We start from the raw sequence: 114,834 nt of genomic DNA on the forward strand, positions 1-114,834 counted from the left end.
TCACCGAGCCGGTCTGGCCGACCGACTTGACGCCGCTGGTGCCCGGTTTCGTCGACGAGGTCTGTGCGCCGTCCAGGCCGTACCCGGTGTGCCGGCTGGGCAGGCTGCCCAGCACGTACGGGCGGCGTACGTCGCCGAACTCGAAGGCCACCAGCACCTGGTCGCCCGGCTCGGGTACGAAGAACGCCCCGGCGACCGGACCGGCGAAGAGCTGTCCGACCGGCGCCCAGTCGGTCTCGTGGTCCGGCGACAGCCAGGGCAGGGCGAGCTTCACCCGGCCCAGGTTCCGCGGGTCCCGGACGTTGCTGACCACCCCGCAGACCACCCCGTCGATCCGACCCGACCCGGTTCCGCCGCCGGTGTCGTCGGTGCCGGTGAGGCCGAGCAGCGACCGGTCCTGGGTGCCGCCGACGGTGAACTCGGTCCGGTACCCGTCGGTGGTCTCGTCGAAGACGTGCCGGGCGGCGCTGAGCGTCCAGGTGCCGGCGAACGGCGCCGGTACCCCGTCCACCCGGATCGCCCGGCCGGCGACCAGCCGAGCGTCGCCGAGCGTCTCCCCCTCGGCCTCGGCGAACGAGCCACCGAGGCCGGCCGCCAGGCTCGCCGCCACCTCCCGGACCGCGCCGTCGGCCCGGTCTGGGACGGGCAGGCCCCGGCCGACCAGGACGTGCGCCCGGGGGCCCGGGGGCGGCCCGACGTCACCGACAGCGCTGTTGCCGGCACGCGGGGCCGGGGCGGTGCGGGGCACGAAGGCGTCGGCGGCAGCGGCCGGGGTCCGGCCCGCGCCCAGGTTCACCCCGTCGGCGGTGGTCGCGGTACGGCTGGCGACCACCGTCGCCGCGACCGGGTCCCAGGCCCGCACCTCGACCTCGGGGGCGAGGTTGCCGGCGGTGACCCGGGGCAGGAAACGGCGCAGGTTGCCCCGGAAGGTCAGCGGCAGCGGGGTGCCGGCCCGGCGGGCGGCGGTGGCCCGCCGGAAGTGGAACCGGTCGCCGTCGGCGCCGACCTCGTAGCCGAGTTCCCGGGCCCGGCCGGTGAGGAACTCCCAGTCGGTCTGGTCGACCTGGGCGAGATGGGCCAGCGTGCCGCCGGTGGCGTCGATGGTGCCGACGGTGAGCTTGGCGGCGGTGGCGACCTGGCGGGCGATGTCGGAGTCGGACTGGTTGAGGAAGGTACGGGTCCGGCGGACCCGGTGCAACCGGTGGTCGTGGGTGTAGCCGCGCACCACCACGTACGCGGTGAGGTCGACGAAGCGGCCCTCCAGGGCGGTCACCTCGCCGCTGATCAGCCGGTGCTCGGCCGAGCCGTCCTGGGTGGGGCCGAAGACCTGCACCGCCGTGCCGAGCTGGAGACCGGCCCGGGTGAGCACGTCACCGTCCAGGTCGGCGAAGGTCAACTCGAACATGTCCGGCAGCCACTGCTGGGTGTCCACCACCAGCCGGACGAGACCGGCGGCGACCGGTGCCGGCAGGTCCCGACCGGCCGCGCCGGTGGTGACCCGGGGGCGCAGGGCGGTCGCACCCCAGAGCAGGTGGCGCCGGTCGACGCCGCTCATCGCCGCGCCCCCGGCGTCGGCACTGCCCCGCCACGGGTCTGGGCCCGGAGCGGGTCGTCGATGCCGCTCGCCGCGGCCCGTTGCCGCCACTGCGCCGGGTCGGTCCACACCGAGCGGGGCGGCGCGGGGGCACCGGGCTGCCGGGGGAAGATCTCCCCCTTGAACACGACCAGGTCCAGGGTGGCCTGGGCCCGGATCGGCTGCCCGTCCCCGTCGAACCGGGTGAGGTTGACGTTCAGCGTGCTCAGCTTGACCGTCATGGAGAGCTTGCCCCAGGTGAAGGTGAGATCGGGCAGGGCGGCCTCGCTGGCGGTGCCGTTCCGGTCCTCGGTCCCGGAGAAGGCGATCAGCTTCTGCACGTCCTGCGCGACGTCGGGCCCGACCAGGAGCACCTCCCCCGCCGACACCCGCAGCGCGGTGTCCGAGGCGATCACCAGGCCCTTGCCCTGCCCGACGAGCTGGCTGGCCCGGGAGGATCGGGTGATGTTCATCTTGGTCGGGTTGTAGGCGAAGGTGACCGTGCCGTCCGCCGGCGACGACAGCGAGGCCGTCGCCGCCCGGGCCTGGAGGTCGGGGAAGAAGCCCTCGTGCACCAGTTCCAGGCGCTCCACCGCCACCTGGTTGGTGTCGGCGGAGAGGTCCGGTCCGGACCACGAGGACGGGCGTACGCCGTAGAGCAGCCAACTGTCGACCGGTTTGCCGTCGGCGTCGAGCAGGGTGATCCGGGCGGTGGTCCGGGTGTCGTCGCCGGTGCCGTCCCGCCAGGAGCCCAGGACGTCGACCAGCCAGCGCCGCAACCGCGCGGAGTGCTCCCGGTGGACGGCCCGTTCCAGCACGATCGGCGGGTAGCTGACCTCGCCCGGCAGGTGGTACTGGCCGACGTGGTCCCCGCTCACCCGGACCACCTCCGGCTTGAAGTCGGCCCGCAGGCCCCGGCAGGAGCGCCAGAGGCCGAGTTGGACGCCGCCGATGGTCACCTGGAACCGCATGGCGAGGCCGAGCTTGTCGGTCCGCCGGACCCCGGGTCCGCTGCGGAACAACTGCGCCAGGCCGCCGGAGGCCAGCCCCTGCGCGGTCTGGTTCGGGTCGCCCAGCATCCCGCCGAGCTGCCCCGCGGAGATCGTCGCCATCACTGCTCCGTTCTTGGTCTGGCTGCGGTGGTGGAGGGCCGGGTCAGAGCGAGAACGAGACGTCGTCGTCGAGGAAGCCGGTGTGGGCCAACTCCAGGGTCTCCACGGCGACCCCGGCCCGACTCGGGTCGAGTTCGGACACCGACCAGCCGACCGGGAAGAAGTGCTTCAACTCCCAGCCGACGATCTTGATGCCGAGGCTGTCGACGAGCTGGATGCTGCCGCTGAGCGGCTGGTACCGCCGGGCCTGCTGGCAGAGCCACTCCTGCACCACCTGGGAGTCGAAGCAGACCGCCCGGCTGAGTCGGATCCGGCTGTAGGTCGGCGCGCCCACGAAGGTGTGGACGTCGTTGCTGTCCCCGGCGCGGTACTCGCAGACCTGCCAGGTCACGCCGAGCCCGGAGACCCGGGACCAGGAGCCGAGGTTGTAGCGCTCGTCGTCGATGACCACCAGGTACCGGTGGTTGACCCCGGTGACCTCGAAGAAGCCGCCCATGAACCGGGCCGCGGTGGAGAGACCGCCCGCCATCGTTCCGTACCTCCTCGTCGTCTGCGTCGTCGTGCTGGTGGGTCGCGCGTTTCCGGTCCGGGTGTTCCTGTGTCGGGTGTTCCACGGTCGGGCGTCGTCGGGTCAGGGAAACCGGGCCAGTCGTCCGCCGCGTTCCCGGTCGACCAGCAGTTCCTGTCGGAGCCGGCCGCGCAGCCGTCCGTAGAGGCGTCCGGCCAGTTCCTCCAGGTCGTCCGCGTTGTCCAGGTCCACCGTCCGCCCCGGCAGCCGGTCACCGAGCCAGGACCGCAGGAACGTGGTGTCCCGGTCGAGGCGAGCCGTGGCGGCCTCCTCCCGCTCCGTCGCGGTACGCAGCTCCTCACGGAGTCGCTCCACCGCGTCGCGGACCTCGGCGAGGCGGCCGGCACTGCGGTCGAACGCGGGCGGGGCGGTCGCGGCGGCCACCTCGGCCCGTAGCGCCGCCAGGGTCGTCTCCGGCATGGGCTCGGGCGACCCGGCCTGCTCGGCCCCTTCCTGCCGGTTCACCTCGGCCCGCACCAGGTCGCGCAGGTCGGCCAGGGCGTCGGCCGAACCCCCCACGGGTGCCCGTTGGACCGGGTGACCCGTCGGGGCCGGGCCGACGGGACCGGCCCGCCAGGTCAGCCCGCCGTCAGGCGTCGCCCCCCAGGTGCCCCCGGCGGACGTCGAGGCCGGTCCGGCGGGGACGGCCACCAGCGGCACCGTCGGGGCCAGCGGGCCCACTCCGTTCGGCGTGGATCCGTCGCCGAAGGCGTACTCGGCGGCCAGGGCACGTGCCTCCAGGTCACGTCCGGCGGCCGTCGACTCCGCCGGGGCCGTCCCGCCGAGCACGCGCTGCTGCACGACGTGGGCCAGCTCGTGGGCGAGCAGGGCCCGGGCGGGCGGCGCGTCGAGCGGGCCGGCGTCCGCCGGCAACAGGACCTCGCCGTCGCGGGTGGCGGCACGGGCACCGGCCTGCCGTACCTCGGCGGTGGCCTCGGGGCCGCGCCGGACCGGCACGTCCGAGACGTCGACGCCGTATCGGCGGCGGAACCCGTCCACCAGTACGGCGGGCACCGGCTCGCCGGTAGGCCCCTCAGCCGGTGCGGCCGGGAGCACCCGGGACGGCGGGTCCGGGTACCCCAGCGGCACGGCCGGTGGGTGCCCCGGCCGGGCGGGCGGCTCGTTGTCCGGCGGAGCACCACCGGTCAGGTCGTTTCGCGATCTGCGTTCCGGCGTCGCTGGCGCCCCGTCGATCCCGGCCACCGGAGACGACCGACGGAACGGACCGCCCGCAGTGGACGGCACGGCTGTTCCGGACGCGATCCGGTCGTCCGTGGCCGGTGCCGGTCCGGTGCCGGGTGCCGGCACCGGCCACGGGTCCGCGACCACCGGCGTACCGATGGCGGGCCCGGTCGGGGACGCCGGGCGCCACGGGGGCGGGGTGGACGTGCCCGGGGTGGACACGCCCGACGTCGGCTCCGTCCCGGTGGGACGCGGATCGGCGTACCCCGCGACGCCGGGTGGGGCCGGAAGCTGTGGGGCACCGGCGATCGGCTCCCCCGCGTCGCCGGGCACCGCGCCGCTGGTGGGCACCGGACGGCTGACCAGCGGTGCGTCGCCGCGGTCCTGCTCAGGGGTCGCCGGATCAGGGCCGGTGACCGACACCGCACCGCCGACCGGCGGTGGACCGGGTGGTTGGGCCGGGAGTTCCGTGCGGACGACCGATGCCGGCACCCCGGTCGTGACGGGTGGCACCGGCGCCGGCCTTTCCCCGGTGCCGACTGACGAGGTGTCCGTACGCCGGGTCAGGAACCGGGCCGGCGACAGCGCAGCTTGGTCACCCGCCGGACGTACGGCGGCCCCACCCCGCGTCGCGGCGACCGGGCCACCTCCCGACGGGTCGTCCGGTCCGGCGGTCGACCCGCTTCGCTCCACCCGCCGCGTGACCGGTGCGGTCGGCCGGTCGGGGCGGTGCGTGGCCGGCCCGACCGGCTCGTCGCGGCGGTGCGGGGCCGGGCTGGCCGAGGCGGCGGGGCTGTGTGCGGACAGTCCGGTCGGGTCGTCGGAGCGGTGCGCGGGCGGGTCGGTCGGCGACACGGGCGGCGGGTCGTCAGCCGGGTGCGGGGCGGTGTTCGTCGCGGGTACTGCTGCCGGGCGGTCCACCGGGGCGCTCGCCGCGCCCACCGGCCTTACCTCCGGCGTGGGGGTGACCGACGTGTCCTCCCCCGCCCGAGCCGGACGGGGCGGTGTGCGCCGGGCGGACCGGGCACGGGAGACCACCTCGACCGGGCGGACCACCCGGCCGTCCGCCGGTGCCGAGCCGGCACCGAACTGTTCGCTGTCGGGCGGCGGATCGGTGGCACGCGGTGCGGTCTCGCCCCGCTGTCGCACGGCCCCCGGCGTGCCGGCCGTGCGGGCCGCCTCCGCCGCCCGGGTGGCCTCCGCCGCGAGGTGGACGTCCTCGAAACCGGGGGGTGGCCAGACGGGCGCGATCGGCAGTCCGGCAGCGGCGAACCGGGCGGCGGTCCGGGTTGCCGCCTCGTCCCGCCCGGCCGGGCCACCGTCGCGCGCCGGCCCGGTGGCCGGGCCCAGGTCGGGCTTCGAGCCGCTGGCCGGGTCCAGCTGGTGCCCCAGGCCGGTGCCGGGGTCCAGGTCGTCGTTTCCGGTCCCGTGGGTGGCTGCCGGGACGACCGGCACCAGCGTGCGGGACGCGTCCACCCGGCGGTCGGTGGACTCGGTCAGCAGCGGTGCGACGACGGGCCCGGCGGACCGGAGGACGGCGGTGGCGCCGGCGGAGAAGGCCGGCCCGGACGACGGGACACCCGCCACCACCGGGGGCGGGGTGAGCGTGACCATGGCCGGGACGGGTGCCACGGTCAGCAGCGGCGCGGCGGCTCCGGCCCACTCCCGAGCGGGGTACGCCGACGCAGTCAGCGGCCCGGGCACCCGCGCCGGCGGGGCGGCCGCCAGCGACGACCGTCCCCCGGCGGGCGGCACCGACGCCGGGACGGACGCCTCGGCGGCCGGCTGGAACAACCGGCGGGGCCGGAGGGACCAGGCCATCCCCCACCTCCTCAGTCAGATCAGGGCCGGTTCGTGGTCGGGACGGCTGGGTCAGGCTCCCGCCGGCAAGGCGCCGGCCAGGTCCACCGCGAACTCGTCCCCGCAGTGCGGGCAGGTGACCTCCGCGGCGGTGTGCCCCTGCTGGTTGACCCGCCGGTAGAGGTCCTGCAGGAAGGCCAGGTCGGAGGCGAAGAGCCGCTCGATCACCGTGGTGTCGACCGGCTGCACCGCACCGATCCGGGTCACCGTCCGGGCCAGCAGCAACACGGTGAGGTACGCCGGGTTCTGCCGTACCCGGGGATCGCCCTGGGGATGGATCTCGTCGCGGGCCGTGGCGAGCCGCAGGACGCCCTGCCGGTGCACCGCGCCCCGGTCGTCGACCAGCCCACGGGGCAGCACGAACGGGAACTCGGTCCGCAGGCCCGCCGCCGGTCCGGCGGCGGGCTCGGCGAGGTCAGATCCGCGCATTGAAGTCGAACAGGTCGTCGCACATCAGCGTGACCGTCTGGTAGACGATGTCGGTCGAGCCGGCCTTGACCCCGCTGACCTCCACCTTCGCCGGCCAGGCGTTGGTCATCATGTAGGTCAGCCGGGCGTCGCCGTTGAGGTCGTCACCGGGCCCGTAGAGCTTCAGTGCGCAGTCCCGGTACGCGTCGTACATCAGGTTGCGCACCTTCTGGTGCCAGAGCCAGAGGTCACCGTTGAGGTCGAGTCCCCGCTTGAGGGTCACCGTCGGCGGCTTGGTCCGGCCGAAGTGCCGGGAGAAGATCGGCCCGGTGGGACCGGCGGCCATGTACTCGGCGTTCTCCACCTCGCTGCTGATGCCGACCAGCTCGGCGAAGTTGACCGCGTTCATGCCCGGCACCTCCAGCCGGAACACGGCGGCACTGATGATCTCGGTGTTCTGGCGCGGGTCCTGGGTACCCTGACCTGCCATGGTCGTCCTTCCTGGTTACGTCGTCGCTCGGGGTCAGTCGTCGCCCGCGCCGTGCGAGAGCTGGGAGAGGCGGAACACCACGAACTCGGCCGGCTTGACCGGTGCGATGCCGATGTCGACGGTGAGGATCCCGGCGTCGAGGTTCTCCGGCGGGTTGTTCTCCGCGTCGCACTTGACGAAGAACGCCTCGGACCAGGTGTCGCCCATCAGGGCGCCGCTGCGCCACACCCGGCGGAGGAACATCGTGATGACCCGGCGCACCGCGTCCCAGAGCCGGGGATCGTTGGGCTCGAAGACCACCCAGTTGGTGCCGAGCAGGATGGACTTCTCGATCCAGTTGAACAGCCGCCGGACGTTGAGGTAGCGCCACTCGGCGTCGCTGGAGAGCGTACGGGCGCCCCAGATCCGGATGCCCTGGCCGGGGAAGGACCGGATGCAGTTGACCCCGATCGGGTTGAGCTGGTCGTGCTCGCCCTTGGTCAGGCCGCTCTCCAGGCCGAGCGCGCCCCGGATGATCTCGTTGGCCGGTGCCTTGTGCACGCCCCGGGTGTCGTCGTTGCGGGCCCACACACCGGCGACGTGGCCGCTCGGCGGCATGAACACCGCCCGCCCCTGCGCCGGGTCCATGACCTTGATCCAGGGCCAGTAGAGGGTCGCGTACTTGGAGTCGTAGCCGGCGACGTCCTGCCGCCACTCCTTGAGGCGCTGCGGGTGCAGCCCGGGCGGCGGGTCGAGGATGGCCACCCGGTCGCCCATCAGCTCGCAGTGCGCGATCATCGCGAGCTGGACGGCCCTGAACGCCTCGTCGTCGATGACCCCGCGCTGGTGGGCGGCGGCCAGATCCGGCACGCTGAGCATGGTGACGTCCTCGATCGCCTCCAGGCCGGCGAAGCCGGTCCGGTCGCTGACGTCCCCGACGTAGTCCTCGGCGCGCACCCGCAGGTCGCCGTCGACGGTGGTGGTGTCCGGCAGTGCCGCAGCGGCGAGGGCGACCTCGGCACCGCGTCGAGGCGGGGCGAGCGTCGTGCCCTTGGCCTCCTCGATCTGGATCAGCTTCGACTGCTGGCGGACGACGGTGACCACGTTGCCGGCACCCCGGCGGGTGGTCAGGTTGTCCAGCGTCTCGACCGGCTTGCCGGCCCGCTTCACCACGAGCTTGAAGGTGTCGTCGCCGCCGTCGGAGGCGTCGGTGACCTCGACCGAGAGGTCCTGCCCGGCCGGGCCGGGCAGGGCGGCGCGAACGGTGAAGGAGAGCTTCCCGTTGTCCCCGCCGGCCGGCACCGCCGCGGTGGCGTACGCCCCGTCGCCGCCCGCCGCCCCGGTGTCGCCGTCGGAGCCACCCACCCGGACGACGTACGCGGAACCGCCGCCGTTGAGGAAGTATCCGTAGACCGACAGGGGCAGGAACGCCCCGGCAACGAAGCCGCCGAAGGTGCGGGTGTACTGCGACCAGTTGGTGATCAGGGTGGGCTCGTTGACCGGCCCCCTCTCGGCGAAGCCGACGAACGCGGCGACGGCGGTCCCGACCGCCTCGATCGGCCTCGACCCGGAGGACACCTCCTCCACGTAGACGCCCGGCGACAGATACGTCGGCATCGAACCTCCTGTACGACGGTGTGTTGCGGCGAGCATGCCAACGGCGCCGGGCCGGATCCGTTGCCCGCCGGACCGCCACGGGGGTAGGCCGCACTGCCCCGAAGGGCAACGGATCCGCCCCATCGGCCTGCCCGGCCGCCGAGCGCGGGGCCGCCCCGCCGACCGGCAGGGTGGGTGGGTGATCTGGGATGTCGACCTGTCGGTCCGGGCCTGGCTGGGCAGCTACCTGCCGCCGGGGGTGCCCGTGGTCTTCGACCCGCCGGACCGCTGCGCGCAGCTGGACGGCGAGCGGGTCTCGGCCTTCCTGCTCGACGTGGAGGAGGACTCCAGTGGCGTCTCCGCCAGCTGGGACGACCTGCGCGACGCCACCGGCCAGGTGACCGGGCGCCGCCCGCCGGGGCGGCGCTACCGGTTCAGCTACCTGCTCACCGCCTGGGGACCGGACACCGAGCGGGAACACCGTCTCCTCGGCGACCTGCTGGTCGGCTGCGCGGGTTGCACCGCGCTGCCCGTCCGTTTCCTCGTCGGGGCACTGGCGCGGGCGAACCAGTCCGTGGTGGTGCGCAGCGCCCCCCGCCGCGAGGGGGACGCCGGGTCGGCGTGGCTGCCGCACGGCGGCGCCGCCCGCACCGGCCTGCACCTGCAACTGCTCGTCCCGTACGTGCCGGAGGCGACGACCGACCTGGCGCCGGCACCGCGCGAGGTGAGCGTCAGCGCCGGACGGCACGACGACACCCCCGGGGCCCGCGCCGCCCGCCGCCCCGGACGGATCAGCGAACCCGGCTGAGCGTCGAGCGGATCAGGGTGGGCCCGGTCCGCACCGGGCACCCGACACGGGCCGGGCCAGCGGGTTGCCCGATCAGGTAGCCACGGCTGCCCGTTGGTGTACCTCGATCGCGGTACTGCCGGCGCCCGCCGCGCGGCGAGACTGCGCGGCATGAGCGCCGCTGTGGGACTTGCCGAGACCGAGCTGACCGTCGCGCCCGGCGACGAGGTCGGCTGCACCGTACGGGTGCGCAACACCGCCTCCGTCGTCGACCACTTCACCCTCGACGTGGTCGGCGACGCCGGCTCCTGGGCCCAGGTCGAGCCACCGACGATGAACCTGCTGCCCGGCACCGAGGAGGAGGCCCGGGTCACCTTCCGGCCGCCCCGCTCCGCCACTGTTCCGGCCGGCGACCTCGACTTCGGGGTACGGGTCCGGGGCCGGGAGGACCCGGACGGCTCGGTGGTCGAGGAGGGCCGGGTCACCGTCCTGCCCTTCGTGGAGCTCGCCGCCGAGCTGGTGCCCCGGACCTCCCGGGCCCGTCGGACCGGGGCCCACCAGCTCGTCGTGGACAACACCGGCAACACCGAGACCACCGTCGAGGTGCTGCCCACCGACCCGGACCTGCTGCTCGGCTTCCGGGCCCGGCCCGCCGCGCCGGTGCTGCGTCCGGGCACCGCCACCTTCGTCAAGCTGCGGGTACGCCCGAAGAAGCGGTTCCTGCTCGGCCCCGACCGCAGCCTGCCCTTCCAGGTGGCCGTCACCCGGCCCGAGACCGAGCCGATCACCTGCGACGGGCTGCTGGTGCAACGGGCGGTGCTGCCCGCCTGGTCGCCCCGGGTGGCGCTGGTCGCCGTCGCGGTGGTCGTGGCGGTGACGGCGCTCTGGTTCGCGGTGCTCAAACCCACCGTGCAGTCCACCGCGAAGGAGGCCGCGCAGGTACGGACCCAACAGCTCAACCAGGAGTTGAGCGAGGAGGTCGCCGAGGTCAGGACGCAGGCCAGCGAGGCGGCGAAGACCGCCGAGAAGGCCGAGCAGGCGGTGACCGGGGGGGCCGCCTCGCCGAAGCCGAGCGCGCCGGCGAGCCCGACGGCCGGCCCGGGGGGCGGTCCGGCCGGAACACTGGAGAACGCCGACCCGGAAACCGCCGCCGACTTCCGGGTGGCCACCAACGCCTCCCCGACCTCGAACGAGTTCGCCCTGTCGACGTACCGGCCGGCGGCGAGGAAGGTGCTCTGGGTGACCGACGTCGTGCTGCAGAACCCGCACGGCGACGCGGGCGTGCTCCAGGTGCGGCGGGGTGACACCGTGCTGCTGGAGACCGGCCTGAACAACTTCCGCGACCTGGACTACCACTTCGTACAGCCGTTGAAGTTCTCCGCCGACCAGCCGGTCACGGTGGCCGTCCGGTGCACCAACCCGGGCGACACACCGTGCACCCCGGCGGCGTACTTCGCCGGCCAACTGGTGCCGGTCGCGCCGGCGACCAGCCCGTCCGCCAGCCCCGGCGCCGCCCGATGAGCGCCCGGCCGAAGTCCGGCGGGGCCACCGACGTCACTCCCGTACGCACCGCGGTCCGCGCCCGCGACCCGATCTCCCAGGCCGGGGTGATCGCCCAACTCGGCGCCGATCTTGGCGGCGGGGACCCGGCCGGGGTCCGCCCCGTGATGGTGACCGGGGACGACGCGACGGCGGACGTGCTGGTGCTCGTCGGGGACACCGTGGACGACTGGCTGCTGGCCCAGCTCGACGCGCTGGCCGCCGCGCCCGGACCGGCACCCCGCCCGGTGCTGGTGGTGGGACAGCTCGACGACACGGCGGGGCTCCAGGCCATCGAGGCAGGCGGGCTGAGCATGGTACGACGCGCGGAGAGCACCGCGCCGCTGCTCCGCGAGGTGGTGCGGGCCGCCGCCCGAGGTGAGGCGCGGCTCCCCACCGACCTGCTCAGCTCCCTGCTGACCCGGGTGGGACGCGCCCAGCGCCAGGTGCTGGCCCCCCGGGGTCTGACCATCCTGCCCCTGTCGCCACGGCAGCTCGCCGTGCTGCGGATGATCGCCGCCGGGGCGGACACCGCGACGATCGCCCGGGACCTGTCCTACTCGGAACGCAGCATCAAGAACATCGTGCACGAGATCACCGTCCAGCTCGGCGTCCGCAACCGGACCCAGGCGGTCGCGCACGCCATCCGCGAGGGTCTGATCTGACCGTCCGACCGTTCCCGGTCCCGGAAGTAAGGAAGGAGCGGCGACGTGGGCGTACCCGCGGCGAAGCTCGGCGACAAGGTGGTCGGCACCGACACGCACATCGTCATGCTCCCCTCGCCGGTGGGGCCGGTGCCGACCCCGACCCCGATGCCCTTCACCGGCACGATCACCACCGGGTGCAGCACCGACGTACTGATCGAGGGGAAACCGGCCGCCGTGGTGGGCAGCGGGGCGGTGAACGCGCCCCCGCACGTGCCCACCGGCGGGCCGTTCCAGGTCCCGCCGACCAACCAGGGCACCGTCCTCGCCGGCAGCCCGCTGGTGCTGGTCAACGGCAAGCCCGTCGCCCGGCACGGCGACAAGGTCAACACCTGCAACGATCCCGCGCCCGCGCCGAACGGCACCGTCGTCGCCACCGGTCAGGTGCTCGTCGGCTGATCGCGCCGGGGGTCAGCGACGCCGGGTGAAGACGCCCGGCTGCGCTGTCGGGGACTGCACGAGGAACGTCCCGCTGGTCACCGTCCCGGCCGTCGGCACCGCCGCGACCGCCGTGCGGGGACCGGCCGGCCCGTCGGCGAAGACCACCATCGGTACGGCGAACCGGCCGGAGGCGTCCGCCGCCACGGTCACCGCCCCGGTGCCGTCAGCCCAGGCCAGCGAGACCGTCGCGCCCGGCGGGAAGTCCCGGCCGATGCCGGTCACCACCTGACCGGGCCGGCCGACCCCCGGGTTGAACGTCAGGATCGGGCTGCGGCCGAAGACGCGCAGGGTCAGTGACTGCGCCGCCCGTCCCCCGGTGTCGGTGGAACTGGCCAGGGTGAGCACCGTGCTGGCCGCCCCGATGACGCGCGGGGTCGCCGCGACGTCCAGCGCGCAGGAACCGCCGACGGCGAGCACCGGGCCGCACCCGTTCCCGCTGACCGTGAAGGCCGCCGGGTACGGCTGCGGGCCGAGCGTGGCGGTGACGCTGAGCGGGTAGTCCCCGGCGTTGCTCAGGAGCACCCGGCGGGTCGGGGCGGCCACCCCGAGGGACGCCTCACCGAGGTCGAGCAGGGTCGTGTCGGAGTGCAGCACCGGCACGTCGGGGGCGGCCCCGGTCACGGTCACCGCCAGCCGCTCCGCCGTGCCGTGGACGATCCCGTCCACGGTGACCGTGAACCGGCAGGCGTACTCGCCGTTGCGGGCCTTCGGGTCGACCCGGACCGTGAGCGTGACGTCGACGCTGCCGCCGCTGTCGACGGTCCGCTCGCCGGGCGTGACGTCGGCGCTGAGCTGCGGGTCGCAGTCGGAGACGCGGGCGGCGACGGTGGCCGGGATCGCCCGGATGCCGGCAAGGATCGCGGTGGAGACCTCACCGGCGGAGGCCGCCCTGAGCAACACCCCGTCGGTGCGAGCGGTGATCTCGGTGAACTGCCCGGTCTGGTCGAGGCTGGAGAACGGGGACGCGGTGACGTCGACCGCCACCACCCGGATGCCCCGGGCGGTGAGCGCGGTGACCGTCCCGGCGAGGTCGTGGCCGAGGCTCGGATCGTGTGACGGCGCGTCACCGAAGATCACCAGGATCGGGCTGCTGTCGGTGCGGAGGGCGACCGCGCCGGTGGCGACCCGGGACAACGCGTGCAGGTTCGCCTCCGGGATGTCCCCGCCACCGGCCGCGGTCCAGGTGTTCACCGCCTCCTGCACGGCGGTGGGGTCGGCGGTCAGGTCCTGGTTGACCCGGAAGGCGTACTCGTCGCCGCCGTCGCGGTACTCGGCGACGGCGAACCGGGCGTCCGGCTGTACGGCGCTGATGTCCGCGACGATCCGGCGGGCGTTGGTCTTGACGTCCTCCAGCGCCCCGCCCATGCTGCCGGTGGTGTCGGCGAGCAGCACCACGTCGGGGCGGGGCGGCACGGTGGCCGTGGTGACTGTGCGGGTGAGCGTCGCCGACCCGCCGGGGCTCAACCCGATCGTCGGGTCGGTCAGGCCACCGTCGGGCGGGCCGGCGGCCGGTGCGGCGGCGTCCGCGACGCTGATCCGGAACTCCGCTCCGCCGCCCGTGGTCGGTGTCGCGAGGAACGCGGCGTGCCCGGCCGGCGGAGCGCTGGCCACCAGGATTGCCATGACGGCCAGCGCCGACGCGGCGCGCAGTGAGCGGGAGGCGAATGCGGCCATGCCGGGCATTGAAGCCGGCCGGGCCGGCGTCGCGCAGCGGGTGGGCGGACAGACCTGGGTGCAGACCTTCCTACACCTACGGGCAACGCCGGCCGCACCCGCGTCCCTCGGACCGGCCGGCGCACCCGGTTGCCGGCCGGTCGCGTCGGGTCAGGACAGGACCTTGACCGTCATGCCGTCCGAGCAGCGCCGGACCACCGCGACCAGGCTGGCCTGGTGGCTCGCCTTGACCGGGGTGACGGTGAAGTACGCCTTGCGGCCCTTGCCGTGCCGCACCACGTAGCTCTCCGCGTCGCCGCCGACCCACAGGTCGCCGAACGTCTTCAGCACGTTGTAGATCGGCGTGTACATGTCGTTCTCGTCGACGTAGAACATCACCAGGTCCTTGAACTGGACGTAGTGCGTGTACGCCCCGTCGCTGTCTAGGGTGGCGATGATCCCGGTGTTGTGGGCGTTGAGCGCCGAGTCGATGGTCACCGTCACGTCCACGCTCTCGCCGATGACCGAGACCACCATCCGCTCGTCCCGGTACATTCGCGCGAAGCGGTTGCCCATGGCCTGCTCGATCCGCTCGACGAGTTCGTCGAGGTCGACTCCCCAACGGCCGAGGTGGACCTGCGCCTCGTCCCAGCTGAACGTCTCGGGCAGGTGGGAGTTGGCCTCGGGGTTCAGGGTGAAGGCCACCCCGAGCCGGAAGGGGTAGGACAACCAGGGATACCGCCTCGCCGCGACCTCGGCGGGCTCGCTGAACGACACACCCGGCTTCCGGACGACGGTGACCGTCCCCTCGTCGCCGCGGACGTGCCCCGTGTCGTCGCTCTCCTCGTGGCCGTGCTGGCCCTGGTCGTGGCTCGGGATGTGGAGCGGGTCGTCGACTCGCTCCTTGCCCTTCTCCAGGGCCTCCACCGCCTGGTGCTCCTTCGCCTCGTCGGCGAGCAGCGCGCAGTCGTCGAGGAAGGCGTCCATCACCCCGCCGTCGCGCAGCAGCGCGACGGCGGCCTGCTGGATCTCCTCCCGCCACAGCCGAAACGTGTCGACGTCGGTCGAGAGCGCGTCGGCGAGCACCATGGCGTCGTGGTCGTCGCGTACCTGCGTGGGCACGTACGGGAACCGGGCGGCGGTCCGCTCCAGGGCGGTGAGCATCGCCGGATCGTCCCACGGGCGGGGCAGGCGTCGGTGGAGGATCTCCATCGTCTCCGCGATGTCCTCGGCGTAGGCGTTGGTGACCAGCAGGTACTCCACGGCGCGGACCAGCTCGTGCGAGTACGGGTAGCGTTCCTCGACCCATCGGCCGAACATCCGCGTGCCGTAGTCACCATCCAGGACGGTGGCGAACTCCACGGCAGCGAAGTACGCGGGGTCGGAGGCAGCGTCGTGCCAGTAGGTCTCTCGCCAGGTCATGACCGCTCTTCTCGCTCGGCGACAGTCGACGCGGTCACCATGGCGCAGCGGTGGCCTCACCGACACGCGCAGTCGGCGGTCTTTGGGGCAGTCCGTACTGCCTCACCAGGCACCGCGGGCCGCGGCTGCGGACGTCGGTCAGGCCGGCATCGGCCCCTGGCCGGCGTGCGGTGGCCGGTACCAGATCGGGAGACCTCATCACAGCCGAGAAGCCCGTTGGGGTCGTGCCGCGCACCCTTCGGACGTGACCGAAAGGTGTTGCCCGTCCCGGAACGGGACCCGGACGATCGGATACGAGGAACGACCCCCGCACGTCACTCAGCACGAGGGGTCGTCCGAGGAGTAACCGCTGAACAAGAGCACAACTGCGTTCTCTGCGATCCGTGGCCACCCGGAGATGTCTCACCGTTGACGGACCCGGAGGACCGGTCCCGGCCATTTCCGATGAGCGCGGTTAGTGGATGTCACCGGGGGTTGGTATGCACGAAGCCGCTGAAAGAGGAGTCCTGTTCAGCCTGCTGGGGCCGGTGACTGCTGCACTGCCCAATGGGGCGGTACGTCTCGGCGGTCCACGTCAGCGGGCAATCTTGGCGGCGCTGCTGCTGGAGCCAGGCCGGGTCGTCCCGGTCGAACGGATCGTGGACGCGGTGTGGGGTCCGCACGCGCCATCTACGGCCCGGAACCAGATTGCAGCCGGGGTCTGCAGCCTGCGCCGCGATTTCCGGGCGGCCGGCCTCGGTAGCGAGCTCATCGGCACGAGTCCGCCTGGATACGTACTACAGGTCGGCGCTGACAGCATCGACCTTCACCAGATGGAGCGCTGTGCCGCCGAGGCGAGAACACTGGCTGGCGCGGGACGGCTGGACGAGGCAGTGACGCAGCTGCGCGATGCTCTGGCCATGTGGCAGGGCCGGCCACTGGTCGATATTGAAGGCCGGCTCGCGCACGTGGTGGAGCGGATCGAGGAGCGCCGGGTGGCCTTGACCGAGGAGTGCCTCGGCTTGGAGCTGCGACTGGGCCGCGCTCGCGCAGTCATTCCCGAGCTGCAAATACTGGTTGAGCGACACCCGTTCCGGGAACAGTTGCGCGCCTGCCTCATGGTGGCGCTGACGTACTGCGGACGTACAGCCGATGCACTCACCGTGTTCCGCGACGGTCGCCGGTTACTGGTAGAGGAACTGGGCGTGGAGCCGGGCCCCCAACTGCGGGAAATGCACGACCGGATCCTGCAGGGGGACGAGGCGGCAATCCCGATGAGGGAGGGCGGACCATGCCCCGAATGGCCTCCGCTCCCGCCCAGTTGCCGACCGGCGACCATGCGTTCGTCGGTCGCACTGAGGAATTGACCCAGATCGACTCCCTCCTCATGGAGCGACCGCGGCAGGGTCCCGCGCTCGCGATCGTCCAGGGCGTGCCGGTTCCCGATCATCGGCAAGGGATTGGCACCTGACCGGCTGGCTGGTCAAGGACTGCCTTCTCGCCGGCCCGGACGGCGAACGGCAGCACGTTCCCCGAGGGCGGCAGCGGGCAGATGAATGCCTCGGAGAACGCACACGGAGGCAGGGTGACGCGGTTGAAGTCCAGCGTCACCGGGCCCGCCGTCGCCGGCAGGGGCAGAAACAGAAACCGGGCCGCGCCGTAGCTCTCCCGTCCGCTGGTGGCGTCCCGGAACGTGATGTGCGCTTCACCCTCGTGGCCGGTGTACAGCGCGACCAGCTCGGCGTGCCGGCCGTCGACGGTGAAGGTGAACGTGCCGACGACCGGGTAGTCCACCAGCCGGTCGGAGCGGCTGTGCGCGGTGCGCACCGCCTGGCCGGCGTCGGCCGGGGTGAACTCGGCGGTCACCACCCAGGCGGGGTCGGGGGCGTACGCGTCGATGCCGGCGAAGCGGTGCACCGCCGGCGCGTGCGGGTCGTACGTCCGTACCGCCAGGTCGGCGCCGCGGCGGATGATCTTCAGTTCGACGTCGCCCACCATGAGTCGCTGGTCGGGGCGCAGCCGGCCCTCGGCGGTCGGTACGCCGCCGACGAGCAGGCCTTCGGCGCCGGACACCCGCACGTCGGTTCCGTCGGCCCACCAGGTGCCGGGTATCCCGTCGATCCGGGTGCGCCCCACCAGCCAGTGAGTGCCGGTCAGCGTGAGGTCCCCACCCGGCGCCGAAACGGCCGCCTCACGTTCGGCGTGCCAGGTCCGCCACTGATCGACAAAGGTCACGGTTCCTCCAGCAGGTCGAGCGGCAGTTGCGGGATGGCCGCCAGCAGGGCACGGGTGTACTCGTCGGCGGGGTCGGTCAGCACGTCCGCGGTCGGGCCGCGCTCGACGACGCGGCCGTGGCGCATGACCAGCACCTCCTGGCACAGCTGGCTGACGATCGCCAGGTCGTGCGAGACCAGCACCAGCGTGAGCCCGAGCCGGCCAACGAGATCCTTGAGCAGGTCGATGATCTGCAGCCGGACCGAGACGTCGAGGGCGCTGACGGGCTCGTCGGCGAGCAGGATCCGCGGGGCCGGTGCGAGCGCCCGCGCGATGGCGATGCGCTGGCGCTGGCCGCCGGAGAACTCGTGCGGGTAGCGCCGTCCGTCTTCCGGGCGCAGCCCCACCGCGGTGAGCACCTCGGCGACGCGCTCGGCGCGGGCCGCCCGGTCCGTACCGATGCGCAGCGAGCGCAGCGGCTCGGCGACGATCGACGCGACCGACATTCGGGGGTTCAGCGACGACCGGGGGTCCTGGAAGACGACCTGGACCTGCCGACGGAACACGCGGTGTCGAACCCGGTCGAGGGACTGGCCGGCGAAGCGGATCTCGCCCGAGGTGGGGCGGTCCACGCCGAGCAGCTGCCGCAGCAGGGTCGACTTCCCGGCGCCCGACTCGCCGACGATCCCGAGGCTGGTCCCCGGTCGCACGGTGACGTCCACCCCGTCGAGCGCCGGGTGGGTGCGGCCCGGGAACCATCGGGTGAGCTGATGCCCGGTGAGAATCGGATCGCTCATCGGTCCTCCCTGCGCACGCTGGGGCGGGCCAGCCGGGTCACCCTGGCGGCGCTCGCGACGAGCTGCCGGGCGTAGCCGGAGCGGGGCCGGCGCAGCACGTCGTCGACCGGGCCGGATTCGACCAACCGGCCCGTGCGCATGACCAGGAGATGGCGGGCCAGTCCGGCGACGACCGGCAGGTCGTGGCTGATGAACAGCAGCCCCACCCCGGTCTCCTCGATCAGCTCGTCGAGCAGGGTGAGGATCTGCGCCTGCACGGTCACGTCCAGCGCCGTCGTCGGCTCGTCGGCGATGAGCACCCGGGGCCGGCAGGCGAGGGCCATCGCCAGGGCCACCCGCTGCCGTTGGCCGCCGGAGAGTTCGTGCGGCAGGGCCCGTACCAGCCGGGCCGGGTCGGGCAGGTGCACCCGGTCGCACCACTCGATCGCGCGGCGCTCGGCGTCGCTGCGGTTGAGGCCCTGCTGCAGCCGCAGCGGACCAGCGATCTGGCGGCCGACCGGCATCAGCGGGTCCAGGGCGGTCAGGGGCTCCTGGAACACGATGCTGACGGTGCGGCCGCGGACCCGACGCCACCGCCGGTCCGGCGCGCCGAGGTGGTCCTCGCCGTCGACGAGGATGCGGCCGCTCGTGCGCATGCCCGGCGGTAGCAGTCCCAGCAGCGCCAGCGCGGTCAGCGACTTGCCTGAGCCGGATTCGCCGATGAGGCCGACCCGGTCGCGGGCGGCGAGGCCGAACGAGACGTCGCGAACGAGCGGCTGCCCGTCGAGCGTGATGGTCAGCCCAGTGGTCTCCAGGACGGTCATCGGTCCGCTGCCTGCCTTTCCTGCCGTAGCTGCGGGTCGAGGACCTCCCGCAGGCCGTCACCGAGCAGGTTGACCCCGACGACCGTGACGGCGACTGCGAGGCCGGGCAGCAGGACGTTCCACGGGGCCACGCTCACCGTCGACTGCGCCTCCTGGAGCATGCGGCCCCACGACGGCGCGGGCGGCGGAGTGCCGAGCCCCAGGTACGACAGCGACGCCTCGGCGATGACCGCGACGCCGAAGGCGAGGGCGGCCTGCACCAGCAGGGTGTGCCAGATGTTGGGCAGGACGTGCCGGACCAGGACCATCAGTGGCCCGGTGCCACAGGTACGCGCCGCGAGTACGTAGTCCTGGGTGAGCACCCGGCTCGCCGAGATCCGGGTCAACCGGGCCACCTCGGCGGAGACGCCGATCCCGATCGCGCTGATCGCGACTCCGGTCGACGCGCCGTACACGGTGACCAGCAGCATCGCCAGCAGCAGGGTCGGGAAGGCGATCACGATGTCGATCACTCCGATGACGGCGTTCTCGACGAACCGGCCGGCGATCGCCGCGAGCAGGCCCAACGGGACGCCGATGACGAACGCCACCGCGACCGAGGCCAGCCCGATCCACGCCGCGGTACGCGCGCCGAGCATCAGCTGGGTGAACTGGTCGCGGCCCAGGCGATCGGTGCCCGCCCAGTGCCGTGCGGACGGGCCGGCCAGCCGGGCCGCCGGGTCGGTGTGGTCCAGCCCGTACGGGGACCAGACCAGCGACACCAGCGCCAGGGCGAGAACCGCCAGCAGCAGCGCCGCGCCGACCACGAACGACGGCGAGCGCCAGCCTCGGCGGCGCCGGACGGGGGTGTCGAGCGCATCGGTCGTTTCGATCGTCTCGACCAGAGGTGTGCTCATGCCCGTGCTCTCAGTCTCGGGTCGACCAGCCGCTGCACGACGTCCACGACGAGCCCCATCACCAGCACGGTCGCCGTCATGAGAAAGACCGTGCCCTGCACGATCGGCAGATCGCGGGCCTTCACGCCGGTCAACAGCAGCGAGCCCAGGCCGGGCAGGGCGAAGACGCTCTCGATGACCACGGTGCCCAGCAGTGAGCTGGCCAGCAGGAGGCCCAGGATCTGGACCACGGTTGCGGCACCGTTGCGTGGTCCGTGCCGCCACAGCGCCTGCGGCAGGCTGTAGCCGAGGGAGCGGGCGGTGCGCACGTACTCCTGGCTCAGCACGTCGAGCGTCGCCGAGCGTACGTAGCGCACCAGCACCGACCCCTGCGCGATCGCCAGCGTCGCCACCGGCAGGACCAGCGACTGGACCGCGGCTTGCGGGTCCTGCCAGCCGGTGCGGGGAAACCCGCCCGGCGGCAGCGCCCGCCACTGCACCGCGACCAGCCAGACCACCACGATCCCGACCCAGAAGATGGGCAGCGCGATCCCCAACTGCGCCAGCGTCGACACCGCCACCCCGAGCAGGCCCCGCCGCCGTACCGCCGCGAACACCCCGATCGGTACGGCCACGATGATCGACAGCACGAACGCGCTCAGCGCCAGCGGTACGGTGACCGGGAGCCGGCCGGCGATCTGATCGAGCACCGGCATCCGGGTGAACAGGCTGTCCCCGAGGTTCCCGGTCACCAGGTCGCCCAACCAGTGGCCGTACTGCGCCAGCACAGGCCGGTCGGTGCCGAGCTGGTGCCGGATCGCGTCGATCTGGTCCGGGGAGGACCCGACCGCCAGCAGCGTGACGGCCGGGTCACCCGGTAGGACCCGGAGCAGGAAGAACACCGCCGAGCCCGCGACGAAAAGCGAACCGATCAGCCAGGCGACCCGACGGATGAGGTAGTTGAGCATGCCTATTGCCTAGCGTTTGGTGATCGGCGCGACATAGAAGCTGTCCGTGGTGTTGTTCTTCTGGTAGCCGCTGACCGAGGTGCTGGCGACCTTGATGGCCGGGTCGAGGAACAGCCAGGCACTCGCCGCGTCCTCGGAGATCTGCCGTGCCACCTTCTTCAGCAGGGCGGTCTGCTCGTCGGGCGTCGCGGCGGTCTCGGAGTCCTTGACCCACTTCTGCACCTGCGGGTTGTCGTACTGCCAGTAGAACGTCGGGTCGCCGTACCAGACCAGGTCGCGCTGGTTGACGTGGGTCATGATGGTGGCCTGGAAGTTGTGGTTCTTGTAGACCCTGTCGGTCCAGGTCGCGTCGTCGACCGGGTTCAGCGTGATGGTGATACCGGCCTGGGCGAGCTGGCTCTTCAGCCCCTGCGCGATGATGTTGACCGCGTCCGACGGTACGTAGTCGACGGTGAAGGACAGACCGTTCGCGTACCCGGCCTTGGCCAGCAGCTGCTTGGCGCCGGCCACGTTGTGGTCGTCGATGCTGGTCAGGTCCTCGTACCAGGGGTCCGTGGGCGGCACCATCGAGCCGATGACCTGGCCCCGGTCGGCCCACACCGCCGTCAGCAGCGCCTTGCGGTCGATGGCCTGCCGGATGGCGTGCCGCACGTCGGGGTTGTTGAACGGGGCGATGGCGTCGTTGAAGTTGAACAACTCCTTCGTCGTCGACGTGCCCTCCACGATGGAGAACTGCGGCTGGTTGTCGAACTGGGGGAGCACATCCGGCGAGGACACCTGGGTCACCAGGTCGAGTTGGCCGGCGAGCAGCGCGTTGTTCTCGGCGGTGGCGTCCTTGAAGAACCGGTACACCACCTGCTTGTTGCTGGCCTTCGTGCCCCAGTACGCGTCGTTGCGGGTCAGCGTGATGGAGTCACCCTGCTTCCAGGAGGTCAGGGCGTACGGGCCGGTGCCGATCACCGTCGTCTCCGGGTTGCCGGCGCCGGGCTTGGTGACAGCCGCGCCGGTGCTGGTGAGGTAGAAGAGGAACGATTGCGACCGCGTCGACAGGGTGACCTTGACGGTGCCGTCGTCCGGCGCCTCGATCGTCTTCATGATCGAGAGGTTCTTCTTGCGGGCGCTGGTCGACTCGTCGGACGTCACCCGCTTGAGCGCGACCACCACGTCGCTGGCCTTCAGCGGGGTGCCGTCGGAAAAGGTCACGCCGGGCTGCAGGTGGAACGTGTATGCCGTGCCGTCCGGTGACACGTCCCACGACTTGGCCAGCAGCGGCTCGACCTTGCCCTCGTCGGTGAGCACGGTGAGCCCCTCGACGACGTTGCGCAGCAGCACCTGGGCGTGGCCGGTGTTGCCGCCCTTGATCGTATTGAGCGTCGTCGGCTCGTTCAGCGAACCGACCGTGATCGTCGCGTCGGGGTCGGCGGCGCCCGTCGACCCGGGGCTCGTCGACGAGCCGCAGGCGGCGAGCAGCACCGCGACGATGGTGGTGGCCGCGAGCGCGCCGAGCGGGCGCAACCGGCGTGCGAAGGGTAGGCCGACCGAGGGCCTGCGGTGAGTGGTCATGTCCGTACTCCAGGCAGACGGAACCTGCGCCGCGCGAGCGCGGGACGCGGTGATTGAGGTTCACAAAATGAGGGGAAGATCAGACGTTGATGACGGCGCGCGGGCAGCGTGACGTGGCAGCCACGGGCGCGGGGCGGGGTGTCAGACCGTCAACAACAGCAGATACGGCGCGCGGCGACGACACGGACCGCGAGCGGGGTCCGGTCCAACGACGGCGCAGTGTTCACGCAGGTCAGAGTACATGATCACGCAGTTGGGGCGACAAGCCGGCATCGTGTCCTCTGCCACAGATCCTTGGCCCCAGGTGGGAAGATGCGCCGATGCCGCTCGCCTTTCCGTCGCACCCAGGCGTGGTACTCCCGCTCAAGCTCTGGCGACCCCGATGGTTCGACGGTGTCGCGCTGACTACCGGGGGCGGTCGCACCCGACATCAAGTACGCGTTCCTCGGGGTCGGTCCGGAGTGGCAGAGCCACACCCTCACCGCACTGGTGTGGTGGTGTCTGCCAGTGGCGCTGCTCGGCGCGTGGCTCGTCCGCGCCACCGTCGCGACCAGGTCAGCGACGTCGCCTGGTGGACCGTGTCCGACATTCCCAGCAGCCTCGTAGGCGCGCTGGTCACGCTCGCCGTCGCCGTCGTGGTCGGCCGCCGCCGGCTCCTTCGCGCCTGGCACGGCAACCCACCGCCGGTCCCCACCCGCCCGACGGTGTTCTGGTCCACAGCGGGCGCCGCCGCAATCATCGGGTACGCCCTGACCCCGCTTCTGTCAGCCGAGAATCTGCCATGGGCGACCGCAGTACGGCTGCTGTGTCTCACGGCCGGGGCGCTACTCGTCGCCGCCGTTGCAGTGCAAGCAATGAACGCTAGGACCGCCCCCGCTGACAGACGTACGGTGGCGCGTGGGAGCCATTCGGAAGCGCCGCCCTCATCGCTGTAGCAGGCTCTGCCAGCGCTGGATGAATGGGCGGACGAAACCTCCGGGGCCAGGTGCCTAGCTCGGCCAGCCAATCGCGTCGAGGAACTCCTCCACGGCGACCACGACTCGACTGAGCACTGCGATCGACTCGGTGAGCGGGCCGGGTACGTACATACCGTGATCCGCGCCCTCCACCTCCAACACGTGGGGCGACAACCGGCGGGCGACATCACCGTCCCATACGTTGTCGGGTCCGAACCTCGCGCCGGGAATCACGACAGCGTCAGCCATGCGGACGACCTTACCCAGACGCTGTGGGAACAGGATGGTCGTGACACTTCCGCTGGGCAGCCAGCACCCGCGCCCGCGCCACCGCATTCGCCCACAACGCCCGCCCGCAATCGCACAGCCGCTTCACGGGAGGTCTACCGGCCCGTACCGGGTCCGGGTGGCCCCGGTGCTCAGCGCCCAGTAGCGGTCGCCGAACGACCAGTGCCACCATTCGGTCGGGTAGTTGACCATGCCGGCGGACGAGAGCGCCCGGGCGAGGATGTCGCGGTTGGTGCGGGCCTGCGGGGCGATGTGGGGTGATCCGGTGAAGCAGGCGTTGGCGCTGTCCACCGGGCTGGCGTTGACGATCGTGCCCAGGTCCAGTTCGATCCCGTCGGCCGTGCAGAGGGTGAGGTCGACCGTCCCGCCGGTGCTGTGCGGAGCCACCTCGGGCGGCGAGATGTACTTGCTGGCCTCCACGTGCCGGCGCGCCGAGTCCCACTCCGGGTACCTGCGGCGCAGTTCGTCCTTGTAGCTCTCGAAGTAGGTCGTCTGCAGGCTGAGCGGCCGGTACCCCTCGATGATCAGCAGCCGCAGTCCTCGGGGCAGGGTCTGCTGGGCGGCGAGCAAGCGCTGGACCGTTGCCTCACGGAGGTGCGCGTAGGCCCCGGCCTCGTCGGCCAGGCGATCGTCAACCCGAAGTTCCGCAACCTGGCGCACGTCGACCAGGGCTTCCCCGTTGTCGCCTAGCGGGATGGCCGAGATTCGCCGATCAGACAGCAGGATCATGGCCGGCACCGGCCGGCGGCGTCGATGATTGCGCTGGCCACGGCTGTGGCCGCGTGGGGGCGGCCGTGTTGACGGGCGGCGTTGGCCAGCTTCTGGCGTCGTTCCGGGTGGTCGAGCAGCACCATGATCTCCTCGTAGAGGCGGTTGGCGGAGGCCTCGGGGCCGGCGAGCATGCGGGAGGCACCGGCGTCGGCGAGGTGTTGTGCGGTCCGCCGCTGTTCGTCGCCGCCGGTGGGGATGAGCGGGACGAGGACGCATGCCTTGCCCAGGGCGGTGAGTTCGGCGACGGTGCCGGCGCCGCTGCGCGCGACGACGATGTCCGCGGCGCTCAGGACGTCCGGCAGCTCGCCGTGGACGTAGTCGACGACCCGGTACCTGCTGCGCAGGTGTTCCGGAAGGGCGGCCGCGACCTGCCGCATCCGGTCGAGGGAGTAGTCGCCGCACTGGTGCAGCACCTGACATCTCGGCAGGAGTCCGGGGAGGCTGTCGGCGATCAGGTTGTTGACCTGGACGGCGCCTTGGGCGCCGCCGGTGACGTACACCAGCGGCAGGCGGGGGTCCAGGTGGAATGCGGCGAGCGCCCGGTTGCGGTTACCCGTGAGGATCTCGGGCCGGATCGGGTTGCCGGTGACCACCGCGCGGGTTCTCGCTCCGGCGGGCAGGTGGTCGATGGAGGATTCGTGGCTCAGCAGGACTCGATCAGCGAGGCGGGCGAGGATCCGGTTCGCCAGCCCGAGCGTGAGGATCTGCTCGTGCATGACCAGCGGGCGGCGGGTCAGCCAGGCGGCGATCCCGATCGGGACGGAGACGTATCCGCCGGTGGAGAAGACCACCTCGGGCCGGGTGCGCACCACGATCATGATGGCCTGGAAGATACCGAGCGGCACGCGGAAGGCGTCGGCGACGTTGCGGCCCCACTCGCGCAGGTTCGGGGAGCGGCGCAGTTTGCCGGTGGTGATCGCCGTGAAGGGGATGCCCTCCTGCCGGGCGATTCTGGCCTCCAGCCCGTGGGCGACGCCCACCCAGCGGACGTCCGGTTCGGTGCCGGCTGCCGCTAGCCGGTCGCGGAGCGCACGGATCGTGGTCAGCGCCGGGTAGGTGTGCCCGCCCGTTCCCCCGCCCGCGACGATCATGCGGAGACCACGGAGACGTTCCGCGGCGTAGACGGCCATCAGCAGGAACTCGGGCAGGGGGAGGCGGTGTCGCGTCGGTGCAGTGCGCCCTGGATGAGGATGTCGAGCAGTGCCGAGTAGCCGACGCCGGCCCGCTGCCAGATCTGCGGGTACTGGGAGGCGGCGGTGAATCCGGGGAAGGTGTTGACCTCGTTGATCACCGGCTCCCGGTGGTCTCCGGTCCACCCCGTGCCGTGGTCGGCGTCCGGATCCGGGAGGAAGAAGTCGACGCGGAGCAGCCCGCGGCATCCGAGCGCGTGGAACGCCCGCACGGCCCGGTCCTGCAGTAGTCGGGTGGTGCCGGGGTCGAGCCGGGCCGGAATGTGGAAGACGGCACCGCCGTCGTACTTGGCGTCGTAGTCGAAGAAGGAGGCGTTGGCCACCCGTATCTCCAGCGGCGGCCCGGCCTCGACGCGACCGTCGGGGTGCTGAAGGACGCCGACGTCGATCTCGCGCCCGCGCACGGCGCGTTCGACGACAACCTTCGCGTCGCTCTCGCGCGCGAGCCGCAGGGCGGCGGGCAGTTGCGCCCATCGTTCGACCTTGGAGACGCCCAGGCTGGAGCCGGCCCGGGCCGGTTTGACGAAGGCGGGCAGTCCCAGTCGCTGCTGATCCCGCGACGACAGCTCCTCGTCGGGGCGCAGCGTCACCCCGGCGGCCACGCGCAGGCCGTCGGCGGCGAGGAGTTTCTTCGTGACCGGCTTGTCCATCCCCGCGGCGCTGGCGAAGACACCGTTTCCGACATACGCGACGCCGAGCCACTCCAGCATCGACTGGATGGTGCCGTCCTCACCGTACGGGCCGTGCAGCGCCGGGAACACCACGTCCTGGTCGCCGAGGGTCCGCAGCGCCTGCGCGAACGTGGCCCGGTCGCCGTTCACCCGCCACTGGCCGTCCCGCTCGATCAGCACCTCGGTCACGTCGTACGTGTCGCGGTCGAGATGGGCCAGGATGCTTTCCGCCGAGCGCCGGGAGACGTCGTGCTCCCCGCTGCGCCCACCGAACAGCACCGCCAAACGAACGGTCATGACGTTGCCGCTTCCGCGTGTAGGTGTACGCGCGCCACTCGCGCGCCGATTCCGGTCAGGACTTCGTGCGGGTTGGTGCCGGCCCACTGCGCCCACTCGGCGGCCGTCGGCTCGGCCGGGTCGGGCGAGCCGGGCTCGGCGCCGGGGCCGAAGACGACCACGGGATCGCCGAGCGCCACCGGCAGATCGCCGACATCGACGACGCACTGATCCATGGCGATGCGGCCGACGATCGGGCACCGTCGACCGGCGAGCCAGACCCACGCGCGGCCCTCGGCGGCGCGCGACAGGCCGTCGGCGTACCCGAGCGGCAGCAGAGCGAGCGTGGTCGGCCGACTGGTCAGGTGGTCGGGCCCGTACGAGACGCCGGTCCCGGCGGGCACGCGCTTCAGGTTGATCACCCTTGACCGCAGGGTCATGGCGGGTCGCAGGCCGAAACGGCGGGGGCCGGCCGCGCCAAAGGGGTCGACGCCATACATGGCCAGGCCGATCCGACAGAGATCGAACCGGGTCTCCGGGGCGGCCAGTGCCGCCGCCGAATTGGCCAGATGCACCACTTCCGGATCAAGCCCGGCGTCAAGCGCGATCCGCAGTGCCTCCTGGAACGTTGACAGCTGCCGCGCGATGCTCGGGCATCCGGGCACGTCGGCGTTGGTCAAGTGGGACCACACCCCGTGTACCCGGATGCTGCCCTCCACCTCGTGCCTGCGGGCCCAGGCGACCAGATCGGGCCATTCGTCGCCGCTGGCGCCGTTGCGGGACAGACCGACGTCCGCCTTGAGCTGGACCGCGGCGGGCACACCGAGACCCCTGGCCGCGTTGGCGATCGCGCGCAGATGGGTCAGGGTCGACACCGCGATGTCGACGTCCGCGGCGATCAGGCGGGTGAAGTCCTCGTCCGGGCGGTGCAGCCAGCTCAGGACGGGCGCGTCGATGCCCGCCGATCGCAGTGCCACCGCCTCCGTCGCCGAGGTCACGCCCAGCCAGTCGGCGCCGGCCCCCAGCGCAGCCCGTGCCACCGGCACCGCGCCGTGCCCGAACGCGTCGGCCTTCACCACGGCCATCAACCCGGTACGCGCGATCGCCGCGATCGTCCGAATGTTCTGGGCGATCGCCGCGAGATCTATCACGGCCTCGGCCAGCTCGGCACTCTCACTGATCACACCGGTCCCCGCGCGCCGACCGCGCGTACCCGGCGTCGCCCCGGCAGCCCTGGGTTCGACGGGCGGCTCGTCCGGCGGTTCGGCGGCCCCGTGCCCGCCGACAGCGGCGGCCCGGCGCACCGCGCGCGTCTCCCGGATCCGCCGCCGGACCGCCCGCCGCTGTTGCTCCTCGCGGCGGCCCGGGTGCGCCGGTTCCAAGATCATGTCCGGATCCTGACTGACATGACCGGCACGGTAGGCAGCCTGTGGTGAAGAACCCTTGAAGAAACCGTGGGCCAGCTGTGGGGACATCCCGCTCGCCGCTCTCCGGAGCCGTCCGCATCAGTTCTTCACAGGTTTCGGTTTTACTTGACCCCCGCCACCACCAGCCAGAATGGGGAAACATGAGCGCGCGGATCCTGGTCGCCGAGGACGACCCCAAGCAGGCCAACCTGGTACGGGTCTATCTCGAACGCGAGGGGCACAGCGTGCTGCTGGTCGGCGACGGGCGGGCCGCGCTGGACCGGTGCCGGTCCCGCCGGCCGGACCTGGTGGTCCTCGACGTGATGATGCCGGTCGTCGACGGCCTCGACGTGTGCCGGATCCTGCGCGCCGAATCGGAGATTCCGATCCTGCTGCTGACCGCCCGTACCACCGAGGACGACGTCCTGCTGGGCCTCGATCTCGGTGCCGACGACTACCTCACCAAGCCGTACAGCCCGCGGGAGCTGGCCGCCCGGGTACGGGCGCTGCTGCGCCGGGCCCGGGTGGTGAGCGCCGACAACCGGGCGGTGCTGCGCGTCGGCGAGCTCGAGGTGGACGCCGGCCGGTTCGAGGTACGCGTCGGCGGCCGGCCGGTCGCCCTGACGGCCAAGGAGTTCGGCATCCTCGAGGTGCTCGCCGGCGAGCCCGGGCGGGTGTTCACCCGGGCGCAGATCATCGACCGTGCCTTCGGATTCGATCATTTCGTGCTCGAACGCACCGTCGACGCGCACGTGATGAACCTCCGCCGCAAGATCGAGGCCGACGTTGCCGAGCCGCGGTACGTGCAGACCGTCTACGGCCGCGGCTACCGGCTCGCCGAACCGGAGCCGGGACCGGCGGCGACGCCGACGCCCGAGGGGACGCCCGGAGCCAGCCGGTGAGTTTTCGGCTACGGGTGCTCTGGCTGGTGATCCTCGTCGCGGTGAGCGCGACGGCGGCGACCGCGTGGCTGACCCTGCGGCAGGCCTCGCAACAGATCAACGAGTCGGCCACCGTCGACCGGGCACAGCTCGACCAGGTCGTCGACCGACTCGAGGCGTACGGCAGCGGGCACGGCACCTGGGAGGGCGTGCCCGGCCTGGTGCAGGACCTGCGCGCCGAGACCGGTCAGCGGATCCACCTGGTCGCCGATACGGGCCAGGTGATCGTGGACACGGACACCCAGGAGAATCGCACCGCCCGGCCGCTCGGCACGATGGTCGGGTTCGTCGATCCGCGGCCGGTGCTGAATCTGGCCGCATTGCCGGTGGACCCGGTCGGCCGGCAGAAAGGCGTGGTCGACGAGATCGCCGCCTACCGCACCGGCGTGCTGTTCGCGGCCTGCCTGACGCGGGCATCCGTTCCCGTTGCCGTTTCGCCCGCCAGCACGGGAGTTCCTCGTTTCGAGGTCAACCTGAGCGGGGCCGACGTGCGCGATCGCCGAAGCGTCGACGAGATCGCCGGCGTCTGTCGCGACGTCGCGGCCCGGCCGGGCCGTGAGCGGGGGGCCGACGCCGACCGGGTGCAGGGCTGTGGCGCCCTGACGGCGGTGGAACCACTGGATTCCTGCCTGGCCCAGGTCTTCACCAACCAGATCAGTGACGTCGCGCCGGTACCCGCCCGGGTCTACCTCGGCACTCGTGGCGATCCGGCGTCCGCGCTGGCGGCCGGTCCGCTGCTCGCCGCGGCGGCGGGCGTGGCGGCGGTCGCGATCATCGGCACCGTGCTGCTGAGCCGGCGGGTGCTGCGACCCATCGACACGCTCACCGTGGCCGCCCAGCAGCTCGGCCGGGGCGACCTCACCGGACGGGTTCCGGTGCGGGGCAACGACGAGCTGGCGGAGTTGGCCCTGTCGTTCAACCGGATGGCCGACTCCCTGCAGCGCGGGGAGGAGCGGCAACGCCGGCTGGTCGCCGACGTCGCACACGAACTGCGCACCCCGCTGGCCAACCTGCGCGGCTATCTCGAGGCGCTCTCCGACGGCGTGATCGCGCCGGACCAGGAGCTCTACGCCTCGCTGCTCGAAGAGGCGGTGCTGCAACAGCGCATCGTCGACGACCTGCAGGACCTGGCCCTCGCTGAGGCCGGCAACCTGGCGTACCACCGGGTCACGGTGGATCTGGCCGAACTCCTGGAGACCTGCGGCACCGCCCACCACGCCCGGGCGGAGTCAGCCGGGGTGTCGTTGTGCGTGGCGGCCGAGCCGGTTGCGGTACACGCCGATCCCGACCGGCTCCGCCAGGTGGTGGGCAATCTCGTCACCAACGCACTACGGGCGACCGCTGCCGACGGCAGCGTCCGGCTGGTCGCGAGCCGCACCGACACGCAGGCGGTCGTCCAGGTCGTCGACACCGGCTCGGGAATCGCAGCGGACGCGCTGCCGCATGTGTTCGACCGGTTCTGGCGGGCCGACGCCGCACGGGGTCGCCGTACCGGGGGCAGTGGCCTCGGCCTCGCCATCACCCGGCAGATCGTCACCGATCACCAGGGCACCATCACGGTCGCGAGTGAGGTCGGCGTCGGGACGACATTCACCATCGCGCTTCCCCTCGCCCACCAGCGAACAGCTCAGGTGGGGGGTCAGGTCCCGCGCGGTCGGCGCCATCCCGCTCGGTAGCGCCATCGGCCCCGCGGGTTCAGCCGTCGGTGGTCTTGCATCGAGTCGGACGCCACGCCGCTGTGTGCGGGGTTTCGATCGGGATCCGTGGCGCTACCGCAGTTGGTCGCGGCGGCGGGTCAGGTAGGCGGTCTCGGCGGTGTTGCCCGCCAGGTCGATGGCTTTGTCGTAGGCCGCGCGTGACTGCTGACTTCGGCCGAGCCGGCGCAGCAGGTCGGCGCGGGTGGCGTGGTAGGCGTGATATCCGACCAACGCCTCGGCGAGGCGGTCAACGATGGCCAGTGCCACCTCCGGGCCGTCGAGCTCGGCGACCGCGACGGCCCGGTTGAGGGCGATGATCGGCGAGGGGTCGAGGCGGACGAGCTGGTCGTAGAGGGCGAGGACCTGCGACCAGTCGGTGTCGCATATGTCGCGGGCGGAGGTGTGCACGGCGTTGATCGCGGCGAGGATCTGGTAGCGACCCGGAGCCACCCCGGCGGCGGCAGCGGCGAGGCGCTCGCGCACCAGCCAGTGGCCCTCGGCGATCAGTTCCGCGTCCCAGGCCCCACGGTCCTGCTCGTCGAGGGCGACCAGTTCGCCGCCGGCCGAGATCCGGGCGGGGCGGCGGGCCTCGGTGAGCAGCATCAGCGCCAGCAGCCCGGCCACCTCACCGTCGTCCGGCAGGAGGGCGCGGATCAGGCGGGCGAGCCGGATCGCCTCGGCGGTCAGGTCGTGTCGTACGGGGTCGGTGTCGGGGCCGCTGGCCAGGTAGCCCTCGTTGAAGACGAGGAACAGGACGGCGAGTACGCCGGAGACACGGGCCGGCAGGTCGTCGGCGGACGGCACGCGATAGGGGATGCGAGCCGCCTTGATCTTGGCCTTCGCGCGGGTGATCCGCTGCCCCATGGCACTCTCGGCCACCAGGAAGGCGCGGGAGATCTCGGACACGGTCAGACCGCCGACCATGCGCAGCGTCAGCGCCACGCGGGCTTCCATCGCCAGCGCCGGGTGACAGCAGGTGAAGATCAGCCGGAGCCGGTCGTCGTCGATGGCGCCGAGAGGCTCGGGTGGGCTGTCGTCGTGCAGCATCTGAGCCTCCTTGTGCTTGTCGTCGCGCTTGTTCTCGCGCCGGATCCGGTCGATGGCCTTGCGGTTGGCGGTGGTGGTCAGCCAGGCGCCGGGGTTGGGGGGCACGCCGTCGGCCGGCCACCGCTCGACGGCGGTCGTGAACGCCTCGGCCGCTGCCTCCTCGGCGATGTGGAGGTCACCGAAGCGCCTGGTCAGGGCGGCGACCACCCGCGCCCACTCCTCGTGGTGGGCCTCGGTGACCGCCGCCCGGGCGTCGACCCTGTTCACAGGAACGGCCGCACCTCGATCTTCCGATCGCAGACCTTCGACGCCTCGGTGGCGAGCCTGAGCGCCACATCCAGGTCGGGGGCCTCCCACACCCAGACGCCGGCGAGGTACTCCTTCGACTCCACGAAAGGCCCGTCGCTGAACACCGCCTCCTCGCCCCGGTTGTCGATGACCGTGGCCGCGTCGGTGTCCGCGAGTCCGCCAGCGAAAACCCAGTAGCCCTCGGCGATCAGTCGTTCGTTGAACGCGCTGATGGCAGGCTGCCTGTCCGTGCTGCCGGGATTGCTCCTGTCATCGATCACGGAAACCAGGTACCGCATCTGAAGATCATCTCCTGTGGTGTCGAGACAGCGTGGTTCGGTGGTCAGGGACTTCAGGCCGTTGCATACCGCGGGCGCCCGGCCGGCCGGTAGACCTGGATCGTCACGCCCTTCGAGTCGACCCGCGACTCGACCAGGTCGAGCGCGAGATCCGGACCGGTCTCCGGGAACAGTCTCGCGCCCTGGCCGAGGATCACCGGGATCACGATCAGAGTCATCTCGTCGACCAGATCGTTCTCCAGCAGCCACCGGGTCAGGGCGCCACTGCCGTGCACCTGCAGCTCACCCCCGGGCTTGGCCCTCAGCTCACTGACGGCCGCCGCGAGGTCACCGCGGAGAACGGTCGTGTCCTCCCAACGCGGCGGGGTGAGCGTGGTCGAGGCAACGTACTTGGGAGCCTCGTTCAAGGCCACACCGATGGGATGTGCGCGCATCTGGTCGATTGATCCCCAGGAGCCGGCGAACAACTCGTAGGTCCGCCGGCCGAACAGGAACGCGTCGGCGCGCTGGTAGGTCTGCGTGATGAACGTCCTGGTCTCGTCGTCACCCTTCCCCCGGGCCCATCCGCCGCGCTCGAATCCGTTCCTGCGGTCATCCGACGCGGCGCCGTTTCCCTGCATCACTCCATCGATGGTGACCTGAGTCATGGTCGTCAGCTTCATGATCGCGGCTCCTTACCTTGGCGCCGCCCCTCGTGGGCGTCCTCACCCCTGCTACGAACACCACCGCCCCGATCCGACACCGCCTCCCGGATTTTTCCTGGCGAACGCCTCCGGCTCGACCTTCACCAAGCCCGCCAGGTAGCCCACCGCCGCGCCCGGCACCTCCTCCGGGGTAGGCGGGGAACCGGCCCTCGATGTGGTTTGTTCCGGCAAGCGGAACACTCCGCTCGGTAAATGGACATGTGATCGCCACGGTGCGACCATGGACCGCCTTCATGGCGCCGTCCTTGACGAAGAACTGGGCGGTGTCCGTGGCCCGCTCGACGGTGGACTCATCAAGATCGCGCGTCTCGAACACGAGATCCTTCATGATCTGTGCCACCTGCCACCAACCCGTGAAAGCCGTTACACCGCAACAAACGCCACAGAACCTGACAAAGCACTACCAGGGCCTGTCTCAAAGTCCGGCTCATTTGATCTTGTGACAAGATCGCGGGATGCTACGACTAACCGACTTCATCATCGATTGCCCGGACACGATGAAGCTGGCAGCCTTCTACTCCGAGGTGACGGGGCTCCCGGTCAAGGAAGGCAGTAACGAGAACTGGGCCGGTATCCAGTTCGGCGAGATCGAACTGGCCTTCATCCAGGTGGAGGACTACCGCGCCCCGCAGTGGCCCGACAGCGAGCACCCCAAGCAGTTCCACCTCGACTTCGAAGTCGACGACATCGAGGCCGAACAGCGCCGCATCCTGGCCCTCGGCGCGACCCTGCAGCGGGACTGCGTCGGCCCCGACGGCTACGGCTTCCGCGTCTACGCCGACCCCATTGGCCACCCCTTCTGCCTCTGCCGCAACAAGGGTGTCATCTGGACCGATCAGGGCCTCATCTGGCCCAAGCGCGACTAGGGTCTGTCGAAGTCGGCTACAGCCATTCGTTGATGGCGGCGAGGTGGATGGCGGCTTCGTAGCGGGCGGCGAGTTTGTCGAAGCGGGTGGCGACGGCCCGGTTGCGTTTGAGCCGGTTGATGCCGCACTCCACAGCGTGTCGCTGCTGGTAGACGTGCGCGTCGAATGCCGGTGGGCGACCGCCCCCTGGATCCCTTGGCCCGCCGGTTCGCGTCCTGGTCGGCCTTGCTCGGGATCGTCGCGGCGATCCCGCGTCGGCGCAGGTAAACCCGGTTCGCCTTCGACGTGTACGCCTTGTCGGCCAAGACCCGGTCCGGACGGGTCCGCGGGCGGCCGGTGGTCAGGCGTGGGACGCGGATGGCGGTCAGGACCGGGTTCCCACCGGCGGCGCAGGTCGTGGCCGCGTGCGGGGAAACCCAGCGAGCCGGGTCGCCCGGCTCCCCTGCCGGGCCCTGATCAGCCGCTGCACCAACTCCCGCAGCCGACCGGCGTTTCGGCCGTAGGGGCGATCCCGTAGCGGTCGGAAACAACGCATCCGCCAGGAGGTGGAGAGGACTGGGACCGGTGGCGACGCGAGTCGTACGGCCAACGCGACCGCAGGACGATGCCGCGGGGGTGGCGGCTGCCTACCGTCGTGGCTGTGGGAGAAAGCCCTGATGGCGTGGCGGAGCCTCGCCGACCTGTCCGGACGCGTTGGCGGCGAGCGTTGCTACGGATTGTCGCTGGTCTGGTAGTCGTGTTCGCGGTGGTCAGCGGCTCCGGTTGGGTCTACGAGACGCTGTCGAGGCGGGCCGACGGTCAGCGGTATCCGGAGCCAGGCCGGTCGATCGATATCGGGGGGCACCGGCTGCATCTGAACTGCAGCGGATCGGCCGACAGCGCGCCGACCGTGGTGTTCGAAGCAGGGCTCGGCGAGTCGTCCACGACGTGGGCGACGGTGCAACAGATGCTGACCGACCCCTCGGCGACCGTGCGGATCCGGGCATGCAGCTATGACCGCGGCGGCTACGCGTGGAGCGATCCGGGGCCCGGTCGGCGCGACGCCGGGCGGCTGGCCGAAGAGCTACACACCCTCCTGGACAAGGCGGGCGAACACGGGCCCTACGTCCTGGTCGGTCATTCGCTGGGTGGGTTCGTGGTACGTCTGTTCGCTGACCGTTGGCCAGGCGAGACCGCGGGTCTGGTGCTGGTGGACGTCACCGACGAGCGCCAGACCGGGACGTTGAAGGCGAGCGCCCCGGTCATTCGCGCGCAGATGGCAGCCTTCCAGTTCGCCGCGCGGATCGGTGCGGTGCGGCTGGCCCCGGGGATCGCCGCGAGCACCGGCGCTCCACGGGCGGTGCGTGAGAACGCGGCGGTCGTGTATCGGAGCACCAGCATGGCAGCCGCCGCCAGCGAAGCCGAGGCCTCTGTGGACAGCGCCCGTCTGGTGCAGTCAACGGTACGGCCCGGAGCCTGGCAGGACCGCCCGGTGGTGGTGATCTCCGCAGCCGGCCAGTCGCGCGAGGTGCTCGAGCGTCACGCCCAACTGGCCGCGCTGTCCAGCCGAGGACAGCACGTGGTCGCCGACACGACCGACCACTACGTTCATTACCACCAGCCGCAGTTGGTTGTGGACGCGGTGCGACGAGTCGTCCTTGGACCTGCGCTGTAGCGACCGTCGACCTCGGAGTGGTCGGTTCACAAGGCGTCAGCGGGGCAACAACCCCTGGCTGCCGGCAGACGGGGCTGCGTTGCTGCGGCTTGTCGCTGGTCTGGTGGAAGCGTTCGCGGTGGTCAGCGGCTCCGGTGGGCCTACGAGGCGCTGTCGAGGCGGGCCGGAGGCCAGCGGCACCCGGCGCCAGGCCGATTGATCGATAGCGGGGGCACCGGCTGCATCCGAACTGCAGCGGATCGGCCGACAGTGCGCGGACCGTGGTGCTCGAAGATCGCCGCGAGCACCGGCGCTCCGCGTCCGAAGGGGAACCTCATAGAGGTTCCGTGAACCAACCACCCGGCTGCATCCGTGCCTCCATAGACGCACGCGTTAGGCGCGTCCAGGCGCAACTGATTCATGGCAATGTCCCACTACCAGGTCCTAGGAGCCCAGATGACAGCTTTGACTCGCATGCGCAAGGTGTGGCGGCCGGTCTTGATCGGCGCCCTGGTCCTGGCAGGGTTGGCCACCGCCGCGACACCGGCAAGCGCAGCGAGCACCAACCGGACCGGACTCTGCAACAAGTCAACGACCTACTCGTCGACCCTGGAGTTCCCCTATCGTGGCGGGTTCACCAGCAATCTGGTAGGGCCGGGCAAGTGTTGGAGCATCACGCTCGCCGCCGGCAGCACTGAGCCTGTCTACGTGTATGCCCACGGCAGCGGCGCGACGGTCTTCCTCGGCTCGAAGACGATCAAGACGGGCGAGCACAACGTGTTCCGGACCTACGGCACGATCTACTCGCCCTCCTTCACCTTCTCGCACTAACTGACGGCCGGAGAGGCCCCGCGTGCCCCTCTGGCGCGGGGCCAGGGCGAATCGCGTAGTCGGGCGGTAAGGCTCTGAGCAGGAGGTTCGTGGGGCGGCCCCTGATCGTCTCGAACAACGGCCGCAACGGTTTCGGCCCGACTCTTCCCCTGACCCTGGTCAACGTGAATAATCCGAGGCCAACCCATGTTGTTGTGCTCGCGGGCCAGGGTGCCGGACGGTCCCGATGGTCAGCCATGCAGCCCGAGAGGGCTCAGGGGCGCGCGTGCGCCGCGATGACGCACGTCGGGACGCGACGTCCTGCTGGGCTGCCAGTTCACGTCGGATCTAGACGACCATGTGGACGCTCCCGAGGAAGGATTCGGAGACAGGTGACCACGGACAGCTCGGTCCAGTCGGGCGGCATCGACCCCTCGGTCCCCACTGCTGCGGGCATGTACGACTACTACCTGGGCGGCAAGGACAATTCCGCAGCCGATCGCCGAGCCGCGAACGAGGTGCTCGCAGCGGCTCCCGAGGTGATTCTCATGGCACGGGAGAACCGTGGGTTCATCCAACGTGCAGTGCGTTTCCTGGCCCGCGACGCGGGCATCCGCCAATTCCTCGACATCGGCAGTGGCCTGCCCACCCAGGGCAACGTCCACGAGATCGCCCAAGCTGAGGCGCCGGACGCCCGCGTGGTCTACGTCGACAACGATCCGAAGGTGCTGGCCCGCTCGCGCGCCTTGAAGACCACCGAAGCCAAGACCACGAGCGTGATCACGGCGGACCTGCGCGACCCGGACGTCATCCTCAACCACCCCGACACCCGGGCGCAGATCGACTTCGACCAGCCGATGGCAATCCTGCTGGCCGCCGTCCTTCACTTCATCGACGACGAAGCCGACCCGTACGCGATCGTCGCCCACCTCCGCGACGCCATGGCCCCGGGTAGCTACCTTGTCATCAATCACGCCACCGCCGACGCCAGGCCGGACAACGCTGGTGGCGCCGCAGCGGTCTACAAGAACACCAAATATCCGTCCACACACCGCACGCGCAGTCAAATCGAACGCTTCTTTGACGGCGTAGACCTCATCGACCCCGGCCTGGTGTTCGTTTCCGAATGGCGGCCCGACACCGAAACCGACATCAGCCCGGAGGAGGTCTGGATCCTCGGCGGCGTGGGCCGAAAGCCGACTGTGGACTGATCTCGATCGTTCACGGATCTGACGGGTCTGCTCGCGTTCGGGCCCGCGACGACTTCCGGACCGGAGGCCGCCTCTGTCGGGTCACCAACCCGGTGAGCGCTCCTGGTCGGCGTACGAGGCGGAGGACAGGAGACCCACCGCGCCCGTCACCGCGAGGTGGCGGGCGGTCTCGGCTCGGATGCCCTCGGCGGCGAGCACTTCCCGCTGCTCCCCCGTGTAGCCGATGCAGTCGAGAAAGACCACGTCGGCTCCGCCCGCGGTGACCCTTCGTCCGGCGGCCGCCACCTCGTCGAGGCCCGCCGTGTAGGGGTCCACGGCTGCCGCGACGACCGGGCGGCCCAGGCGCCCCTCCCACCGCTGCCGGATGTCCGTCAACTGCTCCGGCACGGGGCACAGGACACCCAACCGCCCCTCACCGACGAGGCGCACCATGAGGTCGTGGGCGAGGTCCTCCGCGTGGAGCACCGGCACCGACGCCGGACCGTGCTCGACGCGGCCGGTACACAGCACGAGGACGGCCCCGCAGTGATCGGCTACGCAACGTCGGAGAGCGCCGTCAAGCGCCGGGGCGATGCTCGTCGCGCCGAGGCGGACGCGCGAACCGTCCCGCAGCCGGGAAACAAGGGTACGCTCCCCGCCGCGTGGTTCGAGCCGGGCGATGCCGTCCGCGTCGAGGAGGTCCAACGCCCCGTGTTCGACCCAGTCGACGCCGGAGAGGGCAGCCTCGACATCGGGGATCAGGTCGACGCGGGGGGCCTGGCCGATCGTGACGAGACCGAGCGTCGGCCTTACGCTGCGCGCCCCGCCCGCAGCCGGTTCGTGCATCACGCCACCTCCTTCTCGGGCAGGTCGGCCGCCGCGACGCCACGCTCGACGATGCGGCGCCGCACGGCCCGGTCGACCCGGGCGGTGGGGTCGGCGATCGGGATCGCAGCGAGGAGCGCCTTGGTGTAGGGGTGCTGCGGCGCCGTGAAGATCTGCTCGACACTGCCCTGCTCGACGACGCGGCCCTGGCTCATGACGACGATCTCGTCGGCCATCATCTCGACGACGGACAGATCGTGCGAGATGAAGACGTACGTGAGCCCGAGGTCCCGCTGCAACTGCTTCATGAGGTCGAGCACCTGGGCCTGTACCGACACGTCGAGTGCCGACACGGGCTCGTCGCAGACGACGAGGCTCGGGTTGAGGATGAGGGCCCGTGCGATGCCGATCCGCTGGCGCTGACCCCCCGAGAACTCGTGCGGGAAGCGGTCGATGTCCTCCTCCCGCAGGCCGACCGTCTCGAGGACGTCGACGATGCGGGCGCGGATCGCCGCGTCGTCGAGGTCCGTGTGCAACCGCAGCGGCTCGGCGAGGGCCCGGTGGATCGTCCACCGCGGGTCGAGCGAGGCGTACGTGTCCTGGAAGACGATCTGCATCTCGGAGCGGAGCCGACGCAACTCGTCGTCACTCGCCGCGAGGAGGTCGACCCCGTTGAAGGTCACCGCGCCCGACGTCGGCTCGTGCAGGCGCAGCAGGGCCCGACCGGTCGTCGACTTGCCCGAACCGGACTCGCCCACGATGGCGAGCGTGCGGCCACGGCGGACCCGGAAGGACACGCCGTCGACGGCTTTGACGGTATCGGCCGGACGTCCCAGACGGCGGCGTCGCCCGGTGAAGGTCTTCGTCAGGTCGGTGACCTCGAGCAGCACCGGCGCCTCGTCGTCGGATGCCGAGGGAGCGTCCGTGCCCGCCTCGACGCGAACCGGCCCCGAGCCGTCGGGCGCCGCGCTGTTTTCGGCGAGCGCCTCGACCGCCTCGATGACGTGCTCGTTGGCGGAGGGGATGAAGCTGAGCAGCCGCTTCGTGTAGTCGGCCTGCGGCGCGGCGAAAAGCTGCTCCGTCGGCGCCGTCTCCTGCAGTTCACCGCCGTACATCACGGCGACCCGCTGGCAGGTCTGGGCGACGACGCCGAGGTCGTGCGTGATGAGCAGGACCGCCGTTCCGTGCTGCTCCTGCAGGTCCATGATGAGGTCGAGGATCTGCAACTGGGTCGTGACGTCGAGCGCGGTCGTCGGCTCGTCGGCGATGAGCAGCTTCGGCTCACACGCCATGGCCATGGCGATCATGACTCGCTGGCGCATTCCACCGGACAACTCGTGCGGGTACCCGGCGAGGACGCGTGCGGTGTTGCGGATGCCCACCATGTCGAGCAGTTGGCCCGCTCGGTCCGCCGCCTGCCGTCTGCCGAGGCGCAGGTGCTGGCGCAACGGTTCGGTGAGCTGGTCACGGATCGTGAAGACCGGGTTGAGCGCGGTCATCGGCTCCTGGAAGATCGTCGCGATCTCCTTGCCGCGGATCCTGCGCATCTGCCGGTCCGACAGCGCGGCGAGGTCGCGCCCGTCGAAGCGGATGTGCCCGCCGGTGACGTGCGCCTGCCGCGCCGGCAGCAGTCCCGTGATCGACATGGCGGTGACGCTCTTGCCCGAGCCCGACTCGCCGACCAGCCCGACCATCTCGCCTCGCGCGATGGTCAGGTCGAGGCTCCGGACCGGGTGGATCGGGCCGCGCGACGTGTCGATCCGGATCGAGAGGTTCTCGATCGACAGCAGGGTCTCAGCCATGTCCGTGCTCCTTGTTCCGTATGCCGCTGGGCTCGGTCCCGCGTGCCCGCTCAGGCGTGCGCGGGGCTCTTCCCGCTCGTCTGCAGGTGGGTGGCCGGGCCGTAGAGGCTCTCGAGGAGCGCCGCCTGAGCCTCGTCGTGGAAGGACACCGCACCCGCGGTGAAGCCCTTGGCGACCTCGACGGCGAAGCGCGCGGCCAGTGCGATGTCGACCTCGTGGCTCGCGCCGGTCGCGCAGCCGGCGACGGGCGTGACCGTGGTGATGGCGACACCGACGACGGGCGCGGCCGTCGCGACGGCCGGCTGGAGGATCGAGTTGAGGTGGTGCAGGCCGTTGCCGTACGGCGTGATGTCCTGCGTCGACAGCGGAAAGACGACGGCCGGCTCCCCCGACACGGTCTCCAGGACGCTGACGAGGTCGGTGCTGGCGGGGAGGATGTAGCCGGCGCGGACCGTCGGGGAGATGGCGATGCCCCGGTGGTTGATGAGGCGGTTGCCCTTCGTGGTGTCGATGGACAGGACGGCGTCCATCTCCGACGTGACCTCGTGCTCGTTCATCGCGGTGATGTCGACGGGCGAGTCCATGAAGGGCACGGGGTCGTGCGGGCGGGTCGGCGCGTCGGGGCAGATGTGCGTCGAGATGACGACGTCGCCGGGCAGGATGTCGCCGCGGGCGTGCATCGCGAGGAGCTTGGCGGCCGTGGCGACGGCGGCGGTGGCCCCATCACCGTCGGACACGTAGCCGATGAGTTCCGGGCGGGCGCCGAGGCCGCCGAGGCGCCCGACGACACCGAGCGTCGGGGCGTCGCCGCCGACGGTCTTGCCGCGGCTGCCCGGGACGATGACCTGGATGAAGTCGGTCGAACCGAGCTCGCCCGCCACGGTCTCGACGGTGATCGAGCAGGCGTCGTCGCCGAGGGTGCGCAGGTGCTCGGCGACGAGCTTGCCGGACGCGTCGGGGCGGTCGAGGAGGTCGAGGGCCGTGAGGACGTGGGACAGCATGATCATTCGCTTTCGACGGCGGTCTCGGCGACGCCGAGGTACCGGAGGGTGGTCAGGGCGTAGGTCTTCGCGGCGAGGACGACGTCGGCGACGGGTGCCCTCTCGTCGAAGCCGTGGATGGTGGCCAGCTCCGCCGGCCCGTACTGGAGCACGGGGATGCCGTGGCTGCGGAAGGTGCGGGCGTCGGAGGACGCCCACTGGAGCACACCCTCCGCGGTGGGGTCCCCGGTCAGTTCGCGTAGGGCCGCGACGAGTTCGGCGACGATGGGGTCGCTCGGCAGCGTCCAGTTCGGCTCACTGCGGAAGCCGGTCGGCTCGATCGTCGCCTCGATGCCCGCCTCGGCGAGCAGCTCGTCGACCCGGGCGAGGACCTCGGCCCGCGACAACCCGATCGGCACGCGGGTGTCGACGTCGACGACGCACCGGTCCGCGACGACGTTGGAGGAGGTGCCACCGTGGATCGTGCCGATGTTGACGGTGACGTGCTCGAAGACGGCGCCGATGCCCGGACCGTAGCCCTCGCGTTCCTCGGCGAACGTCTTGGACCGCTCGATGAGGTCGACCACGTCCTCGGGCGGCGACGGCTTCATGTCCCAGAGCTGCTGCAGGGCGATGACGGCCCTGGCCGCGAGCAGGTTCGCGCTGACGCCGTGCAGCGGCTGGAGGCTGCCGTGCCCCGGCTTGCCGTCGATCGTCATCCGGAACCAGTTGCTGCCCTTCTGGCCGATCGTCGGGTGCGTGCGTTCGGCGGGCTCGGCGATGATCGCGCCGGTCGCGCCGTCGAGGACCCCCTGGTCGAGGAGCCAGTCCGCCCCGCGCGAGCCGCCCTGCTCCTCGTCGGGGACCGCCGCGAGCGACAGCTTCCCGGCGAGCGGGACACCGAGGCGGTGCAGGACGACGAGCGTGTGGATGACGCCGGCGAGGCCGGCCTTCATGTCGCTCGCCCCGCGACCGCGGAGGTAGCCGTCGACGATGTCGCCCGCGAAGGGGGGAAACGTCCAACGGTTCAGGTCACCGACGGGGACGACGTCGGTGTGACCGGCGAGCACCAGGTGGCGCGCCGTCGTGGGGTCGTCGTCCACCGCGGCGTTGCTCGCGGCACGGTGGACGACGATGCTGAGGCGACCATCGCCGGCGTCGTGGATCTCGGGGTCGAGGCCCTGGGCGCGCAGGTGGTCGGCGATGAAGTTGCCGACGTCCGTGCAGTCCCCCGGAGGGTTCTCGCTCGGGATCCGGATGAGGTCTCCGGCGAGCGTCAGCAGTTCGTCCTGGGTGCGCTCGATCTCGTCGAGGACCCGGGTCTCCCAGGCGGGGGATGTCGTGGTCAAGTCGGGCTCCAGGTGTCGTGTTCGCCTGCGGGAAGTCGGATTCGCGGTGGTGTGGAGGAGGCGGCCGCCGGGCGCGTCGGGATGGCGGTGGGCCCGGCGGCACGCCTCTCCTATCGGCGTCAGCCCTTGTTGCTCAGCTGGAAGAAACGGATGATCCCGTCGGGGTACGACGTGTACCCCTGCACGCCCGCGCGCTGCGCGACGACGATGTTGTACTCGTAGAGGTACGCCCACGGCGCCTGGGTGTTGATGATCTCCTGCGCCTTGCCGTACAGATCGTTCCGGACGTTCTGGTCCGTCTCGGTCGAGGCCTGCTTCCAGAGGTTGTCGACCTCGGGACTGTTGAAGTTGACGTAGTTGCTCGTGCCGTCGCTCGTCAACAGGAGGCCGAGGTGGTAGCCCGGGTCATTGACGAAGGAGGTCCAGCGGCTGATGTAGGCCTGCACCTTCTTCGTGGCGAGCGCCTCGAGGAACTGCGGGCGCGCCATCTTGTTGATGTTCATCGTCACGCCGATCTTCGCCAGCTCGGCCTGGATGAGCACGGCGTCGTCCGACCAGTCCTCGAAGCCGCTGCCGAGGGTGAAGTCGAAGCTGAAGCCGTTGGGGTAGCCGGCCTCCGCGAGGAGCGCCTTGGCCTTGTTCAGGTCGTACGAGTAGACATAGCCGGCGTCGGTGAAGCCCGGGGTCGAGCTGGCCACGGACGAGCGCATGGGCGACGCCTGGCCCTTCATGACGTCGCTGATGAGCTTGTCGTACGGAATCGCGTACGAGACGGCCTGCCGGACCTTCGGGTTGTCGAACGGCTTGATGGCGTTGTTCATCCCGAAGAAGAGGACCTTGTTGCTGGCCCGGGAGTCGATGGCGACGCCGGACTGCTTCGACAGCGTGCCGACGTCCTTCGCCGGCACCTCGAGCGCGATGTCGACCTCGCCCTTGGTGAGGAGCTGCACGCGGTTGCTCGCCTCGCCGATGAACTTGGTGTTGATCTTGCGCAGGGCCGGCTTCTCACCCCAGTAGGTGTCGTTACGTTCGAGCACGGCCTCGGTCGCCGGGTCCCACTTCGTCAGCCGGTAGGGGCCGGAGCCCGCGGTGTGCGTGTCGAGCCACTTGCCGCCGCCCTCGGCGTTGACCTTGTCGATGTTGATGATCGAGAACGAGTACATCGGCAGGATCTGGAGGAAGAGGTGGTTCGGCGCCTTGAGGTCGATCTTCACCGTCTGCGAGTCGATCGCCGTCACGGTGTCGATGCCGGCCATGCCGTACAGGAAGCTCGCCGAACTCGACTTCTTGATGAAGTCGAACGTCTTGACGACGTCGTCGGAGTCGAGCGCCGAGCCGTCCTCGAACTTCACGCCCTGCCGCATGGTGAAGGTGTAGCTCTTCGAGTCGGTACTCACCTTCCACGACTCGGCCAGCATCGGCACGATCGTGTCCGTCTTCGCGGTCGGCTTGCCGTCGACCGTCGTGCGGTCGTACGTGACCAGTTGGTCGTAGGCCGCCACGACGAACGTGTCGGAGGTGACGTCGTTGGCCTCGGCGGGGTTGAGGGTCTTGCCGCCTTCGGAGTAGGCGGCGACGAGGGTGTCCTTGGCGGTCCCATCGGCCTGCGAGGAGCCGCCCTGGTTGGCGTTGGCTCCACAGCCGGCTGCGACGAAGATGACGGCGACCGCGGCGGCCAGGGTGGCGCTGCGCTTCACGCTGTTCTCCTTCAGGTCAGGGTGGGGGTTGGGGTGGGCGGATGGGCTGGCGTCCGTGGCAGGTCCGCACCGGGTCATCGGCTCGTCCGCAGGCGCGGGTCGAGGACGTCGCGAAGGCCGTCGCCGATCAGGTTGAAGCCGAGAATCGAGGTGGCGATGGCGATGCCGGGGAAGACGGTCATCCACCACTCGCCGCTGATGATGTAGCCACGGCCGTCCGAGATCATGACGCCCCATTCCGGCGTCGGCGGCTGCGCGCCGAGGCCGATGAAGCTGAGCGAGGCGGCCGTGAGGATCGCGTAGCCCATCCCGAGGGTCGCTCGGACGAGGATCGGGGCAACGGTGTTCGGGACGATGTGCCGGATGAGGATCGTCCGGTCCCGCAGGCCGATGGCGCGCCCGGCCTCGACGAAGTCACGCTCCCGCAGCGAGCGGGTCTGGCTGTAGACGATGCGGGCGAACTCGGGGATGCCGACGACGCCCACGGCGACCATCGCGCTCGCCAGGCCCGGGCCGAGGGCGGCGGCGATCGCCATGGCCAGCACGAGCGACGGGAAGGCGAGGAGCACATCCATCACCCGCATGAGCACCGCGCTCACCGCGCCGCCGACGAAGCCGGAGATGGCGCCGATCGGAACACCGACGAGCAGCGAGATCCCGACGGCGATGAGCCCGGTCCAGAGGGAGATCCGCCCGCCGGCGAGCACCCGGGCGAGGATGTCGCGGCCGAAGTTGTCCGTGCCGAAGAGGTGCGCGCCAGAGGGGGGTTCGAGAAGCCCTCCGGCTCCGGTCTCGGTGGGCGAGTACGGCAGCAGGTCGGCCACCAGAGCACCGATGGTCCAGATCGCGATGAAGACGAGACCGACCATCGCCAGGCGGTTGCGGACCAGGAGGCGCCAGGCGGTGGTGGGCCTGGCGGTCGCCCGGTCGGACGACGCGACCCGGTGGCCCCGCGCGGTCGCAGACACGGTGGTGTCAGGCATTCTCGATCCTCGGGTCCAGGCGGCCGTTGAACAGATCGACGCAGAGGTTGACCGTCAGGTAGATGACCGCGGCGAGCAGGGTGAAGGCCTGGACCGGCGCATAGTCGGTGGCGAGCACGGACTGCACGACATAGGCGCCGATGCCCGGCCAGCTGAAGACCGTCTCGGTGATGACCGCGCCGCCGAGGAGCTGGCCGAACTGGAGGCCGACGACGGTCACGATGACGGGGGCGGCGTTCTTCAGCGCGTGCTTGAGGATGACCTTGGCCGGCGGCAGGCCCTTGGAGCGAGCGGTGCGCACGTAGTCCTGGTTGATCACCTCGAGCATCTCGGACCGCGTCATCCGGGCGATGATCGCCGTGCTCCCGGTGGCGAGGCACAGGGCTGGCCAGATGATGTGGGCCAGCGACGACTTGAGCGCGACGAGGTCACCGGTCAGAAGCGAGTCGAGGACGTAGAGCCCCGTGATCGACGTCGGTGGGTTCACGTCCTGGGCGATGCGGCCCAGCGGGGCCGGCTCCCACCCGAGCCGGTTGTAGAAGACGAAGATCACGATGAGGGCGAGCCAGAAAAGCGGCATCGAGGCTCCGACCAGCGAAAAGATGCGGCTGGCGTGGTCGACGGGCCGGTCGCGGCGCGTCGCGCTGATGACACCGATCGGGACCCCGACGAGCAGCGAGATGAGGATCGCCACGATGGCGAGCTCGACCGTCGCCGGCAGCCGGGAGGCGAAGTCCGTGAGGACGGGCTGCCCGGTGTGCCAGGCGAACCCGAAGTCTCCGGCGAAGAGGCCGCGCACGTAGGAGACGAACTGGGCGACCAGTGGCTGGTCGAGGCCCATCTCGGCACGGATCTTCTCGACGGTCGCCGGGTCGGCCTGCTCCCCGGCGAGAGTCCGGGCCGGGTCACCGGGCAGGACTCGCGTGAGAAGGAAGATGCAGAGCACGACGCCGAGGAGCGCCGGGATCATCGCGAGGACTCGTCGCACCACGTGGTTCACGGCCACCTCCAATCTGCGCTTTGTTGGGTCTGACCTGGTCTTGGCGCCACCCAGGATTCGTCCGCCCCGCACCCATGCGCAATACCTTCTCTGTATATGAGAGGGCGTCTCGAACTGGATCGGGGTGCGGTAGGTTCTCACACGTCCCACCCATCCCGGAGGACCCATGTCAGACGCTCGCCCCCGCTCGCCGCTCCAGACCGTGGACCGCGCCCTGGAGGTCCTTCTGTCGTTCACCGAGCGGCGTCGCGACTGGGGCGTCCTGGAGCTTGCCGAAGCCTTCGCCATCGACAAGTCGACCGCACAGCGACTCCTCGCCGCGCTCGCCGCGCGCGGCTTCCTCAACGCCGATCCGGTGACCCGGCGCTACAGCCTCGGACCGACGATGTGGCGGATGGCCGCCGTCTGGGAGCGCACGGGAGGGCTGGCCGCCCTGGCCCAGCGGGTGCTCGAGCCGCTCGCCTTCCAGACCGATCGCACCGCCATCTTCGCCGTCCCGGACGGGCTCCACGTCCGCTGCGTCGCCGCCGTCAACGGCGGGGAACCGCTGCGCAGTCATCCGCTCGTCGGCGAGCTGTACCCGGCCAACGCGGGAGCCACCTCTCGCGGCTACTTCGCCTTCCTCGACAGCAACGAACGGCGCGCCCTCATCTCCGGTCGGGTCTTCGCCACGTTCACGGAGCTGACGAAGATCGACGAGCACCAGCTCGAACGGCTCTTCGTCGAGACCGTCGCGCAGGGCTACGCCTACTCAGAGGGCGAATACGACTACGCCACCAGGGCGCTCGCCGTTCCCATCATGCTCAGAGGGCGGCCCGTCGGCTCGCTCAGCCTCGGCGAGAGCAAGCATCCGGCGCGCCCGGACGACATCCGGGACCACCTGCCCGCACTACAGGCCGCCGCGGAGCAACTGTGCGCCCTGCTCGACAACCGGGCGAACTCGGCCGCCGCAGCCCGGCAGACCACGACGGTCCGATCCCACTGAACGCCGCGCCGGCGAGCCAGACCGGCCGCATCGAGGAGACACCATGACCCAGGGCCACCAGAACCTCCTGCTCCTGTCCAACTCGACGGCGCCGGGACGGGCCTACCTGGAGCATGCGCGCGACGCGATCCTCCAGGCACTCGACGGCCGGCGCTCCATCGTGTTCGTCCCCTTCGCACTGGCGGACCACGACGGCTACACCGACACGGTCCGTCGGGCCATGGAGCCACTCGGCATCACCGTCCGAGGAGCACACGAGGGCACGCCACGCGACATCGTCGCCGACGCCGAGGCGGTCTTCGTCGGCGGCGGTAACACCTTCCGGCTCGTCAAGGCGATCCACGAGCTCGACCTGATCAGCGTCGTGCGCACCCGGGTGTCCGAGGGAATGCCCTACATCGGGTCGAGTGCCGGCACCAATGTCGCGACGCCGAGCCTGCGTACGACGAACGACATGCCCATCGTCCAACCGCCGTCCTTCGAGACCTTCGGCCTCGTACCCTTCCAGATCAACCCCCACTACCTCGACCCGGACCCGGCCTCGACGCACCAGGGTGAGACCCGGGAGGAGCGGCTCACACAGTTCCTCGAGGAGAACGACGTCCCGGTACTCGCCATGCGCGAGGGCACCTGGCTGCGGGTGAGCAACAATTCGATGCGTCTCGATGGCGTGGCCGCGGGAGGGCGGGTCTTCTGCCGCGTCTCCGAGCCCGTCGAGGTCACGAGCGGCGCCGATGTGACCTGGCTCTTCGACAGAGTCGCTTCGTTCGATGTCGGCCGCTGAGGTCGATCAGTCGGACATCCTGGAGATCTACGGGACGCGCCTCAGGTCCGGTCCGGCTCCGGCCGGGCGGCGGGAGCCTGCTGGGCCTTGAGGGCGGACGTGAACGCCTGGACCTTGGGATGGCGCGTTGCTCCCCGCCGTACGGTGGTGAAGATCTGCCTTCTGGGACGGTCGTGGAGCGGGTGCGAGACCACGTTGTGCCGGTCACCCGCACCTGACAGGTCGGGAAGCAGGGCGGCGGCGAGGCCGTTCTCGACGAGTCGCAGGTGGATCTGCAGGTCGGTGGAGGTATAGCGGACGTCGGGCTCGAACCCCGCCTGTCGGCATGCCGCCGTCGCCCATTCCCGGGCGGTGCTGCCGACGGGCTCCATCACGAACGGACGCGACGCCAGTTCGGACAACGACGACCGCTCGCTCCACACGGCTGGCGTGATGAGCCGAAGTTCGTCGGTGAGCAGGTCGCGCCGCTCGGTCTCCCGGGCCCGCGGCAGGGGGTGGCCGGGGTACTCCTCGCCGAGGACGATGTCGAACTCGCCGGCCACGAGGGCGGGGTGAGCGACCTCGGGCTCGAGCTCGGTCACCTCGACTCGCAGCCTCGGGTGTTGCTGCGCGAGCTGGGTGAGGGCGTACGGCACGAGCCTGAGGACCGCGGTCTGGAAGGCGGCGACCCGCAGCGTGCCGACGGTCTCGTTCAGGGACTGGGCGAGTGCGGCCTGGGTGCGTTCCATCTCCTCCAGCAGCAGCTCGGTGTGGGCGACGAGGAGGTCGGCCTGGGCGGTCAGCCGGACCCGGCGGCCGGCTGGCTCGAGGAGGCGCACCCCGGTCTCCTTCTCCAGCGCGGCGAGCTGCTGGGAGACCGCGGACGGGCTGTAGGACAGCGCCTCCGCGACCGCGGTGATGGTGCCTCGACGGGCGAGCTCGCGCAGCAGTCGTAGGCGTCGAAGATCAAGCATCGAGCCTCCAAAGCATCAGGTTTGCTTCACATTATCTTGCTGGTTTCCGCGCTGGACCTGATGAGTTGTGGTGGGGACGATGGTCCGCATGATGTCGTGGTACCGGTCGCCGGCCGCTCGTGACTGGACCAGCTCGTTCGCGCCGGGTGACGCGTACGCGTTCCACCGGTCGTTGCCGGGGTACACGCCCACGCCGCTGGTTCCGGTGCCCGACCTGGCCAGCGAGCTTGGGGTCGGGCGGGTACTGGTGAAGGACGAGTCGTCGCGACTCGGGCTCCCGGCGTTCAAGGTGCTCGGTGCCTCCTGGGCCTGCCGCCAGGTGCTTCAGCAACGCCCCGGCGCCACGCTGGTGACCGCGACCGATGGCAACCACGGTCGTGCCGTCGCCCGCATGGCGGCTCACTTCGGTGTCGAGGCGACCGTGTTCGTGCCGGAGGTGATGCTGCCGGAAACCGCCGCCCGCATCACCGGGGAGGGCGCGAAGGTCGTGTGGGTGGGCGGAGACTACGACGCCGCGGTGCGTCGGGCAGCCGAGTTCGCCGACGAGCATCCCGACCGGGCACTGGTCCAGGACACCGCCTGGGACGGCTACGAGCAGGTGCCTGCCTGGATCGTGGAGGGCTACCAGACGCTGCTGGAGGAGGTCGACGCCCAGCTCGAGGGGCCACCGGACCTGGTGGCGGTCCCGGTCGGGGTCGGGTCGCTGGCTGAGGCGGTCGTGTGGCACTACCGACGCCCGGGCACCACGCATCCGAGCGTGCTCTCGGTCGAACCCGACGCCGCGGCATGCGTGCTGGCCAGCCTGACCGCAGGCCGACCCGTGACGGTGCCGACCGCGGCGACGTCGATGGCCGGCCTGAACTGCGGCACCATGTCCCGCTCCGCCTGGCCGGTGCTGCGTGCGGGCTGCGACGCAGCCGTGGCCGTCACCGACGACGAGGCGCTCCGCGCCGTCGACGACCTCGGTCGGCTCGGTGTCTCCTCCGGCCCGAGCGGCGCGGCCACCCTGGCCGGCGTCCGGGCCGTCCTCACCGACCCCCAGCGGCGTGCCGCCCTCGACCTCGGCCACGACGCCGTAGTCGTCCTGCTCAGTACGGAAGGACCCGTTCGATGACCCGTACCGTCCGGATCAACCGCGACCGGCTCTGGGCCTCCCTGATGCAACTGAAGGAGATCGGCGCCTACCACGACGAGGCGACCGGGCTGCGCGGAGTGCGGCGTCTGGCGCTGACCGACGCTGACGCCGAAGCCCGCCGCCGATGCGTGCAGTGGATGCTCGAGGCCGGGCTCGAGGTGCGGGTCGACCGCATCGGCAACGTCTACGCCACCCGCCCGGGCCGCGACCGGTCCCTGCCGTGCGTGCTGATGGGCTCCCACATCGACACCGTCGCCACCGGCGGAGCCTTTGACGGCACCCTCGGTGTGCTTGGCGGCATCGAGGTGATGCGCACCCTCGACGACGCCGGCATCTCGACCCTGCGCGACATCGAGGTCGGATTCTTCACCGAGGAGGAAGGCGTCCGGTTCGGCACCGACATGCTCGGCTCGGCCGTGACGGCCGGACGCATCCCGCTCGACCACGCCCACAAGCTCACCGACGGGGACGGCAGGACCGTCAAGGAAGAACTCGTTCGCATCGGGTTCGACGGCGACGCCCACGAACGGCGCGCCATCCCGTACGCCTACCTCGAGTGCCACATCGAGCAAGGCCCCGTCCTCGCCGACGCCGGCGTCGACATCGGCATCGTCGAAGGCGTTCAGGCCATCTCCTGGCAGCGGCTCACCATCCGCGGTGAGGCCGCCCACGCCGGCACCACCCCCATCGGGTCCCGGCACGATGCCGGCCTGGTCGCAGCCCATGTCGTGGTCGAGGCCCGACGGATGTGCGACAGCGGCGACTTCGGACAGCTTCGCGCCACCATCGGGAACTTCGACATCGGCGAAGGCCAGACCAACGTCATCCCGCACCAGGCCACCCTGACCATCGACCTGCGCAACCCCGACAACGACCAGATGACCTCCGCCGAGCAGCACCTCGCCGGCTACGTCGACACGCTCGCCGCCCACCACGGCGTCCAGGTCGGTTGGGAACGGATGGCCAGGACCGCCGTCGTCCCGTTCCACCCCGGCATCCAGGAGGTGCTCGCCGCCACCGCCGACGACCTCGGTCTGCCGTACGTGCGCACCATGTCCGGCGCCGGCCACGACGCCCAGGAGATCTCCGCGATCTGCCCCACCGCCATGGTGTTCGTCGCCGGTGAGAACGGCGGCATCAGCCATACGCCCCGCGAGTACTCCAACCCGACAGCCTGCGGCAACGGCACCGACGTCCTCGCCAACGCCGTACTCCGACTGGCGGACCAGCCATGACCGTCCCGGACCTGCTCGACGCCCTTCTGCCCATCGGCCCGGTCGGCCCCGGCCTCGACCACCGTCACTTGACGACCGAGCGCAACCGGCCGTACAGCGTCTCCGACATCGAGATCGCCGTGGCCAGGTCCGGTTCGCAGATCTCCAGGTAGTGACTTCCGCGGGCCACGTAGAGCTGGTACTGCCGCACGGTGAAGTCCCCGGCGGGCTGGTTGACCGCCGTGACGGTTCCCGCGCCCTCGTCGCAGGTCCAGCCGACCGCCACGACGGCCGACGCCGCCTCGATCGAGCAGCTGTCCGCGACGAGCTGGTCGAACTGCTGCTGCGTCAGGCCGGTGAACGTGATGGTCGACTGCAGCCCGTACGTCGCGGCTCCGTCCAGCGCCGGCACGGGCACCTCGGCCAGTGTGATCCTGGCGCCGACCTTCAGCGACCGCCAGGTCATGCTGCCGGACGTACAGGTGCCCGCGGCCTCGCGGAGCCGGGCGAGATCCAGCCCCTCGGGCAGTTCCTCGACGGTCGCGGTGAACCTGCCCGTGGCGCCCTTGTCGGCGTCGCGCCGGCTGCCGACCTGGATCCAGCCGCCGGCGACCCGACTCTGCTCGCCGATCGCCAGCTGCAGGGAGCCCAGGCAGGCCACCGGCGAGACGGTGACGTCGGGGTCGGGCTCGAACAACTTGCCCGCGTCGGCCAACGACATCTCCACGAGTTCGGTGCCCGCGGGGTGTTCGGCCTTGGGCAGCAGGACCTCACGGAGGCGCTCGTCCAACAGCGCCGGCGCGGCCGGGCCGGCCGCCGCTGCCGCCAGCGTCGCCCGCTCGGCCTCGGCGGTGCGGTGGTTCCCCACGACGACCAGCACAGCCGCCACCAGCAGCAGCGCTGCGCCGGCCGCCGTGAGGGCACGACGAGTTGTCAGCATGGCACGCCTCCGTTTGCTAGGTGTTTCCGTGGTCAAGGAACAGCAGTACCGCACCGAAGGCATCGGTCGCTATACATGGATCAAGTGGATTTTTGCTGACCAGAGCCGCCCGCGACATCTCTGGCCAATCGGCACGTGTCGCAACGACCCGGGTCCGCGACCCCGGTTCCGACGACATTCCGGCGACGCGGACAACCCCGCCGGCCGGGCTCGCCGCACCGCCGCTGCGGCCATCGGGCTGCCCGCCGCCCCGCTCGGCGGGTCCCGGAGTGTCCAGGAGGGAGCGTTCCACCAGCTCAGCGACCTCCGCACCGAGGCCCGGGGCGGTGCCGAGGCGCACCGCGACTGCCGCTGCCGGCGGGTCACCGCGCCAGCGCCGTACCCGTTGGTCCGGGCGCGGCCCCGGTGCCGTCCGCCAGCGACCCGTTTCCGGATCGTTTCGGGGGAACGCCCCGGACGCTATTGACACCTCTGTCGCGCCGTGCGTATGGTCGCCGCCAAGTTGTACATGGTTGTCCATGAACAAGAGGCCAGGATGAAGATTGCAGTGGTCGGCAGCTACGGCGCCGGGCTCACCATGCAGGTGCCCCGGATGCCCGTGGCGGGTGAGACCCTCTCGGGCGGCAGGTTCGCCTCGGGGCACGGGGGCAAGGGCTCTAACCAGGCGGTGGCCGCGGCCCGCCTGGGCGCGGAGGTCAGCTTCCTGACCGCCGTCGGGCCGGACCAGTTCGGCGCCGCCGCGCGCCAACTCTGGGCCGAGGAAGGAATCGACGCGAGCGGTGTCCGCACCGCCGACGCCGCCACCATGGTCGGCATCATCCTCGTCGACGAGGAGGGCGAGAACCGGATCGCGATCGCGCCCGGAGCCCTGGACGAGCTGACCCTCGCCGACATCGACGGGTTCGCCGACCGGATCGCCACGGCGGACCTGGTCGTGGTCAGCCTGGAGATTCCCCTGCCGGTCGCGGTCGCGGCCCTGCGTACCGCCCACGAACGCGGAGTCCGCACCCTGCTCAATCCCGCCCCGGCCGTGGCCCTGCCCGACGAGGCGTGGGAGTGGATCGACGTGCTCACCCCCAACGCCAGCGAAGCGCGGGTGCTCACCGGCCGCGACCCGGACGACCCAGCCAACGGCGACGAGCTGGTGGACCTGCTCCGGACCCGCTACGCCGGGACCCTCGTGCTCACCCTCGGCGCCGAGGGCGCCCTGGTGGACTCCGACGGGCAGCGGTCCCGGGTCGCGCCCGTCACCGTGCCCCGCGTGGTCGACACCACCGGCGCAGGCGACGCCTTCACCGGTGCGCTCGCGGTCGCCCTGGTCCGGGGCGACGACCTCACCGAGGCGGTCCGGTTCGCCGCCGCGGCCGGCGCCCACACCGTCGGCATCGCCGAGGTCATTCCCGCCCTGCCCCGCCCGGACGACGTCGCGGCCCTGTTGAGGAGATGAGAGATGGCCCAGATGACCGCTCAGGCGGCGCCTCCCGTGAAGACGGCGGTCGCCGCTTCCCGTAACCCCTCGCCCTTCCAACGGTTCCTGCACGCCCGGGAGTCGAGCACCTTCCTCGCCCTGGTCGTGCTCTTCGCGCTGGGCACCCTGGTCGCTCCGGGCTTCGTAGGGGCCAGCAACTTCCTCACCGTCGGCCAGCAGATCGCGCAGATCGGCATCATGGCGATCGGCGTCACCTTCGTCATCATCAACGCCGAGATCGATCTGTCCGTCGGCTCCATCTACGGCCTCGGTGCCGTGGTCTGCGGTCTGCTCATGACCTCGGACGTCGCCTGGCCGCTGGCCGCCGTCGCCGGGATCGCCGCCGGCACGGTCGCCGGCCTGCTCAACGGCCTGCTGACCGTGGGGTTCGGCATCCCGTCCTTCATCGTCACGCTCGGCACCCTCAGTGTCTTCCGGGGGGTGACGCTGCTGCTCAGCGGCGGGTCGCCGATCTCCCTGTCCGCCAACGACCCCGAGGTCGCCGAGTTCAACCTGCTCGGTCAGGGCAAGCTCTTCGGCGTCCTGCCGATGCAGCTCGTCATCTTCGCCCTCGTCGCCGTCCTCGGCACGATCGTGCTCTCCCGGTCCCGCTACGGCTTCAACACCTACGCGGTCGGTGGCAGCGCCGAGGCCGCCCGGCTCTGCGGCATCAAGACCGGTCGGGTGCGGGTCACCGCCTTCATGCTCTCCGGCACCCTCGCCGGTCTCGCCGGCGTGCTCGGCCTGTCCTTCCTCTCCTACGTGCAGGGCGTCACCGGCGCCGGGATGGAGCTCACCGCCATCTCCGCGGTGATCATCGGTGGCGCGGCCCTGTTCGGCGGGTCCGGCACCATGCTCGGCACCGTCATCGGCGTCGCGTTCATCGGCGTACTGCAGAACATCCTCAACCTCCGCGGCATCTCCTCCTTCTGGCAGACGGTGGCGACCGGCACGGTGATCATCCTCGCCGTGGCCGCCGACACCTGGCTGCGCAGACGCTCCGGACGTCGGTGACCTTCGCCGGCACCCACCCCGCACTCCCCCGTCCCCCACACCGCAAGGAGTCACCCCTGATGAAGCTCTCCCTCGGGCGTCGGATCGCGGTCGCCGCGACCCTCGGCCTGGCGCTGGTGGCGAACGCCGCCTGCGGCGCGATCACCCCGGCCAGCACCGCCTCCGCCGAGAGCGGCGGCTTCAAGCTCGCCGACTACATCAAGGAAGCCGTCGACAAGGGCGAGCCGCTCAGGATCAAGCTGAGCTACCACGACCCGTCGCTCGCCTTCGCCGTCCCGATCCGCCAGGGCATGGAGCGCGGCGCCAAGGAACTCGGCGTCGACGCGCAGATGATCGGGCCGTCGGGCGGCAATCCCGCCGACCAGGTCAGCGAGCTGCAGACCCTGATCAACCAGAAGCAGATCCACGGCCTGGCCGTCTCCTCGGCCAGCAACGACGCCCTCAAGCCGATCATCGCCCAGGCGTACGACGCCGGCATCCCGATCATCTCGTTCAACACCAACAACCCCGAGTCCAAGCAGATGGGCTTCGTCGGCCAGGACCTCGTGGCCTCCGGCCGCTCCCTGGCCAAGGAACTGCTCGGCGTGCTCAAAGGGAAGACCGGCAAGGTCGTCGTGGTCTCCGTCGACTCCGGCGCCGGCTGGTCCAACGACCGCTTCTCCGGCTTCCAGGAGGGGCTGAAGGACTCCGGCGTGCAGATCGTCGGTCCGGTGAACACCGGCAACGAGCCCAGCGCGGCCTACAACACCATCGAGTCCACGATGGCGGCGCAGAGCGACGCGATCGCCCTCGTCTCCCTCGACTGCTGCAGCTTCACCGCCGGCGCCAAGTGGCTCCAGCAGTCCGGCAAGGCGGGCAAGATCCACGCGGTCGGTTTCGACGTGCAGCCGCAGACCGTCGAGTACCTCAAGGGCGGCGTCGTCGACCTGACCATCAGCCAGGGCCCCGCCGAGCAGGGCTACCAGGCGGTCAAGCTGCTCGCCGACTTCCTGAAGAACGGCACCGAGATCAAGGACGTGGACACCGGGGCGCTCGTGGTCACCCGCGACACCGTGGCCACCGTGCCGGTGGAGGGCTGAGCCGATGACCAGCCCGGCCACGATCGCCGCCCCGACGACGGCCGCCGTCGAGGTGACGGGTCTGTCGAAGCACTTCGGAGCCGTCCGTGCCCTCCAGGACGTGAGCCTCAGCGTCCCCGCCGGCAGTCTCACCGCCGTGATGGGTGAGAACGGTGCCGGCAAGTCGACACTCATGAAGATCCTGGCCGGGCTGGACACCCCCACCACCGGTACGGTGCGGGTGGACGGTGAGGAGGTCCGCCGGTACGACCCGGCCACGCTGCTCAGCCGGCACCGGGTCGCCCTGGTGCCCCAGGAGCTCGCCCTCGCCCAGGACCGGACCGTCGCCGAGAACATCCTGCTCGGCGTCGAACCGGGATCCCGCCCCTTCCCGCACCGCCGCCGGATGGACGAGCGGGCGGCGGAACTGCTGGACCGGCTCGGTCTGCGGGTCGACCCCCGGCGCAGCATCCGCCGCCTGGACGCCGCTTCCCAGCAGTTGGTGGTCATCGCCCGGTCCCTGGCGCGCGAGGCGCGAATGGTGATCCTCGACGAGCCGACGTCGATCCTCTCCCCCGCCGAGTCGGAACGACTGTTCGAGGTGATCCGGTCGCTGCGGGCCGACGGGGTGACCATGCTCTACGTCTCGCACCGGATGCCCGAGGTGTTCGCCCTCTCCCAGCACATCCACGTGCTGCGCGACGGTCGGCACGTCGGGCACTGGCCCACCGCGGAGGTCACCCCCGACCAGGTGGTCGCCGCGATGGTCGGCCGGGAACTCGCCGCCGAGTTCAGCCGGCACGACAGCCCCGCGCCCGCCGCCACGGCCACCCCGCGCCTACGGCTGCGCGGCGTCTCCGGCGCCGGTTTCACCGGGGTCGATTTGGACGTCGCCCCGGGCGAGGTGGTCGGCGTGGCCGGCCTGCCCGACAGCGGCCGGATCGAGCTGTTGCGCGGCATCTTCGGCGCCGACCCCGTGACCGGCGGCGAGCTGTCACTGGACGGGGAGACGTTCACCGCGAGGTCGCCGCGGGACGCCATCGCCGCCCGGGTGGCGTACCTGCCGGGCGAACGCCGGCAGCAGGGGATCCTGCCGACGATGAGCGTCGCCGACAACGTCAACATCCTGACCCTGGGCCGTCGGCAGCGCTTCGGCCTGCTGCGGCGGCGGGCCCTGCGTCGTGACGCGGACACCCGCGCGCGGGAGCTGCGGGTGAAGACGTCGACGACCGCCCAGGGCATCACGCAGCTCTCCGGCGGCAACCAGCAGAAGGCGCTGCTGGCCCGGTGGCTGTCCATCGAGCCCCGGCTGATGCTGCTGGACGAGCCCACCCGTGGCGTCGACGTCGGCGCCAAGGCGGAGATCTACCGGCTGTTCCGCACCCTGGCCGACGAGGGGGTGGCGCTCGTCGTCTCCTCGTCGGACCTGCCCGAACTGCTGACCGTCAGCGACCGGATCGCCGTCATGGCCGCCGGCGCCCTGGTCGGCGTCATTCCCGCGGCGGAGGCCACCGAGGAGTCGGTGATGGCCCTGGCCACCGGCGCGCACACCATGAAGGAGAAGGCATGAAACGCAGGGGCGTGCTCAACGCCGAACTGTCCGGGGTGCTGGCCACCCTGGGCCACACCGATCTGCTGCTCGTCGTCGACGCCGGTTTTCCGATCCCGCGCACCGCCCACCGCATCGACCTGGCCGTCACCGAGGACCTGCCGAGCCTCACCACGGTGCTCGACCTCGTCGCCGACGAGATCATCGTCGAGGGCGTCGTGGTCGCCGAGGACGTCACCACCCACAACAAGCCCCTCGCCCAGTGGCTGGGGCAGCGCTTCCCCGGCGTACCGACGACCACCCGGCAGCACGCCGAGATGCTCGGCGAACTGGCCCACCAGGCCAAGGCGATCGTCCGGACCGGGGCGTTCAACCCGTGGGGCAACGTCGGGCTGATCTGCGGCGTGGACGTGCCGCGCTGGTTCGACGAGCCCGGAGTCATCGTGCCCGACTACTACCAGGACCGGATGTAGCGGCGTCGTCGCCGCCGCCCCACGACGTACCCGACATTGGAGAACAACGTGAGCACTGCCACCCTGACCGACGCCGACCTCACCGCCGCGGCGCTGGCCCCCTACATCCAGCACACCCTGATCGAATCCGGGGTGACCCGGGACCGGATCGTGGCCCACGCCGAGGAGGCCGTCCGGTACGGCTTCAACGCGGCGATGGTGCCGGGCTCCTGGGTCCCCGAGGTCGCCGAGGTCCTGCGCGGCACCGGCGTCGAGGTCGCCTCGGCGCTGGACTTCCCCACCGTCGGGGTGACCACGAGCGCCGGCAAGGCCGCCGAGGCCGAGAGCCTGGTCCGGGCCGGTGCGACCCAGATCGACATCGGGGTTCAGCTCGGCTGGCTCAAGAGCGGGCGGTACGACGCGTTCCGCGAGGACATCGCCGGCGTGGTCCGGGCGTCCGGCGTACCGATCAAGGTGATGCTCGAACTGCCGCTGCTCACCCCGGACGAGCGGGAGGCGGCCGTCGAACTGTCCATCGAGGCCGGTGCGGCTGTCCTGAAGAACGCCAGCAGCGGCGCGATCGAGGTGGCGAACCCGGAGAGCGTCGCCTACCTGGTGGCCCGCGCGCCGGAGGGCGTGAAGGTCAAGGCCTCCGGTGCGATCAAGTCCTTCGATCAGGCCGTGTCCCTGCTGCGGGCCGGGGCGGTGCTGCTCGGCACCAGCGCCGGGGTCGCTATCGTCACCGACACGACCAACGAAGAGACCACGAGCTACTGACCGTCCGCGCCCCTCGACCACGGCGCCAGGTGCGGCCGGGGTCGAGGGGTGGCGGAGTCTCATGGAAGGTGACATGTCCGACCAGTTGCGCCCGTCCGGAGCGTCCGAGCACCTCGACCGTGACGCGCCGGTGCCCCTGCACGCGCAGGTGTCGGAACAGATCCGGGCCCGGATCCTGTCCGCCGAGTGGCCACCGCACTACCGCCTGCGCAGCGAACCCGAACTGGCGACCGAACTCGGCATCTCCCGGGGCACCCTGCGGCGGGCCCTGTCCACTCTGATCCGGGACGGCCTGCTGGTGCAGGTCCGGGGGCGTGGCACCTTCGTCACCTCCACCGCCATCGAGCCCTCGATCGCGCAGAAGCTGACCACCCTGTCCGAGGACTTCGCCCGGCAGGGGATCTCGATGACCACCCAGGTGGTCACCCACCAGGTCATGGCCGCGCCGTCACCGGTGGCCGCCCTGCTCGACCTGCGCCCCGGCCAGTCGGTGCTCCGCCTGGAGCGGCTCCGTTCCACCTCCACCGGCCCGGTGGCCTGGCTGGTCAACTACGTACGCGTCGACCTGGCTCCCGGCCTGGACCTGGTGGACCTGGCCGACCGCTCCCTGTTCGGCCTGCTGGAGAACGAGTACGGGCTGAAGATCAGCACCGGTCGGCGTACCTTCAGCGCGACCGCCGCCACCGGACGGATCGCGGCGGCGCTGGAGGTGCCGGAGCACTTCCCGCTGCTGTACCTGGAGCAAATCACCTACCTCGACGACGGCCGGCCGATCGAGTACTCCGACGTGTGGATCCACAGCGAACGGATGCGGGTCACCTCCCTGCTCTCCCGTCGCTGACGGGCACCTCGGCGCCGACGCCCGGCCACCGGCCAGGGATTGGTTCTCGACGGGAGGCGGCTGGCCGCGTACGGTGCGGGCGTGGTGGTGGTGTGCGTGCGTGTCGGTAGCGGCGACCGCGAGGTCGGGCAGGACAGGGTCGAGGTGGCGGCCCGGGTCCACGGACGGCTGAGAGGCGGCCGGTGAACCGCACCCGCCAGGAACCGTACGTGAACCGACCGCCCCGCGTCGGCCCGGCCGCGGTCGTGTTCGACCTCGACGGCACCCTGGTCGACACGATGACGATCGCTCCCACCGTGTACGCCGACACGATCCGCGCGCTCGGCGGGCCGGACGTCTCGCCGGCCACGGTCGTCGCCACCTGGCACATCGGAGCCACGCCGGTGGTGCTGGCCCATTTCCTGCAGCGGCCCGTCACCGCCCCCGACCTCGAGTGCTTCCACCGCCATTTCGAGGCGGTGGTCGCGGACGTACGACCGTTCCCCGGCGTGCTCGACCTGGCCGACGACCTCGACCGGGCCGGCTGCCGGCTCGGCATCTTCACCGCCGCCCCACGACGGAGCACGACCCTCGTGCTGGCCCGCACGGGGCTCGACCGGCTGTTCCCGGTCGTGGTCTGTGGTGACGAGGTCCCCGCGCCGAAGCCCGCGCCGGACGGGCTGTGGCTGGCCTGCCGCCGCCTGGGCGTCGACGTCGCCGAGACCGCGTACGTCGGCGACGCGACGGTGGACCTCGCGTGCGCGGAGGCGGCGGGAGCACTGGCGGTGCACGCCCGCTGGTGCGACACCTCCCCGGCTCCGGCGGACGTCCCGGCGGTGGCCCACCGGCCCGCCCAGGTCCTCGACCTGCTCGCGGTGACGGCTGGCTGACGCGGGAGGCCATGGGTGCGCGTCAGCATGGCGACCAGCGCCGGCAGGGCTGGCCAGCCGAACGAGGACTTCGTCGGCGCCGTTCCCGGCGCCGCTGTGCTGCTGGACGGCGCCGGCATCCCGGGAACCGAGTCGATCTGTTCCCACGGTGTCGCCTGGTACACGCACCGTCTCGGCGGCGCGCTGCTCGGCCTGCTGTCGCGTGACGACGGGCGAGACCTGGCGGCGATCCTCGCCACCGCGATCGGCGAGACAGCCGCCGATCACCGCGGCACCTGCGACATCACGGACCCCAGCAGCCCGCAGGCGACGGTGGTGATCGTCCGCGCCCACCGGGACCGCCTGGACCATCTCCTGCTCGCGGACTCCATCCTCGTCCTCGACCAGGTCCGCGGTGGCCCGCAGGTCATCACCGACGAGCGTGAGGTCACCGCCAGGCGCACCTGCTCGGCGCCCCTGGACGGCGTTCCCAGGGGAACACCGGAGTATGACCGCATCCGGGACTCCTGCGTCGAGGCACTGCGCGCTCGCCGGAACCAGCCGGGCGGCTACTGGATCGCCAAGGACGATCCGCACGCGGCGGAGGAGGCGGTGACCGGCAGCCGGCCGCTTCATGACCTGAACGGCGTCGCGCTGCTCAGCAATGGCGCCAGCCGCATCGTCAGCCCGTACGGCCTGACCGACTGGCCCGGCGTACTGGGCCTGCTCGGCGCGTACGGGCCGGGTCACATCATCCGCCGCGTCCGGCAGGCCGAGGCCCGCACCTCCGGAGGCCCCGACGCTCGGGTCCCTGACGACGCCACCGTCGCGCACTGCACCCACCTGCCGCGCCCTGAAGGGGCCGGGGGCGCCGACGGGACATCCGGACCGGGGGTGAGCGGTCTGGCAGGTGACAATTCGCCGAACTTGAGACCGTCGACCGGTCGCCACTGCCCTTCCCGCTGCTCTTCCTGGAACGAGATCCGGTAGCGGACAGATGTGATCTTCGCATGACCCGGTCCCGCGTTGAAGAAATAGAGGGCCCAGCGATCACCGTCGCCGCCCCGCCGCGTCAGCAACAGCCGAAGTGAGGTCGCACCGTCCCGGCGAGCTGCGCATCAGCCCACCGAACGCGGCTGGCAGATTCGCAGTGGTGGGAGGCCCAGCACGGAGAGTCGCCACGGAATCTCGTCCACGGAAACGGCGGCGTTCGCACGAATTGCCTCCCGGGCGAAGTCCCGCCAGAATCGCCATGAGCGCGGCGGGGAACGTGGTGAACAGCCTCGATACCCGGACCTGATGCCAGTGCGCCCACAATCGGAGGGGGCATCTGATTTGACAGCTGAGAACTCGACGCGGCCCAGCGAGACGAGCGTCACGCGTGGCGGCCGGGCGATCGCCCGACGACGGTGGCGAGGGCGGACCGTCGCCGGGGGCGATGCCTTCGTCATGTCACAGTGGGGCCGTGCCGCCCCGCCGGAGTTCGAGCCCCTGCCCTACGGTGTTGGGGGCGCGTAGCGCGCTGTCCGCAACATGGCACTGCCGGCCGCCGGATGTCGAGCGAAACAGGGGTTCTCAAGCGCCGGCGGAAGGGTGAACACTGCCGGGGGCTGCCGTGTCACGGGGCGTACATCGTTGGTCTACAGGAAGGCTCGGTCGGGTGTTCAGTCGTGTCGCCATCGTCAACCGTGGAGAGGCCGCCATGCGGCTCATCCACGCCGTACGGGACCTGGCCGCGGAGACCGGCACCCGGATCGAGACCGTCGCCCTGCACACCGACGTCGACCGCACGGCCACCTTCGTCCGCGAGGCGGACCTGTCCTACGACCTCGGTCCCGCGTCCGCGCGCCCGTACCTCGACCTGAAGGCGCTGGAGCGCGCGCTGGTGGAGACCGGGGCCGACGCCGCCTGGGTCGGCTGGGGCTTCGTCGCGGAGGACCCGGCGTTCGCGGAGCTGTGCGAGAAGGTCGGCGTCACCTTCGTCGGCCCGAGCGCGGAGGCCATGCGCAAGCTCGGCGACAAGATCGGCGCGAAGCTGATCGCCGAGGAGGTCGGCGTGCCGGTCGCGCCGTGGAGCCGCGGTGCGGTCGAGACCCTGGACGCGGCCCTGGCGGCGGCGGCCGAGATCGGTTACCCGCTGATGCTGAAGGCGACCGCGGGCGGCGGCGGGCGCGGCATCCGCGTGATCACGAACGAGGCCGAACTCGCCGACGCCTACGAGCGCACCAGCCAGGAGGCCGCGCGGGCGTTCGGCAGCGGCGTCGTGTTCCTGGAGCGCCTGGTCACCGGCGCCCGGCACGTCGAGGTGCAGGTGATCGCGGACGGGGAGGGCACGGCGTGGGCGCTGGGTGTCCGCGACTGCTCGGTGCAGCGGCGCAACCAGAAGGTCATCGAGGAGTCGGCGTCGCCGGTGCTCAGCCCCGCGCAGGCGGCCGAGCTCAAGGCGTCGGCCGAACGGCTGGCCGTCGCGGTCGGCTACCGCGGCGCCGCGACCGTCGAGTTCCTCTACCACCCCGGTGACCGACTGTTCGCGTTCCTCGAGGTCAACACCCGCCTGCAGGTCGAGCACCCGATCACCGAGGCGACCACCGGGTTCGACCTGGTCAAGGCGCAGCTGCACGTGGCCTCGGGCGGACGGCTCGAAGGCGAGCCGCCGGTGGAGCGCGGGCACGCCGTCGAGGCCCGACTGAACGCCGAGGATCCCGACCGCGACTTCGCGCCCTCCCCGGGCCGGATCGCGCGGCTGGACCTGCCCGCCGGGCCGGGTATCCGGGTGGACACCGGGGTCAGCGAGGGCGACACCATCCCCGCCGACTTCGACTCGATGATCGCCAAGATCATCGCGTACGGCCGCGACCGCGACGAGGCGCTCGGCAGGCTGCGCCGCGCGATGGCGCAGACCACGGTGATCATCGAGGGTGGCGCGACCAACAAGAGCTTCGTGCTCGACCTGCTCGACCAGCCCGAGGTGATCGACGCCAGCGCGGACACCGGCTGGATCGACCGCGTCCGCGGCGAGGGCAGGCTCGTCTCGCACCGGCACTCCGCCGTCGCGCTGGCGGCCGCCGCCATCGAGGCGTACGAGGAGGAGGAACGCGCGGAGCGGCAGCGGCTGCTGTCGACCGCGTTCGGTGGGCGCCCGCAGGTGCAGCACAAGAGTGGCCGACCGCTGGACCTCAAGCTGCGAGGTGTCGGCTACCGCGTGCGGGTCGCGCGGGTCGGCGCGCACCGGTTCCGCGTCGGCATCGAAGCGGGTGACGACGTCCGTACCGCCGACGTCGAGCTCGACCGCTTCGACCGGCACACCGGGCAGGCCGTCGTCAACGGCACCCGGTACCGCCTGCTCACCGGCACGCACGGGCCGATCCACCTGGTCGAGGTGGACGGGGTGACGCACCGGGTCAGCCGCGACGAGGGCGGCGTGGTGCGCTCCCCGGCGCCGGCGCTGGTCGTCGCCACGCCGCTGGAGGTCGGCGCCGAGGTCGAGGCGGGCGCGCCGGTGCTGGTGCTGGAGAGCATGAAGATGGAGACGGTGCTGCGGGCGCCGTTCCGGGCGCGGCTGAGGGAATGCGCCGTGTCCGTGGGCAGCCAGGTGGAGACCGGCGCCCCGCTGCTGCGCCTGGAGCCGCTCGCCGACGACGCCGACGACGCCGAGGACACCTCGGCCGCCGAGTCCGTCGAGCTGGACCTGCCCGCCGTGCCCGGGGAGGTGCCGGCTCGGGAGCGCATCACCCGCGGCCAGGAGGACCTGCGCAGTCTGCTGCTGGGCTTCGACATCGACCCGCACGACGATCGCCGGACGCTCGACGACTACCTGGCCGCGCGCCGGGCGGCCACCGAGGACGGCCACCGGCCGCTGGCCGAGGAGTTCGAACTCGTCGACGTGTTCGCCGACCTCGCCGAGCTGAGCCGCAACCGGCCGGCGGGCGAGGACGTCGGTGGCGAAGGGCACGTGCACAGCGCCCGCGAGCACTTCCACACCTACCTCCAGAGCCTCGACGTCGAGCGGGCCGGGCTGCCGGAGGCGTTCCAGGCCAAGCTCGCCCGGGCGCTCGGGCACTACGGCGTCACCGATCTGGAGCGCTCCCCCGAGCTCGAAGCCGCGGTGTTCCGCATCTTCCTCGCCCAGCAACGCGCGTCCGCCGACGCGACGGTCGTCGCGACGTTGCTGCGCGCGTGGCTGCGGGAGCCGCCGCCGGACGAGGTGCTGCGTGAGCCGGCCGGCCTCGCGCTGGAGCGGCTGGTGGCGGCGACGCAGGTCCGCTTCCCCGTGGTCGCCGACCTCGCGCGCGGCGTGGTGTTCGCCTGGTTCGGCCAGCCGTTGCTGCGCCGCAACCGCGCCCGCGTCTACGCGAACGTCCGCAAGCACCTGCGCCACCTGGACGCGCACCCGGACGCGCCGGACCGCGCCGAACGCGTCGGCGAGATGGTGCGCAGCACCGAACCGCTGGTGCGGCTGCTCGGCCAGCGGCTCGTCCGCGACTCCCTGGACCACGCGGTCATGCTGGAAGTGTTGACCCGCCGGTACTACGGCAACAAGGATCTGACCAGCGTCTGCACCAGCGAGGTCGCGGGCTGCACCTTCGTGGTCGCCGAGCGCGCGGGCTCGTGCGTGGTCTCCGCCGCGGTGAGATTCGAAGCGCTGGGCAGCGCGCTGCGCGGGCTCGCGGAGCTGGCGGGTGGCGAGGACGCCGTCGACGCCGACATCTATCTCGCCTGGGAGAACCAGCCGGAGGACTCGGATGCGATGGCGGCGGCGCTGCACGAGGTCGTCAGCGCGCACCCGCTGCCGAGCCGGGTCCGCCGGGTCACCACCACCGTCGCGGGCCGCAGCGGCGCGGTGATGCACCACCACTTCACGTTCCGGCCGTCGAGCACCGGGATGACCGAGGAGCGGCTGATCCGGGGCCTGCACCCGTACATCGCGCAGCGGATGCAGTTGGAGCGGCTGCGCAAGTTCGACCTCACCCGGCTGCCGTCGTCGGACGAGGAGGTCTACCTCTTCCGGTGCGTGGCGCAGGAGAACCCGTCGGACGACCGCCTGGTCGCGTTCGCGCAGGTGCGTGACCTGACCGCGCTGCGGGAGCACGACGGCAGGCTGGTCGCGCTGCCGACGGCCGAGGACGTCGTCGCCACCTGCCTCGACTCGATCCGCCGGGCGCAGTCGCGGCGACCGTCGAAGAATCGCTTCAACACCAACCGGATCGTGGTCTACGTCTGGCCGCCGAGCGACCTCACCCGCGCGGAGCTGGAGATGATCGCCGGGCGCGTGCTGCCGACGACCGCTGGCGCCGGGCTGGAGGAGATCCTGTTCATCGCGCGGCAGCGTCACCGGACGACCGGCGAGCTGACCAAGATCGCCGTGCGGGTCTCCTTCGACGCCACCGGCGGCACCAAGCTGACCGTCGGCCAGCCGTCGGACGAGCCGGTCGAGCCGCTCGACGGCTACCGGCAGAAGGTGCTGCGCGCGAGCAGCCGCAACACGGTGTACCCGTACGAGCTGACCGGCCTGCTCGGCGACTTCGTCGAGCACGACCTCGACGACGACCACGCGCTGGTGCCGGTCGACCGGCCGAAGGGCCGCAACACCGCGGCGATCGTCGCGGGCGTGGTCAGGACGCGTACCCGGCGGCACCCGCAGGGCGTCACCCGGGTCGTGCTGCTCGGCGACCCGACGAAGTCGCTCGGCGCGCTGTCGGAGCCGGAGTGCCGCCGGGTAATCGCCGCACTGGACCTGGCCGAGCGGATGCGGGTGCCGCTGGAGTGGTACGCGCTGTCCGCCGGCGCCCGGATCTCGATGGAGTCCGGCACGGAGAACATGGACTGGGTGGCCGCGGCGCTCAAGCGGATCGTCGAGTTCACCCAGGACGGCGGCGAGATCAACATCGTGGTCGCGGGCATCACCGTCGGCGCGCAGCCGTACTGGAACGCCGAGGCGACGATGCTCATGCACACCAGGGGCATCCTGGTGATGACGCCGGACTCGGCGATGGTGCTCACCGGCAAGCAGTCGCTCGACTTCTCCGGCGGCGTGTCGGCCGAGGACAACTTCGGCATCGGCGGCTACGACCGGGTGATGGGGCCGAACGGGCAGGCGCAGTACTGGGCGCCGAACCTGACCGCCGCGCGGGACGTGCTGATGTCGTACTACGACCACACGTACGTCGCGCCCGGCGAGGCGGGGCCGCGGCGGGCGAAGACGACCGACCCCGTCGACCGTGACATCTCCGACTTCCCGCACGCCCTGGCCGGCAGCGACTTCACCACCGTCGGCGAGATCTTCTCGGCCGAGGCCAACCCGGACCGCAAGAAGCCGTTCGACATCCGGACCGTGATGCGGGCGCTCTCCGATCAGGACCACCCGGTGCTGGAACGCTGGGCGGGCATGGCCGACGCGGAGACCGTGGCGGTGCAGGACGTGCATCTCGGCGGCATGCCGGTGTGCCTGCTCGGCATCGAGTCACGGGCGGTGCCGCGGCGCGGCTTCCCGCCCACCGACGGCCCGGACACCTACACCGCGGGCACGCTGTTCCCGCGGTCGTCGAAGAAGGCCGCGCGGGCGATCAACGCGGCCAGCGGCAACCGGCCGCTGGTGGTGCTGGCGAACCTGTCGGGCTTCGACGGCTCGCCGGAGTCGATGCGGAAGCTGCAACTGGAGTACGGCGCCGAGATCGGCCGCGCCATCGTGAACTTCCGCGGGCCCATCGTGTTCTGCGTGATCTCCCGGTACCACGGCGGCGCGTTCGTGGTGTTCTCGAAGGCGCTGAACCCGAACATGACCGTCCTCGCGCTGGAGGGCTCGTTCGCCTCGGTGCTCGGCGGCGCCCCGGCCGCCGCGGTGGTGTTCTCCGGTGACGTCAACGCCCGCACCGCGGCCGACCCGCGCGTGCGGGACCTCGAGGCCCGCGTCGCGGCCGCCTCCGGCGCCGACCGCGCCGCGTTGACCGCGGAGCTCGACGAGCTCCGCGCGTCGGTCCGCGCGGAGAAGCTCGGCGAGGTGGCCACGGAGTTCGACCGCGTGCACAACATCCAGCGCGCCGTCGAGGTCGGCTCCGTCGACGCCGTCATCCGCGCCGCGGAACTGCGCCCACGGATCATCGAGGCCATCGAGTCCCGTTCACGCTGACCCCACCCGTCGCCGGCCGTGGCGTTCAGCCCCGGCCGGCTCGTCCGCCAGGCGCCCGCACCGGTGCGCGGAAGCCTCCGCGCACCGGTGCCCTCGCCGCCGTGACCGGGGGACATCGACACCCTGCGGCTGACCCGCCTCCGCCGCTGGGCCGAGGGCGACCTCGTCGAGATCGCACAGGCCGCCGGGGGCTGGTGTGCTCCGGCCGAGCCTTGGGGCCCGTCCGGCAGCCTGCCGCAGCCAGAATCATCGCGAGCCGTCTTCATATTTCTATGGATCTCAATTAGGCTCTGACCCGTCCCGTAATGATCCACAATGGAGGCGCCCCGTGAGGAAGATGACCGTCCGCCGCAAGAGCTCGCTGCGCCTGCTGTCCGGTGCCCGCCGGCTCTGGATCGAGTGGTGCTGGTAGCAGCCGACCCGGCGGGCGCTCCCGGGCGCCCGCCCCTGCGGCGATCGGCCCGGCCGTGACCGACGAGTCGGGCGACTACGACTGCCACCGCGACCACGGGCCGTACGCCGGGGTCGGGGCCTTCCTCGGCCGGGTCGCCGCCGACCGCCCCCGCCTGGCGTCCCGCCACAGGGGCGAGCTGCACGCCATCGCACCCGGGCTGGACGGCGCGGCACGACCGGCCGCCGAGGAGGAGCCGATCCGGTTCCATCCCGCCCGACGCACCGCCTACCTGGCCTATGGCGCGGCCGAGTTCGTGGCGGCCTGGGCAGACCGGCTCCGCCGCCCGGTCACGGTGCGGTTCACGCACGTCGGAAGCGCCGACGAGACCACCCGCGAGCTGCTGGAGACGCTGACCCGCCGGCTCGGGCCGTCCCCCGTGCGCTTCCACCTGCACGACAGTGGCCCCCGTCCGCCGGTGACGGCCGCCCCGACGCCGGAGGCGATGCGCACGGCCCTGGGCGACAGCCTGGCCCGCGGCTTCTACCACCACGCGGCCCGAACCGCCCGACGCGGACGCGCCGCCGTGACCCCCGACGGCGACCTGCGGCACTGGTGGGCGTTCACCACCGGCCTGGCCACCGCCCTGGCGGCGCTGGACCGCGCCACCGAAGCCCTCGACCTCTACCACGAGGCGCGCGCCACCACCGACAGCCCCAAGATCGCCATGTCGGCCGCGTACGCCACCGCCATGCTGTACGCCCGGCACCTGCCGGCCGCCGACCAGGACCCGGCGCGGGCGCGGCACTGGCTGGAGAAGGCGCTCCACCTCGCCGCCGGGCTGGACGACCCGCGGCAGCGGGTGCTGTCCACCGTCTTCTACGAGCAGGGCCTGGCCCTGCTGGACAGCAGGGAAGGCGATCCCGCCTCCGCGCTGCGGCTGATCGACGACGGGCTGGCCCGGTTGACCGCGGTGCTCGCTCCCGGCGAGCGCCCACAGGATCTGGCCCGGCTGCGCCACAACCGGGCGCAGGTGCACCTCGCCCTGGGCGATCCGGCGCAGGCCCTGGCCGACCTCGACACGGTGATCGCCCACGACCCGGACAACTGCGAGTACTACGTGGACCGGGCCGCCCTGCACCGGGCGGCGGGACGGCCACGGGCCGCGATCAGGGACTACGACACCGCGATCCGCCTGGGACCGCACCTTCCGGAGGCGTACTACAACCGGGCCATGCTCCACCAGGAGCGGGGCCGTTCCGGACGGGCGCGTGACGACCTGGAGCGCGTGCTGACCATCGACCCCGGGCACCTCGACGCCCGGATCGCCCTGGTCAACCTGCACGTCCGACGCGACGCGTTCGCACAGGCCGAGACGGACGCGCGGGCCGGGCTGGCGCTGGCCCCGCAGGAGCCCGCGCTGCTGTGCACCCTGGGGCTGATCCGCTCCGAGCGGGGCAGCCTCGCCGAGGCCGACCACCTGCTCAGCCAGGCGCTGGCCGGGGATCCGGAGCTGGTCGAGGCGTGGACGAACCGTGCCGCGATCCGGTTCGAACGCGGTGACGTGCCCGCCGCTCTGGCCGACCTGGACCGGGCGGTGGCGCTGTCGGCGGCACCTGTCCCCCGCTACAACCGAGGCACGGCGCTGATGCGGCTCGGACGGTGGGAAGAAGCCGCCCGGGACTTCACCCACGCGCTCACCCAGCCCGACCTGGACCGGTCGCTGCGACGCGACCTACGCGCGGAACTGGCCCGCTGCCAGCGGGCCATGCCCCGATGACCGCCGGCCAGGGCGGAATCGACGGAATCGACGAGCCCGTCGACCATGCGGCCTGATCGGGCAGTATCGTCCCAGAATGACCCCGGTAACGCCGACGCTGCCCGCGAACACCGCGCTGCTCCACTACTACCTGCTGCAAGCGACGGGCGGGGATGACGCGACGGGGGCGGGGCTGCTGGTCGAGGAGTTCGTGCTGGACGACGACCTGTCGGCCGTACGGCTGCGCAGTGCCTGCTGGACGGCGACGGACGCCGGCTGGTCAAGCTCGGCCGCGTTCGTGCGGGCAGTCCGCACGGACCCGCGCCTGCGCTCCCGGTTGACGGCCGTGAACCGCCCCGGGGCGGAAGCGGCGTACGCCCGGCTCGGCGGCGGGGCACTGCCGGACGAGGCCGCGCTGCGCCGGCACTTCGGCGACGACGTCCCGCTGGGGGCCGGTACGCCGCTGCGGCTGGGCACCGGCCCGGCGGTTCACCGGGTGCTCTTCGCCGGTGAACCGGACGGCGACGCGATAGCCCGCCTGTCGGCGTTGCTGCGGCTCGGCGGCGCCTCGGGCACGGACGCGACCGAGCCTGGCGTGGTCGGCACCGGCCGGCTGCGGGTCAACGACACGAACCACCTCTGGCAGCTCCGCCGGGTCGGCGGTGTCGCGTGGAGCATCGACGTGACGTCCGACCCGGCCGGTGGCGACGGGCTGCGCTGGGTGCTGCGCCAGGTCACCGACGTGGCCCGCTGCCACGGCCTGGTCCCCGCGACGATCGAGCGCCTCGCCTGACGACCGGAGGCCGGTGACTCGACCGGGATTCGCGCCCCGGCGGGTGGCTGCCGCAGCGGAGGCCCCGAAAAGGGTGTACGGGCCTCCGCTGCGTCGCGCGGCACCGTCAGTCGGCCAGGTTGACCCACACGTCGGTGGCCCACAGGGGGTGGTTGCAGTTGGCCTGCGACCAGGTCGGGCCCGGCTGCAGCCACGGCCCGGTCCGGTAGGTGCCGTCGTTGCACCGCACGAGCACCTGGAACGCGGGCATGCCGTAGTTGCACCGGGCGATGCCGTAGTACCAGCCCATCTCGGCGAAGCAGCCCGCCGGCGGTTGGTGGACGCCGGCGGAGGCCGGGCTCGCGACGCCGACGAGGCCGCCCACGGCCATCGACGTGGTGGCCGCGCCGAGGGCGACGCGGCGGATGATCTTGGAAATGCTCATGCCGATGAACGTATCGATCGGCGCTGTCGCGCCGCTGGCACGCCGCTGTCGCGTCCGGCCGAACCGCGTCGACCGGACGAGGAGGAGAGCCGGTGACGCGGTCCCGGGGTCGAACTGGTATCCACACCGTGGTGGGTCGCGTCGGGTGGCCGCGGGCTTCGGCCTCGTGCGCGGGGTTCTCGACGGCGACCGGTGAGGGGAGGTCGAGTGGCGGGTCGGGTGTTGAGTCGGCGCCTGGCGCGGGGCGGGGTCGACGGCACGTCCGACATGGCCGGGCGCGGGTGGTCGCCGTGGCGGGTTGTCGTCGGGTTCGGGGTGGTCAGCCTCGCCGCGGACATGGTGTACGAGGGTGCCCGGTCGGTGTACGGGCCGCTGCTGGCCTCGCTGGGCGCCTCGGCGGTCGCGGTCGGGCTGGTCACCGGGGCCGGAGAGGCCGCGGCGTTGCTGCTGCGCCTGGCGTCCGGGCCGCTGGCGGACCGGACCCGCCGCTACTGGTCGTTGACGATCCTCGGGTACGCGTTGACCGCGCTCTGCGTGCCGCTGCTCGCCGTCACCCCGTTGCTGGGTGGCGCCGGCATGGCCGTCGCCGCGGCACTGATCATCGCCGAACGGCTCGGCAAGGCGATTCGCAGCCCGGCCAAGTCGGCCCTGCTCGCCGACGCCGCCGCACACGTGGGGCTGGGTCGGGGACTGGGCGTGCACAAGGCACTGGACCAGGTCGGCGCCTTCGCGGGTCCGCTGCTCGTCGCCGGAGTCGTCGCGCTGGCCGCGGGAGCGCTGTGGCCGGGACTGGCCGCACTTGCCGTACCCGGGGCCGTCACCATGCTGCTGCTGGTCGTCGTGCGGGCCCGCGCGGCTGCCCCCGCGCCGGCCGCCGCGCCGCAGGGCGATGCCGCACCGCGCCCGCCCGCCCGTCCAGCGGGCCGGGTGTCGCTGCCGGCCCGCTTCCACTGGTTCGCGGCGGCGATGGCGCTGTGCACCGCGGGCCTGGTGACGTTCGGGCTGATCGGCTTCCACCTCGTACGCGCCGGGGTCGTCGCGACCGCCACGGTGCCGCTGTTGTACGCGGCGGCGATGGGCGCGGGTGCGCTCGCCGCGCTGGTGACCGGTCTGATCTACGACCGGGCCGGCCCGTGGGTACTGGTGGTGCTTCCCGCGCTGATTGCTGCCGTGCCCGTTCTGACGTTCGGCGGAGGCCCACTGCTGGCGATGGCCGGGGTGCTGGTCTGGGGTGCCGCCGTGGGTGTGCAGGACTCCACCGTCAAGGCTCTCGTGGCCGATCTCGTGCCCGGTGCGCGGCGAGCCACGGCGTACGGGGTGTTCGCCGCCGTGCAGGGTGCTGGTGCCCTGGCCGGAGGCGCTGCCGCGGGAGGACTGTACGAACACTCCGCGGCGAGCCTGGTGGTGGCCGTGGCGGTCTCGCAGGCCGCCGCAGCGACGGCACTCGTGGGCATCCTGGCAAGGATCCGCACCGCGCGCCGGGGCTGAGGGATGCCTCGCCCTCGGTGCGTGGCATGCGGTGCACCGTGACGTCTCATTCCTCGACCCACTCGAGCAGGTCACCGGGCTGGCAGTCGAGCACCCGGCACATGGCTTCCAGGGTGCTGAAACGGACGGCCTTGGCACGACCGTTCTTCAGCACGGCCACGTTCGCCGGCGTGAGCCCGACGCGCTCGGCGAACTCACCGACGCTCATCTTGCGTTTCGCCAGTTCGACGTCGATGCGGACGACGATGGGCATCAGATCACCGCTTCCATGTCGGTGCGCAGCGTCGTGGCCTGCCGCAGCAGGGCACGCATCACCACCATCAGGAGCCCCAGCACGGCGACACCCACCAACATCAGGAACAGCAGGAGGGGCAGCCCGGGATCCGTCGCGCTGAAGCCGACGTAACGCTCGGTGAACATGCATCGACTATCGCTCGTAACCTATCGATTGTCAATCGGTTGCCCGCTGGCTGAGGTAGGTCAGGCGCGGGCGGCTGGCTCGGCGGGCGCGGCGGTGGGGCCGTCACCCGATCCGCCGCCGGGTGACTCGGAATGCGGGCCCCGCCACGTCGTACGGGTGGACGCGCGCAGCCGGCGGCTGATCACGGCGGCGTCCTGGCCGACCCAGCCGAGCAACGCGGATCCCCTGTTGCGCTGGAACGGCAGGCCGACGTAATACAGGCCGGGCACCGGGCTCACGCCGTCGACGTGGACGGGCAGCCCGTCTGCCGGGTCGACGGCGCCGGGCACCCGCAGCCAGCCGAAGTCGGCGCGGAAGCCCGTCGCCCAGACCACGACGGAAGGCGTCAGCTCCTGTCCGTCGGCCGTCCGCAGTGTTCGGCCCTGCGCGCCGGTCACGCGACCGACGACCCGGACACCCCGTCGGCGCAGGGCGCGCGGACCGATCCCGATCAGGGGGTCCCGCGCCCGGATCCGCCGTCCCAGCCAGCCCTCGGCGGGGGCCCGTACCGCCCCGAGGACGTCCAGCCAGGTGAAGATGTCGACGCCGAAGGGGCGCTGCGGAAGGGCCGGCTGCCGCGTCCCGAGCGACAACGTGACGGACCGCGATGCCGCCAGCTCGGCGGCGATCTGCATGCCGGAGTTGCCGCCCCCCACCACCAGGACGGCGCCATCGGGAAGGTCGGCGGGGCGCTGGTACTGGACGCTGTGCAACTGGACCAGCTCCGCGGCCAGGCCATCGCTCAGCGCCGGGACATGGGGGACCTGGAAGGGGCCGGTCGCCACGACCACGGCACGCGCCGTGCGGACGCCGTTGGCCGTGACGGCCTCGAAGGCACCCTCGGAGGTCCGACGCAGCAGCCGTACGGCCGCGCCGTGCTCGACGGGCAGGGCGTGGTGTTCGGCATAGGCCGCCAGGTAGTCCGCCACCTCGTCCTTGCTGGGATAGTGGCCGGGCGGAGCGGGAAAGGGCAGCCCGGGCAGGGCGCTGTGCCGCGCCGGGGTGAACAGCCGCAGCGAGTCCCAACGGTTTCGCCACGCGTCCCCGACCCGCGTGCCCGCGTCCAGCAGAAGGACGTCGAATCCGGCGCGGCGCAACTCGTACCCCGCGGCGAGACCGGCCTGGCCCGCACCGATGATGAGAATTTCTGTCACGACATCCACGATTCCCCGGCGCCGCGTCCAGGGCTTGGACGAACCTGCTGACCCTCCCACCGCACCCCGCGCAGCAGCTCGGACGGCGCCAACCCGAACATGCTCCGGAACACCCTGGTCAGGTGGGAGGAGTCGGCGAAGCCGGCCTCGTGCGCGGCCTGCGTCAGGGACCCGCCCGACGACAACAGCAGCAGGGCCGCGCGCAGCCGTTCCCACCGCACGTAGGCACGGAACGGCAGCCCCAGCTCCTGCCGGAACAGGTGCGACAGCCTGCTCTCCGACAGGTGCACGGCTCGCGCCACCTCGCCGAGCCCCACCCTGCCGGGCAGCAGGGTAGGAACAAGATCCACCGCCTCGGCCACGGCGGCGTGTCGCGGGCGCGCGGTCGGGATCTCGCCCCTCACCACGGACCGGATCACGGCGTCGATCGCCTCCGCCGACGAGACGTCGCCGGCCGGGGGTGATGGATGCGGATCCAGCCGCCACCGCGCGGCCGAGGCGGACCCCGATTCGCCGCGGTCGAGCAGCCGGCCGAGACTGGACACCGGGTCGATCAACGCGAGCAGGCCGTCCGCCGCACCCTGGACGACGGCGTGCGCGGTGTTCGCCGGAATCAGCGCCGCACGGCAGGAATGGTCGATGCCGTCGGCGCCCCGGAGCACCAGGACGGTGTCGCGGGCGACGAGCAGTTGCACCGCGTGGTGCGAATGCGTCCCGGCCGCACCGATCTCGCCGCGGTAGTAGATCCGGCCCGGCGCCAGCCCCACCCACCCCCGCCACGTGGCGTTCAACTCACCTGCTCCTTGCGCGTCGCCGGCACGGGACCACGGGTGCCGGCGCCTCGTCAACGCAGCGAGCGTACGCTCGGCCGCCGACCCCTGACGGTCACGTTCATCTGACCGGGCCGCAGAACCGGCTCGGCGTGAAGGGGCTGCCGGGTGGCGCGGTGGGCCGCCACACCGGATTCAACTCGATGGCGAGGGCGGGTGCGTGCCAGGCGGCCCCCAGCCGCTGGAGCAGACCGAACTCGCGGCGGCGGCGGTTGACGTCCTCGCCGGCGAGGAAGTCGGTCAGGTCGTCGGTGGCGTCCGCCCGGTCGATGATCTTGCCGTGGAAGGCCGACACCTCGACGACCGGGATATGGATCAACTGACCCGGTGGGGCCTCGGCAGCGGTCACCGTCGGCAGGAAGGCGATCACTCGTACGCCCTGGACGGGACACAACGTCTGGTACCGGTAGAAGGGCGCCTCGTCGAGCAGCGAGCGGATGAACGGCTCGTCCGGCGTGCTGGGTGCCGCGCTGCCGATGGTCGTCACATGGAACAGCGCCCGCAGCACCCACCCGGTGGCCAGCCCCCAGCCGGTGCTGGCGTCCGGCGGTGGATAGTACGTCCGCCCGGTGCGGACCAGCGGGCTGAACATCGCCAGCGCCCGCACCGGAGAGTCGGGCAGGTCCCGCAGGTAGGTGCGGGCCACCATCACTCCCTCGCTCTGCGCGACCAGGGCGATCGGCCGTCCGGTGCGCCGGTGTACCGCCTCGACCTGGAGGGCGAGCAAGTGGGAGCTGGACGTCAGTGACCGATGGGTGGCCCTCGGACCGTACGGCAGCGGGTGCCCGCCCGCGCCCAGGCCGACGTAGGAGAACCGCTCCACGTTCGGATCCGTCGCAGGTCGGCCGTCGTAGGCGGAGTTGTGGCCGGCGAGCAGGATCACCGCGTACGGCACCCGCTCGGGCAGCAACCGGTCGAAGATCGGCGGTGTGAAGGGGGCCGCCTGCCGGCGGGGCTCGAAGAGCGCCTGCGCTGTCAGCGGGATGGCCAGGGCCAGCACCACCACGATCGGCACCACCGGCACCCGCCGCCACCGCACCTGTTTCTGGAGGACGCTGCCCGCACCGTCCGGTTCCACAGCAGGCCGTTGACCGCGCCGGCGACCGCGGCAACGAGCGGCGTCAGGGCCTGCGGAGCGCTCCCCACCAGCCCGCCGGCCACGCTGATCACCACGAAGTCGAGCAGCGACCAGGCCACCAACTCGGCCGAGGGCAACCCGCGCCACAGGCCCCGGCCCACCGACATCCGCTGCAGGAAGGGAGCGAGCAGCACCATCGGGACCAGCGAGGCGAACAGGAACCAGGACAGCGAGGCCACCGACGCCGCGACCGAGTACGCGGCGAACGGCAGGACGAGGACCGCGCCCAACGCCGCCACTTCGAGGTTGCGCCGCAACAGCGCCCGGTACGGCGGCCGTGGGACGCGTGCCGGCCAGGCGAGGCCGACCAGCGTCGCGGACAGCACCCCACGCAGCAGGATCGCGCCCAGCAGTCCGGCCCAGAACGTCAGCCAGGAGTTGTGGTAGACCAGCAGCCAGCGCATGTCGTGGTAGGAGTCGTACGGCCAGACCGCCGAGATCTGTGGGGCGAGCCCCTTTGCCGTGACGAACCCGCTCGGCATGAGCACGAGCACCTCGGCCAGCGGGACCACCGCGGCGATCCCGAGGAGCGCCGCCAGCCGGCGCTGGGTCGATCGCACCAGTCCCCCTTCGGCACGCAACTCTTCGCCGACTTTCCCGCGTCGTGGCGCCAAGGGGGCGGTTTCGGAGGAATCGGTCCGTTCCCGGGCGTGGGTATTCGGGTCTGACGGCTCAGTGCGCGGGCGTTCCCGCGGCGGACTTCCCCTTGCGTCTGGTGCGTGCGGCGTACGCCCGGCGCATCTTGACGTAGTTGCCGCAGCCGGCCATGGAGCACCAGCGGCGGGCCTGGTTCCGGGAGGCGTCGTAGTACGCCCAGCGGCAGGTGTCGCGGGCGCACACCTTCAACCTCGTCCAGCTCTGCTCCGCACCGCATTGCCGGACGGCGTCCAGCAAGGCGGCCAGGGCCTGGTCGAGGGCGGTGTCGCGGGCGGCGACGAGGCGGTGTCCGCAGTCGGTGAAGGTCATCCGCACCGGCACGCCGGCCAGTGCCCGGTCGAGTCGTTCCAGCGCGGTGGGGTCGGCGGGATGGCCGGCGTGGCCGAGCAGCACCGCGCGCAGGCCCTCGCGGACGGTCACGGCGACGGCGAGGTCGGCCGCCCGCAACCGGGCGTCGGGTCGGAGCAGCCGACGTTGCGCGAACCAGTCCCGGAGCCGGTCGGGGGCGGTGAGCGACTCCTCGTCGACCTGCGGCTCGAAGGTGTTGACGAAGTCCCGGACCAGACGGGCGGCGGGCGGGATCACGTCCTCCTCGCTCATCGCACCCCCTCGGTTCACACCAGCGTAGTGCCTTGACAGGTGTCACCACGTCTGTACACCATCAAAGTGTTTTTGCTGGTGTAGCAGGGACGCGACGAAGGCGGGGAAGGCCTGATGCCCACCACGCTCCGCGACGTGGCGCAGTTGGCCCAGGTGTCGGTGAAGACGGTCTCCAACGTGGTGAACGGTTACCCGCACGTCAGCGCCGGGATGCGCCGCCGCGTCGAGGCGGCCGTCGAGGCACTCGACTACCGTCCGAACCGCTCCGCCCGGACCCTGCGGACCGGGCGGACCGGAATGCTCGCCCTGATCGTGCCGGCGGCGGATCTGCCCGGGATCGGCGGGCTCGCGCGGGCGGTCGTCCGCGCCGCGGCAGGGCGCGGCTACCGCGTCGTCGTCAACCCGGTCGACTCCGACCCCGCACGCGCCGCCATCGCGAACCCTCCGCTACCTGTCGACGGCTGCCTCCTGCTCGCCGACCTTCCGGCCGCGCCGGGCGTCGGCGGGCTGCCCCTCGTCCGGCTCGGCCGGCCCGCCCCCGGCGGTCACGTGGACCGGGTCGGCATCGACCACGCCCGGGCCAGCCGGGACGCCACCGTCCACCTCCTGGGCACCGGCCGGCGGCGCATCGCCGCCATCGACGCCGGGCCGGGCGGGCCGTTTCCGACACCGCCGGGCATCCAGGGGTACGCCGACGGCCTCCGCGCCGCGGGCCTCGCCCCGCTCCCCGGCCACCTTCTCCAGGCGCCGTCCCACCAGCGCGCCGACGGCTACCGGGCCGCCCGTACGCTGCTGTCCCAGCACCGGCGCCCGGACGCCGTCGTCTGTGCCTCGGACGCCCTGGCGATCGGCACCCTGTGCGCCGCGTTCGACGCCGGCGTACGCGTCCCGGACGATCTCGCGGTCATCGGCGTCGGCGGCAGCGAGGAGGGTCGCTGGGCCCGGCCGGCGCTCAGCACCGTCTCCGCCGACACCGGGTTCATCGCCCGCCAGGCCGTGGCCCGGATCGTCGCCCGCATCGCCGAGCCGCACGCCGCCCCGGTCGACGTGGTGGCGCCCCACACCCTGCTGCCCCGGGCGAGCACGCGGAGGGCCGACCGGTCCGGGATGCTCCACGCCTCGCGCTGATCCCGGTGTCACGGCTGCCGTCGCCGCACGCCGGCCCCGTGCACCTCCTGGCCACGGAACCGACGGCGGTACGTGGTCGGGGTGACGCCGGCGACCCTCAGGAAGGCACGACGCATCGTCTCGGCCGAGCCGAAACCGCAAAGACGCGCGACGGAGGTGACGCCGGCATCTCCGGTTTCGAGGAGTTCCCGGGCCGCGTGCACCCGGATCAGCTCGACGTACCGGGCCGGGGTGGTGCCGAGCTCGCGGCGGAACAGTCGGGTCAGCTGGCGCTCGCTGACCGCCGCGCGGGCCGCCATGGTGGCGAGGGTGTGTTCGGCCGACGGTTGCGTCTCGATCGCGTCGAGCACCCGGCGCAGGACCGGCCCGCCCGGCGCGGGCCCGACGCCGGCTGAGTCACGTTGCGCCTGGCCACCGGGCCGGTGGAGAGACCCGACCAGGTGTCTGGCGACCGTGCGCGCCCGGTCGACGCCGAAGTCCTCGGCCACGAGGGCGAGCGCGAGGTCGATGCCCGCGGTCATCCCGGCCGAGGTCAGGTGCGGGCCGTCGCGGACACAGACGGCATCGGGCCGCACCACGACGCTAGGAAACCGTGCCGCCAGATCGCCGCAGGCGGCCCAGTGGGTCCTCGCCCGCCGGCCCTCCAGCAGGCCCGCCTCGGCCAACACCAACGCCCCCGTACGGACCGACGCCACCCGCCGTGCCGACCGGCCGATCCGCCGTACCTGCTCGACCACGGTGGTGGGTGGGCGGTTGCCGGCCGTCGTCGGACAGCCCGCGACCATCAGCGTGTCGACCGGAGTACGGACCTCGGGCAGGGCCAGGTCGACCCCCATCCGCACGCCGACGTCGGTACGCACCGGCCGCCCGTCAGGCGATACGAGCCGCGTCCGGTAGCCGCCGGAGCCGCTCAGGACCTGGAGCGGCCCCGCCACGTCCATCAGGACCGCACCGTCGTACACGACGAGGAACACCTCACGCCCGTCATCTGCCGCCATACCCACAGGTCCGATGCGCCGGCCGGCTGGTTCCCGGACCGGGCTTCTCGCGCCGTCCCGTAGGCCGGCAGCGGCAGCGGACACGCCTGATGCGGACCGGATCCCCTCGGATCCGGACCAGCCGAACAGAACCGGGAACCGCAGCGGTGACCAGGCCGACCAGTGCCACACGCACAGACATCAGCCGGAGACGTATTCGATCGGTCCAGGTCGAGCCATGAGGAGGCCATGAATGTTGACGATAGATGTCAGCCGACGGACGGTTCTGCGGGTCGCGGCCGCTGGCGGGGCGGGCGTGGGCCTGGCCGGCACCGGCCTGGTCACGTCCGGCCCGGCCGCCCCGGCCTCAGCCGGGCAGCGCACCGACTTCACCGACCCGGCCCGGAAGCTGCGTATCGCGATCCTGCTCTTCGACGGGGTCACGGCGGTGGACGCGATCGGCCCGTACGAGGTGCTGTGCCGGATCCCGGGCGCCGACGTGATGACCGTCGGCAGGCAGGCCGGCCGGGTGCGGACGGACACCGGGGTGCTCACGCTCGGCGTCGACCACACGCTGAGCCAGGTAGGCAGGGCCGACGTGCTGCTGGTGCCCGGGGGAAACGTTCGCGACGTGCAGGCGGACCCCGAGACGATCCGATGGATCCAACGGCTCCACCGGCACACCACGTGGACCGTCTCGGTCTGTACCGGATCCCTGGTGCTGGGCGCGGCCGGCCTGTTGCGCGGGCTGCCGGCCACCACGTACTGGGGTCTCAAGGCCGAACTCGCTCAGTTCGGCGCGACGTTCGTGCCGGGCCGCTTCGTCGAGGCAGGTCGGATCATCACCGCGGCCGGCATGTCCGCCGGGATCGACATGTCCCTGCATCTCGCCGCGAAGCTCGCCGGCGACCGGATCGCACAGGCCCTGCAACTGGTCGTGGAGTACGACCCCCAACCGCCGTTCGACACGGGCAGCCCCGACAAGGCCGGTCCGGAGCTGACCAGCCTGGCACTGCGGCTGCTCAGGAACTCCGGCGCCCGCTGACCCCGGGCAACCCTCGCCGTTCCCAGGTTGACCCCGTCGGCAACCACGACACCTCGTGCTCCGGGCACAGGGCGCAGTTCCCCGCCGGTGCCCGGACGGGTCTTGATCGGCGTTCCCCGACTCGAGTCGCTGACGGGCTGCGTTGATGTCGCCCTTGATGCCTCCGATCCGCGTCGCCACGGATCGCAACACGTCCACCTCGACCTTGAATCCGCTCAACCCGTCCATCCTCACTCGACGGACGCGGTGGCGAACCCGCAAGATCATTGCAATATGATCTTGGACTTGGTTCACGTCGGCGGGCGCACGGCGGGCATGCCTGCGTCCCCACATCATCACGCACCACGAAGGAGAATCCCTCTTGCGTCTTCGCGTTGCAAGGGTCGCGCTGCCGCTCGTCGCCGTCGCGCTGCTGTCCGCCTGCGGCGGTGGCCAGGCCGAAACTGGTGACGACAGTGGCACCGGCATCCCGAAGTCCCCGGAAGATTCGTACGCGGCGATCATGAAGGCCATCTACGCCGCCGACGGGCCTCGGGTGTGCTCACTGATGACTCCCGACGCCGCGGACAAGTTCATCAGGGAGATGAGGCGGTGGAAGGACGCCGAGGGCACGACCTGCGAGGGAGTGGTGGACTCCTTCGCCAGCCAGCAGTCGGGTCCGCCGCCGAAGGAGTGGGGGCCCACGATGTACGGCAAGGTCGAGTACCCCAACCAGTTCTTCGCCATGCTGGAGAACTGCCCGACGGACGCGAACGGCGACTTCCAGCCGAACTTCGCCGCGGTGACCTGGAAGAAGCAGGACGGCGGCTGGATCATCACAGAGTTCGACATCAGCACCGGCTGCGGAGGCTGAGGCCGCCGGCCGGTGTCCGGCCTGGACCGGTCCGAGGCCGACCAGGACGTCAGGTAGGAGCGCCGGGTCTCTCGTGCGAGCGGGCCGGCGCTCCTACCGTCCCTGGACGCGCTCGTCCATCGGCCCGGCGGGCGCGGAAGCCAGGGCCGGTGATGCCGCACGGCTCCCCCGGCACATCACCATGCCGGACAGCGCCGACCGTCCCGCCGCAGGGCGAACCGTCACGCCCGCATGACAACCCGATCCGCCTCCTTCCCCCGGCGGCACGCTGGGCGGGGGTGGCGGACGAAGGGTCTGGACGGCCCGGCGGGGTCAGGGCAATACTGGCTGGCCGGTCCTTACGTGGCCGGCGCCCGGAGGGCGGGGGCGGGAAGTGGGATGAGAATGCTGCGTGGGCTCGGGATCGGCGAGCAGGACGAAGCGGTCTACGTGGAGCTGCTGCGCCGCCGCCGGGCGACCGTCGCGGATCTCACGGAGGCGGTGCAGATGGCGGCGCCGGCGGTGACAGCCGCGATGGCGCGACTGGTCGCGCTCGGCCTGGTCACCGGTGACGGCGGCGGCCTGCACACCGTCGTACCGCCCGACGTCGGGCTCGGCACCCTCATCGTCCAGCGTCAGGCCGCACTGCAACAGGTCCAGGGCCGGCTGGGGGAACTGGTGCAGGTGTACCGGACCGGGGCGACCTCCACGGTGGGTGAGGTGGAGGCGCTCACCACCCCGGAGGAGCTCGCCACCTGGATCGACAACATGGAGCGGGGCGCCAAACGGGAGATCATGGCGTTCTTCCGGCCTCCGTACGTGCTGGACGGCGACCTCGATGTCTCCACCGACGTGCCCGCCTACCGTTACGTGTACGAGCGCGCCGCCCTCGACGATCCGCGTACCCCCGCCGAGATCGGCAGGTTCCTCAAGAGCGGGTACGAGATCAGGATCGCTGCCGAGCTGCCCAGCAAGATGATCATCGTGGACCGGGAGACGGTGCTGCTGCCGATGCTGCCCGACCAGACGAGCGTCCATCCCGGATTCCTCCTTGTGCGGGGTCAGGCACTGGTGCACCTGCTGGTGGCGCTCTTCGAGCGGGTCTGGCAGGCGGCCACGCCGTTGCGGCTCACCGCCACGGGTCTCGCCGAGGGGTCTCCCGCGTGGGACGACGTCGACGTCGCGCTGCTGACGTACCTGCTCTCCGGGATGCCGGACAAGACGGTGGCCAGCCGGCTCGGGACCAGCGAACGCACGGTGCAGCGCCGGATCCAGCGGCTGATGAAGCTGGCCGGGACCGACAGCCGCATGCAGCTGGCCTGGTACGCCGCCCGGTCGGGGCTCATCTCACCCTGACGCACCAGGAAGGCGGGTCGCCCCCGCCCGCGGCGCGGGCGGGGGCGGGGGCGACCGTGGGGGACGCGAGGTTATCGCCGCAGCTTGTAGGCGCGGGTCACGGTCTGCTCGACGGTGTTGCCGTCAGCGTCGGTGGCCTGCACCCGCAGGGAGACGAAACCGTTGGTGTCGGCCAGCGCCGGGCTCTTGACGGTGCCCTTGACGGTGGCGCCGCCCGCGGCGGTGACGGTCACCTGCTGCCAGGTGGCGCCGTCGTCGTAGGAGGCCCACAGCTTCGCCTCACGGATCCGCGGGCCGGCCAGGCCCTTCGGGTACCAGAAGTCGAGGCTGATGTCGGTCGTCGACTGCGCCTGCACGCTGTTGTCGAGATCGACGTCGACGTCGTAACCGACCGACAGCACCGGCAGAAGCGCCCGGTCGCCGTCCCGCTGGGAGTGGAACGTCCAGGCGGTCTTCACCCTGGTGGAGGTCGTCCACCACGGCTGGTCCCGCCGTACGTCTGTCACCACGCGGTACTCGGCACGCTCCGGCGTCATCGGGAAGGCCACCGCCGCGGCCGGAGCGGACCCGAGCAACTGGCCGTCGCGGTACACGGCGGTCAGTACCTTGTCGGTGTTGTTGGGGACCGTCCACAACTGGCCGGTCGCCGCGTCCAGGAGGCCGGTGTTCAGCACGACGCCCACGTCGCCGATCCGGGCGGCTCCCTCCGGGTGGTCGGCGGGTATGGCGGACCGGACGACCGGCTTGTTCCATGCCCGGGTCAGCCGCTGCCTGGGCTCGAACACCGACGGGAGCGTCTGCTGGAAGCCGGGGATCGACTCCCACACGCCGGCCGGTGCCATGATCTCCCACGTCGGCCGGCCGGCGGTGACGTATTCGGTGAGGGACCTCGGCATGGTCGTCCGGATGAAGGTCATGACGATGAAGGGCTGCAGCGGCGAGGTGAGGAGCCGCGCGTATCCGGCTTCGGTGCCGGGCGTCGAGGCGTGGAAGGACGTGTCGACCGTGGCAAGTTCCTCGGCGCTGACCTGGTAGCGCTGGTCGGCCGAGATGCCGTGCTGGTACTTGAGCAGCTCGTAGGAGTACGGGCTCACCGCCGTCCCCTTGAGCTGGATCATGACGTCGCCTCGGCGGGCGAGACCGGCCAGTCGAGCGCCCTGCTCGCCGGAGAGGGTCATGGCCGGGATGGCGGTCGGCGCCGTCCGGTAGACGTCGGTACCCCACTGGGCGGGGACGTCGTTGTAGATGATGATCATGCCAGCGCCGGCCGCCGCCGCGTTCGCGATCTGCTGCGACGGGGTGACGTCGTCGCTGCGCCGTACCAGCGCCAACGTGCCCTTGACGGACTTGCCCGCGTAGTCCTGCGGTCGTCCGATGCCGGCGTCCACCACGCGCAGGACCTGTGTGCCGTCGAAGCGGGCGGAGCCGACCCAGCCGCCGACGTACTCCGGCGTGATCGGGAAGGCTCCGGGACCGACCAGCTGCGCCTCCAACGACGGTGCGGTCAGCGTCCAGGCCAGCCGGTGCTCGAGGTTTTCGTCCTTGAGCTGCGACGGGATGGCGTGCAGCTTCGTGTGGCCGTTGAATTCGGTCTGGAGCCCGTACATGCGCGACTTGTCGTCCTTCAGCAGCGACATCCCCAACCGGACCCGCTGCGGCTGGCTCGGCTTGGGCGTCTGGATGCCGACCTGGCTCGACTTGCTTCCGTCAAAGGTGATGGTGCGGTCGGAGTCGACGAGCACGCCCGATTCCGCGCCGTAGACGTGGTCCCGGACCTGCTGGTAGTCGGGGGTGAACCGGTAGGTCCCCGACGCGAAGGCGTACTCGCCGCGGGGCAGCCTCAGCTCCAGGGTGCCCTCGGCGCCGAGGATGAAGTGGATGTCGACGGGCCCGGGATTGTCGAGATCGAAGACCCAGATGCTGCTGTAGGTGGACGCCGGCGCCTTGCCGTCCAGGTCCGTCAGCTTCACGCTCACGTTGAAGCGCTCCGGGTCCCGGACGAAGCCGACCGCCGTCGTCACGACCGTCCCGCCGTCGGCGGAGGCGGCAGTGACGTGCGCGCCGTACGTCCCGACCGGCACCACGCCGCTGTTGGCGGTGACCGTCACGTCGGCCGTGCCGCGGGCCGGCACGGTCACCGTGTCGGCGCCCAAGGTCAGCGCTCCGGCCGGCAACTGCCCGACGCCCTTGGTCGTCAGCGCGAGGGTGACCGGCTGGTCGCCGTCGTTGACGTAGGTGATCTGCTTGGCGACCGGGGCGGTCGATTCCCACGCCTGCAGGCCGAAGTCGACCACGCCGGGCCCGGACACGGTCTGCCGCACGGCGCGGCTCACGTCGGTGCGGCCGGCGCCCTGGGCGTACACCGAGGTGTCCGCCGTGGTCTTCGCCGTGCTGACCAGCTGGCCCTTCAGCCGCGCCGGAGTCCAGTCCGGGTGCTGCTGGGCCAGGATCGCGGCCGCACCCGCCACGTGCGGGGTGGCCATGGAGGTGCCGCTGGCGGCGGTGTAGTGGTCGCCCGCAGGGGTGCCCATGCTGGTGCCGGCCGCCCGGGCGGCGACGATGTTCGAGCCGGGGGCGGTGATCTCCGGCTTGAGGGCGCCGCTGGCGAGCGGGCCACGGCTGGAGAAGGAGGTGACCGCGTCGGTGCGGTCCACGGCGCCGACGGTCAGCGCCGACGCGGCGATGCCGGGCGAGCCGACAGTCGTCGCCCCGGGCCCGGAGTTCCCGGACGCGATGGTGAACAGCACGCCCGTCTCGGCCGTCAGCTGGTCGACCGCCTCGGCCATCGGGTCGGCTCCGTCGCCGGCCGTGCCGCCCAGGCTCATCGAGACGACCTTCGCACCCGAGTGGGCCGCCCAGTCCATCCCGGCGATGATCCACGACTCCTCGCCGCCGCCCGCGTCGCTGAGCACCTTGCCGACGAGGAGTTGCGCGCCGGGCGCGACGCCCTTGTATCTGCCGCCGGAGGCCGCGCCCGTGCCGGCGATCGTGGCGGCGACGTGGGTGCCGTGTCCGTGCCCGTCCTGGACGGACTCACCCGGCACGAAGCTCTGGCTCTCAGCGATCTTGCCAGCCAGGTCCGGGTGGTTCAGGTCCGCGCCGGTGTCCAGCACGGCGACCTTCACGCCGGTGCCGTCGTATCCGGCGGCCCACGCGGCCGGCGCGCCGATCTGCGGCACGCTCTCGTCGAGCAGGGCGTGCACCTTGCCGTCCAGCCAGAGCCGCTCGATGCCCCCGGCGAGCCGGGCCCTGGGGGTACGGGCCTTGGCGGTGTCGTCGTCGACCGCCTCCCAGAAGGTGGCGGCCTGCTTCTTGTCAGCGGCGATGGCGGCGCCCCGGACGCTGGGCAGGCTCCGCTTCATCCGGCTGCCGGCGGGGGCCGACCGTACGGCTGCCTTGGCCGTCCCGGCGGGGTACCGCACGATCAGCGGGATCGACGTGGCGTGCGCGTCGTCGTAGCCCTGCGCGATCAGGCCCGTGACGTTGAACAGGCGCCTGTCCACCTGGCCGGACGCGATGAGCGGCTCGACCGCCAACGGTACGACGTAGACGTCGGTGCCGACCGAGTAGGTGCGGAAGTTGCCGACCGGGTCGTCGTGCGGGGTGACGGTGATCGCCGGCTTGCCGCCCTGCGTCGTCACCGTGACCACGTCACCGGTGACGAGGGTGACCCGTGCCGCCTTCGACGACGGAGGTACGGCGGCGGTTACCTCGCCGGCAGGCGCCGGCGGCTTGCCGTGCGCGCCTGCGCCGACGGTCGCGACGAGTGTCGCGGCGAGCGCGACGCCGAGCAGCGTCGATCTTCTGGTTCGCATTGACCTGGCCCCTCCTTCTGCCGGTACCTGAGGTCCGTACCGGTGGGGCAAAGCTTCGTGAAGGCGGGGCGACCGCGCTACGGCTGCGCCTGGCGAACACTGGACATGTCAGGTCGCCGCCACAGCCGATCGGAGGGTGCACATACATCGCTACCGCCCCGTGACCACCGTCGGCTGGCGCGCCGACGACCGGCGCGGCGGGGCGCTAAGGGCGTGGATCCCGCCCGCGGGGCGGCGGTGGCGGGGTCGGTTCGCTGGGGCGGACCCGCCAGGAGACGGCGTCCGTCGCGGCGATCCCGGCGAGGATGACGACGGCTACCACGGCGATCAGGATCGGCGGAAGGAACGCGACCACGGGCGCCAGCGCGACCAGCAGGAGCAGTCCGATCACCCGGGACAGGGCGACCCGGCTGAAGGACAGGTAGTCGAGTCGGGCCCGGCCGGCCAGGTAGATCGCCGGTCCGCAGAGGATGACGGCGGACCAGGCGAGGTTGGGCCCGGCGAACGGGTGGGTGATGATGATTTCGTCGCCGACCGAGCTGAGCACGATGCCGCCGGCCATGAGCAGGTGGGCGTACGAGGCGGACCGGCTGAACACCGCCGGCGTGGTGCTCGCCGCGATCACGGCCGGGAGCAGCACCCCGGCCCGGTAGAAGTAGATCCGCCACAGCAGCGTGGTGATGGCGAACGTCAGGATGAACGCGATCACCCGGTCCCGCTCGAAGCCGAGCCCGGCGAACTGTCCGCCCGCCGCCAGGATCGACTCACCGAACGCGACGATCATGATCTGCTGGTAGCGCTCGGCGAGATGCTCCGCGGAGACCGCCTGCGTGGTGATCCGGGCCGGACCGAGCTTGGGCAGCCGGAAGTCCAGCCGACTCATGACGTACCCGAGGACGGCGGCGACGAGCCAGATGACCACCCGGGTGTTGCCGTCGGTGAGCGCGCCCGCGATCCACAGCACTCCGGAGATGCAGGACCAGATGAACTGCTGCAGGGAGCCGATCGTCACCTCCTGGCCGTGCATCGCGACCGTGACGAACAGGGCGCGGCCGACCTGGATGAGGACGTAGGCGGCGGCGAAGATCATGCCGTTCTCGGCGAACGCCTCGGGCGCCGCGCCCGCCATGATCAGGGTGCCGAGCATGATCGGGATGATCACGAGCTGGATCGCGGGCTGGGCGGGGTTGAGGCGGTTGGTGGTCCAGGCGGTGAAGACCCAGACCCACCAGAACGCGGCGAGCAGGATCCCGGTGTGCAGCGCGCCGAGCCAGGTGAGGTCGCTGAACAGGGTGTGGGACAGCCGGGTCAGCGCGAAGACGAAGATCACGTCGAAGAAGAGCTCGACGTAGGTGGCGCGCTGGGGCTCGGCGTGATCCCTCAGGAGGTCGCGCGGGTTGCCGGCGGTCATCGGCACGCCCGTTCCGTCGGTTCTGCGCAGCCTGCCATCAGTCGTACCGTGCGCCGCGCCGCCGTCGGCCTGGCTCACGCCGACGCATGTCGAACACCCGCGCCTCCCGCTCTCCGCAACCACTGCGGCGACATGCATGCCGGGTGGGTTGGCCTGTCCGGTCCTGTGCCGCACGTCGACGGCCTAGTCCGGCGCGCCGGTCGAGGGGAAGTGCAGGTCACCCGGGGCAGGTCAGAAGGGTGTGACGTCCGACCGGAGGGCCTGCCGGTCAGGGTACATCGGACGGATCGGCCGGCACGGCACGATTGACAGCATCCGATGGATCGGCGTCGGGGAGGGTGGGAGCGTCGGTGGGGTAGAGGCCGGCGACGAAGCCGTACACCTGGTCGCCGGACCGGGGGATCTGGGCGAACCGGCGGGCGAGTTCCTGGACCTGCGCCCAGAAGTTGCGTACCTCCTCGACGGGAATACGGGCGTGCACGAGTGTGCACCGCAGGTCGTCGGCCGCGTGGGCGGCAGCCGACTCGGCGGTCGCCTGCGCGAGCCCGTTGATGGCGGCCACGACCTGCTTGTCCTCACTGCGGCTGAGCGCGCCGACGTAGAACGTACGGGCGACCCGGCCGTAGTACCGCTCCTCGATCGCCCGCACGCGGCGGGTGCGGACCACGCGCAGGAGACCGACGTCGACGAGCAGGTTCACGTGGTAGGCGACGCTGCTCTTGGGGCGGTCGACCGCCCGGGCCATCTCGGTGACCGTGGCGGCGCGCTCGAGGAGCAGCTCCAGGAGGGTGTCGCGCAGCGGGTCGGCCAGCGCACGCAGCTGCTCGGGCGCGGTGACCACGAGCATCTCGTCGAGGTCGTAGTCCGGGATCCGCTCATTGACCGACATTTCTCGACCGTTCTAAAATTGTGGATCGTTTGATCCTCGCCGTCCGATGTCAGGAGTGTAGAGATGGCCGAAGTCGTGCTGTTCCACCACGTGCAGGGGCTCACCGACGGGATGCGCGCGTTCGCCGAGCAGTTGCGCGCCGGCGGCCACACGGTGCACACGCCGGACCTGTTCGACGGCGAACGACCGGCGACCCTCGAGGACGGGCTCGCGCTGACCCGGCGCATCGGGGGTGAGGTGCTCGACGAGCGCGCCGACCGAGCCGTGGCCGACCTCCCCGGGACGCTGGTCTATGCCGGCTTCTCCCTCGGTGCCGCCACGGCCCAGCGGATGGCCCAGACCCGGCCCGGCGCGCGCGGCGCGCTGCTCTACGAAGCCTGCCTTCCGGTCACCGGCGAGTGGGCCGTCGGGCCGTGGCCCACCGGGGTCCCGGTGCAGATCCACGGCATGGGCAAGGACCCGTTCTTCGCGCTGGAGGGCGACATCGACGCCGCACGCGAACTGGTCGCGACGGTCGGAGCCGACCTGGGCGAGCTGTGCGTCTACCCGGGCGACCAGCACCTGTTCGCCGACAGCTCGCTGCCGTCGTACGACGCGGAGGCGACGGCGCTGGTGGTGCGGCGATCGCGGCAGTTCCTCGACCGGGTGGGCTGACCCGCGGGGGGCTCAGCCCTGCCCGCCCCGGCACAGGGTCGACGGGCCGTCGGGCGCGCTGTCCCGGTACGCCTCCGAGTCCAGGACCGGCGCGTAACCCAGGTCGCGCCGGGCCGCGTCGAGGTCGAAGACCGCCCGGGTGTTCGCCGAGGTGATCGTGTACGCCCCGAAGCCGACGTCGGCCCGCAGCGCGCGGCGTACCGCCTGACCCAGGTCCGCCGGGCCGAGCCAGGTGTCGAACCAGCCCTGCGTCGGCGGCACGGGACGGCAGCCGCCGAGGCGCAGACAGACCACGGAGAGGGCACCCGAGTCCGCGTACACCCGGGCGGCGGCCTCGCCGAAGACCTTGGTGGCGCCGTAGCGGCAGCACGGGTGGGGTGGCCACGAGTCGCGTATCGGACCGGGCGCGGGCCGGGCGGCCGGTGGGTGGTAGCCGCCGAGGACGTGGACGGAGCTGGCGAGCACCACCCGGCGTACGCCCGCCTCCGCCGCCGCCGCCAGGACCCGGGTCGGCACCTCGACGTTGGGGCCGTGCAGCCGGTCCCAGTCCTCGCCCGGCCGCGGGTTCCCGGCGAGGTGCACGACCGCGTCCACCCCGGCGCAGAGCCGCTCGGCGAACCCCCGGTCGGCGAGGTCGCCGGGCACCACCTCCGCCGGCCCGACCGGCTGCGGGGCGCGCAGGTCGGTCAGCCGCAGCTCGTGTTCCCCGGCGAGTTCGGGCACGAGCAGCCCGGCCACCCCGCCGGCCGCGCCGGTCACCAGTACCCGCATTCCGGTCACCAGTTCGCGAAGGAGCCGTCGCGGCGGTGGTAGACCGGCAGCGGGGCCGGACCGCGGTGGTCGAGCCGGCGGGCGGCGGCGAGGTCGAGCTCGATGCCGAGGCCGGGCCGCTCCGCCGGCGTGATCCGGCCGGCAGCCAGCACGGGACCGGCGGTCAGCACCGGCGAGGGCGGGAACTCGGGCCACGGTTGCTCCTGGACGGAGACGTTGGGCAGGACCAGGTTCAGGTGGGCGGAGGCGGCGGCGGTGACCGGGCCGAGCGGGTTGTGGGTGGCCAGGTTGATGTGGTGGACCTCGGCCATCGCCGCGATCTTGCGGGCCTCCGTGAGCCCGGTGTTGGCCACGTCGACGCGGGCGTGGTCGATCAGCTCACCCTCGATCAGCGGCCGGAACTCCCACTTCGTGCCGAGCTGTTCACCCGCCGCGAGCGGGACCGCGCTGCGTTGGCGCAGCATCCGGTAGCCGTCGAGGTGTTCGCTGCGCAGCGGGTCCTCGACGAAGTACGGCCGCAACGGCTCCAACTCCCGGCACAGCGTCACGGCCTGCGGGGGCTCCAACCGGGTGTGTACGTCGAGCAGCAGCTCGACGTCGTCGCCCAGCGCGGCGCGGAGCCGTTCCATGGTGGCGACGGTGTGCCGCAGGGCGCTCCGCTGGTCGTACTCGCCGCTGGCGTCCGGGCTGTTCGCCGGCACCCGCAGGTGGCGCCATCCGGCCGCCACGAGCCGCTCGGCCTCGGCCACCGTCGCGGCCGGGTCCCTGGCCTCGCCGACGCGGACGTGCACATAGCATTCGACGTGGTCCCGGGAGGCGCCGCCGAGCAGTTGGTAGAGCGGGACGCCGAGCGTCTTGCCCCGCAGGTCCCACAGCGCCACGTCGATCGCGGCGAGCACGGAGGCGAGCACGCCGGTCGCCGGGAAGAACCCCGACCGGGAGAGGAACTGCCAGAGGTGTTCGATCCGGCTCGGATCGGCGCCCTCCAGTTGTTCGGCGAAGTCCTCGACCGCGCCGCGGACGGCCCGCCAGCGGGAGCGCATGCCGACCTCGCCGACGCCGTACTCGCCGGAGTCGGTGTGCACGACCACCAGCAGCATGGCGCTCGTGTCCTGCGGCACGGTCAGCAGCTCCAGGTGGGTGATCTTCACTTCGTCCCCCAGGCGTTCGTCGGCGGCCCGTCGATCCCGACCTCGACGGCGAAGATCCGGCCGCTGTCCGGCGCTGCCCGCCGGGTCGCCTCGTCCAGCCCGAGCCAGGCCGTGGTCACCACGAGGGTGCCGGCGACCAGGCAGACGGCGGTCGGCCGGGGCACCGGCAGCCGCACCCGGGCCAGCGGGGTGCCGTCCGGGGCGAAGCGGCGGACGCACCAGCCGTCCCACATGGCCACCCAGAGGCAGCCCTCGGCGTCGACGCAGAGCCCGTCGGGGGTGGCGTCGTCGCAGTCGACGAGGATCCGCGGGTCGCCGGCCTCGCCGGTTGCCGGGTCGTAGCGGTAGCCGGTGAGTCGCCGACGCCGGCTGTCCACGTGGTACAGCGTCTCCCCTGCCGGGTCGAACCCGAGCCCGTTCGCGCAGCCTATGCCGTCCAGCACCGTCGCCACCGAGCCGTCCGGCTCCAGCCGGTAGAGCGCGCCGGACCAGGGGTCCGCGCCGCCCAGGATCTGGCTGCCGGCGAGGAACCGGCCGTACGGGTCGCAGCCGCCGTCGTTCATCTGGGTGCGCGGCGCGGCGACGTCACCACCGAGCGGGCGCACCGTGCCGTCGGCCGCGACGTGCCGGAACCCCCGCCCGGCCGCCACGACCCAGCCCTTGCCGGCGGCGGCGAGCGGCGCCACGGCCCCGGTCGCCGCCCCGACGTCGTACCCGGCCAGCACCTCGATCCGGTCGCCGCCGAACCGCCCCCGCCACAGCCGACCGGCGCGGATGTCCACCCAGAGCAGTTCACCGGTGCGCGGATCCAGCCGCGGCCCCTCGCCGAGTTCGTAGCGCTCGGCGGACACCGGGTGTGCGAGCAGGGTGTCAGGACTTGACGGCACCGGCGATCCCCTCCACGAACGTACGCTGCAGGAACAGGAAGATCGCGATGATCGGCAGCAGGCTGATGGTCGCCGCGGCGGCCAGTCCACCCCAGTCGGTGGCCTCCTGGCCGAAGAAGCTGTACATGCCGACGCCGAGCGTGCGCAGCTCCGGCCGGCCCAGGGTGAACACCAGCGGGATGAAGAAGGCGTTCCACGCCGCCATGAAGTTGAACAGCGCCACGGTGCCGATCACCGGCTTGGCCAGCGGCAACATGATCCGGAAGAAGATGCGCGGGTAGCCGGCGCCGTCGATCCGGGCCGCGTCCTCCAACTCCTGCGGCATGCTGGCGAAGTACCCCATGAACAGCAGGATGGGTACGACGTGCGCCGGCCCGGCGGTGGCCAGCACCGCGCCGAGCAGCCCGTTGCTCAGCCCGAGCCCGTCGACCAGCTTGAAGATCGGAATGATCGTGTAGCCGTGCGGGATGAACATGGTGGCGATGAGCAGCCCGACGATCACCTTCTTGCCGGGCAGGTCGCCGCGGCCGAGGGCGTAGCCGGAGGTGGCGGAGACCAGCAGGACGATGGCCACGGTCGTGAGGGAGAAGACGACCGTGTTGGACAGGTAGGTGCCGAAGTGCGCCGTGTCCCATGCCCGGCTGAAGTTGTCGAAACTCCACTCCTTCGGCAGCACCGAGAGCCCGCCGAGGAAGACCTCCCGCTCCGACTTGAAGGCCGTGGAGACCATCCAGACGAAGGGGTAGATCCAGATCAGGCAGAGCGGCACCAGCAGCAGGTGCCAGAGGTGCATCCGACGCATCAGCGGCTCCCCTTCAGGTACTGCCGGCGCAGCAGCGGTGCCTGCAGCGCCGTCATCACCAGCGTGATGACCCCGAAGACCACGCCGGCGGCGCAGGCGAAGCCGTAGCGGGGCGCGTTGAGTTCGGGGTTGAAGGCGTACCGGTAGATGTAGGTGGCGACCACGTCGGTGGCGTAGTTGGGGCCGGCCTGCGTCATCGCCTGTACCAGGTCGAACGGGTTCATGCTCTTCTGGAAGGTGAGCAGCAGGATCACCACGCCGATCGGGGCGATCACCGGGAGGGTGACGTGCCGCAGCGTCTGGCGCCCGTTCGCGCCGTCGACCTTCGCCGCCTCGTACAGGTCCTCGGGGACGGTCTGCAGCGCGGCGAGCCAGTAGACGAGGGTGATGCCGAAGCCCTTCCACACGTCGACCGCCATGACCGTCGGCAGGGCCGACGACTCGGACAGGAAGGTCACCGGCGAGTCGACGATCCCGGCGGAGCGCAGCACCTCGTTGACGAACCCGCCGGCCGGGTCCAGCAGGACCGCGAAGACGATGCCGACCACCGCCGTGGTGGTCACCACCGGCAGGAACAGGAACAACCGGTAGAGGTTTCGCCCGCGCAGCCGGCGGCTGTTGAGCAGGATCGCCACGAGCAGCGCCAGCGGCATCTCGACGCAGATCGCGGCCAGGGAGAAGAGGAACGAGTTGCGGAAGGCGTGCCAGAAACGCTCGTTGCCGAGCACCTCGGTGAAGTTGGCGAAGCCGACCCACTCGGTGGCCGGGCCCACCCCGTCCCAGTCGAAGAACGAGTACCACCAGCTCGCGACCATCGGCCAGAGTGTGAAGGCCACGAAGAGCAGCAGCATCGGGGCGAGGAAGACGTACTGCCAGGCGTGTCGGCGCAGCTTGCCGGGGCGGCGGCGCCGGGCGGCGGCGGGAGCGCGCCGGGGTGGCGCCGCCGCCGGTTCGGCGGCGCCACCCGGGGCGACGGTGGGGGTGCTGGTCACTTCTGGCTCGGGGTGAACGGCTGCAGCGGGTCCCAACCCGGGAAGGTGAGGTCGGCGCGCGAGGCCTGCACTCCCTTGCCCGACAGGGTCTTGATCTGCTCGTCGATGAAGGCGTCGAGCTTGCCGTTGAGGTTCGCGGCGGCCGGACCGAAGGGCTGGTTGCGCAGGATGGCCGGCAGGGCGATCTCGGACCACTGGAGATCCTGCTTGCCGCGGATGGCCGCCATCAGCTGCGCGCCGCCCTTGCTGGCGAGGATCGGGTTGGGGATGAGCCGCACGGTCTGCGCGGCGACGTCCATGATCGCCTTCTGGTCCGCGTTGTTCGCCGCCTTGTCCTGCCAGGCGCTCTCCAGGGCGGTCAGGGTGCCGAACTTCTCGTAGTACGCCCGGTGGAACTCCTTGGAGGCGAGGAAGTCCATCACCTTCCACGCCTGCTCGGGGTGCTTGGACTGGGCCGACATGGACCACAGCGGGCTGAAGCTCGCCGTCTGTCCCGAGTAGCCGCCACGCCCGGCCGCCGGCACGGGCACGGCCGCGATGGTCATGTCGAGCTGCGGGTTCAGCTTGCGGACCTCGTTGATCTGGAACGGAGAGGCGAGGAACATCGCCAGCTCGCCCTTGGCGAACGCGGTGTGCACCTTGCCCGCGTCCGTCCAGGTCTCCCAGCCCGGGGTCATGCTCTTCGCGGCGTGCATCCGCCTGAGCAGGTCGACCGCCGCGGCGAGCGACGGGTGGGTGACGGCCGCCCGGCCGGTGCGCAGGTCGATGCCGTTGTCGATCGAGGCCGGTCCGGCGGTGTGCTGGAGCATGCGGGCCAGGACGCTCTTGCTCCACGGGCCCGCGAAGCCGAACGTCCTGCCCCCGCCGGCGCGGGTGATCGCGGCGGCGGCCTGCTCCAACTCCTCCCACGTCTTCGGGGCGGCGGTGACCCCGCCCGTCTTCGCGGCGGTGTTGTTCACCAGGAGGAACCGCACCACGGACCACTTTCCCCAGACCAGCGGCAGCGTGTAGAGCTTGCCGTCGCGGTGCAGTCCGGACGTGGCGGGGTCGAGGCTGCCCTCGGGGAACCGGGCCTTGAACTCGTCGGTGACGTACTGGTCGAGCGGCGCGATCCAGCCGCGTTCGAAGATGCGGTCGAAGCCCTGGTCCTGGGCGCGGAAGACGTCCGGCGCGTTGCCCTGCTGGAAGCTGAGTTCGATGGCGTTGATCTGCTGGTCGCTCGGGTTCTCGATGACCTGGACCTTGATACCCGGGTTCTTCTCCTCGAACAGGTCGAACTGTTCGCGATAGAACTGGGAGGCGCCGGAGGGGTCGGGCACCAGCATGACCTTGATCGTCACCGTGTCCCCGCTGGACCCGTCGCCACTGCCGACCAGGTTGCACGCGGTGGTCAGCCCGCCCGCCGCGGTCGCGGCCGCACCCACGCCCAGGATCCGCAGCAAGGACCGGCGGGTGAGCTCTGGTTGCTTCATGTCCTACTCCTGTTCGATCACCGGTTGGCGGAGCCGCTCGGCCAACGAGGGCGAGGCTTCGGTCTGTGTTTCGTCGCGGTGAAGAGCGTGTTGAGGACAGTAGCTTCACCCACCACCTTGTGCAATAGGCATCCGCCATGTGGGTCAGCAACGCATGAAGGCCGGGAGCTGCCCAGGACGAGGGCGCGGTCCGCCCGGCCGACACCGCGGCGACGTGCCGGATCCGCTCGACCTTCCGCCGGACGTCGCCGCCCTCGCGGCCGTCGCGCGACCACACCCGGACTCCCTCGGGCCAGGAGCGCTCCTGCAGGGGCTCCAAGGGGGCCGAGCATGCATACTCCCGCCAACAGACACCCTTGACACCGGAATTGATTGCATTAACTATCCATTTCATGGATGTGAAGCCCACAGTATCGAGGCGGCATCGTTCTTTACTCACCCTCTTCCTCGTCCTCGCGGCCCTGGTGCTGTCCTCCGGGGCGGCCGTCGCGGCGCCGACCACCCAGGACCAGGCTCCGTTCGCCACCCCGTTGCGCGAGACCGACAAGCCCGACCTGCGGATCCGGCAGGTGGCCACCATCGAGGGCGACCACCACCGGATGATCTTCCACCACGCCACCTGGCGCGGCGGGCAGACGTACCTGCGGGACATCCGGGTCCGCACCCCCGGCGGCTGGCTGCCCGTCACCGACACCGAGCGACGCTTCGACGAGCAGTGGCTCGTGCTCAGCGGAGCCAACGGCACCCCGACCGACTACTACAGCTCCATGAACCCCGGCTGGGTCGGCTTCACCGGACTCCGCACCGTCGACAGTCGCACCGTCGAGCTGCGGACCGGGGCGCCCGGGGCGTACGAACTGACCGTCCGCTGGTCGGTCGCGGGCGACAACCCCGAGGCGTCGTGGACCCTGACCGCCCGCCGCGCCGACAACTTCATCGTCGGCTACCAGTCCCTCGACGTCACCTCCTTCGGCGACGTCGACGAGGTGCTCTGCGGCAGCCGTCAGCATGCCCGGGTCGTCTACGGCGCGGAGGCGCTCAGCGCGTGGGAGCTGATGACCCCGGCCTGCCTGATGGAACGCACCGTCGCCGGGCAGCAGGTGACCAGCGGGGTCTACGCACCGGCCGAGGTGATCCCCTTCGAGCACCAGCGCGAGGCCGGCGCGGACGGGCAACCGTTCGGGATGAGCCTGCGCAACGAGAACGGCGGCATCCAGCCGGTCGCCTTCGCGCCGCAGGTCGGCCGGCTCTCGCCACTTGAGACCGGGCAGCAGCACCGGTTCACGTTCGGCGTCTACGCTCGGCCCACGACGATGTACCAGGCGTACACGCAGTTGACGCGCGACGAGTACGACTACTCCGCCTACCGGCGCAACATCTACGACACCTCGCTGACCGAGACGGTGCACAACCTGGTCGACCTGACCATGCGGGACACCGAGGCCGACGACAGCGAGACCTACCAGCGTTCCCTGTCGGGCTGGTGGGACCGGGCGAAGGGCTTCGTGGACACGGAGAACGACCGGGCGGTGCGCACCGCCACCAGCGGCGTCCTGCTCGGCGCCTACTACCTGACCGGTGACCGGGAGCTCTACGACAAACGGGCGCGACCGTCACTGGAGTACCAGGTGTCCCGTAACGGGATCGGCTGGACCCCGATCAAGCAGAACCCGGTGTACGGCGACACCAACGCCTGGCGCGTCGGCAGCGTGGCCGGGGATGCCTCCACCCTCGTGCCGCTCTACCAGCAGACCCGCGGCCAGGTGGCCGGCCTGCACGAACTGGCCCTGAAGTCGATCGAGGAGCGCGTCCGCAAGGACAGCCGGACGCCGGTCAGCACCCCGCTCGCGGCGTGGCGACTCACCGGCAACCCGGCGTACCTGGCCGAGGCGAAGGCCGAGGCGGACCGCTACATCACCGCCCAGATCGACCCGCCGTACACGACGAACGTCGCCGAGAACGGCTTCCAGTTCAACTACTCCAAGGGCTGGATCGAGTTGCTGGAACTGTACGAGGAGACCGGCGACAAGCGTTACCTGAACGCCGCCTACACCGAGGCGAAGCGGTTCGTCACGCAGACGATGGTGCGCCCGGTGCCCGAGGGCACCATCACCGTCAACGCCGACGGCTGGATCGACGCGCAGGTGGACCGCTGGAACCCCGCCGTGACCTACGACTACCCGAAGAAGGACGTGCCGGCCGAGGAGGTGCCGGCCTGGATGGTCTCCACCAACGGCATGACCTTCGAACAGCTCAGCACCTACAAGATCGCAGCGGGTCGGGAGAACCCCGGCGGCGGCCTGGTGATGAACCCGATCTGGGCGCCGTTCCTGCTGCGGCTCGCCGCGCACACCGACGACCGGCTGCTCGCCGACGTGGCGCACAACCTCGTCGTCGGCCGCTTCACCAACTACCCCGGCTACTACTACCGTGAGTTCACCGCGGCCCAGATGCGCCCGGACTTCCCGCTGACCGGCCCCGCCGGACTCACCTCCATCTACTACCACCACATCCCGGCACAGCTCGGGCTGGCCATGGACTACCTGATCTCCGAGCAGACGTACCGTTCGCGCGGCAAGATCAGCTTCCCGGCCGTGTTCGAGACCAACTACGTCTACTTCAAGTCCCACGTCTACGGCCACCAGCCCGGCACGTTCTACGGTGAGGACGGCGTCTGGCCGTACCTGCCGAAGGGCATCGTCGACGTCGCCGACCCGCAGCTCAACTGGGTCACCGGGCACGGCAACAAGAGCCTCTACCTCAGCCTGGCCAACGAGGCGACGGGCACCTCCCGCAGCGTCGTGCGCTTCGACCCGAAGGTCAGCGGGGTGCGGCCGGACCGGGCGTACAAGGTCGAGGTGATCCGGGACAACGGCTCCCGGACCGTCACCACGATGCACGGGGCGACCCTGCCGGTCACCGTCTCCGGTCGGGGCATCACCGCGCTGGTCGTCCGCGACGTATCGGTGCCGGACGTCGCCCACCAGGTCGGCGGCGGGCAGCCCGACGCCGGACCGGACAGCTACCACTTCGACGACGCGAGCCCGATCGGGACCGCACGGGGGATGCTGCTCCCCCGGCCGGACGGCACCGGCTACGACGCCTACCTGCAGGCGGCGACCGAGGCGCCGACGACCCTGCACTGGTCGACCGACGGCGGCGCCACCTGGCACGAGCAGGCCGACCGGATCTACCCGAACGAGTGGACGATCCCGGTCGAGGACCTCGACACGCCATTCACCTATCGGATCAGCACCGCCGCGGCGGGGACCGACGAGGCGACGCTGCGCCTGCCGCCTGCGGTGACCGGCCGCTGCACGGCCGCGGCGCCGGTCTGCGGCGCGGTGACCCCCGCCTCGCCCGACACCACGCCCGGCGACACCGTGGGGCTCACGGTGACCGTCCGCAACGACGGTTCCGCCGCCCTCCCGGACCCGGTCGTCGCGCTGGACCTGCCGGCCGGCTGGTCGGCCCGGCCGACGGGGGCGCAGCCATCCACCGTGCCGGCCGGGGCCACGACGACCTGGCGCTACGAACTCTCCGCCCCGCCCGACGCCGCCGGCACCGTGGCGCTCAAGGGGACGGTGAAATGGAGCGGCGGCGAGGTGACGCTCGCGGCCGGACGGCTCACCGTCCGGCCGCCGACCAGGGTGAGTGCCCTCGTCGCGGCACCGGCGGAACTCGCCGAGCCGGGTGACGCGACCACGGTCACCGCCAGCGTGCTCAACGTCGGCCCGGCCACCGCCCGGGGCACGCTGCGCCTGACGCCGCCGGCCGGCTGGACGATCTCGCCGGCGAGCGTGCCGTACGAGGTCGCCGCCCGCGGGGAACGCGCGTACACCTTCACCCTCACCTCACCGTCCAGCGCGGAACGCGACCGGGCGTACCAGGTGACCGCGGCGATCGACGGCGGCGCCGCGACCACGGCGCAGGTACGGATCGCCAGCGAGGACGTCATCGTCACCACGCAGGACATCCGTCCCCGGTACACGGAGACCGGTGAGTGGCTCGCCAGCGGCCTGGCCGGATACAAGGGGCTCCCGTCGCGCTTCAGCGCGGAGGGCAAGCTCGGCGGCACCGCCACCTGGCGGCCGGCCCTGACCGAGGCCGGGTGGTACGAGGTCGCCGTCTGGTACCCGTCCAACGCCGACACCACCAGGGAGGCCGACTACCTGGTGCGGCACCGCGACGGGGAGACGCCGGTGCGGGTCGACCAGCAGCAGGACGCGCGCACCTGGCGGGTCCTCGGGACCTTCCCGTTCGCCGCCGGCGAGGACGGGTTCGTCCGGATCACCGTCGACGACCCGGCCTTCCACCGGGTCAGCGCCGTCCGGTTCCGCCCGGTGGATCCGGCCGTGGTGCAGCCCCGGATCACCGGGCTCTCCGCCGACGCGGTGGCGGCACCGGGGGGCAGCACCACGGTCACGGCCACCATCACCGCGACCGCGATGGCAGGCGCGAGCGGCTGCGCCGCCCTCGGCCTGCCGGAGGGTTGGACCAGCACCCCGGCGTCCATCCCGGTCGCGCTGGCACCGAACGCCGCACAACAGGTGAACTTCACGATCACGGCTCCGCCCGGCGCGAGGGTCGGCGCGCTGCACGAGGTGGCCCTGCACGTGGCCGGGGCGGTCGGGCGGACGGCGGTACCCGTCGGGACGCCGGACCCGGCGGCGGCGGTCGTCGTCGACAACGGCCAGGACGGCTACACCGAAACGGGCGGCTGGACCGCCAGCACGCTCAAGGGGTACGCCGACAGCACCACCCGCGTCGCCGGCGGCGGCACGGGCGCCGTCGCCACCTGGCGGCCCACGCTGTCGGCCGGCGCCTACCGGGTCAGCGTGTGGTATCCGACGAACTCCACCACCACCACCGCGGCCACCTACCGGGTGGCGCACACCGCCGGCACCGACGCCCGGACGGTCGACCAGACCAGGGACGCCGGGCAGTGGCGGGTGCTGGGTGCGTGGCACCTCGACCCGGCGACCGCCACGGTGAGCCTGTCGGCGCAGCAGGTCGGCCATCACCGGGCCGACGCCGTCCGGTTCGAACCGGTCGTCCCGGCGCGGACGCCCGGCTGCTGACCAGGGTGCGGGCCGCCGGTCGTGACGGTCGGCGGCCCGCACGCCACGCGATGTATGATCCGTAATCTGGATTACACTCCTACGCTTTGAGGGATGGGCAGAATGCCACGCTCCACCACCCGCGAGGTCGGCGGCGGCACGCAGAGTGTCGAGCGCGCGCTGTCGCTGCTGTGCGCGTTCACCGAGGAGCACCCGGAGCGGCGCGTCTCCGAACTGGTCCAGCTCACCGGGCTGGGCCAGTCGACGGTCTCCCGGCTGGTCGGAACGCTGGAGGCGCTCGGGTTCGTCACCCACGACCAGCGCAGCGGGCTCTACCGGATCGGGCCGACGGTGGTGGGGCTGGCGGGCGTCGCGCTCAACCAGTCGGCGGTGCACCGCCAGTCCCGGCAGATCACCCAGGACCTCGCCGGCGAGTTGGGTCTCGGTGCGAACATCGCCGAGCGCCACGGCAGCGAGCTGTTCTACCTCTGCAACTTCGAAGGCCGGCTCGCCCCCCGCTCGTTCACCCTGGTCGGCCGCCGGGCCCCGCTGCACGCGACCGCCCTGGGCAAGGCGCTCCTGTCGGACCTCACCGCCGAGGAGATCGAGTCCCTGATCGGGACGCGCTATCCGGCGTACACCCCGAAGACCGTCGCCGACCTCGACGGGCTGCTCGCCGCGATCGGCGAGGGACGACGGCGCGGCTACGCCACCGAACTGGAGGAACTTGCCTTCGGCCGGGCCTGCCTGGCCGCGCCGATCCGGGACCGCTCGGGCAAGGCCGTGGCGGCCCTGTCGGTCTCCGGCCCGCTCTCGGCGATGGACCTACCGAGGCGCCAGGACGAACTGGCCATGAAGGTCATCGAACAGGCCGACCAGATCTCCACCGGACTCGGCTACCACGCCAGCGCCGCCCCGCTCTCCGCCGTCGTCTGACGGCGGGAGCCCGTCCACACGGCGACGGTGGACCCCACTCACCGGGGTTCGGCGCCGCCGACGGCCGGCGGCAACGAGGCGAAGCCTCGCGCGGCGACCAGGGCGACCAGCGCCGCCGGGGCGCTGGGCAGGAAGAAGGGGATGGCGACGGGTACGGCGACGAGCAGCGCCAGGACCAGCAACGCCACCGTCGCACCCAGGCCGAGCGTCCACAGCGGAGTGCGCGCCGCCGTCAGGGCGGCGAGCCGCCAGGCGGTGGTGGCCGGCACGTCGAAGTGCGCCAGCACCGGGGGCAGGTACGCCAGCACCACCAGATACACCAGCCCGAGCACGGCCACCGCGCCGGCGAGCGGCGTGCCCCGCACGGCGAACAGATAGAACACGAACACCCACACGGTCAGCAGCGGCAGGCCCAGCCGGACCTGCGAGCGCCCGAACTCCGCCCGCCAGTGCCGCCAGAAGTCGCGCCACAGCCGCGGATGCCCGCCCCGCTGGTAGTCCCGCAACAACGCGAAGAGCGCCACGGTGGCCGGTGACAGGCCGGCGACCACCCCGCCGGCGAGCACCCCGGCCAGCCACAGCAGGTTCAGCCCGGCCAGCCTCGGCGGCCAGTCGAGCAGCCGGTAGAGGCGGGCGTACCGCCCGCCGACCGGCACGGGCGGAGTGGTCACGGCGCCAACTCGGCCAGGCGCTGCCGCAGGTCGGCCCGGGCGTAGGCGGCGGGCGACGCGATCGACAGTCCGCCGTCGACCGGCAGCACCACCCCTGTGATGCCGCTGGCGGCGTCGGAGGCGAGGAAGTGCACCGCCGCGGCGACCTCCTCGGGGCGCAGCGTCCGCCCGATCGGGTAACCCCCGGCGGCGTCGGGCAGCCACTCGGCACCGACGATGCCCGGCGCCACCGCGTTGACCCGGATCCCACGGGCGCCGTAGTCCAGCGCGACCTGGCGCACCAGGGCCTCCACCGCGCCCTTGGCCGCGGCGTAGGCGGCCACCCAGGGGGCGGCCAGGAACGCGTTCACCGAGGAGACGGCGACCACCGCCCCGCCGGCCGGCAGCAGCGGCAACGCCGCGCGCAGCGGGAAGAAGAGCGTGTCCAGGCAGCCCGTCAGGGCGGCCCGCCACTGCTCGTCGCTGGTGCGGTGGGCCGGCGCGACGGGCATCGCCCCGGCGGCGGCGACCAGCACGTCCAGCCCACCCAGCCGCTCCCGCGCCGCCTCGACGGCGGCGGCGGCCCCGTCGGCGGTGGAACAGTCGCCGGTGAGGTCGGCGACCAGGCTCGGTTCGCCCGCCGGCTCCAGGCCGTAGCCGACGACCCGGTCACCGACGGCGGCGAAGCGCGCCGCGATGGCCCGGCCGATCGGGGTCGACGCGCCGACCAGCAGTACGCGCCTCACCGCGAGCCCCACGTGCTGTGTCGGGCGACCGCCTCGGCGTCCACCGAGACCCCCAGCCCGGGGCCGGTGGGCAGTAGGATCGCGGTCGGCGTCGGCTCGATCGGCACGGTGAGGATGTCGTTGACCCGGTCGAAGAGGGTCGGGTGCCACTCGAAGGCGACCAGGTTCACGCAGGCGGCGGCGACGTGCAGACCCGCGGCGAGGGCCAGCCCGAGCCCGGCCGAGTGGTGCGGGGCCACCGGCAGGTGGTGGGTCTCGGCGTACTGGGCGATCGCCAGCCCCTCGGTGATCCCGGTCCGTCCGATGTCCGGTTGCAGCAGGCCCGCGGCCCGGGCCGTCACGAACGGCTGGAACTCCCAGCGGTGCCGCAGGCTCTCCCCCAGCGCCACCGGCACGTCGACGCGGGCGGCCAGGTCGGCGTGGCCGGCGACGTCCTCGAAGGCCAGTGGCATCTCCAGGAACCAGCCGTCCCGGTCGGCCAGGCCACGGCCGAGCCGGACCGCGTCGGCCAGGCCGTAGACACCGTGGACGTCCACGGCGACCTGCAGGTCGGGGTGGACCTGGCGCAGCGCCGCCACGGTCGCCAGGTCGGCGTCCACGCCGTACCCGAGACCGAGCTTGACCCGCCGGACCCCCTGCCCGACCCAGTCCCGGGCCTGCGCGACCCGGTCGGCGTCGGTGCGGCCGGGCAGCCCGGAGACGTACGTCGGGACCGCGTCGTGGAACGCGCCACCGAGCAGCTCGACGACGGGGCGGCCGGCCAGCTTGCCGGCGAGGTCCCACAACGCGATGTCCACGGCCGCGATCGCGTCGGCCTGGTGGCCGCCGAGGTGCCCCCGCTCGCGCATCAGCTCGCCGAGCCGGTGCCGCAGCGGGCGCACCCGACGCGGATCCGCGCCGAGCAGCACCGGCGCCAGGAGCCGGCGGACGATCTCGCCGGGCACCTCGGGGGCGACCGGGGCGAGTGCCTCCCCCCAGCCGGTCGTGCCGTCGTCGGCGGTCAGCCGGACCACGAGGGTCTCCCGCTGGTTGCCGTAGACGCTGGGCCAGGGCGGTCGCGTGGCGTAGGCGCGGGGCGCGCCGTCCGGGCGGCCCAGCGCCAGGGGGTAGACGTCCACCGAAACGATCTTCGTCATGGCGATCAGCCTCTCACGGCCGCCAGGCCGGTAGCGGGGCGTGCCGCAGTATCGCGTCGAGCGCGGCGCGGCTGCCGGCGTCCAGCGGCACGGCGGGGTCGCGCACGAAGGCGGACTCGATGATGCCCCGGCGCACCAGCACCTCCTTGTGCACCGCCCAGGCCAGGCGGGGCTGCATGCCGAAGCGGACCAGCGGCAGCAGCCTGTTGAACGCGGCGTGGGCCGCCTCCTGCCGGCCGGCCCGCCAGTCGGCCAGGATCGGCGCGAGCACGTCGGTGAACTCGCAGGCCGGCATCGTGCCGACGGCGCCGCGGGCGTACTCCTCGAGCACGAAGAAGGCGTTCTGGCCGCCGAGCACGTCGAACTCGCCGTCGGTCGCGGTCACCACCTCCCCCACCTTCGGCGCGGTGGGCGGGGTCTCCACCTTCACCGACTCGACGCCGGGCAGCTTGCTCAGCTCCACGACCAGGGCGACCGGCATCGTCACTCCGGTCGCCGCCGGCGCGTCCTGCACCATCACGTGCAACCCGCTCGCCTCGGCGACGCCGCCATAGAAGTCGACGAGTTGCCCGCCCGCGGGCTTGGCCAGGTACGGGGGCAGGACCATCAGGGCGTCCGCACCCCCGTCCCGCGCCGCCAACGCCAGTTCGACGGCGGTGGCCGTGCTGGTGCCGTTGATCCCGGCGACCAGCGGCACGTCCGGGCCCGCGACCGCCCGGGTCTCGGTCAGGATCGTGGCCCGCTCGGCAGCGGTGAGCGCGAACCCTTCGCTGGCCATGCCGAAGACGGCGAGCCCGTCCGCGCCGGCCGCGAGTTGGAACTCCACCAGCCGGCGCAGGCCCGGCACGTCCAGTGCGCCGGCGTCGTCGAACGGGGTGGCGAGGATGGGGACCAGCCCGCGTACGCGGGCCCGGGGCTCGAGGGTGCTCAACTTTCCTCCGCGAGGGCGCTGACAGTGGAAACGTCCACCTCGACGCCGAGACCGGGTCCGGCCGGTACGGCGAACCCGTCCGGCCCGCCCGGCAGCGGTGCGGTGAGGATCCGCTGCCCGACGTCGGTCGTGGTGGGTTGGTACTCGAAACAGCTGAGGTTCTCCGCGGCGGCGCTGACGTGCAGGCCGGCGGCGAGAGCGACACCGAGCCCCACCGAGTGGTGCGGCGCGGTCGGTACGTGGTGCGCCGCGGCCAGCTCGGCGATCGCCATCGCCTCGGTGATGCCGGTGCGGGCGACGTCCGGCTGGACCAGGCCGACGGCCCGCCCCCGCAGCCAGGGCAGGAACTCGTACCGGTGACGCATCGCCTCGCCGACGGCGACCGGCAGGTCCGTGCGGCGGGCGAGGTCGGCGTGGCCGGCCAGGTCCTCCGGCGCCAGGGGCGCCTCCAGGAACTCGACCCCGCCGATGGCGGTCAGTCCGCGCGCCAACCGGATCGCGGCGGCCAGGTCGTACGTCCAGTGCGCGTCCACCGCGAACCGCACCTGCGGCGCGGCGGCCCGCACCGCCGCCACGCTGGCCAGGTCGGCCGCCACCCCCTTGCCGAGGTGCAGCTTGATCCGCTCGACGCCCTTCGCCGCCCACTCGGCGGCCAGCGCCGCTCGGCCCGGGTCGTCCCGCTTGGGCAGCCCGGAGACGTACGTCGGGACGTGCTCGCGGAACGCGCCGCCGAGCAGCTCGTGCACGGGCAGCCCGGCCAGCCGCCCCGTCAGGTCCCAGAGCGCGATGTCGACGGCGGCGAGCGCGTCGCCCTGGTGCCCGCCGAGGTGTCCCCGCTCCCGCATCAGATCGCGCAGCCGCGCGCTGAGCGGTCGCACCCGTCGCGGGTCGGCCCCGACGAGCGTCGGCGCCAGGAGCCGGCGCACCACCTCCGCGGGGACCTCCGGGGCGACCGGCGCGAGGGCCTCGCCCCAGCCGCTGACACCCGACTCGGTGGTGAGCCGGACCAGCAGCGTCTCGAAGCGGGGCGAGTAGAGGCTGCGCCACGGGGGGCGCACCGCGTACCCGGGAGGGTCCGGGTCGGAGGATTCGTCGGTGGGGCCGAGATACCGCTCGGGGTTCGGGAGTTTGAGGACGAAACAGTCCACCGCTGCGATCCGTGGCCGAGTCATCGCCACTCCACCCCTCACCCTTGTCTGCCACATTACGGAAGTAGATTCCACACTACGGGTCACATGTTCGTCAAACCCCCGTCCGGATGCTCGGAATGGTCGGGGCAAGGCCCGGCCCAGCGGCATCAGCCGCGAGCGTCCGGCGCAGCAGTTCGGCAGCGGCCACGCGGTTCGGAAGGCCGGCGGTGTCGCCGGCCCGGGCCACCACACCGGCGGCGAGGGCGCTGCCCAACCCGGCCGCGGCGGCCGGCGAGGCGCCGCGCAGCCGGCCGGCCAGGTAGCCGCCGGCGAAGGCGTCGCCGGCCCCGACCGGATCCACCACCGTGGTCGCCGCACTCGGCAGGTGCACCGGGGCTCCGGTCGGACCGGCGTGGTGGCAACCGTCCGCGCCGGCCTTGAGCACCGTCTCGCCGACGCCCGCGGCGGCCGCGGCGGCGAAGACCTCCTCCGCGTCGTCCGGGTCGCGTACGCCCAGGACCGGCCCGGCCTCGTCGGTGCCGAGCAGCAGGACATCCACGTACCGCAGCAGCGCCCGCACCGCACCGGCCTGCCGGTCGACGTCGCCGAGAGCGGGACGCAGGTTGGGGTCGAGCGCCACCGCGACGCCCCGACCCCGGGCGGGGTGCAGCACCGCCTCGACCGCCGCCCGGGGAGCCGCACCGAGGGCGAGGGTGATCCCCGAGACGGCGACGAGCCGCGGCCGGGCGGCGAGCAGCCTCGCCGCGTCGGACGCGTCGAGGTGCGCAGCCGCCGATCCGCCCCGGTAGTAGTAGACCCGTCGACGCCCGTCCGGCCGGGCGTCCTTGAGGTACAGGCCGGTCGGGTGCCCCGGGTCGACGGTCACCAGCGAGGTGTCCACGCCGGCGGCCGCTGCCGCCGTGAGCACCCGGGTGCCGAGCGGGTCCGCGCCGACCCGGCTGCAGAAGGCCGCACGGACGCCGAGCCGTGCGGCGGCCGTGCAGAGGTTCAGTTCGGCTCCCGCGACGTGCACTTCGAGGGTCGCGGTGTCGGCGAGCGGTTGGCCGGGTGGCGGCTGGAACAGGGCCATCGCCTCGCCCAACCCGACGATCTCCAGCCCGGGCGCCGAGGCCGAAGACTGATTCCCGACGGCCACCGGGCCGCTGCGTTCCGAGGCCGCCCCAGCGGCACTATGGCTATCGTCATGCATAATGCGGGATACGTTGCCACATCCCGGGAGACGCTTCCAGAGAGAAGAGGATCGGCATGGCATCAGGGCACGAGACGCGGGACGCCATCCCTCTCGGCCGGGTGATCGCCATCATCCGGCTGTCCGAGCCCGACGCGGCGGTCCGCGCCGGCCGGGAGTTGGCCGAGGTGGGCCTGGACAGCGTCGAGGTCACGCTCACCACACCCCGGGCGCTCGACGCCGTCGCGACGCTCCGGGGGGAGTTGGCCGGCTCGTGCCGGGTCGGCGTCGGCAGCGTGCGTACCCCCGCCGAGGCGAGCGCGGCCACAGACGCCGGCGCGGAGTTCCTCGTCACGCCCACCACCCGGGCCGAGGTGCTCGCGCAGGCGAAGGCGGCCGGGACACCGGTGGTCTGCGGCGCGTTCACCCCGACCGAGGTCGACGTCGCCTGGTCGTCGGGTGCCGCCCTGGTCAAGCTCTTCCCGGCCGGCGTCGCCGGCCCGCCGTACGTCCGGGAGCTGCTCGCCCCGCTGCCCGACGTGCCTCTCGTACCGACCGGCGGCGTGACGCCGGACTCGGTGGCCGAGTGGGCGGCGGCCGGAGCGGTCGCCGTCGGTGCGGGCGGGGCCCTGGTCAACGCCGCCGAGGTCGCCGCCGGCGACTGGGCGGCGTTGCGGCGCCGCGCCCGGGCGTTCCTCGCCGCCGCCACGGCCGCGCACTGGCCCGACAGGTAGGGCGGCGGCCGTCGAAGGTGATCAGGCGGCGGGCGGGGCGACCGCGGGGTAGCCGTACAGGTCGAGCAGCCGGCCCCGGGCCGCGTGCAGCCGGTCCACCACCACGCTCATGAAGCGGGTGGTGAGCTGCCGGCCGAGCGCGTCGTCGGACTCCATCAGCCGGCGCACCCCCGGGGCGGTGAACTCCACCGCCGTGCTGCGCTGCGCCGCCACCGCCCCGAACTGCCAGCGGTACGGCGGGAACAGCCACGACCAGCCGAGCACCCCGCCCGGACCGATCGTCTCGATCTCCACGTCGCCCCGGCCGGGCACCGGGAAGTCGAGCGCCACCTGGCCGGCGCGGACCAGCCAGAAACGCTCCGCCGGTTGATCGGCCCGGAACAGCCGGTGTCCGGGGTGCCACACCACCGGCCGGGCGTATCCGGCCAGCCGGGGCAGCCACGGCTCGGGCAGGCCGGCGAGGAACGGGTGCGCGCGGAGCACGTCGAGTGTCGTCATGCGGGTGCCCCTTTCGTCGGGAGGACGCGGCGGTGGCGCGGTCCCTGCGACGGTCGGTCGTCCTGCCTCCCAGTACACCGCGCCGTGTCCCTTGGCGACAGGGCCGTTGGTCCCGGCCCGCGCGGACGAACCGCCCTGGTCGGCCCGTCCCCGACGGAGCGAGGGTGGAACCGGGACGATGCGCCGGAACGGCGCCGCGGCAGGGCGGAGGGGTGACGTGGGAACGTCCGGGGAACGGCGAGGACGGGGGCCCAGCGGTGGCCGTTGACACCTCGACCAGGCCGGCGACCGGGCTCAGTTCGGCGGAGGCCGCCGCCCGCCTGCGGGCCGACGGCCCGAACGCGGCGGTCGCCCCGCCCCGCCGGCACCTGGCCACCCGGGTCCTGCACCAGCTCACCGACCCGCTGGTGGCGCTGCTGCTGGCCGCCGCCGTGGTCACCACCGTGCTGCGGGACTACCCGGACACCGCCGTGATCGTGCTGGTCGTGCTGGTGAACACCGCCATCGGCGTGGTGCAGGAGGTCCGCGCCGACCGGGCGATCGCCGCGCTGAACCAGCTCGCGGCGCCCACCGCCCGGGTCGTCCGCGACGGGCGGGACCTGGTCCTGCCCGCCGCCGACCTGGTCCGGGGCGACCTGGTGCGGGTCGAGGCCGGCGACGTGGTCCCCGCCGACCTGCTCCTGGCCGAGGCCGCCCGGCTGACCCTCGACGAGTCGGCGCTGACCGGCGAGTCGGTGCCGGTGGGCCGGGCCGCCGGCGAGGAGGCCAGCGCGGGAACGGTGGTCACCACCGGGCGGGCCACCGGCACGGTGGTGCGCACCGGCGCCGCGAGCGCGCTCGGCCGGATCACGGCCCTGGTGGCATCCACCCGGCCCGCCGCCACCCCGTTGCAGCGCCGTCTCGCCGGGCTCGGCCGGATCCTCGGCTTCGCCGCGGTGGTGCTCTCCGGGCTGGTGTTCGTCGTGGGCGTGGTCGGCGGGCGGCCGGTGGTCGACATGGCGGTCACCGCGGTGAGCCTCGTGGTGGCGGCCGTGCCCGAGTCGCTGCCGGCGGTCGTCACCCTCGCCCTGGCCCTCGGCGCCCGCCGGATGGCCGGGGCGCGGGCGATCCCCCGGCGGCTGCACGCGGTGGAGACGCTCGGCTCCGTCACCGTGATCGCCTCCGACAAGACCGGCACCCTCACCGAGGGCAGGATGGCGGTGCAGCACGCCGTCACGGCCGACGGCTCCCGCTACGGCGTCACCGGCACCGGCTACGCGCCCCGGGGGGCCGTGCACCACGGGGGCGAGCCGGTGGCCGTACCGGACGAGCTGCGCCGCCTGGCGCGGGCCGGGCTGCTCTGCAACGACGCCACGCTGGCGCCGCCCACCGACGAGCGGCCGGAGTGGGCCGCGGTGGGCGACCCGCTGGAGGCGGCGCTGGTCACGTTCGCCGCCCGCTGCGGGCTGGAGCCGGAGACCACCCGCGCCGCCTGGCCCCGGGTCGCCGAGCACCCCTTCGACCAGGAGCTGCGCCGGATGACCACGGTGCACCGCTCCTGCGACCGCCGGTACCTGGTGGTGTGCAAGGGCGCGCCGGAGAACGTGCTGGTCGCGCCGCTGCTCGACGCCTCCGCCGAGGAGATCGCCGAGCTGTCGGCCGCCGCGCACCGGCTGGCCGCCGAGGGGCTGCGGGTGCTCGCGGTCGCGTCCGCCGTCGCCGACGCGCCGCCGGCGGACCCCGCCCGGCCGACCGGGCTGCGGCCGGTCGGGCTGGTCGCCGTCGGCGACCCGCTGCGCGCGGGGGCGGCCGACATCGCGGGCAGCTTCGACGACGCCGGGATCCGGCTGGTGCTGGTCACCGGCGACCACCCCGCGACCGCCGCGGCCATCGGCGGCCAGCTCGGGCTGTGGCGCGAGGGCGACCCGCTGGTACGCGGGGACGACGGCGACCCGGCGCGGGCGCACCCGCAGGCGCGGGTGTTCGCGCGTACGCAGCCGGACCAGAAGCTCGACATCATCGCCGGGCTGCAGTCCCAGGGCCACGTGGTGGCGATGACCGGCGACGGGGTGAACGACGCTCCGGCACTGCGCCGCGCCGACATCGGCGTGGCGATGGGCGGCGGCACGGAGGTCGCCCGGCAGGCCGCCGACCTGGTGCTCGTCGACGACGACCTGTCCACCGTGGCCGCGGCGATCGGCGAGGGCCGCCGCATCTACGACAACATCCGGCGGTTCCTGCGCTACGCCCTCTCCGGGGGCGTCGCCGAGATCGCGGTGATGCTGCTCGGGCCGTTGTTCGGGCTGGCCGTGCCGCTGCTGCCGGCCCAGATCCTCTGGGTGAACCTGCTCACCCACGGCGTGCCGGGTGTGGCGCTGGGCGCGGAGCCGGCGGAGCCGGGCACGCTGCGCCGGGCGCCCCGCTCCCCCTCCGAGTCGGTGCTCGGGGCCGGCCTGGGCCGGGACGTGCTGGTCACCGGCGCCCTGATCGCCGCCGTGGTGCTCGGCGCCGGCGTGGCCGCCGCGCACGCGGACCGGCCGTGGCAGTCGGTGGTCTTCGTGGTCCTCGGCCTGGCCCAGCTCGGGGTGGCGCTCGCGGTCCGGGCACCCCGGGCGGGCGGCGCCCGGCGTGGCAACCGCGCGCTGCCGGTCGCGGTCTCGGTCTCGGCGCTGCTCCAGATCGCCGGGGTGCTGCTGCCCCCGCTGCGGGAACTGCTCGGCACGGAGCCGCTCGGCGCGGTGGAGCTGCTGGCCTGCGCCGCTGTCAGCGTGCTGCCCGGGCTGGTGCTGCGGCTGGCCCGCCGACCGGTCGACCCCGCCACCGGGCCGTCGGGCACCAAGCCGCACGGCGCGGTCACACCAGCCGTGGTGGGCGGGCCCGGCCAGGGCACGCGGGCGGCGGGCGACCCGGCCGTGACCGTCGGAGCGGCGGATCGGGACCAAGGTCCCGACGGCCGGGACGGGCGCCTCTGACCGGTAGCGTTCGGGCAGAGCAGGATGAAGGTGAACAAGGAGGAATCATGACCAGCAACACCGGTGCCCCCGTCGTGGTGGGTGTGGACGGTTCGGCCGCCGCACTCGACGCGGTCCGGGCGGCGGCGCGGGAGGCGGCGCAGCGGCAGCGCCCGCTGCGCGTGGTGCACGCCTTCATCTGGCCGTTGACCCGCGTCCCGGTCGACCCGGTGCCGGGCGCGCCGACCGGCGCCGGCCTGCGCAACCAGGCCGAGCGGTACGTCGCCGAGGCGGTCGCCGAGGCCGGCAAGGCCGCCCCCGAGGTGGCGGTCACCGGCGCGGTGGTCGACGGCGCGGCGACCCCGGTCCTGCTCGACGAGTCCCGGGACGCCGCGCTGGTGGTGCTCGGGCACCGCGGTCTGGGCGGCTTCGCCGGGCTGCTGATCGGCTCGGTGACCGTGCAGGTCTCCGCCCACGCGCTGTGCCCGGTCCTCGTGGTGCGCGGCGAGCCGCGCGCCGACGGTCCGGTGGTGGTGGGCGTCGACGGCTCCGCGAACTCCACCGAGGCCGTCGCGTTCGCCTTCGAGGAGGCGTCCCACCGGGGCGCCCCGCTGCTCGCGGTGCAGGCCTGGCTCTTCCCCTCACCGGTCGGTCCGGGCGACATCCTGCCCCTGGTGTACGACCTGGACGCCTACGCCGCGGAGGAGGAGCGCGTGCTCGCCGAGTCCGTCGCCGGCTTCGCCGAGCGCTACCCGGACGTGCCGGTGCGGCACCGGCTGGTCCGGGGCTCCCCGGCCCGGGTGCTGGTCGACGAGTCGAAGGCGGCCCAGCTGGTGGTCGTCGGGGCGCGCGGGCGGGGCCCACTGAGCGGGCTGCTGCTCGGCTCCGTCAGCCACGCCGTGCTGCACCACGCGCACTCCCCGCTGGCGATCGTGCGGCACCCGAAGCGGGCCGACGCGTCCTGACCTTCCCGGCCACCCCCCCTTCCCGTCGCGTCGGCCGCTCCCCCGGCCGCCGCGACGGGACCCGGTGGAAGGCCGGTGCGCCCGGCGCAGCGTCGACAGCCGACGCGCCGGGTGGCCGGCGGGTGCGGCGACAGGTCCGGTTCGGCGGGTGGCGCGTCGAGGAAATCCGGGTGCGCCGGTGGAGCCGCGTCGACAATGACCTGATCGACCTCTGGGAGAGCTGATGAATCGACCCGTCGTGGTGGGTGTGGACGGATCGCCGTCGAGCCTGGTGGCGGCGGAGCAGGCCGCCCGGGCCGCCGTGCTGCGGTCCCGCCCCCTGCACCTGGTGCACGGCTACCTGCATCCGCTCGGCTACGGCGTGCCGGTCAACCCGTACGACCTGGGGTTGCCGGCGCCGACCGAGCAGGGGCAGAAGATGCTGGAGCAGACGGCCGCCGACCTCGTGGAACGCTGGCCGGGGCTGGCCGTGGAGGTACGCCAGGTCGCCGGCGGGCCGGGCGCGACGCTCGTCGAGGAGTCCCGGCGGGCGGAGCTGGTGGTGGTGGGCAGCCGCGGCCTGGGCGGTTTCACGGGGCTGCTGCTCGGCTCGGTCGGTGCGCAGGTGGCCGCGCACGCACACTGCCCGGTGCTGGTGGTCCGCCCGGCCGAGGATCCGATCCCGGTCGACGGGCCGGTGCTGGTCGGGGTGGACGGCTCGGAGCCCGCCGAACTGGCCGTCGGGTACGCCGCCGACGAGGCGACCCGGCGCGGGGTCGGGCTGGTGCTGGCGCACGTCCGGCCGCCGGGCGGGGAGCACCGGGCGCCGGACGAGGTGGCCGGGACGCAGGCCGCCACGCACGCGGAGTCCGCCGAGCTGCTGGCCACCGCCGGGGCGGCGGTGCGCGGCAGCCACCCCGGGCTGGCCGTCGAGGAGCGGGTGCTCCGGGCGGAGAAGCCGGAGCAGGCGCTGATTGAGGCGAGCGGCGAGGCGGCGCTGGTGGTGGTCGGCTCGCGGGGCCGGGGCGGGTTCGCCGGGATGCTGCTCGGCTCGGTCAGCCAGGCCCTGGTGCAGCACGCGCACTGCCCGGTGCTGGTCGCCCACCCGTACGGCCACGCCCGCTGAGCCGGCGCGGACCCGCCGGCCCACGACGGGCCGGCGGGTCGGCGGCGGTCAGTGGTCCCGGCCCCCGAGCAGTTCCTCGAAGCTGGTGGTGAGGGCGAACGGGTCGGCGGGGCCGGCGGCCGGCGGGCGTCGGTGGATCTGGTCGGCCAGCTCGCCCCCGGCGCGGGCGATCCGCGCGCGCAGCGCACCGTCGGCGCCACCGTCGGACCAGTCCTCGGGCGCGGCGAAGACCGCCGTGGGCACCACGACCGACCGCAGGTAGGCGAACATCGGCCGCAGGGCGTGCTCCAGGGCGAGCGAGTGCCGGGCGGTGCCGCCGGTGGCGCCGACCAGCACCGGCCGGTCCGCCAGCGCGCCCGAGTCGACCAGGTCGAAGAAGGACTTGAACAGCCCGTTGTACGACGCGTTGAAGATCGGCGTGACGGCGATCAGCCCGTCCGCGCCGGTGACCGTGTCGAGCACCTCCCGCAGGGCGGGCGGCGGGAAGCCGGTGAGCAGGTGGTTGACGATGTCGTGGGCGTGCTCGCGCAGCTCGACGGGGCGCACGTCCACGTCGTCGCCCCGCCGGGCCAGCTCGTCGCGGGTGGCCGCGGCGAGCTGGTCGGCGAGCAGTCGCGTCGACGAGGGCTGACCGAGCCCGGCCGACACCACGGCGAGGGTGCGGCGGGTCATCGGCCGGCCTCCGTGCCCGCCCCGGCCTGCTCGGCGGCGGCCCGCAGCGACGCGTGCGTCGGCGCCTCGGGCACGTGCGCCGGGCGCAGCGAGTCGAACTCCTTGCGCAGCACCGGGACGACCTCCTCGCCGAGCAGGTCGAGCTGCTCCAACACGGTCTTCAGCGGCAGGCCGGCGTGGTCCATGAGGAACAGCTGGCGCTGGTAGTCGCCGACGTAGTCGCGGAAGCCCAGCGTACGGTCGATGACCTGCTGCGGGCTGCCCACGGTCAGCGGGGTCTGCGCGCTGAACTCCTCGAGCGACGGGCCGTGCCCGTAGACGGGGGCGTTGTCGAAGTACGGCCGGAACTCCCGCACGGCGTCCTGCGAGTTGCGCCGCATGAACACCTGCCCGCCCAGCCCGACGATGGCCTGGTCGGCGGAGCCGTGGCCGTAGTGCGCGAACCGCTCCCGGTAGAGCCCGACCATCCGCTGGGTGTGCTCCTTCGGCCAGAAGATGTGGTTGGCGAAGAAGCCGTCGCCGTAGTAGGCCGCCTGCTCGGCGATCTCGGGGCTGCGGATCGAGCCGTGCCAGACGAACGGCGGCACGCCGTCGAGCGGGCGCGGCGTCGAGGTGAACGACTGCAGCGGGGTGCGGAAGCGGCCCTTCCAGTCGACCACGTCCTCGCGCCAGAGCCGGCGCAGCAGGTCGTAGTTCTCGATGGCGAGCGGGATGCCGTTGCGGATGTCCTGGCCGAACCACGGGTAGACGGGCCCGGTGTTGCCGCGCCCCATCATCAGGTCCACCCGGCCGTCGGCGAGATGCTGGAGCATCGCGTAGTCCTCGGCGATCTTCACCGGGTCGTTGGTGGTGATCAGCGTGGTCGAGGTGGACAGCAGCAGGCGCTCGGTGCGGGCCGCGATGTGTCCCAGCATGGTGGTGGGCGACGACGGCACGAACGGCGGGTTGTG

The 114,834-nt window shown here is 72.2% G+C and carries 98 protein-coding genes and 1 pseudogene (2 of these 99 only partly in view); 39 read left to right on the top strand and 60 right to left on the bottom strand.

Annotated elements, in window-relative coordinates:
* From ACGF5G_RS16815 to ACGF5G_RS16845, 7 genes are all read right to left on the bottom strand, one after another.
* On the bottom strand, positions 1-1,555 hold the 5' portion of the coding sequence (locus ACGF5G_RS16815) for a phage baseplate assembly protein V (protein WP_393263566.1). It extends 374 nt beyond the left edge of the window; the window shows 1,555 of its 1,929 coding nt (coding positions 1-1,555); it begins with the start codon at positions 1,553-1,555; the stop codon falls past the left edge of the window.
* Positions 1,552-2,685 (bottom strand): phage tail protein, encoded by a 1,134-nt coding sequence (locus tag ACGF5G_RS16820; RefSeq protein WP_393263568.1) that lies wholly within the window; start codon positions 2,683-2,685, stop codon positions 1,552-1,554. The genes ACGF5G_RS16815 and ACGF5G_RS16820 overlap by 4 nt, the downstream gene beginning before the upstream one ends.
* Positions 2,686-2,728: 43 nt before the next feature.
* Positions 2,729-3,214 carry a phage tail protein gene (locus ACGF5G_RS16825; protein WP_393263570.1) on the bottom strand — a complete coding sequence of 162 codons (486 nt, stop codon included), beginning with the start codon at positions 3,212-3,214 and terminating at the stop codon, positions 2,729-2,731.
* A gap of 102 nt (positions 3,215-3,316) precedes the next feature.
* On the bottom strand, positions 3,317-6,256 hold the full coding sequence (locus ACGF5G_RS16830) for a DUF4157 domain-containing protein (RefSeq protein ID WP_393263572.1): 2,940 nt from the start codon (positions 6,254-6,256) through the stop codon (positions 3,317-3,319).
* 51 nt (positions 6,257-6,307) lie between these two features.
* On the bottom strand, positions 6,308-6,724 hold the full coding sequence (locus ACGF5G_RS16835; RefSeq protein ID WP_393263574.1) for a hypothetical protein: 417 nt from the start codon (positions 6,722-6,724) through the stop codon (positions 6,308-6,310).
* Positions 6,711-7,193, bottom strand: coding sequence for a phage tail protein (locus tag ACGF5G_RS16840; RefSeq protein ID WP_393263576.1), 483 nt, complete (start codon positions 7,191-7,193; stop codon positions 6,711-6,713). The genes ACGF5G_RS16835 and ACGF5G_RS16840 overlap by 14 nt, the downstream gene beginning before the upstream one ends.
* A 33-nt stretch (positions 7,194-7,226) precedes the next feature.
* Positions 7,227-8,789, bottom strand: coding sequence for a phage tail sheath family protein (locus ACGF5G_RS16845; RefSeq protein ID WP_393263578.1), 1,563 nt, complete (start codon positions 8,787-8,789; stop codon positions 7,227-7,229).
* 178 nt (positions 8,790-8,967) lie between these two features.
* On the opposite strand from ACGF5G_RS16845, the gene ACGF5G_RS16850 reads away from it, so the two are divergent.
* From ACGF5G_RS16850 to ACGF5G_RS16865, 4 genes are all read left to right on the top strand, one after another.
* The gene (locus tag ACGF5G_RS16850) at positions 8,968-9,576 is read left to right on the top strand and encodes a Pvc16 family protein (RefSeq protein WP_393263580.1); all 609 of its coding nucleotides are present in this window, start codon (positions 8,968-8,970) and stop codon (positions 9,574-9,576) included.
* 150 nt (positions 9,577-9,726) lie between these two features.
* Complete coding sequence (locus tag ACGF5G_RS16855) at positions 9,727-11,076, top strand: hypothetical protein (RefSeq protein ID WP_393263582.1); 1,350 nt, start codon at positions 9,727-9,729, stop codon at positions 11,074-11,076.
* Positions 11,073-11,759 (top strand): LuxR C-terminal-related transcriptional regulator, encoded by a 687-nt coding sequence (locus ACGF5G_RS16860; protein ID WP_393263583.1) that lies wholly within the window; start codon positions 11,073-11,075, stop codon positions 11,757-11,759. The genes ACGF5G_RS16855 and ACGF5G_RS16860 overlap by 4 nt, the downstream gene beginning before the upstream one ends.
* Before the next feature lie 45 nt (positions 11,760-11,804).
* Positions 11,805-12,197, top strand: coding sequence for a PAAR domain-containing protein (locus tag ACGF5G_RS16865; RefSeq protein WP_393263585.1), 393 nt, complete (start codon positions 11,805-11,807; stop codon positions 12,195-12,197).
* Positions 12,198-12,209: 12 nt separating this feature from the next.
* On the opposite strand, the gene ACGF5G_RS16870 is transcribed toward ACGF5G_RS16865, so the two are convergent.
* Positions 12,210-13,913 (bottom strand): choice-of-anchor D domain-containing protein, encoded by a 1,704-nt coding sequence (locus tag ACGF5G_RS16870; RefSeq protein WP_393263587.1) that lies wholly within the window; start codon positions 13,911-13,913, stop codon positions 12,210-12,212.
* A 150-nt stretch (positions 13,914-14,063) separates the two neighbouring features.
* Complete coding sequence (locus ACGF5G_RS16875) at positions 14,064-15,314, bottom strand: hypothetical protein (RefSeq protein WP_393263588.1); 1,251 nt, start codon at positions 15,312-15,314, stop codon at positions 14,064-14,066.
* A gap of 527 nt (positions 15,315-15,841) precedes the next feature.
* Here ACGF5G_RS16875 and ACGF5G_RS16880 point away from each other — a divergent pair.
* Positions 15,842-16,660 carry a BTAD domain-containing putative transcriptional regulator gene (locus tag ACGF5G_RS16880; RefSeq protein ID WP_393263590.1) on the top strand — a complete coding sequence of 273 codons (819 nt, stop codon included), beginning with the start codon at positions 15,842-15,844 and terminating at the stop codon, positions 16,658-16,660.
* A 79-nt stretch (positions 16,661-16,739) separates the two neighbouring features.
* On the opposite strand, the gene ACGF5G_RS16885 is transcribed toward ACGF5G_RS16880, so the two are convergent.
* From ACGF5G_RS16885 to alr, 11 genes are all read right to left on the bottom strand, one after another.
* Complete coding sequence (locus tag ACGF5G_RS16885) at positions 16,740-17,528, bottom strand: DUF1684 domain-containing protein (RefSeq protein ID WP_393263592.1); 789 nt, start codon at positions 17,526-17,528, stop codon at positions 16,740-16,742.
* Complete coding sequence (locus tag ACGF5G_RS16890) at positions 17,525-18,304, bottom strand: ATP-binding cassette domain-containing protein (protein ID WP_393263594.1); 780 nt, start codon at positions 18,302-18,304, stop codon at positions 17,525-17,527. Before ACGF5G_RS16890 ends, ACGF5G_RS16885 begins: the two co-directional genes overlap by 4 nt.
* On the bottom strand, positions 18,301-19,107 hold the full coding sequence (locus ACGF5G_RS16895) for an ATP-binding cassette domain-containing protein (protein WP_393263595.1): 807 nt from the start codon (positions 19,105-19,107) through the stop codon (positions 18,301-18,303). Before ACGF5G_RS16895 ends, ACGF5G_RS16890 begins: the two co-directional genes overlap by 4 nt.
* Positions 19,104-20,003, bottom strand: a complete 900-nt coding sequence (locus tag ACGF5G_RS16900) for an ABC transporter permease (RefSeq protein ID WP_393263597.1) — start codon at positions 20,001-20,003, stop codon at positions 19,104-19,106. The genes ACGF5G_RS16895 and ACGF5G_RS16900 overlap by 4 nt, the downstream gene beginning before the upstream one ends.
* Positions 20,000-20,950: an ABC transporter permease gene (locus tag ACGF5G_RS16905; RefSeq protein ID WP_393263599.1), complete on the bottom strand. Its 951-nt coding sequence runs from the start codon at positions 20,948-20,950 to the stop codon at positions 20,000-20,002. Before ACGF5G_RS16905 ends, ACGF5G_RS16900 begins: the two co-directional genes overlap by 4 nt.
* Before the next feature lie 9 nt (positions 20,951-20,959).
* Entirely contained in the window at positions 20,960-22,513 is a 1,554-nt protein-coding gene (locus ACGF5G_RS16910; protein WP_393263601.1) for an ABC transporter substrate-binding protein, read from the bottom strand.
* Positions 22,514-23,502: 989 nt separating this feature from the next.
* Positions 23,503-23,718 carry a hypothetical protein gene (locus tag ACGF5G_RS16915; RefSeq protein ID WP_393263603.1) on the bottom strand — a complete coding sequence of 72 codons (216 nt, stop codon included), beginning with the start codon at positions 23,716-23,718 and terminating at the stop codon, positions 23,503-23,505.
* Between the two features lie 123 nt (positions 23,719-23,841).
* Complete coding sequence (locus ACGF5G_RS16920) at positions 23,842-24,381, bottom strand: M15 family metallopeptidase (protein ID WP_393263838.1); 540 nt, start codon at positions 24,379-24,381, stop codon at positions 23,842-23,844.
* Between the two features lie 101 nt (positions 24,382-24,482).
* Entirely contained in the window at positions 24,483-25,658 is a 1,176-nt protein-coding gene (locus ACGF5G_RS16925; RefSeq protein WP_393263605.1) for a glycosyltransferase, read from the bottom strand.
* Positions 25,658-26,686: a D-alanine--D-alanine ligase family protein gene (locus ACGF5G_RS16930; RefSeq protein ID WP_393263607.1), complete on the bottom strand. Its 1,029-nt coding sequence runs from the start codon at positions 26,684-26,686 to the stop codon at positions 25,658-25,660. The genes ACGF5G_RS16925 and ACGF5G_RS16930 overlap by 1 nt, the downstream gene beginning before the upstream one ends.
* The gene (alr, locus tag ACGF5G_RS16935; RefSeq protein ID WP_393263609.1) at positions 26,683-28,140 is read right to left on the bottom strand and encodes an alanine racemase; all 1,458 of its coding nucleotides are present in this window, start codon (positions 28,138-28,140) and stop codon (positions 26,683-26,685) included. Before alr ends, ACGF5G_RS16930 begins: the two co-directional genes overlap by 4 nt.
* 92 nt (positions 28,141-28,232) lie before the next feature.
* On the opposite strand from alr, the gene ACGF5G_RS16940 reads away from it, so the two are divergent.
* Both ACGF5G_RS16940 and ACGF5G_RS16945 read left to right on the top strand, forming a co-directional pair.
* Complete coding sequence (locus ACGF5G_RS16940) at positions 28,233-28,973, top strand: response regulator transcription factor (RefSeq protein WP_393263611.1); 741 nt, start codon at positions 28,233-28,235, stop codon at positions 28,971-28,973.
* Complete coding sequence (locus ACGF5G_RS16945; protein ID WP_393263613.1) at positions 28,970-30,688, top strand: sensor histidine kinase; 1,719 nt, start codon at positions 28,970-28,972, stop codon at positions 30,686-30,688. The genes ACGF5G_RS16940 and ACGF5G_RS16945 overlap by 4 nt, the downstream gene beginning before the upstream one ends.
* 93 nt (positions 30,689-30,781) lie before the next feature.
* Here ACGF5G_RS16945 and ACGF5G_RS16950 read toward each other — a convergent pair whose 3' ends face one another.
* The 3 genes from ACGF5G_RS16950 to ACGF5G_RS16960 are packed head-to-tail and all read right to left on the bottom strand — an operon-like array spanning position 30,782 to position 33,005.
* Positions 30,782-32,023: an RNA polymerase sigma factor gene (locus tag ACGF5G_RS16950; RefSeq protein WP_393263615.1), complete on the bottom strand. Its 1,242-nt coding sequence runs from the start codon at positions 32,021-32,023 to the stop codon at positions 30,782-30,784.
* A complete protein-coding gene (locus ACGF5G_RS16955) occupies positions 32,020-32,343 on the bottom strand; it encodes a YciI family protein (protein WP_393263617.1) in 324 nt (107 codons plus the stop codon). Before ACGF5G_RS16955 ends, ACGF5G_RS16950 begins: the two co-directional genes overlap by 4 nt.
* 53 nt (positions 32,344-32,396) lie before the next feature.
* A complete protein-coding gene (locus ACGF5G_RS16960; protein ID WP_393263619.1) occupies positions 32,397-33,005 on the bottom strand; it encodes a dihydrofolate reductase family protein in 609 nt (202 codons plus the stop codon).
* A 497-nt stretch (positions 33,006-33,502) separates the two neighbouring features.
* Between ACGF5G_RS16960 and ACGF5G_RS16965 the strand changes: the two genes are divergently transcribed.
* Positions 33,503-33,913, top strand: coding sequence for a VOC family protein (locus tag ACGF5G_RS16965; RefSeq protein WP_393263621.1), 411 nt, complete (start codon positions 33,503-33,505; stop codon positions 33,911-33,913).
* A 16-nt stretch (positions 33,914-33,929) separates the two neighbouring features.
* On the opposite strand, the pseudogene ACGF5G_RS16970 reads toward ACGF5G_RS16965, so the two are convergent.
* Positions 33,930-34,287: pseudogene (locus tag ACGF5G_RS16970) on the bottom strand (transposase); the annotation flags it as partial.
* 362 nt (positions 34,288-34,649) lie between these two features.
* Here ACGF5G_RS16970 and ACGF5G_RS16975 point away from each other — a divergent pair.
* From ACGF5G_RS16975 to ACGF5G_RS16985, 3 genes are all read left to right on the top strand, one after another.
* Positions 34,650-35,567 carry an alpha/beta fold hydrolase gene (locus tag ACGF5G_RS16975; RefSeq protein ID WP_393263623.1) on the top strand — a complete coding sequence of 306 codons (918 nt, stop codon included), beginning with the start codon at positions 34,650-34,652 and terminating at the stop codon, positions 35,565-35,567.
* Between the two features lie 435 nt (positions 35,568-36,002).
* Positions 36,003-36,377, top strand: a complete 375-nt coding sequence (locus ACGF5G_RS16980; protein ID WP_393263625.1) for a hypothetical protein — start codon at positions 36,003-36,005, stop codon at positions 36,375-36,377.
* A gap of 371 nt (positions 36,378-36,748) precedes the next feature.
* Positions 36,749-37,567 (top strand): SAM-dependent methyltransferase, encoded by an 819-nt coding sequence (locus ACGF5G_RS16985; RefSeq protein WP_393263627.1) that lies wholly within the window; start codon positions 36,749-36,751, stop codon positions 37,565-37,567.
* 81 nt (positions 37,568-37,648) lie between these two features.
* Here the strand turns inward: ACGF5G_RS16985 and ACGF5G_RS16990 are convergent, their stop codons facing one another.
* The 7 genes from ACGF5G_RS16990 to ACGF5G_RS17020 all read right to left on the bottom strand — a co-directional run bounded on the left by ACGF5G_RS16990 (position 37,649) and on the right by ACGF5G_RS17020 (position 46,182).
* Complete coding sequence (locus ACGF5G_RS16990) at positions 37,649-38,392, bottom strand: AroM family protein (RefSeq protein ID WP_393263840.1); 744 nt, start codon at positions 38,390-38,392, stop codon at positions 37,649-37,651.
* Positions 38,392-40,173, bottom strand: coding sequence for an ABC transporter ATP-binding protein (locus ACGF5G_RS16995; RefSeq protein WP_393263628.1), 1,782 nt, complete (start codon positions 40,171-40,173; stop codon positions 38,392-38,394). The genes ACGF5G_RS16990 and ACGF5G_RS16995 overlap by 1 nt, the downstream gene beginning before the upstream one ends.
* A gap of 50 nt (positions 40,174-40,223) precedes the next feature.
* Positions 40,224-41,174 carry a DUF1177 domain-containing protein gene (locus ACGF5G_RS17000; RefSeq protein WP_393263630.1) on the bottom strand — a complete coding sequence of 317 codons (951 nt, stop codon included), beginning with the start codon at positions 41,172-41,174 and terminating at the stop codon, positions 40,224-40,226.
* A gap of 2 nt (positions 41,175-41,176) precedes the next feature.
* Positions 41,177-42,502 (bottom strand): M20 family metallopeptidase, encoded by a 1,326-nt coding sequence (locus ACGF5G_RS17005; RefSeq protein WP_393263631.1) that lies wholly within the window; start codon positions 42,500-42,502, stop codon positions 41,177-41,179.
* Positions 42,503-42,621: 119 nt separating this feature from the next.
* Positions 42,622-44,199 carry an ABC transporter substrate-binding protein gene (locus ACGF5G_RS17010; RefSeq protein WP_393263633.1) on the bottom strand — a complete coding sequence of 526 codons (1,578 nt, stop codon included), beginning with the start codon at positions 44,197-44,199 and terminating at the stop codon, positions 42,622-42,624.
* A 74-nt stretch (positions 44,200-44,273) separates the two neighbouring features.
* Positions 44,274-45,182 (bottom strand): ABC transporter permease, encoded by a 909-nt coding sequence (locus ACGF5G_RS17015; protein ID WP_393263634.1) that lies wholly within the window; start codon positions 45,180-45,182, stop codon positions 44,274-44,276.
* Positions 45,175-46,182, bottom strand: a complete 1,008-nt coding sequence (locus ACGF5G_RS17020) for an ABC transporter permease (RefSeq protein WP_393263635.1) — start codon at positions 46,180-46,182, stop codon at positions 45,175-45,177. The genes ACGF5G_RS17015 and ACGF5G_RS17020 overlap by 8 nt, the downstream gene beginning before the upstream one ends.
* 166 nt (positions 46,183-46,348) lie before the next feature.
* Here ACGF5G_RS17020 and ACGF5G_RS17025 point away from each other — a divergent pair, with 166 nt between their 5' ends.
* The gene (locus tag ACGF5G_RS17025; protein WP_393263636.1) at positions 46,349-47,167 is read left to right on the top strand and encodes an IclR family transcriptional regulator; all 819 of its coding nucleotides are present in this window, start codon (positions 46,349-46,351) and stop codon (positions 47,165-47,167) included.
* A 43-nt stretch (positions 47,168-47,210) separates the two neighbouring features.
* Positions 47,211-47,951: a dipeptidase PepE gene (pepE, locus tag ACGF5G_RS17030; protein ID WP_393263638.1), complete on the top strand. Its 741-nt coding sequence runs from the start codon at positions 47,211-47,213 to the stop codon at positions 47,949-47,951.
* 41 nt (positions 47,952-47,992) lie between these two features.
* On the opposite strand, the gene ACGF5G_RS17035 is transcribed toward pepE, so the two are convergent.
* Positions 47,993-48,904 carry a LysR family transcriptional regulator gene (locus ACGF5G_RS17035; protein WP_393263640.1) on the bottom strand — a complete coding sequence of 304 codons (912 nt, stop codon included), beginning with the start codon at positions 48,902-48,904 and terminating at the stop codon, positions 47,993-47,995.
* 88 nt (positions 48,905-48,992) lie between these two features.
* On the opposite strand from ACGF5G_RS17035, the gene ACGF5G_RS17040 reads away from it, so the two are divergent.
* The gene (locus tag ACGF5G_RS17040) at positions 48,993-50,018 is read left to right on the top strand and encodes a pyridoxal-phosphate dependent enzyme (protein ID WP_393263641.1); all 1,026 of its coding nucleotides are present in this window, start codon (positions 48,993-48,995) and stop codon (positions 50,016-50,018) included.
* Positions 50,015-51,274: a M20 family metallo-hydrolase gene (locus ACGF5G_RS17045; protein ID WP_393263643.1), complete on the top strand. Its 1,260-nt coding sequence runs from the start codon at positions 50,015-50,017 to the stop codon at positions 51,272-51,274. The genes ACGF5G_RS17040 and ACGF5G_RS17045 overlap by 4 nt, the downstream gene beginning before the upstream one ends.
* Before the next feature lie 64 nt (positions 51,275-51,338).
* On the opposite strand, the gene ACGF5G_RS17050 is transcribed toward ACGF5G_RS17045, so the two are convergent.
* Positions 51,339-52,193: a hypothetical protein gene (locus tag ACGF5G_RS17050; RefSeq protein WP_393263645.1), complete on the bottom strand. Its 855-nt coding sequence runs from the start codon at positions 52,191-52,193 to the stop codon at positions 51,339-51,341.
* A 535-nt stretch (positions 52,194-52,728) separates the two neighbouring features.
* Between ACGF5G_RS17050 and ACGF5G_RS17055 the strand changes: the two genes are divergently transcribed.
* From ACGF5G_RS17055 to ACGF5G_RS17110, 12 genes are all read left to right on the top strand, one after another.
* Entirely contained in the window at positions 52,729-53,640 is a 912-nt protein-coding gene (locus tag ACGF5G_RS17055) for a ribokinase (RefSeq protein WP_393263647.1), read from the top strand.
* A gap of 3 nt (positions 53,641-53,643) precedes the next feature.
* Entirely contained in the window at positions 53,644-54,675 is a 1,032-nt protein-coding gene (locus tag ACGF5G_RS17060; RefSeq protein WP_393263649.1) for an ABC transporter permease, read from the top strand.
* Between the two features lie 59 nt (positions 54,676-54,734).
* Positions 54,735-55,754, top strand: a complete 1,020-nt coding sequence (locus ACGF5G_RS17065; RefSeq protein WP_393263650.1) for a substrate-binding domain-containing protein — start codon at positions 54,735-54,737, stop codon at positions 55,752-55,754.
* A 4-nt stretch (positions 55,755-55,758) separates the two neighbouring features.
* Positions 55,759-57,303 carry a sugar ABC transporter ATP-binding protein gene (locus ACGF5G_RS17070; RefSeq protein ID WP_393263652.1) on the top strand — a complete coding sequence of 515 codons (1,545 nt, stop codon included), beginning with the start codon at positions 55,759-55,761 and terminating at the stop codon, positions 57,301-57,303.
* The gene (rbsD, locus tag ACGF5G_RS17075; RefSeq protein WP_393263653.1) at positions 57,300-57,755 is read left to right on the top strand and encodes a D-ribose pyranase; all 456 of its coding nucleotides are present in this window, start codon (positions 57,300-57,302) and stop codon (positions 57,753-57,755) included. The genes ACGF5G_RS17070 and rbsD overlap by 4 nt, the downstream gene beginning before the upstream one ends.
* Positions 57,756-57,803: 48 nt before the next feature.
* On the top strand, positions 57,804-58,511 hold the full coding sequence (gene deoC / locus ACGF5G_RS17080; RefSeq protein WP_393263655.1) for a deoxyribose-phosphate aldolase: 708 nt from the start codon (positions 57,804-57,806) through the stop codon (positions 58,509-58,511).
* 73 nt (positions 58,512-58,584) lie between these two features.
* Entirely contained in the window at positions 58,585-59,352 is a 768-nt protein-coding gene (locus ACGF5G_RS17085) for a GntR family transcriptional regulator (RefSeq protein ID WP_393263657.1), read from the top strand.
* Positions 59,353-59,561: 209 nt separating this feature from the next.
* Positions 59,562-60,221: an HAD family hydrolase gene (locus ACGF5G_RS17090; protein ID WP_393263659.1), complete on the top strand. Its 660-nt coding sequence runs from the start codon at positions 59,562-59,564 to the stop codon at positions 60,219-60,221.
* Between the two features lie 96 nt (positions 60,222-60,317).
* Complete coding sequence (locus tag ACGF5G_RS17095) at positions 60,318-61,190, top strand: hypothetical protein (protein ID WP_393263661.1); 873 nt, start codon at positions 60,318-60,320, stop codon at positions 61,188-61,190.
* Between the two features lie 670 nt (positions 61,191-61,860).
* Entirely contained in the window at positions 61,861-67,326 is a 5,466-nt protein-coding gene (locus ACGF5G_RS17100; protein WP_393263663.1) for a carboxyl transferase domain-containing protein, read from the top strand.
* A gap of 467 nt (positions 67,327-67,793) precedes the next feature.
* The gene (locus ACGF5G_RS17105) at positions 67,794-69,497 is read left to right on the top strand and encodes a tetratricopeptide repeat protein (RefSeq protein WP_393263665.1); all 1,704 of its coding nucleotides are present in this window, start codon (positions 67,794-67,796) and stop codon (positions 69,495-69,497) included.
* Positions 69,498-69,573: 76 nt separating this feature from the next.
* On the top strand, positions 69,574-70,269 hold the full coding sequence (locus ACGF5G_RS17110) for a hypothetical protein (protein WP_393263667.1): 696 nt from the start codon (positions 69,574-69,576) through the stop codon (positions 70,267-70,269).
* Positions 70,270-70,375: 106 nt separating this feature from the next.
* Here ACGF5G_RS17110 and ACGF5G_RS17115 read toward each other — a convergent pair whose 3' ends face one another.
* Positions 70,376-70,693: a hypothetical protein gene (locus ACGF5G_RS17115; RefSeq protein ID WP_393263669.1), complete on the bottom strand. Its 318-nt coding sequence runs from the start codon at positions 70,691-70,693 to the stop codon at positions 70,376-70,378.
* Positions 70,694-70,960: 267 nt separating this feature from the next.
* Between ACGF5G_RS17115 and ACGF5G_RS17120 the strand changes: the two genes are divergently transcribed.
* Positions 70,961-72,181, top strand: coding sequence for an MFS transporter (locus tag ACGF5G_RS17120; RefSeq protein ID WP_393263842.1), 1,221 nt, complete (start codon positions 70,961-70,963; stop codon positions 72,179-72,181).
* A gap of 46 nt (positions 72,182-72,227) precedes the next feature.
* Here the strand turns inward: ACGF5G_RS17120 and ACGF5G_RS17125 are convergent, their stop codons facing one another.
* The 7 genes from ACGF5G_RS17125 to ACGF5G_RS17155 form a co-directional block, all read right to left on the bottom strand.
* On the bottom strand, positions 72,228-72,434 hold the full coding sequence (locus ACGF5G_RS17125) for a helix-turn-helix transcriptional regulator (RefSeq protein WP_091094605.1): 207 nt from the start codon (positions 72,432-72,434) through the stop codon (positions 72,228-72,230).
* Entirely contained in the window at positions 72,434-72,601 is a 168-nt protein-coding gene (locus ACGF5G_RS17130; RefSeq protein ID WP_393263670.1) for a DUF2975 domain-containing protein, read from the bottom strand. Before ACGF5G_RS17130 ends, ACGF5G_RS17125 begins: the two co-directional genes overlap by 1 nt.
* A 60-nt stretch (positions 72,602-72,661) precedes the next feature.
* Complete coding sequence (locus ACGF5G_RS17135; RefSeq protein WP_393263672.1) at positions 72,662-73,795, bottom strand: flavin-containing monooxygenase; 1,134 nt, start codon at positions 73,793-73,795, stop codon at positions 72,662-72,664.
* Positions 73,792-74,586, bottom strand: coding sequence for a helix-turn-helix transcriptional regulator (locus ACGF5G_RS17140; protein ID WP_393263674.1), 795 nt, complete (start codon positions 74,584-74,586; stop codon positions 73,792-73,794). The genes ACGF5G_RS17135 and ACGF5G_RS17140 overlap by 4 nt, the downstream gene beginning before the upstream one ends.
* A 100-nt stretch (positions 74,587-74,686) precedes the next feature.
* Positions 74,687-75,640: a hypothetical protein gene (locus ACGF5G_RS17145; RefSeq protein WP_393263676.1), complete on the bottom strand. Its 954-nt coding sequence runs from the start codon at positions 75,638-75,640 to the stop codon at positions 74,687-74,689.
* Positions 75,601-76,323, bottom strand: a complete 723-nt coding sequence (locus ACGF5G_RS17150; RefSeq protein WP_393263678.1) for a hypothetical protein — start codon at positions 76,321-76,323, stop codon at positions 75,601-75,603. Before ACGF5G_RS17150 ends, ACGF5G_RS17145 begins: the two co-directional genes overlap by 40 nt.
* Before the next feature lie 112 nt (positions 76,324-76,435).
* On the bottom strand, positions 76,436-77,020 hold the full coding sequence (locus ACGF5G_RS17155) for a CGNR zinc finger domain-containing protein (protein ID WP_393263680.1): 585 nt from the start codon (positions 77,018-77,020) through the stop codon (positions 76,436-76,438).
* 114 nt (positions 77,021-77,134) lie between these two features.
* Between ACGF5G_RS17155 and ACGF5G_RS17160 the strand changes: the two genes are divergently transcribed.
* Entirely contained in the window at positions 77,135-78,148 is a 1,014-nt protein-coding gene (locus tag ACGF5G_RS17160; RefSeq protein ID WP_393263682.1) for a LacI family DNA-binding transcriptional regulator, read from the top strand.
* 8 nt (positions 78,149-78,156) lie between these two features.
* Here ACGF5G_RS17160 and ACGF5G_RS17165 read toward each other — a convergent pair whose 3' ends face one another.
* A complete protein-coding gene (locus ACGF5G_RS17165; RefSeq protein ID WP_393263684.1) occupies positions 78,157-79,146 on the bottom strand; it encodes a GlxA family transcriptional regulator in 990 nt (329 codons plus the stop codon).
* A gap of 232 nt (positions 79,147-79,378) precedes the next feature.
* Here ACGF5G_RS17165 and ACGF5G_RS17170 point away from each other — a divergent pair, with 232 nt between their 5' ends.
* From ACGF5G_RS17170 to ACGF5G_RS17180, 3 genes are all read left to right on the top strand, one after another.
* Positions 79,379-80,170, top strand: coding sequence for a DJ-1/PfpI family protein (locus ACGF5G_RS17170; protein ID WP_393263686.1), 792 nt, complete (start codon positions 79,379-79,381; stop codon positions 80,168-80,170).
* 361 nt (positions 80,171-80,531) lie between these two features.
* Positions 80,532-81,023, top strand: coding sequence for a hypothetical protein (locus ACGF5G_RS17175; RefSeq protein WP_393263688.1), 492 nt, complete (start codon positions 80,532-80,534; stop codon positions 81,021-81,023).
* Positions 81,024-81,401: 378 nt separating this feature from the next.
* On the top strand, positions 81,402-82,358 hold the full coding sequence (locus ACGF5G_RS17180; RefSeq protein ID WP_393263690.1) for a LuxR C-terminal-related transcriptional regulator: 957 nt from the start codon (positions 81,402-81,404) through the stop codon (positions 82,356-82,358).
* 71 nt (positions 82,359-82,429) lie between these two features.
* Here ACGF5G_RS17180 and ACGF5G_RS17185 read toward each other — a convergent pair whose 3' ends face one another.
* The 3 genes from ACGF5G_RS17185 to ACGF5G_RS17195 form a co-directional block, all read right to left on the bottom strand.
* Positions 82,430-86,173: a S8 family serine peptidase gene (locus ACGF5G_RS17185; RefSeq protein WP_393263692.1), complete on the bottom strand. Its 3,744-nt coding sequence runs from the start codon at positions 86,171-86,173 to the stop codon at positions 82,430-82,432.
* 205 nt (positions 86,174-86,378) lie between these two features.
* The gene (locus ACGF5G_RS17190; protein ID WP_393263844.1) at positions 86,379-87,584 is read right to left on the bottom strand and encodes a low temperature requirement protein A; all 1,206 of its coding nucleotides are present in this window, start codon (positions 87,582-87,584) and stop codon (positions 86,379-86,381) included.
* Between the two features lie 268 nt (positions 87,585-87,852).
* Positions 87,853-88,473, bottom strand: a complete 621-nt coding sequence (locus ACGF5G_RS17195) for a helix-turn-helix domain-containing protein (RefSeq protein ID WP_393263694.1) — start codon at positions 88,471-88,473, stop codon at positions 87,853-87,855.
* Between the two features lie 63 nt (positions 88,474-88,536).
* Between ACGF5G_RS17195 and ACGF5G_RS17200 the strand changes: the two genes are divergently transcribed.
* The gene (locus ACGF5G_RS17200) at positions 88,537-89,127 is read left to right on the top strand and encodes a dienelactone hydrolase family protein (protein ID WP_393263696.1); all 591 of its coding nucleotides are present in this window, start codon (positions 88,537-88,539) and stop codon (positions 89,125-89,127) included.
* A 12-nt stretch (positions 89,128-89,139) separates the two neighbouring features.
* Here the strand turns inward: ACGF5G_RS17200 and ACGF5G_RS17205 are convergent, their stop codons facing one another.
* The 6 genes from ACGF5G_RS17205 to ACGF5G_RS17230 are packed head-to-tail and all read right to left on the bottom strand — an operon-like array spanning position 89,140 to position 95,202.
* Positions 89,140-89,898 (bottom strand): NAD-dependent epimerase/dehydratase family protein, encoded by a 759-nt coding sequence (locus tag ACGF5G_RS17205; RefSeq protein WP_393263697.1) that lies wholly within the window; start codon positions 89,896-89,898, stop codon positions 89,140-89,142.
* Positions 89,899-89,903: 5 nt separating this feature from the next.
* A complete protein-coding gene (locus tag ACGF5G_RS17210) occupies positions 89,904-91,049 on the bottom strand; it encodes a mandelate racemase/muconate lactonizing enzyme family protein (protein WP_393263699.1) in 1,146 nt (381 codons plus the stop codon).
* Complete coding sequence (locus ACGF5G_RS17215; protein ID WP_393263701.1) at positions 91,046-91,936, bottom strand: SMP-30/gluconolactonase/LRE family protein; 891 nt, start codon at positions 91,934-91,936, stop codon at positions 91,046-91,048. The genes ACGF5G_RS17210 and ACGF5G_RS17215 overlap by 4 nt, the downstream gene beginning before the upstream one ends.
* Positions 91,920-92,738 (bottom strand): carbohydrate ABC transporter permease, encoded by an 819-nt coding sequence (locus tag ACGF5G_RS17220; RefSeq protein WP_393263703.1) that lies wholly within the window; start codon positions 92,736-92,738, stop codon positions 91,920-91,922. The genes ACGF5G_RS17215 and ACGF5G_RS17220 overlap by 17 nt, the downstream gene beginning before the upstream one ends.
* Positions 92,738-93,730, bottom strand: coding sequence for a carbohydrate ABC transporter permease (locus tag ACGF5G_RS17225; RefSeq protein ID WP_393263705.1), 993 nt, complete (start codon positions 93,728-93,730; stop codon positions 92,738-92,740). The genes ACGF5G_RS17220 and ACGF5G_RS17225 overlap by 1 nt, the downstream gene beginning before the upstream one ends.
* Positions 93,727-95,202 carry an ABC transporter substrate-binding protein gene (locus ACGF5G_RS17230; RefSeq protein WP_393263706.1) on the bottom strand — a complete coding sequence of 492 codons (1,476 nt, stop codon included), beginning with the start codon at positions 95,200-95,202 and terminating at the stop codon, positions 93,727-93,729. Before ACGF5G_RS17230 ends, ACGF5G_RS17225 begins: the two co-directional genes overlap by 4 nt.
* Before the next feature lie 392 nt (positions 95,203-95,594).
* Here ACGF5G_RS17230 and ACGF5G_RS17235 point away from each other — a divergent pair, with 392 nt between their 5' ends.
* Both ACGF5G_RS17235 and ACGF5G_RS17240 read left to right on the top strand, forming a co-directional pair.
* Entirely contained in the window at positions 95,595-100,283 is a 4,689-nt protein-coding gene (locus tag ACGF5G_RS17235) for an NEW3 domain-containing protein (RefSeq protein ID WP_393263708.1), read from the top strand.
* A gap of 93 nt (positions 100,284-100,376) precedes the next feature.
* Complete coding sequence (locus tag ACGF5G_RS17240; protein WP_393263710.1) at positions 100,377-101,198, top strand: IclR family transcriptional regulator; 822 nt, start codon at positions 100,377-100,379, stop codon at positions 101,196-101,198.
* Between the two features lie 38 nt (positions 101,199-101,236).
* Here ACGF5G_RS17240 and ACGF5G_RS17245 read toward each other — a convergent pair whose 3' ends face one another.
* The 6 genes from ACGF5G_RS17245 to ACGF5G_RS17270 form a co-directional block, all read right to left on the bottom strand.
* Entirely contained in the window at positions 101,237-101,869 is a 633-nt protein-coding gene (locus ACGF5G_RS17245) for a YesL family protein (RefSeq protein WP_393263711.1), read from the bottom strand.
* On the bottom strand, positions 101,866-102,594 hold the full coding sequence (locus ACGF5G_RS17250; protein ID WP_393263713.1) for an SDR family NAD(P)-dependent oxidoreductase: 729 nt from the start codon (positions 102,592-102,594) through the stop codon (positions 101,866-101,868). Before ACGF5G_RS17250 ends, ACGF5G_RS17245 begins: the two co-directional genes overlap by 4 nt.
* Positions 102,591-103,730 carry a mandelate racemase/muconate lactonizing enzyme family protein gene (locus ACGF5G_RS17255; protein ID WP_393263715.1) on the bottom strand — a complete coding sequence of 380 codons (1,140 nt, stop codon included), beginning with the start codon at positions 103,728-103,730 and terminating at the stop codon, positions 102,591-102,593. The genes ACGF5G_RS17250 and ACGF5G_RS17255 overlap by 4 nt, the downstream gene beginning before the upstream one ends.
* A gap of 13 nt (positions 103,731-103,743) precedes the next feature.
* Positions 103,744-104,661, bottom strand: coding sequence for a dihydrodipicolinate synthase family protein (locus ACGF5G_RS17260; RefSeq protein WP_393263716.1), 918 nt, complete (start codon positions 104,659-104,661; stop codon positions 103,744-103,746).
* A complete protein-coding gene (locus tag ACGF5G_RS17265) occupies positions 104,658-105,833 on the bottom strand; it encodes a mandelate racemase/muconate lactonizing enzyme family protein (RefSeq protein WP_393263718.1) in 1,176 nt (391 codons plus the stop codon). The genes ACGF5G_RS17260 and ACGF5G_RS17265 overlap by 4 nt, the downstream gene beginning before the upstream one ends.
* Positions 105,834-105,903: 70 nt before the next feature.
* Positions 105,904-106,947: a sugar kinase gene (locus tag ACGF5G_RS17270; RefSeq protein WP_393263720.1), complete on the bottom strand. Its 1,044-nt coding sequence runs from the start codon at positions 106,945-106,947 to the stop codon at positions 105,904-105,906.
* Positions 106,948-107,057: 110 nt separating this feature from the next.
* Between ACGF5G_RS17270 and ACGF5G_RS17275 the strand changes: the two genes are divergently transcribed.
* Positions 107,058-107,714: a bifunctional 4-hydroxy-2-oxoglutarate aldolase/2-dehydro-3-deoxy-phosphogluconate aldolase gene (locus tag ACGF5G_RS17275; protein ID WP_393263722.1), complete on the top strand. Its 657-nt coding sequence runs from the start codon at positions 107,058-107,060 to the stop codon at positions 107,712-107,714.
* 21 nt (positions 107,715-107,735) lie between these two features.
* Here ACGF5G_RS17275 and ACGF5G_RS17280 read toward each other — a convergent pair whose 3' ends face one another.
* Positions 107,736-108,212, bottom strand: a complete 477-nt coding sequence (locus ACGF5G_RS17280; protein ID WP_350708868.1) for a cyclic nucleotide-binding domain-containing protein — start codon at positions 108,210-108,212, stop codon at positions 107,736-107,738.
* Positions 108,213-108,469: 257 nt separating this feature from the next.
* Between ACGF5G_RS17280 and ACGF5G_RS17285 the strand changes: the two genes are divergently transcribed.
* The 3 genes from ACGF5G_RS17285 to ACGF5G_RS17295 all read left to right on the top strand — a co-directional run bounded on the left by ACGF5G_RS17285 (position 108,470) and on the right by ACGF5G_RS17295 (position 113,212).
* Positions 108,470-111,163 (top strand): cation-translocating P-type ATPase, encoded by a 2,694-nt coding sequence (locus tag ACGF5G_RS17285; protein ID WP_393263724.1) that lies wholly within the window; start codon positions 108,470-108,472, stop codon positions 111,161-111,163.
* A 47-nt stretch (positions 111,164-111,210) separates the two neighbouring features.
* Positions 111,211-112,107, top strand: coding sequence for a universal stress protein (locus ACGF5G_RS17290; RefSeq protein WP_393263726.1), 897 nt, complete (start codon positions 111,211-111,213; stop codon positions 112,105-112,107).
* Between the two features lie 223 nt (positions 112,108-112,330).
* A complete protein-coding gene (locus ACGF5G_RS17295; RefSeq protein WP_393263728.1) occupies positions 112,331-113,212 on the top strand; it encodes a universal stress protein in 882 nt (293 codons plus the stop codon).
* 48 nt (positions 113,213-113,260) lie between these two features.
* Here ACGF5G_RS17295 and ACGF5G_RS17300 read toward each other — a convergent pair whose 3' ends face one another.
* Both ACGF5G_RS17300 and ACGF5G_RS17305 read right to left on the bottom strand, forming a co-directional pair.
* Positions 113,261-113,884 (bottom strand): FMN reductase, encoded by a 624-nt coding sequence (locus ACGF5G_RS17300; protein WP_350686777.1) that lies wholly within the window; start codon positions 113,882-113,884, stop codon positions 113,261-113,263.
* Positions 113,881-114,834, bottom strand: partial view of an LLM class flavin-dependent oxidoreductase gene (locus ACGF5G_RS17305; protein ID WP_393263730.1) — the 3' portion only. Its footprint extends 150 nt past the window's final position; 954 of the gene's 1,104 nt are visible here — the last part of the coding sequence; the start codon falls outside the window, past its right edge — the gene reads right to left on this strand; the stop codon is at positions 113,881-113,883. Before ACGF5G_RS17305 ends, ACGF5G_RS17300 begins: the two co-directional genes overlap by 4 nt.

Source organism: Micromonospora sp. NPDC047730, assembly GCF_043204765.1.
GTDB lineage: Bacteria > Actinomycetota > Actinomycetes > Mycobacteriales > Micromonosporaceae > Micromonospora.

Excerpts from the sequence above, each read along its gene's own strand:
- ACGF5G_RS16820 (WP_393263568.1), bottom strand. The coding sequence starts at position 2,685 with ATGGCGACGATCTCCGCGGGGCAGCTCGGCGGGATGCTGGGCGACCCG.
- ACGF5G_RS16825 (WP_393263570.1), bottom strand. The coding sequence starts at position 3,214 with ATGGCGGGCGGTCTCTCCACCGCGGCCCGGTTCATGGGCGGCTTCTTC.
- ACGF5G_RS16830 (WP_393263572.1), bottom strand. The coding sequence starts at position 6,256 with ATGGCCTGGTCCCTCCGGCCCCGCCGGTTGTTCCAGCCGGCCGCCGAG.
- ACGF5G_RS16835 (WP_393263574.1), bottom strand. The coding sequence starts at position 6,724 with ATGCGCGGATCTGACCTCGCCGAGCCCGCCGCCGGACCGGCGGCGGGC.
- ACGF5G_RS16840 (WP_393263576.1), bottom strand. The coding sequence starts at position 7,193 with ATGGCAGGTCAGGGTACCCAGGACCCGCGCCAGAACACCGAGATCATC.
- ACGF5G_RS16845 (WP_393263578.1), bottom strand. The coding sequence starts at position 8,789 with ATGCCGACGTATCTGTCGCCGGGCGTCTACGTGGAGGAGGTGTCCTCC.
- ACGF5G_RS16855 (WP_393263582.1), top strand. The coding sequence starts at position 9,727 with ATGAGCGCCGCTGTGGGACTTGCCGAGACCGAGCTGACCGTCGCGCCC.
- ACGF5G_RS16860 (WP_393263583.1), top strand. The coding sequence starts at position 11,073 with ATGAGCGCCCGGCCGAAGTCCGGCGGGGCCACCGACGTCACTCCCGTA.
- ACGF5G_RS16870 (WP_393263587.1), bottom strand. The coding sequence starts at position 13,913 with ATGGCCGCATTCGCCTCCCGCTCACTGCGCGCCGCGTCGGCGCTGGCC.
- ACGF5G_RS16875 (WP_393263588.1), bottom strand. The coding sequence starts at position 15,314 with ATGACCTGGCGAGAGACCTACTGGCACGACGCTGCCTCCGACCCCGCG.
- ACGF5G_RS16890 (WP_393263594.1), bottom strand. The coding sequence starts at position 18,304 with ATGAGCGATCCGATTCTCACCGGGCATCAGCTCACCCGATGGTTCCCG.
- ACGF5G_RS16895 (WP_393263595.1), bottom strand. The coding sequence starts at position 19,107 with ATGACCGTCCTGGAGACCACTGGGCTGACCATCACGCTCGACGGGCAG.
- ACGF5G_RS16900 (WP_393263597.1), bottom strand. The coding sequence starts at position 20,003 with ATGAGCACACCTCTGGTCGAGACGATCGAAACGACCGATGCGCTCGAC.
- ACGF5G_RS16905 (WP_393263599.1), bottom strand. The coding sequence starts at position 20,950 with ATGCTCAACTACCTCATCCGTCGGGTCGCCTGGCTGATCGGTTCGCTT.
- ACGF5G_RS16910 (WP_393263601.1), bottom strand. The coding sequence starts at position 22,513 with ATGACCACTCACCGCAGGCCCTCGGTCGGCCTACCCTTCGCACGCCGG.
- ACGF5G_RS16915 (WP_393263603.1), bottom strand. The coding sequence starts at position 23,718 with ATGGCTGACGCTGTCGTGATTCCCGGCGCGAGGTTCGGACCCGACAAC.
- ACGF5G_RS16925 (WP_393263605.1), bottom strand. The coding sequence starts at position 25,658 with ATGGCCGTCTACGCCGCGGAACGTCTCCGTGGTCTCCGCATGATCGTC.
- ACGF5G_RS16930 (WP_393263607.1), bottom strand. The coding sequence starts at position 26,686 with ATGACCGTTCGTTTGGCGGTGCTGTTCGGTGGGCGCAGCGGGGAGCAC.
- alr (WP_393263609.1), bottom strand. The coding sequence starts at position 28,140 with ATGTCCCCACAGCTGGCCCACGGTTTCTTCAAGGGTTCTTCACCACAG.
- ACGF5G_RS16940 (WP_393263611.1), top strand. The coding sequence starts at position 28,233 with ATGAGCGCGCGGATCCTGGTCGCCGAGGACGACCCCAAGCAGGCCAAC.
- ACGF5G_RS16955 (WP_393263617.1), bottom strand. The coding sequence starts at position 32,343 with ATGCGGTACCTGGTTTCCGTGATCGATGACAGGAGCAATCCCGGCAGC.
- ACGF5G_RS16960 (WP_393263619.1), bottom strand. The coding sequence starts at position 33,005 with ATGAAGCTGACGACCATGACTCAGGTCACCATCGATGGAGTGATGCAG.
- ACGF5G_RS16965 (WP_393263621.1), top strand. The coding sequence starts at position 33,503 with ATGCTACGACTAACCGACTTCATCATCGATTGCCCGGACACGATGAAG.
- ACGF5G_RS16980 (WP_393263625.1), top strand. The coding sequence starts at position 36,003 with ATGACAGCTTTGACTCGCATGCGCAAGGTGTGGCGGCCGGTCTTGATC.
- ACGF5G_RS16990 (WP_393263840.1), bottom strand. The coding sequence starts at position 38,392 with ATGCACGAACCGGCTGCGGGCGGGGCGCGCAGCGTAAGGCCGACGCTC.
- ACGF5G_RS16995 (WP_393263628.1), bottom strand. The coding sequence starts at position 40,173 with ATGGCTGAGACCCTGCTGTCGATCGAGAACCTCTCGATCCGGATCGAC.
- ACGF5G_RS17000 (WP_393263630.1), bottom strand. The coding sequence starts at position 41,174 with ATGCTGTCCCACGTCCTCACGGCCCTCGACCTCCTCGACCGCCCCGAC.
- ACGF5G_RS17015 (WP_393263634.1), bottom strand. The coding sequence starts at position 45,182 with ATGCCTGACACCACCGTGTCTGCGACCGCGCGGGGCCACCGGGTCGCG.
- ACGF5G_RS17025 (WP_393263636.1), top strand. The coding sequence starts at position 46,349 with ATGTCAGACGCTCGCCCCCGCTCGCCGCTCCAGACCGTGGACCGCGCC.
- pepE (WP_393263638.1), top strand. The coding sequence starts at position 47,211 with ATGACCCAGGGCCACCAGAACCTCCTGCTCCTGTCCAACTCGACGGCG.
- ACGF5G_RS17035 (WP_393263640.1), bottom strand. The coding sequence starts at position 48,904 with ATGCTTGATCTTCGACGCCTACGACTGCTGCGCGAGCTCGCCCGTCGA.
- ACGF5G_RS17040 (WP_393263641.1), top strand. The coding sequence starts at position 48,993 with ATGATGTCGTGGTACCGGTCGCCGGCCGCTCGTGACTGGACCAGCTCG.
- ACGF5G_RS17045 (WP_393263643.1), top strand. The coding sequence starts at position 50,015 with ATGACCCGTACCGTCCGGATCAACCGCGACCGGCTCTGGGCCTCCCTG.
- ACGF5G_RS17050 (WP_393263645.1), bottom strand. The coding sequence starts at position 52,193 with ATGCTGACAACTCGTCGTGCCCTCACGGCGGCCGGCGCAGCGCTGCTG.
- ACGF5G_RS17055 (WP_393263647.1), top strand. The coding sequence starts at position 52,729 with ATGAAGATTGCAGTGGTCGGCAGCTACGGCGCCGGGCTCACCATGCAG.
- ACGF5G_RS17060 (WP_393263649.1), top strand. The coding sequence starts at position 53,644 with ATGGCCCAGATGACCGCTCAGGCGGCGCCTCCCGTGAAGACGGCGGTC.
- ACGF5G_RS17065 (WP_393263650.1), top strand. The coding sequence starts at position 54,735 with ATGAAGCTCTCCCTCGGGCGTCGGATCGCGGTCGCCGCGACCCTCGGC.
- ACGF5G_RS17070 (WP_393263652.1), top strand. The coding sequence starts at position 55,759 with ATGACCAGCCCGGCCACGATCGCCGCCCCGACGACGGCCGCCGTCGAG.
- rbsD (WP_393263653.1), top strand. The coding sequence starts at position 57,300 with ATGAAACGCAGGGGCGTGCTCAACGCCGAACTGTCCGGGGTGCTGGCC.
- ACGF5G_RS17085 (WP_393263657.1), top strand. The coding sequence starts at position 58,585 with ATGTCCGACCAGTTGCGCCCGTCCGGAGCGTCCGAGCACCTCGACCGT.
- ACGF5G_RS17110 (WP_393263667.1), top strand. The coding sequence starts at position 69,574 with ATGACCCCGGTAACGCCGACGCTGCCCGCGAACACCGCGCTGCTCCAC.
- ACGF5G_RS17115 (WP_393263669.1), bottom strand. The coding sequence starts at position 70,693 with ATGAGCATTTCCAAGATCATCCGCCGCGTCGCCCTCGGCGCGGCCACC.
- ACGF5G_RS17120 (WP_393263842.1), top strand. The coding sequence starts at position 70,961 with ATGGCCGGGCGCGGGTGGTCGCCGTGGCGGGTTGTCGTCGGGTTCGGG.
- ACGF5G_RS17125 (WP_091094605.1), bottom strand. The coding sequence starts at position 72,434 with ATGCCCATCGTCGTCCGCATCGACGTCGAACTGGCGAAACGCAAGATG.
- ACGF5G_RS17130 (WP_393263670.1), bottom strand. The coding sequence starts at position 72,601 with ATGTTCACCGAGCGTTACGTCGGCTTCAGCGCGACGGATCCCGGGCTG.
- ACGF5G_RS17155 (WP_393263680.1), bottom strand. The coding sequence starts at position 77,020 with ATGAGCGAGGAGGACGTGATCCCGCCCGCCGCCCGTCTGGTCCGGGAC.
- ACGF5G_RS17160 (WP_393263682.1), top strand. The coding sequence starts at position 77,135 with ATGCCCACCACGCTCCGCGACGTGGCGCAGTTGGCCCAGGTGTCGGTG.
- ACGF5G_RS17165 (WP_393263684.1), bottom strand. The coding sequence starts at position 79,146 with ATGGCGGCAGATGACGGGCGTGAGGTGTTCCTCGTCGTGTACGACGGT.
- ACGF5G_RS17170 (WP_393263686.1), top strand. The coding sequence starts at position 79,379 with ATGTTGACGATAGATGTCAGCCGACGGACGGTTCTGCGGGTCGCGGCC.
- ACGF5G_RS17180 (WP_393263690.1), top strand. The coding sequence starts at position 81,402 with ATGAGAATGCTGCGTGGGCTCGGGATCGGCGAGCAGGACGAAGCGGTC.
- ACGF5G_RS17185 (WP_393263692.1), bottom strand. The coding sequence starts at position 86,173 with ATGCGAACCAGAAGATCGACGCTGCTCGGCGTCGCGCTCGCCGCGACA.
- ACGF5G_RS17190 (WP_393263844.1), bottom strand. The coding sequence starts at position 87,584 with ATGACCGCCGGCAACCCGCGCGACCTCCTGAGGGATCACGCCGAGCCC.
- ACGF5G_RS17195 (WP_393263694.1), bottom strand. The coding sequence starts at position 88,473 with ATGTCGGTCAATGAGCGGATCCCGGACTACGACCTCGACGAGATGCTC.
- ACGF5G_RS17200 (WP_393263696.1), top strand. The coding sequence starts at position 88,537 with ATGGCCGAAGTCGTGCTGTTCCACCACGTGCAGGGGCTCACCGACGGG.
- ACGF5G_RS17205 (WP_393263697.1), bottom strand. The coding sequence starts at position 89,898 with ATGCGGGTACTGGTGACCGGCGCGGCCGGCGGGGTGGCCGGGCTGCTC.
- ACGF5G_RS17220 (WP_393263703.1), bottom strand. The coding sequence starts at position 92,738 with ATGCGTCGGATGCACCTCTGGCACCTGCTGCTGGTGCCGCTCTGCCTG.
- ACGF5G_RS17230 (WP_393263706.1), bottom strand. The coding sequence starts at position 95,202 with ATGAAGCAACCAGAGCTCACCCGCCGGTCCTTGCTGCGGATCCTGGGC.
- ACGF5G_RS17235 (WP_393263708.1), top strand. The coding sequence starts at position 95,595 with ATGGATGTGAAGCCCACAGTATCGAGGCGGCATCGTTCTTTACTCACC.
- ACGF5G_RS17240 (WP_393263710.1), top strand. The coding sequence starts at position 100,377 with ATGGGCAGAATGCCACGCTCCACCACCCGCGAGGTCGGCGGCGGCACG.
- ACGF5G_RS17255 (WP_393263715.1), bottom strand. The coding sequence starts at position 103,730 with ATGACGAAGATCGTTTCGGTGGACGTCTACCCCCTGGCGCTGGGCCGC.
- ACGF5G_RS17265 (WP_393263718.1), bottom strand. The coding sequence starts at position 105,833 with ATGACTCGGCCACGGATCGCAGCGGTGGACTGTTTCGTCCTCAAACTC.
- ACGF5G_RS17275 (WP_393263722.1), top strand. The coding sequence starts at position 107,058 with ATGGCATCAGGGCACGAGACGCGGGACGCCATCCCTCTCGGCCGGGTG.
- ACGF5G_RS17280 (WP_350708868.1), bottom strand. The coding sequence starts at position 108,212 with ATGACGACACTCGACGTGCTCCGCGCGCACCCGTTCCTCGCCGGCCTG.
- ACGF5G_RS17290 (WP_393263726.1), top strand. The coding sequence starts at position 111,211 with ATGACCAGCAACACCGGTGCCCCCGTCGTGGTGGGTGTGGACGGTTCG.
- ACGF5G_RS17295 (WP_393263728.1), top strand. The coding sequence starts at position 112,331 with ATGAATCGACCCGTCGTGGTGGGTGTGGACGGATCGCCGTCGAGCCTG.
- ACGF5G_RS17300 (WP_350686777.1), bottom strand. The coding sequence starts at position 113,884 with ATGACCCGCCGCACCCTCGCCGTGGTGTCGGCCGGGCTCGGTCAGCCC.